Annotated in this window: 90 protein-coding genes, 1 tRNA gene and 2 pseudogenes; 43 read left to right on the top strand and 50 right to left on the bottom strand. The window is 59.4% G+C overall.

Annotated elements, in window-relative coordinates; genetic code table 11:
• Positions 1–213: 213 nt before the first annotated feature.
• From BFP90_RS20970 to rpmE, 3 genes are all read right to left on the bottom strand, one after another.
• A complete protein-coding gene (locus BFP90_RS20970) occupies positions 214–1,482 on the bottom strand; it encodes a malic enzyme-like NAD(P)-binding protein (RefSeq protein ID WP_065893697.1) in 1,269 nt (422 codons plus the stop codon).
• 190 nt (positions 1,483–1,672) lie between these two features.
• On the bottom strand, positions 1,673–2,470 hold the full coding sequence (locus BFP90_RS20975) for a thermonuclease family protein (RefSeq protein ID WP_065897892.1): 798 nt from the start codon (positions 2,468–2,470) through the stop codon (positions 1,673–1,675).
• 14 nt (positions 2,471–2,484) lie between these two features.
• Positions 2,485–2,721 (bottom strand): 50S ribosomal protein L31, encoded by a 237-nt coding sequence (rpmE, locus tag BFP90_RS20980; RefSeq protein WP_003237330.1) that lies wholly within the window; start codon positions 2,719–2,721, stop codon positions 2,485–2,487.
• A 213-nt stretch (positions 2,722–2,934) separates the two neighbouring features.
• Between rpmE and BFP90_RS20985 the strand changes: the two genes are divergently transcribed.
• The 10 genes from BFP90_RS20985 (at position 2,935) to BFP90_RS21030 (ending at position 15,798) form a co-directional block, all read left to right on the top strand.
• Positions 2,935–5,154, top strand: a complete 2,220-nt coding sequence (locus BFP90_RS20985) for a primosomal protein N' (protein WP_065897893.1) — start codon at positions 2,935–2,937, stop codon at positions 5,152–5,154.
• 237 nt (positions 5,155–5,391) lie between these two features.
• Positions 5,392–7,128, top strand: coding sequence for an arginine--tRNA ligase (gene argS / locus BFP90_RS20990; protein ID WP_065897894.1), 1,737 nt, complete (start codon positions 5,392–5,394; stop codon positions 7,126–7,128).
• Between the two features lies 1 nt (position 7,129).
• Positions 7,130–7,831 (top strand): SPOR domain-containing protein, encoded by a 702-nt coding sequence (locus tag BFP90_RS20995; RefSeq protein ID WP_065897895.1) that lies wholly within the window; start codon positions 7,130–7,132, stop codon positions 7,829–7,831.
• A 257-nt stretch (positions 7,832–8,088) separates the two neighbouring features.
• A complete protein-coding gene (hslV, locus tag BFP90_RS21000) occupies positions 8,089–8,619 on the top strand; it encodes an ATP-dependent protease subunit HslV (RefSeq protein WP_065885707.1) in 531 nt (176 codons plus the stop codon).
• 37 nt (positions 8,620–8,656) lie between these two features.
• Positions 8,657–9,994: an ATP-dependent protease ATPase subunit HslU gene (gene hslU / locus BFP90_RS21005; RefSeq protein WP_057724431.1), complete on the top strand. Its 1,338-nt coding sequence runs from the start codon at positions 8,657–8,659 to the stop codon at positions 9,992–9,994.
• 148 nt (positions 9,995–10,142) lie between these two features.
• Positions 10,143–10,520, top strand: coding sequence for a gamma-butyrobetaine hydroxylase-like domain-containing protein (locus BFP90_RS21010; protein ID WP_065897896.1), 378 nt, complete (start codon positions 10,143–10,145; stop codon positions 10,518–10,520).
• Positions 10,521–10,767: 247 nt separating this feature from the next.
• The gene (phaC, locus tag BFP90_RS21015; protein ID WP_065885710.1) at positions 10,768–12,447 is read left to right on the top strand and encodes a class II poly(R)-hydroxyalkanoic acid synthase; all 1,680 of its coding nucleotides are present in this window, start codon (positions 10,768–10,770) and stop codon (positions 12,445–12,447) included.
• Between the two features lie 86 nt (positions 12,448–12,533).
• Positions 12,534–13,379, top strand: coding sequence for a poly(3-hydroxyalkanoate) depolymerase (phaZ, locus tag BFP90_RS21020; RefSeq protein ID WP_065893702.1), 846 nt, complete (start codon positions 12,534–12,536; stop codon positions 13,377–13,379).
• An 89-nt stretch (positions 13,380–13,468) separates the two neighbouring features.
• On the top strand, positions 13,469–15,151 hold the full coding sequence (phaC, locus tag BFP90_RS21025; RefSeq protein ID WP_065897897.1) for a class II poly(R)-hydroxyalkanoic acid synthase: 1,683 nt from the start codon (positions 13,469–13,471) through the stop codon (positions 15,149–15,151).
• 26 nt (positions 15,152–15,177) lie between these two features.
• Positions 15,178–15,798, top strand: a complete 621-nt coding sequence (locus tag BFP90_RS21030) for a TetR/AcrR family transcriptional regulator (protein WP_065897898.1) — start codon at positions 15,178–15,180, stop codon at positions 15,796–15,798.
• Between the two features lie 127 nt (positions 15,799–15,925).
• On the opposite strand, the gene BFP90_RS21035 is transcribed toward BFP90_RS21030, so the two are convergent.
• The 3 genes from BFP90_RS21035 to BFP90_RS21045 form a co-directional block, all read right to left on the bottom strand.
• Entirely contained in the window at positions 15,926–16,759 is an 834-nt protein-coding gene (locus BFP90_RS21035) for a phasin family protein (RefSeq protein WP_065897899.1), read from the bottom strand.
• A 12-nt stretch (positions 16,760–16,771) separates the two neighbouring features.
• The gene (locus BFP90_RS21040) at positions 16,772–17,194 is read right to left on the bottom strand and encodes a phasin family protein (protein WP_065885715.1); all 423 of its coding nucleotides are present in this window, start codon (positions 17,192–17,194) and stop codon (positions 16,772–16,774) included.
• Positions 17,195–17,298: 104 nt separating this feature from the next.
• Positions 17,299–17,574, bottom strand: coding sequence for a polyhydroxyalkanoic acid system family protein (locus BFP90_RS21045; protein WP_065893706.1), 276 nt, complete (start codon positions 17,572–17,574; stop codon positions 17,299–17,301).
• 144 nt (positions 17,575–17,718) lie between these two features.
• Here BFP90_RS21045 and ubiE point away from each other — a divergent pair, with 144 nt between their 5' ends.
• The 12 genes and pseudogenes from ubiE to BFP90_RS21100 all read left to right on the top strand — a co-directional run bounded on the left by ubiE (position 17,719) and on the right by BFP90_RS21100 (position 27,941).
• Positions 17,719–18,489 (top strand): bifunctional demethylmenaquinone methyltransferase/2-methoxy-6-polyprenyl-1,4-benzoquinol methylase UbiE, encoded by a 771-nt coding sequence (gene ubiE / locus BFP90_RS21050; protein WP_003171186.1) that lies wholly within the window; start codon positions 17,719–17,721, stop codon positions 18,487–18,489.
• Complete coding sequence (locus BFP90_RS21055; RefSeq protein ID WP_065893707.1) at positions 18,489–19,112, top strand: ubiquinone biosynthesis accessory factor UbiJ; 624 nt, start codon at positions 18,489–18,491, stop codon at positions 19,110–19,112. Before ubiE ends, BFP90_RS21055 begins: the two co-directional genes overlap by 1 nt.
• Positions 19,109–20,713, top strand: coding sequence for a ubiquinone biosynthesis regulatory protein kinase UbiB (gene ubiB / locus BFP90_RS21060; protein ID WP_065893708.1), 1,605 nt, complete (start codon positions 19,109–19,111; stop codon positions 20,711–20,713). The genes BFP90_RS21055 and ubiB overlap by 4 nt, the downstream gene beginning before the upstream one ends.
• A 41-nt stretch (positions 20,714–20,754) precedes the next feature.
• The gene (gene hisI / locus BFP90_RS21065) at positions 20,755–21,147 is read left to right on the top strand and encodes a phosphoribosyl-AMP cyclohydrolase (protein WP_065893709.1); all 393 of its coding nucleotides are present in this window, start codon (positions 20,755–20,757) and stop codon (positions 21,145–21,147) included.
• Positions 21,148–21,149: 2 nt separating this feature from the next.
• The gene (locus BFP90_RS21070) at positions 21,150–21,482 is read left to right on the top strand and encodes a phosphoribosyl-ATP diphosphatase (RefSeq protein ID WP_057724443.1); all 333 of its coding nucleotides are present in this window, start codon (positions 21,150–21,152) and stop codon (positions 21,480–21,482) included.
• Positions 21,483–21,507: 25 nt separating this feature from the next.
• Complete coding sequence (locus BFP90_RS21075; RefSeq protein WP_065885720.1) at positions 21,508–21,786, top strand: twin-arginine translocase TatA/TatE family subunit; 279 nt, start codon at positions 21,508–21,510, stop codon at positions 21,784–21,786.
• A 10-nt stretch (positions 21,787–21,796) separates the two neighbouring features.
• Positions 21,797–22,201, top strand: a complete 405-nt coding sequence (tatB, locus tag BFP90_RS21080; RefSeq protein WP_065893710.1) for a Sec-independent protein translocase protein TatB — start codon at positions 21,797–21,799, stop codon at positions 22,199–22,201.
• Positions 22,198–22,989, top strand: a complete 792-nt coding sequence (gene tatC, locus BFP90_RS21085) for a twin-arginine translocase subunit TatC (RefSeq protein WP_065885722.1) — start codon at positions 22,198–22,200, stop codon at positions 22,987–22,989. The genes tatB and tatC overlap by 4 nt, the downstream gene beginning before the upstream one ends.
• Positions 22,986–23,693, top strand: a complete 708-nt coding sequence (locus BFP90_RS21090) for a 16S rRNA (uracil(1498)-N(3))-methyltransferase (protein WP_065897900.1) — start codon at positions 22,986–22,988, stop codon at positions 23,691–23,693. Before tatC ends, BFP90_RS21090 begins: the two co-directional genes overlap by 4 nt.
• Before the next feature lie 288 nt (positions 23,694–23,981).
• A pseudogene (locus tag BFP90_RS29680) lies at positions 23,982–24,992 on the top strand (methyl-accepting chemotaxis protein); the annotation flags it as partial.
• A 201-nt stretch (positions 24,993–25,193) separates the two neighbouring features.
• Complete coding sequence (locus BFP90_RS29685) at positions 25,194–25,898, top strand: methyl-accepting chemotaxis protein (RefSeq protein WP_370671216.1); 705 nt, start codon at positions 25,194–25,196, stop codon at positions 25,896–25,898.
• A 135-nt stretch (positions 25,899–26,033) separates the two neighbouring features.
• Positions 26,034–27,941 (top strand): methyl-accepting chemotaxis protein, encoded by a 1,908-nt coding sequence (locus BFP90_RS21100; protein WP_065897902.1) that lies wholly within the window; start codon positions 26,034–26,036, stop codon positions 27,939–27,941.
• A 112-nt stretch (positions 27,942–28,053) separates the two neighbouring features.
• Here the strand turns inward: BFP90_RS21100 and BFP90_RS21105 are convergent, their stop codons facing one another.
• From BFP90_RS21105 to hutC, 19 genes and pseudogenes are all read right to left on the bottom strand, one after another.
• Positions 28,054–28,788 (bottom strand): amino acid ABC transporter ATP-binding protein, encoded by a 735-nt coding sequence (locus tag BFP90_RS21105; protein WP_065885726.1) that lies wholly within the window; start codon positions 28,786–28,788, stop codon positions 28,054–28,056.
• The gene (locus BFP90_RS21110) at positions 28,781–29,740 is read right to left on the bottom strand and encodes an amino acid ABC transporter permease (RefSeq protein ID WP_065885727.1); all 960 of its coding nucleotides are present in this window, start codon (positions 29,738–29,740) and stop codon (positions 28,781–28,783) included. Before BFP90_RS21110 ends, BFP90_RS21105 begins: the two co-directional genes overlap by 8 nt.
• Positions 29,741–29,864: 124 nt before the next feature.
• Positions 29,865–30,662: a transporter substrate-binding domain-containing protein gene (locus BFP90_RS21115; protein WP_065893741.1), complete on the bottom strand. Its 798-nt coding sequence runs from the start codon at positions 30,660–30,662 to the stop codon at positions 29,865–29,867.
• A 218-nt stretch (positions 30,663–30,880) separates the two neighbouring features.
• Positions 30,881–31,681, bottom strand: coding sequence for a transporter substrate-binding domain-containing protein (locus BFP90_RS21120; protein WP_065893714.1), 801 nt, complete (start codon positions 31,679–31,681; stop codon positions 30,881–30,883).
• Positions 31,682–31,865: 184 nt separating this feature from the next.
• Positions 31,866–34,438 (bottom strand): annotated as a pseudogene (gene mdoH, locus BFP90_RS21125) (glucans biosynthesis glucosyltransferase MdoH); the annotation flags it as partial.
• Entirely contained in the window at positions 34,431–36,182 is a 1,752-nt protein-coding gene (locus BFP90_RS21130) for a glucan biosynthesis protein G (protein WP_065897920.1), read from the bottom strand. The pseudogene mdoH and the gene BFP90_RS21130, both read right to left, overlap by 8 nt.
• 267 nt (positions 36,183–36,449) lie before the next feature.
• A complete protein-coding gene (gene dtd / locus BFP90_RS21135) occupies positions 36,450–36,887 on the bottom strand; it encodes a D-aminoacyl-tRNA deacylase (protein WP_065885730.1) in 438 nt (145 codons plus the stop codon).
• Complete coding sequence (gene pip, locus BFP90_RS21140; RefSeq protein ID WP_065885731.1) at positions 36,884–37,855, bottom strand: prolyl aminopeptidase; 972 nt, start codon at positions 37,853–37,855, stop codon at positions 36,884–36,886. Before pip ends, dtd begins: the two co-directional genes overlap by 4 nt.
• A gap of 121 nt (positions 37,856–37,976) precedes the next feature.
• Positions 37,977–38,777, bottom strand: a complete 801-nt coding sequence (gene hutG / locus BFP90_RS21145; protein WP_065897904.1) for an N-formylglutamate deformylase — start codon at positions 38,775–38,777, stop codon at positions 37,977–37,979.
• Between the two features lie 11 nt (positions 38,778–38,788).
• The gene (gene hutI, locus BFP90_RS21150) at positions 38,789–39,994 is read right to left on the bottom strand and encodes an imidazolonepropionase (protein WP_065897905.1); all 1,206 of its coding nucleotides are present in this window, start codon (positions 39,992–39,994) and stop codon (positions 38,789–38,791) included.
• Between the two features lie 248 nt (positions 39,995–40,242).
• A complete protein-coding gene (gene hutH / locus BFP90_RS21155; RefSeq protein ID WP_104501338.1) occupies positions 40,243–41,781 on the bottom strand; it encodes a histidine ammonia-lyase in 1,539 nt (512 codons plus the stop codon).
• Between the two features lie 28 nt (positions 41,782–41,809).
• On the bottom strand, positions 41,810–43,318 hold the full coding sequence (hutH, locus tag BFP90_RS21160) for a histidine ammonia-lyase (protein WP_065897906.1): 1,509 nt from the start codon (positions 43,316–43,318) through the stop codon (positions 41,810–41,812).
• 136 nt (positions 43,319–43,454) lie between these two features.
• On the bottom strand, positions 43,455–44,279 hold the full coding sequence (locus tag BFP90_RS21165; protein WP_065885735.1) for a quaternary amine ABC transporter ATP-binding protein: 825 nt from the start codon (positions 44,277–44,279) through the stop codon (positions 43,455–43,457).
• The gene (locus BFP90_RS21170; protein ID WP_065885736.1) at positions 44,276–45,127 is read right to left on the bottom strand and encodes an ABC transporter permease; all 852 of its coding nucleotides are present in this window, start codon (positions 45,125–45,127) and stop codon (positions 44,276–44,278) included. The genes BFP90_RS21165 and BFP90_RS21170 overlap by 4 nt, the downstream gene beginning before the upstream one ends.
• Positions 45,128–45,198: 71 nt before the next feature.
• Positions 45,199–46,164 (bottom strand): ABC transporter substrate-binding protein, encoded by a 966-nt coding sequence (locus BFP90_RS21175; protein ID WP_065885737.1) that lies wholly within the window; start codon positions 46,162–46,164, stop codon positions 45,199–45,201.
• A gap of 68 nt (positions 46,165–46,232) precedes the next feature.
• Positions 46,233–47,678, bottom strand: a complete 1,446-nt coding sequence (locus BFP90_RS21180; protein WP_065897907.1) for a purine-cytosine permease family protein — start codon at positions 47,676–47,678, stop codon at positions 46,233–46,235.
• 130 nt (positions 47,679–47,808) lie between these two features.
• Positions 47,809–49,497, bottom strand: coding sequence for a urocanate hydratase (gene hutU, locus BFP90_RS21185; protein ID WP_065885739.1), 1,689 nt, complete (start codon positions 49,495–49,497; stop codon positions 47,809–47,811).
• Between the two features lie 392 nt (positions 49,498–49,889).
• Positions 49,890–50,450: a HutD/Ves family protein gene (locus BFP90_RS21190; protein WP_065893721.1), complete on the bottom strand. Its 561-nt coding sequence runs from the start codon at positions 50,448–50,450 to the stop codon at positions 49,890–49,892.
• Positions 50,447–51,157, bottom strand: a complete 711-nt coding sequence (gene hutC / locus BFP90_RS21195) for a histidine utilization repressor (RefSeq protein ID WP_170827588.1) — start codon at positions 51,155–51,157, stop codon at positions 50,447–50,449. The genes BFP90_RS21190 and hutC overlap by 4 nt, the downstream gene beginning before the upstream one ends.
• Positions 51,158–51,304: 147 nt before the next feature.
• Between hutC and BFP90_RS21200 the strand changes: the two genes are divergently transcribed.
• Entirely contained in the window at positions 51,305–52,669 is a 1,365-nt protein-coding gene (locus tag BFP90_RS21200) for a formimidoylglutamate deiminase (RefSeq protein ID WP_065897908.1), read from the top strand.
• A gap of 113 nt (positions 52,670–52,782) precedes the next feature.
• Here the strand turns inward: BFP90_RS21200 and BFP90_RS21205 are convergent, their stop codons facing one another.
• From BFP90_RS21205 to BFP90_RS21220, 4 genes are all read right to left on the bottom strand, one after another.
• Positions 52,783–53,352 (bottom strand): lipocalin family protein, encoded by a 570-nt coding sequence (locus tag BFP90_RS21205; protein WP_065885743.1) that lies wholly within the window; start codon positions 53,350–53,352, stop codon positions 52,783–52,785.
• 30 nt (positions 53,353–53,382) lie between these two features.
• Positions 53,383–53,637, bottom strand: coding sequence for a lipoprotein (locus BFP90_RS21210; RefSeq protein ID WP_033897714.1), 255 nt, complete (start codon positions 53,635–53,637; stop codon positions 53,383–53,385).
• Positions 53,638–53,947: 310 nt separating this feature from the next.
• Positions 53,948–54,955 carry a class 1 fructose-bisphosphatase gene (locus BFP90_RS21215; protein ID WP_065885744.1) on the bottom strand — a complete coding sequence of 336 codons (1,008 nt, stop codon included), beginning with the start codon at positions 54,953–54,955 and terminating at the stop codon, positions 53,948–53,950.
• Between the two features lie 233 nt (positions 54,956–55,188).
• Entirely contained in the window at positions 55,189–57,639 is a 2,451-nt protein-coding gene (locus BFP90_RS21220) for a glycogen/starch/alpha-glucan phosphorylase (protein ID WP_065893724.1), read from the bottom strand.
• Positions 57,640–57,867: 228 nt separating this feature from the next.
• Here BFP90_RS21220 and BFP90_RS21225 point away from each other — a divergent pair, with 228 nt between their 5' ends.
• Entirely contained in the window at positions 57,868–58,302 is a 435-nt protein-coding gene (locus BFP90_RS21225) for a YkgJ family cysteine cluster protein (RefSeq protein ID WP_024072902.1), read from the top strand.
• Positions 58,303–58,497: 195 nt separating this feature from the next.
• Here BFP90_RS21225 and typA read toward each other — a convergent pair whose 3' ends face one another.
• On the bottom strand, positions 58,498–60,318 hold the full coding sequence (typA, locus tag BFP90_RS21230) for a translational GTPase TypA (RefSeq protein WP_017478180.1): 1,821 nt from the start codon (positions 60,316–60,318) through the stop codon (positions 58,498–58,500).
• A gap of 139 nt (positions 60,319–60,457) precedes the next feature.
• Positions 60,458–61,912 carry a tRNA uracil 4-sulfurtransferase ThiI gene (gene thiI, locus BFP90_RS21235; RefSeq protein ID WP_065893726.1) on the bottom strand — a complete coding sequence of 485 codons (1,455 nt, stop codon included), beginning with the start codon at positions 61,910–61,912 and terminating at the stop codon, positions 60,458–60,460.
• A 333-nt stretch (positions 61,913–62,245) separates the two neighbouring features.
• Here thiI and glnA point away from each other — a divergent pair, with 333 nt between their 5' ends.
• Positions 62,246–63,652, top strand: a complete 1,407-nt coding sequence (glnA, locus tag BFP90_RS21240; RefSeq protein ID WP_024072899.1) for a glutamate--ammonia ligase — start codon at positions 62,246–62,248, stop codon at positions 63,650–63,652.
• A 72-nt stretch (positions 63,653–63,724) separates the two neighbouring features.
• On the opposite strand, the gene BFP90_RS21245 is transcribed toward glnA, so the two are convergent.
• Positions 63,725–63,961 (bottom strand): DUF6124 family protein, encoded by a 237-nt coding sequence (locus BFP90_RS21245; protein ID WP_065893727.1) that lies wholly within the window; start codon positions 63,959–63,961, stop codon positions 63,725–63,727.
• Between the two features lie 423 nt (positions 63,962–64,384).
• Here BFP90_RS21245 and BFP90_RS21250 point away from each other — a divergent pair, with 423 nt between their 5' ends.
• The 3 genes from BFP90_RS21250 (at position 64,385) to ntrC (ending at position 67,804) form a co-directional block, all read left to right on the top strand.
• Positions 64,385–64,921, top strand: coding sequence for a chorismate mutase (locus BFP90_RS21250; RefSeq protein WP_065897909.1), 537 nt, complete (start codon positions 64,385–64,387; stop codon positions 64,919–64,921).
• Between the two features lie 364 nt (positions 64,922–65,285).
• Positions 65,286–66,371 carry a nitrogen regulation protein NR(II) gene (gene glnL / locus BFP90_RS21255; protein ID WP_057724492.1) on the top strand — a complete coding sequence of 362 codons (1,086 nt, stop codon included), beginning with the start codon at positions 65,286–65,288 and terminating at the stop codon, positions 66,369–66,371.
• Complete coding sequence (ntrC, locus tag BFP90_RS21260) at positions 66,368–67,804, top strand: nitrogen regulation protein NR(I) (RefSeq protein ID WP_065885751.1); 1,437 nt, start codon at positions 66,368–66,370, stop codon at positions 67,802–67,804. Before glnL ends, ntrC begins: the two co-directional genes overlap by 4 nt.
• A 450-nt stretch (positions 67,805–68,254) precedes the next feature.
• On the opposite strand, the gene BFP90_RS21265 is transcribed toward ntrC, so the two are convergent.
• Entirely contained in the window at positions 68,255–68,695 is a 441-nt protein-coding gene (locus BFP90_RS21265; protein WP_065893729.1) for a hypothetical protein, read from the bottom strand.
• On the opposite strand from BFP90_RS21265, the gene BFP90_RS21270 reads away from it, so the two are divergent.
• On the top strand, positions 68,694–69,149 hold the full coding sequence (locus tag BFP90_RS21270; protein WP_065893730.1) for a tRNA (cytidine(34)-2'-O)-methyltransferase: 456 nt from the start codon (positions 68,694–68,696) through the stop codon (positions 69,147–69,149). The genes BFP90_RS21265 and BFP90_RS21270 overlap by 2 nt on opposite strands.
• Before the next feature lie 120 nt (positions 69,150–69,269).
• Here BFP90_RS21270 and secB read toward each other — a convergent pair whose 3' ends face one another.
• From secB to BFP90_RS21285, 3 genes are read right to left on the bottom strand one after another with little or no spacing between them, the layout of a single operon-like run.
• Positions 69,270–69,749 carry a protein-export chaperone SecB gene (gene secB / locus BFP90_RS21275; protein WP_003171119.1) on the bottom strand — a complete coding sequence of 160 codons (480 nt, stop codon included), beginning with the start codon at positions 69,747–69,749 and terminating at the stop codon, positions 69,270–69,272.
• A gap of 35 nt (positions 69,750–69,784) precedes the next feature.
• Positions 69,785–70,039, bottom strand: coding sequence for a glutaredoxin 3 (gene grxC, locus BFP90_RS21280; RefSeq protein ID WP_065885754.1), 255 nt, complete (start codon positions 70,037–70,039; stop codon positions 69,785–69,787).
• Position 70,040: 1 nt separating this feature from the next.
• Complete coding sequence (locus BFP90_RS21285; protein ID WP_057025458.1) at positions 70,041–70,454, bottom strand: rhodanese-like domain-containing protein; 414 nt, start codon at positions 70,452–70,454, stop codon at positions 70,041–70,043.
• Between the two features lie 151 nt (positions 70,455–70,605).
• Here BFP90_RS21285 and gpmI point away from each other — a divergent pair, with 151 nt between their 5' ends.
• From gpmI to BFP90_RS21305, 4 genes are all read left to right on the top strand, one after another.
• Complete coding sequence (gpmI, locus tag BFP90_RS21290; RefSeq protein WP_065897910.1) at positions 70,606–72,132, top strand: 2,3-bisphosphoglycerate-independent phosphoglycerate mutase; 1,527 nt, start codon at positions 70,606–70,608, stop codon at positions 72,130–72,132.
• A 259-nt stretch (positions 72,133–72,391) separates the two neighbouring features.
• A complete protein-coding gene (locus BFP90_RS21295) occupies positions 72,392–73,687 on the top strand; it encodes a murein hydrolase activator EnvC family protein (RefSeq protein ID WP_065893733.1) in 1,296 nt (431 codons plus the stop codon).
• A gap of 30 nt (positions 73,688–73,717) precedes the next feature.
• A complete protein-coding gene (locus BFP90_RS21300) occupies positions 73,718–75,025 on the top strand; it encodes a S41 family peptidase (RefSeq protein ID WP_065885757.1) in 1,308 nt (435 codons plus the stop codon).
• Between the two features lies 1 nt (position 75,026).
• Entirely contained in the window at positions 75,027–75,800 is a 774-nt protein-coding gene (locus BFP90_RS21305) for a divergent polysaccharide deacetylase family protein (RefSeq protein WP_065897911.1), read from the top strand.
• Between the two features lie 109 nt (positions 75,801–75,909).
• On the opposite strand, the gene BFP90_RS21310 is transcribed toward BFP90_RS21305, so the two are convergent.
• From BFP90_RS21310 to BFP90_RS21340, 7 genes are all read right to left on the bottom strand, one after another.
• Complete coding sequence (locus BFP90_RS21310; protein ID WP_065897912.1) at positions 75,910–76,665, bottom strand: substrate-binding periplasmic protein; 756 nt, start codon at positions 76,663–76,665, stop codon at positions 75,910–75,912.
• Between the two features lie 66 nt (positions 76,666–76,731).
• Positions 76,732–77,502: an imidazole glycerol phosphate synthase subunit HisF gene (gene hisF, locus BFP90_RS21315; RefSeq protein WP_017138643.1), complete on the bottom strand. Its 771-nt coding sequence runs from the start codon at positions 77,500–77,502 to the stop codon at positions 76,732–76,734.
• Between the two features lie 9 nt (positions 77,503–77,511).
• On the bottom strand, positions 77,512–78,249 hold the full coding sequence (gene hisA / locus BFP90_RS21320; RefSeq protein WP_065885760.1) for a 1-(5-phosphoribosyl)-5-[(5-phosphoribosylamino)methylideneamino]imidazole-4-carboxamide isomerase: 738 nt from the start codon (positions 78,247–78,249) through the stop codon (positions 77,512–77,514).
• 39 nt (positions 78,250–78,288) lie between these two features.
• A complete protein-coding gene (locus BFP90_RS21325) occupies positions 78,289–78,546 on the bottom strand; it encodes a DUF2164 domain-containing protein (protein WP_058421837.1) in 258 nt (85 codons plus the stop codon).
• Complete coding sequence (gene hisH, locus BFP90_RS21330) at positions 78,547–79,185, bottom strand: imidazole glycerol phosphate synthase subunit HisH (RefSeq protein WP_057724503.1); 639 nt, start codon at positions 79,183–79,185, stop codon at positions 78,547–78,549. It lies immediately after the preceding gene.
• On the bottom strand, positions 79,185–79,778 hold the full coding sequence (gene hisB, locus BFP90_RS21335) for an imidazoleglycerol-phosphate dehydratase HisB (protein WP_065885762.1): 594 nt from the start codon (positions 79,776–79,778) through the stop codon (positions 79,185–79,187). The genes hisH and hisB overlap by 1 nt, the downstream gene beginning before the upstream one ends.
• A gap of 231 nt (positions 79,779–80,009) precedes the next feature.
• Positions 80,010–81,671 carry an OFA family MFS transporter gene (locus tag BFP90_RS21340; protein ID WP_065885763.1) on the bottom strand — a complete coding sequence of 554 codons (1,662 nt, stop codon included), beginning with the start codon at positions 81,669–81,671 and terminating at the stop codon, positions 80,010–80,012.
• Positions 81,672–81,995: 324 nt separating this feature from the next.
• On the opposite strand from BFP90_RS21340, the gene BFP90_RS21345 reads away from it, so the two are divergent.
• The 10 genes from BFP90_RS21345 (at position 81,996) to BFP90_RS21385 (ending at position 99,879) form a co-directional block, all read left to right on the top strand.
• Positions 81,996–84,212: an AsmA family protein gene (locus BFP90_RS21345; RefSeq protein WP_065897913.1), complete on the top strand. Its 2,217-nt coding sequence runs from the start codon at positions 81,996–81,998 to the stop codon at positions 84,210–84,212.
• Positions 84,209–85,276: an A/G-specific adenine glycosylase gene (mutY, locus tag BFP90_RS21350; RefSeq protein ID WP_065897914.1), complete on the top strand. Its 1,068-nt coding sequence runs from the start codon at positions 84,209–84,211 to the stop codon at positions 85,274–85,276. The genes BFP90_RS21345 and mutY overlap by 4 nt, the downstream gene beginning before the upstream one ends.
• The gene (locus BFP90_RS21355; RefSeq protein ID WP_065885766.1) at positions 85,273–85,545 is read left to right on the top strand and encodes an oxidative damage protection protein; all 273 of its coding nucleotides are present in this window, start codon (positions 85,273–85,275) and stop codon (positions 85,543–85,545) included. Before mutY ends, BFP90_RS21355 begins: the two co-directional genes overlap by 4 nt.
• A 103-nt stretch (positions 85,546–85,648) precedes the next feature.
• A tRNA-Phe gene (locus BFP90_RS21360) sits at positions 85,649–85,724 on the top strand.
• Between the two features lie 454 nt (positions 85,725–86,178).
• A complete protein-coding gene (locus BFP90_RS21365; RefSeq protein WP_065897921.1) occupies positions 86,179–87,546 on the top strand; it encodes a TolC family outer membrane protein in 1,368 nt (455 codons plus the stop codon).
• A gap of 212 nt (positions 87,547–87,758) precedes the next feature.
• Positions 87,759–89,918: a type I secretion system permease/ATPase gene (locus BFP90_RS21370; RefSeq protein ID WP_065897915.1), complete on the top strand. Its 2,160-nt coding sequence runs from the start codon at positions 87,759–87,761 to the stop codon at positions 89,916–89,918.
• A gap of 91 nt (positions 89,919–90,009) precedes the next feature.
• Entirely contained in the window at positions 90,010–91,425 is a 1,416-nt protein-coding gene (locus tag BFP90_RS21375; protein ID WP_065897916.1) for an HlyD family type I secretion periplasmic adaptor subunit, read from the top strand.
• Between the two features lie 129 nt (positions 91,426–91,554).
• Complete coding sequence (locus BFP90_RS28515) at positions 91,555–92,331, top strand: hypothetical protein (protein WP_141688992.1); 777 nt, start codon at positions 91,555–91,557, stop codon at positions 92,329–92,331.
• A gap of 11 nt (positions 92,332–92,342) precedes the next feature.
• Positions 92,343–98,948: a S8 family serine peptidase gene (locus BFP90_RS21380; protein WP_083203292.1), complete on the top strand. Its 6,606-nt coding sequence runs from the start codon at positions 92,343–92,345 to the stop codon at positions 98,946–98,948.
• Positions 98,949–99,207: 259 nt separating this feature from the next.
• Positions 99,208–99,879 (top strand): hypothetical protein, encoded by a 672-nt coding sequence (locus BFP90_RS21385; RefSeq protein ID WP_065893738.1) that lies wholly within the window; start codon positions 99,208–99,210, stop codon positions 99,877–99,879.
• Positions 99,880–100,622: 743 nt separating this feature from the next.
• Here BFP90_RS21385 and BFP90_RS21390 read toward each other — a convergent pair.
• The 7 genes from BFP90_RS21390 to BFP90_RS21405 all read right to left on the bottom strand — a co-directional run.
• Positions 100,623–101,225 (bottom strand): hypothetical protein, encoded by a 603-nt coding sequence (locus tag BFP90_RS21390; protein ID WP_065897917.1) that lies wholly within the window; start codon positions 101,223–101,225, stop codon positions 100,623–100,625.
• Between the two features lie 145 nt (positions 101,226–101,370).
• Positions 101,371–101,895 (bottom strand): hypothetical protein, encoded by a 525-nt coding sequence (locus tag BFP90_RS21395; RefSeq protein ID WP_065893740.1) that lies wholly within the window; start codon positions 101,893–101,895, stop codon positions 101,371–101,373.
• 98 nt (positions 101,896–101,993) lie between these two features.
• Positions 101,994–102,299 carry a polymorphic toxin type 43 domain-containing protein gene (locus BFP90_RS29690; RefSeq protein ID WP_083203293.1) on the bottom strand — a complete coding sequence of 102 codons (306 nt, stop codon included), beginning with the start codon at positions 102,297–102,299 and terminating at the stop codon, positions 101,994–101,996.
• 76 nt (positions 102,300–102,375) lie between these two features.
• Positions 102,376–102,762 carry a hypothetical protein gene (locus BFP90_RS28520; RefSeq protein ID WP_141688993.1) on the bottom strand — a complete coding sequence of 129 codons (387 nt, stop codon included), beginning with the start codon at positions 102,760–102,762 and terminating at the stop codon, positions 102,376–102,378.
• Positions 102,763–103,583: 821 nt separating this feature from the next.
• Positions 103,584–104,216 carry a hypothetical protein gene (locus BFP90_RS27690; RefSeq protein ID WP_256097498.1) on the bottom strand — a complete coding sequence of 211 codons (633 nt, stop codon included), beginning with the start codon at positions 104,214–104,216 and terminating at the stop codon, positions 103,584–103,586.
• 390 nt (positions 104,217–104,606) lie between these two features.
• Positions 104,607–104,927, bottom strand: coding sequence for a colicin (locus BFP90_RS21400; protein ID WP_065897918.1), 321 nt, complete (start codon positions 104,925–104,927; stop codon positions 104,607–104,609).
• Between the two features lies 1 nt (position 104,928).
• A partial coding sequence (locus tag BFP90_RS21405; protein ID WP_083203295.1) for a two-partner secretion domain-containing protein occupies positions 104,929–114,882 on the bottom strand: 9,954 nt, incomplete at its 5' end.

Consider the following 114,882-nt stretch of genomic DNA (forward strand, 5'->3'; position numbering starts at 1 on the left):
TGACCCGCCGTCAGGGCGGAACCCTAAGCAGCCGTTACCGCAGAAACGGATATGTACTCAACCCAATCCAGCATCCTGGTCGGCCCTGAGGCCGCCATCGGGGGCAAGCCCCCTCCCACATTTAGAGCGCCACAAGGCTCAATTTAAACGCCAGACACAAAAAAGCCCCGACTCGCGAGAGCCGGGGCTTTTTCGTGGGTGCGCTACGCAGGCTTAGCCGTTGAACACATCATCCACGCTTTGCAGCGGGTAGTTCTTCGGATACGGCAGGGTTGCCACACCAGTCTCGATTGCAGCCTTGGCCACGGCATCGGAGATCAGGGTGATCAGGCGCTTGTCCATAGGTTTCGGGATGATGTACTCACGACCGAATTCCAGCTTGGCGCCACCGTAGGCGTCGCAGACATCCTGCGGCACCGGCAGCTTGGCCAGTTCACGCAGGGCGTTGGCGGCCGCTACTTTCATTTCTTCGTTGATGCGCTTGGCGCGAACGTCCAGGGCACCACGGAAGATGAACGGGAAACCCAACACGTTGTTGACCTGGTTCGGGTAGTCCGAACGGCCGGTGGCCATGATCACGTCGTCGCGGGTGGCGTGGGCCAGTTCCGGGGCGATTTCCGGGTCCGGGTTGGAGCAGGCGAACACGATAGGGTTCGGCGCCATCGACTTCAGGCCTTCGGCGCTCAGCAGGTTCGGGCCGGACAGGCCGACGAACACGTCAGCACCGTCAAGGGCGTCAGCCAGGGTGCGCTTGGAGGACGGGTGGGCAAACATCGCCTTGTACTGGTTCAGGTCGGTACGCTCGGACTGGATCACGCCCTTGCTGTCGACCATGTAGATGTTTTCCAGCTTGGCGCCCATGCTGATGATCAGCTTCATGCAGGAAATGGCCGCAGCGCCGGCGCCCAGGCAGACGATCTTCGCCTCACCCAGGGTTTTGCCGGCGATCTCCAGGGCGTTGATCATGCCGGCTGCGGTAACGATCGCGGTGCCGTGCTGGTCATCGTGGAATACCGGGATGTCACACTGTTCGATCAGCGCCTTTTCGATCTCGAAGCACTCGGGTGCCTTGATGTCTTCCAGGTTGATGCCACCGAAGGTGATGGAAATGCGTTTAACGGTGTCGATGAAGGCCTGCGGGCTCTCGGAGTCGACTTCGATGTCGAAAACATCGATGCCGGCAAAGCGCTTGAACAGCACGCCCTTGCCTTCCATGACCGGCTTGGACGCCAATGGGCCGAGGTTACCCAGGCCCAGGATCGCGGTGCCATCAGAAATCACTGCAACCAGGTTGCCCTTGCCGGTGTACTTGTATGCCAGCTCGGGGTCGCGGGCGATTTCACGTACGGGCTCGGCAACGCCAGGGCTGTAGGCCAGCGACAGATCACGGGCGGTGGCAGTGGCTTTGGTGAGCTCTACACTCAGCTTTCCTGGACGAGGATTGGCATGATATTCGAGAGCGGCAGTTTTCAAATCAGACATATCGGCATTCCGCTTTTACTGTTGGTCGACGGACCGCCGAGGATACGCGTGTCGTAAAGCCCCTACAAGACTGGTCAGTCACAGGTGTCAAGGCCCTGCTGCGGCGTACTTTAGTCTAAAGCCACGGGATACAAGGGCTAGACTGTTCACAATCGAATAAAAAAATGTCTACAATTTTTTATTATTGCGCTCAGCCAAGCATGCTCGGATCGGTGAGCGGCAACAGCCAACGCGCCTGAGGGTCTTTCGGCCCGCCGCGCCTGGAGCGGTCCTGCACCCAGCCACGCGCCTCGATTGTCTTGCCTTGCAGACCATTAAGCATGGCGGTATCGAATAAACGGACCCGATCAGGCGCAATGCGTAATACCAGTGAGCCGTGCAACTGGATCCAGACGCCACCGCGATTGCGTTCGATCGTGCTGACCCGCCCGCTGACCAAAGCGAACCCGGACCGCTTGAGTTGCGCCACGCTCTGTACCGGCGATTGCCGCCAAAGCCCCAACCGCGCGTCACGCGCACTGTTTTCAGCAGCCTGCTGACAGGCGACCAGCTCGACATTCGGCGCGACACCCACCTGAAACCCCAGGCCCTCAGCCAGCAACTGTGCCTCAAGGTTGTTGCCGTCGGCGCCATACAGGTGGGCAAGGGTTCGCCCGTAGCGATCTTTACCCTCGCGCCCCGGCACCAGCCCGAGACGCCCGTCACTGGCATTGACCAATGCCTGCAGACGCTGGCGCGCGGCAGCCGCAAACGGCTCGTCGGAGCGGCCCTTCTTACCGGTCTCCGGCGCGTTGATACCGATCATCCGAACGCTGCGGCCATCCTTGAGGCGCACAGTGTCGCCATCCACTACGCGCTGCACATGCACCGGCGCCACCGACGCCGGCGCGGGGCAGAACACGTGGGCCTGGGCGGCAGATAGCCAAATCGCAGGCACAAAAAAGGCGCCCGCGAGGGACGCCTTTTTCAACAGCTGGCAAAAGCCCATAAGGCTTTTGAGCCTTACTCTGCCGGAGTAGCAGCAGCAGGCTTCTTGCCGAAAGCACCAAAGCGATCTGCGAAGCGCTGTACACGGCCGCCGGTGTCCAGAGTTTTCTGCTTACCGGTGTAGAACGGGTGGCACTCGTTGCATACGTCAGTACCCAGTGGCTTGCACAGGTTCGAACGGGTTTCGAACTTGTTGCCGCAGCTGCAGGTAACTTCGATGGTTTCGTACGCTGGATGGATATCGGCTTTCATGGCACTTCCTCGGGCTAGCGTGCCGCCACTCGACACTATTGTCGAATACCGCACGTAATTAGGCCGCGAATTCTAACAGACCTTTTCAATCACGCAAGCCGCACATCCGACTGAAAACCGCCTTTCATCAGAAAACCACGGCATACCCAAGCCCTCCCCTGTCTGCTAGGCTCCCGCCCCTGCGCCACCACCTGCCTAGATGAGACCCTCCGCGTGCCCGACGCCATTTTGCGCCTCGCCCTGCCCTCGCCGCTGCGCCGCCTGTTCGATTACCGGGCGCCGGCGGGTGTGCCGCGTGCGCAGTTGGAGCCCGGCATGCGCGTGCGCGTGCCGTTCGGGCGTAGGGAGATGATCGGTATCCTGGTGGAAGTCACCGACCACAGCGAAGTGCCCGCCGAAAAGCTCAAGCCGGCCATCGCCATCCTCGACGCCACCGCGCCGCTGCCGCCCGCGCTGTTCAAGCTGTGCCTGTGGACCGCGCAGTATTACCAGCACAGCCTGGGCGATACCCTGAGCTGGGCGCTGCCGGTGCTGCTGCGCCAGGGCGAACTGGCCGAAGCGCGCCAGGAACGTTTCTGGTCGATGGTTCCCGGCGCGCGCCTGGACGACCCACGCATCGCCCGCGCGCCGCGCCAACGTGAAGCCCTCGCCACCCTGGCGCAGCACCCCCACGGCGTGGCTCATCAGCTATTGAGCAAGCTGATGCTGAGCAAGGACAGCCTCGACCTGCTGCTGGCCAAGGGGCTGGTGCAGGTGGAGATCCGCAAGCACGCCCCCGACCCGCGCCATGAACACTGGCTGGCCCAGCCGGAGCTGCCGCTGAACCCCGAACAACGCGCCGCCTATGAAGCGATCCGCGCAGGGTTCGACAGTTTCCATGCGTTCCTGCTGGCCGGCGTCACCGGCAGCGGCAAGACCGAAGTGTATTTGCAGTTGATCCGCGAAACCTTGCAGGCCGGCAAACAGGCGCTGGTGCTGATCCCCGAGATCAACCTCGGCCCGCAAACCCTGGCGCGTTTCGAACAGCGTTTCAACGCCCGCATCGCCCTGGTGCACTCGGCGGTCAACGACCGTGAGCGCCTGGAGTCATGGCTGGCGGCGCGGGACGGCGAAGCCGACATTATTATCGGCACGCGCTCGGCACTGTTCACCCCGATGAAAAATCCGGGCCTGATCATCATCGACGAAGAGCACGACGGCTCGTATAAACAACAGGAAGGCCTGCGTTACCACGCCCGCGACCTGGCCCTGGTGCGTGCGCGCCAGGAAGACATCCCGATTGTGCTGGGTTCGGCCACGCCTTCCCTGGAAAGCCTGCATAACGCCTACACCGGTCGTTATGGCCTGCTACGCCTGAATGAACGCGCAGGTGGCGCCAAGCAACCGCGCTTCCTGCGCCTGGATGTCAAAAGCCGACCGCTGGACAGCGGTATTTCCGGACCGATGCAGCAAGCCATCGGCCAGACCCTCGCCGCCGGCCAGCAAGTCCTGGTGTTCCTCAACCGCCGCGGTTTTGCGCCGACGCTGTTGTGCCATGACTGTGGCTGGATGTCCGAATGCGAGCGTTGCGATGCGCGCATGACCGTGCATCAGCGCTACGGCGAACTGCGCTGCCACCACTGCGGCCATGTGGAACCTGTGCCCCGCCACTGCCCACAATGCGGCAAGGTCGACCTGCGCCCGGTCGGCGCGGGCACCGAGCGCGCCGAAGAGCGCCTGGGCATTCTGTTCCCGGATTACCCGGTGCTGCGGGTGGACCGCGACAGTACGTCGCGCAAAGACGCGATGAACCAACTGTTCGCCACCATCCAGAAAGGCCAGCCGTGCATCCTAGTCGGCACGCAGATGCTTGCCAAAGGGCATCATTTTCCGCGGGTGACCCTGGTGTCGATCCTGGATGCCGACGGTGGCTTATTCTCCGGCGACTTCCGCGCCAGTGAGCGCATGGCGCAGCTGATCGTGCAGGTCGCCGGCCGCGCAGGGCGTGCCGAAGAGCCGGGCCGGGTGATTATCCAGACGCACCTGGCCGACCACCCGCTGCTGATTCAACTGACCGAACAAGGTTACTTTGCCTTCGCCGAACAGGCCTTGAGCGAGCGCCGCGCCGCCGGGCTGCCGCCGTTTGCGCACCTGGCGCTGCTGCGCGCCGAGGCGCATAAACCGGGCCAGGCCGAAGGCTTTCTGGACGAAGCCTGCAGCGCCGCTGAACGTTTGCTGGCAGAGCTGGGTCTGAGCGGCATCGAGCTGCTCGGCCCGGTGCCCGCGCCCATGGAACGCCGTGCCGGGCGGTATCGGGCCCAGCTACTCTTGCAGGCAACGTCCCGCGCGCCGCTGCATCGGCTATTGAGCAGCTGGTTGCTGGCCCTGGAGCAAATGCCCAGCGGCCGGCAGGTGCGATGGTCACTGGATGTGGACCCGGTCGATTTGTATTAAGCCGTCCCCTGCAGGAGCGAGCTTGCTCGCGAAAAACTCAAGCACACTGCGTTTATTCTGGATAAACGCGACGCCCTCAGGTTTTTCGCGAGCAAGCTCGCTCCTACAGTGAGTAGGGTCACCTAAAAAGGCTCCGCAGGTCCTGCGAAGGTTGGCAAGCCCGCCCTCGCCACGGATAATGCCCAGTTTTTCCACCTGCGCATCGCGCGCCGCCGCTTGCGGTCGAAAGAGAACACCATGAAAGACACCATTCGCCAGCTGATCCAACAAGCCCTCACCCAACTCGTCAACGAAGGTGTGTTGCCTGAAGGCCTGTCGCCGGCGATCCAGGTGGAGAACACCCGCGACAAGACCCACGGCGACTTCGCCAGCAACATCGCGATGATGCTGTCCAAGCCTGCGGGCATGAAGCCTCGCGACCTCGCGGAAAAAATCATCGCCGCGCTGCCGGCCGACGCCAGTGTCACCAAGGCCGAAATCGCAGGCCCAGGCTTTATAAACTTCTTCCAGAATACCCAGGCCCTGGCCGCGCGCCTGGATGCCGCCCTGGCCGACGCCCACATCGGCGTGCGCAAGGCTGGCCCGGCGCAGCGCGTGGCGATCGACCTGTCGGCACCTAACCTGGCCAAGGAGATGCACGTCGGCCACCTGCGCTCGACCATCATCGGCGACGGCGTGGCGCGGGTCCTGGAGTTTCTCGGTGACACCGTCATCCGTCAGAACCACGTGGGCGACTGGGGCACCCAGTTCGGCATGCTGATGGCCTACCTGCAGGAAAACCCGATCACCAGCAACGAGCTGGCCGACCTGGAAAACTTCTACCGTGCCGCCAAAAAGCGCTTTGACGAATCCGAAGAGTTTGCCGACCGTGCGCGCAGCCTGGTGGTCAAGCTGCAAGCGGGCGATGAGGAATGCCTGGCGCTGTGGGGGCGTTTCCGCGATATCTCCCTGTCCCACTGCCAGGAAATCTACGAGCTGCTCAACGTCAAATTGACCATGGCCGACGTGATGGGCGAAAGCGCCTACAACGACGACCTGATCAATGTGGTCAACGACCTCAAGGCCGCTGGCCTGCTGGTCGAGAGCAACGGTGCGCAGTGCGTGTTCCTTGAGGAATTCAAGACCGCCGATGGCGAACCGCTGCCGGTGATCATCGTCAAGGCCGATGGCGGTTATCTCTATGCCACCACCGACCTGGCCGCCGTGCGCTACCGCAGCGGCGTGCTCAAGGCCGATCGCGCGCTGTATTTCGTCGATCAGCGCCAGGCCCTGCACTTCCAGCAAGTGTTCGAAGTGGCTCGCCGCGCCGGTTTCGTCACCCACCCGATGCATATGGAACACATGGGTTTCGGTACCATGAACGGCGCCGATGGCCGCCCGTTCAAGACCCGCGATGGCGGCACCGTGAAGCTGATCGACCTGCTGACCGAAGCCCAGGAGCGCGCCTACAGCCTGGTCAAGGAAAAGAACCCCGAACTGGCCGAGGCCGACCTGCGCAATATCGCCCGCGTGGTCGGCATTGGCGCGGTGAAATACGCCGACCTGTCCAAGCACCGCACCAGCGACTACAGCTTCAACTTCGACCTGATGCTCAACTTCGAAGGCAACACCGCCCCGTACCTGCTGTACGCCTACACCCGTGTGGCCGGTGTGTTCCGCAAACTGGGCAAGGACTTCAGCGAGGTTGAAGGCCAAATCGTGCTGGACGCACCTCATGAGCAGGAACTGGCCGCCAAGCTCGCGCAGTTCGGCGAAGTGCTCAACAGCGTCGGCGAGAAAGGCACGCCGCATATCCTCTGCACCTACCTGTACGAAGTGGCCGGCCTGTTTTCCAGCTTCTACGAGAACTGCCCGATCCTCAGCGCCGACGATGAAGCCCAGAAGCAAAGTCGCCTGCGCCTTGCCGCACTGGCTGGACGGACCCTAAAGCAAGGCCTGGAGCTGTTGGGCCTGGAAACTCTGGAGCGCATGTAAGTTGGCAGCCAAGAAAAAACCTGCACCCAAGCGCGGCGCCAGCCGCTACCAGGCCCCGGCCAAGCAGCCGATTCCGGGTTGGCTGTGGATGGCGATCGGCCTCACGGTCGGCGCATTCGTTGTCTTTCTGATGAAGCTGGAGCCCGGCCAGGGCGATGACGTCAAGCGCGTCAAACAGGAGCAGCAGAAAGCCACGAAAATCGCCGAGGCCAACAAGACTGCGCCGAGCCCGACGGTTCCGGTGAAGCCCAAGTACGATTTCTACACGCTGCTGCCGGAATCGGAAGTGATCGTGCCGCCCGACGCCGTGCCGGAAAAAACCCTGCCGACGCCGCAAGTGCCGACCACGCCGGTAACCCCAGCGGAAGCGGCGAAGATCGATACCGCGCGCGCCCAGGCGGCATTGGCCGGCATCACGCCGCCACCGGCACCTCCAGTGGCAGAGACCAAGGCCGCGCCGGTGACCAAGTTCTTCCTGCAGGCGGGCTCGTTCCCCAAACAGGCGGACGCAGACCGTGTACGCACGCAGATCATTCTGCTGGGCCAGTCGGTGACGGTGGAATCCGGCACCGTGAAGGAAGCGACCTGGTATCGCGTGCTGGTAGGCCCGTTCAGCAACCGCGAACAGCTGACCGTGGCGCAGAAACAATTGGCGGGCGCCGGGTTTAGCAACCTGCTGTTACAACAACGCCAGAGCCGCTGATCTCGAAGACATAGCAGGACTAATGTGGGAGGGGGCTTGCTCCCGATGGCGGTAGACCAGTCAATATATTCAGCGACTGATACACCGCAATCGGGGGCAAGCCCCCTCCCACATTTGGTTTTGCGGTGTTCTTGAACAGGTGTCGGATCAATAAACACCACTCGTCCGCACTGCCGTCCTACGGTTGAAATCCCCCTCGCCACCCCCATATGAGTTCCATCAGGGCATTTTCGCCCCGCTGCGTGGAGACTCTCCCCTTGACCACCATCGTTTCAGTACGTCGCCACGGCAAAGTTGTCATGGGCGGCGACGGCCAGGTTTCCCTGGGCAATACCGTGATGAAAGGCAACGCCAAGAAAGTGCGTCGCCTGTACCACGGCCAGGTGCTCGCCGGGTTCGCCGGCGCTACCGCCGATGCCTTCACCCTGTTCGAACGTTTCGAAGGCCAGCTCGAAAAGCACCAGGGCCATCTGGTGCGTGCCGCCGTCGAACTCGCCAAGGAATGGCGCACCGACCGTTCCCTCAGCCGCCTCGAAGCCATGCTGGCGGTCGCCAACAAAGACGCGTCCCTGATCATCACCGGCAACGGCGATGTGGTTGAACCTGAACACGGCCTGATCGCCATGGGTTCCGGTGGCGGCTATGCACAGGCTGCGGCCAGCGCGCTGTTGAAGAAGACCGACCTGTCGGCCCGTGAAATCGTCGAGACCGCCCTGGGTATCGCCGGCGATATCTGCGTGTTCACCAACCACAACCACACCATTGAGGAGCAGGACCTCGCCGAGTAAGCCGTAGGCTTATTCCCGCTTGAGGCCGCCAAACACTATGTCCATGACTCCCCGCGAAATCGTCCATGAACTCAATCGCCATATCATCGGCCAGGACGATGCCAAGCGCGCCGTTGCAATTGCGCTGCGTAACCGCTGGCGCCGGATGCAACTGCCCGAAGAACTGCGCGTTGAAGTAACGCCCAAGAACATCCTGATGATCGGCCCGACCGGCGTCGGTAAAACCGAAATCGCCCGGCGCCTGGCCAAACTGGCCAATGCCCCGTTCATCAAGGTCGAGGCCACCAAATTCACCGAAGTCGGCTATGTGGGCCGCGATGTGGAGTCGATCATTCGTGACCTGGCCGACGCCGCCCTGAAGATGCTGCGCGAGCAGGAAGTGACCAAGGTCAGCCATCGCGCCGAAGATGCTGCCGAAGAGCGCATCCTCGACGCGCTGTTGCCACCGGCCCGCATGGGCTTCAACGAAGACGCCGCGCCGTCATCGGATTCCAACACCCGCCAGCTGTTCCGCAAGCGCCTGCGTGAAGGCCAGTTGGACGACAAGGAAATCGAGATCGAAGTGGCCGAAGTGTCGGGCGTCGATATTTCCGCGCCCCCGGGCATGGAAGAAATGACCAGCCAGTTGCAGAACCTGTTCGCCAACATGGGCAAGGGCAAGAAGAAAAGCCGCAAGCTCAAGGTGAAAGAGGCCCTGAAGCTGGTGCGCGACGAAGAAGCCGGACGCCTGGTCAATGAGGAAGAACTCAAGGCCAAGGCCCTGGAAGCGGTCGAGCAGCACGGCATCGTGTTTATCGATGAGATCGACAAAGTGGCCAAGCGCGGCAACTCCGGCGGCGTCGATGTGTCCCGCGAGGGCGTACAGCGCGACCTGCTGCCACTGATCGAAGGCTGCACGGTCAACACCAAGCTGGGCATGGTCAAGACCGACCACATCCTGTTTATCGCCTCCGGTGCTTTCCACCTGAGCAAGCCAAGCGACCTGGTGCCTGAGCTGCAAGGCCGCCTGCCGATCCGCGTGGAACTCAAGGCGCTGACCCCGGGCGACTTCGAGCGCATTCTCAGCGAGCCGCATGCCTCACTGACCGAGCAGTACCGCGAATTGCTGAAAACCGAAGGCCTGGGCATCGAATTCCAACCGGACGGGATCAAGCGCCTGGCGGAGATTGCCTGGCAGGTCAACGAGAAGACCGAGAACATCGGTGCGCGTCGCCTGCACACCTTGCTTGAGCGCCTGCTCGAAGAGGTGTCCTTCAGCGCCGGCGACATGGCCGGTGCGCAGAATGGCGAAGCGATCAAGATCGACGCGGATTACGTCAACAGCCACCTGGGCGAATTGGCGCAGAACGAAGACTTGTCGCGCTATATTCTGTAAGCCTCACACAGAATTGCTTCGCTTCAATGTGGGAGGGGGCTTGCCCCCGATAGCGGTCTGTCAGACAGATGTATGCTGACTGACACACGGCTATCGGGGGCAAGCCCCCTCTCACATTGTTAGGCCGGTTCCTTCAGGGTTATCTCCAATGTCGAAATTTCCTACTGCTGTAAACCTGCATAAAACCTCCAACACCCTGGGCCTCACCTACGGCCCGAACGAAACCTACCAACTGCCCGCCGAATTCCTGCGCGTGCACTCGCCTTCCGCCGAGGTCCAGGGCCACGGCAAACCCATCCTGCAATTCGGCAAGCTCAACGTTAAATTGATCAAGCTGGAACCGGCCGGCCAGTACGCACTGAAATTGACCTTCGACGACGGCCATGACAGCGGATTGTTCACCTGGGACTACCTTTATCAACTGGCCGTGCGTCAGGACGCGCTGTGGGCCGATTACCTGGCCGAGCTCAAAGCGGCCGGAAAAACCCGCGACCCGAGTCAGTCGGTCGTGCGGCTGATGCTCTAGTCCAGGCCTCTTGCTCTTTAGAGGGCATTTTCTAATTTCATCTGCTTGAATGCCCTGTCTCGTGGTCAACGATTGGCCCGCTTGCGAAAAAAATTAAACTCGGGTAACCAATGGAACTGGCAAGTTCCCTGCATTTGACGATGTGGTATCAACGGTCACCCGAGCGCAGTACCAGGCTGGTGTCGTGTATCGAAATGGGTGCGCGGAAATCGCCGGTACTCGTCTTTCGGACAATGGAGCGTCGTAGATGAGTAACAAGAATAACGATGACTTGAAACGCCAGGCCTCGGAAAACACCCTGGGGTTGAACCCGATCATCGCGTTACGCAAAAAGGACTTATTGGCCTCGGCGAAGATGGTGCTCACCCAAGCCATCAAGCAACCGTTACACAGCGTCAAACACGTCGCCCATTTCGGGGTGGAGCTCAAGAACGTCATGTTCGGCAAATCGGCGCTGGTGCCGGAGAGCGATGACCGTCGCTTCCATGACCCGGCCTGGAGCCAGAACCCGCTCTACAAGCGCTACCTGCAGACTTACCTGGCGTGGCGCAAGGAGCTGCACGACTGGATCGGTGACAGCAATCTATCGGAACAGGACATCAGTCGTGGCCACTTCGTGATCAACCTGATGACTGAAGCCATGGCCCCCACCAACAGCGCGGCCAACCCGGCGGCCGTCAAACGCTTCTTTGAAACCGGCGGCAAAAGCCTGCTCGACGGCCTGTCCCACCTGGCCAAGGACATGGTGCACAACGGCGGCATGCCAAGCCAGGTCAACATGGGCGCCTTTGAAGTGGGCAAGAGCCTGGGCACCACCGAAGGCGCCGTGGTCTTTCGCAATGATGTGCTGGAGCTGATCCAGTACAAGCCCATCACCGAGCAGGTACACGAGCGACCGCTGCTGGTGGTGCCGCCGCAGATCAATAAATTCTATGTATTCGACCTGAGCCCGGACAAAAGCCTGGCGCGCTTCTGCCTGCGCAATGGGCAGCAGACCTTTATCGTCAGCTGGCGCAACCCGACCAAGGCCCAGCGCGAGTGGGGCCTGTCGACCTATATCGAAGCGCTCAAGGAAGCCGTCGATGTGATCACGGCGATTACCGGCAGCAAGGACGTGAACATGCTGGGCGCCTGCTCCGGCGGCATCACCTGCACCGCGCTGCTGGGCCACTACGCGGCGCTGGGGGAGAAAAAAGTCAACGCCCTGACCCTGCTGGTGAGTGTGCTGGACACCACGCTGGACACCCAAGTGGCGCTGTTCGTCGATGAACAGACGCTCGAAGCGGCGAAGCGTCATTCCTATCAGGCCGGCGTACTGGAAGGCCGTGACATGGCCAAGGTGTTTGCGTGGATGCGGCCCAACGACCTGATCTGGAATTACTGGGTCAACAATTACCTGCTGGGCAACGAGCCGCCGGTGTTCGACATCCTGTTCTGGAACAACGACACCACACGCCTGCCGGCCGCCTTCCATGGCGACCTGATCGAGCTGTTCAAGAACAACCCGTTGGTACGCGCCAATGCACTGGAAGTGTGCGGCACGCCCATCGATCTCAAGCAGGTCACGGCCGATATCTATTCACTGGCCGGCACCAACGACCACATCACGCCCTGGCAGTCCTGCTACAAGTCGGCGCAGTTGTTTGGCGGCAAGGTGGAGTTCGTGCTGTCCAGCAGCGGGCATATCCAGAGCATCCTCAACCCGCCGGGCAACCCCAAGTCGCGCTACCAGACCAGCGATGGCCTGGCGGGCACGGCACTGCAATGGCAGGAAAACGCGACCAAGCATACCGATTCGTGGTGGCTGCACTGGCAGGCATGGCAGGCGGAGCGGGCGGGGAAATTGAAAAAAGCCCCGACGACATTAGGTAATAAAACCTACGCTGCGGCCGAAGCGGCACCAGGCACCTATGTACACGAACGCTAAATTGAAATGCGGTCAATGTGGGAGGGGGCAAGCCCCCTCCCACATTTTGACCGCATTTCTCCTGTAACACTTCACAGGGCTTGAGCATGCCGCAACCGTTCATCTTCCGTACCATCGACCTGGATGGCCAGGCCATCCGCACGGCGGTACGACCGGGCAAGCCGCACTTGACCCCGCTGCTGATCTTCAACGGCATCGGCGCCAACCTGGAGCTGGTGTTTCCGTTCATCCAGGCCCTGGACCCGGACCTGGAAGTGATCGCCTTCGATGTGCCAGGGGTGGGCGGCTCCTCCACGCCAAACCGGCCCTATCGCTTCCCCGGCCTGGCCAAGCTGACGGCGCGCATGCTCGATTACCTGGATTACGGCCAGGTGAATGCGGTGGGGGTGTCCTGGGGCGGTGCACTGGCGCAGCAGTTCGCCTATGACTACCCCGAGCGCTGCAAGAAGTTGATCCTGGCGGCCACGGCTGCCGGCGCCTTTATGGTGCCCGGCAAGCCCAAGGTGCTGTGGCTGATGGCCAGCCCCCGGCGCTATATCCAGCCGTCCCACGTGGTGCGCATTGCGCCGATGATTTACGGCGGTTCGTTCCGCCGCGACGCCAAGCTGGCCGCCGAACATGCCAGCAAAGTGCGCTCGGCCGGCAAGCTGGGCTATTACTGGCAGCTGTTCGCGGGGCTGGGCTGGACCAGCATCCATTGGCTGCACAAGATCCGCCAGCCGACCCTGGTCCTGGCCGGGGACGACGACCCGCTGATTCCGCTGATCAACATGCGCATGCTCGCCTGGCGCATCCCCAATGCGCAGTTGCACATCATCGATGATGGCCATTTATTCCTGATCACCCGCGCGGAAGCCGTGGCGCCGATCATCATGAAGTTTCTCGAAGAGGAGCGCCTGCGCGCCGTGATACATCCGCGACCGGCGGTGTGAAGGACCACACCGCCGCGCAACTTGCCAGGAACCGACTATGGTTCTGAATTGGCGTGCCTCTTGATGGCTTGACGAAGGAGTGTTGGCTCATGCGAGACAGACCCGTGACGAACCCGGCGCCCACCCCCGCTGCGTTCATCAACGCGCAAAACGCGATCACCGGCCTGCGCGGTCGCGACCTGCTGTCGACCCTGCGCACCGTGGCGGCCCATGGCCTGCGCAACCCGTTGCACACCGCACGCCACGCCCTGGCCCTGAGCGGCCAACTGGGCCGCGTGTTGCTGGGGGACACGGTGCATGAGCCCAACCCCAACGACAGCCGCTTCAAAGACCCCACCTGGGCGCTCAACCCGCTGTACCGGCGCAGCCTGCAAGCCTACTTGAGCTGGCAAAAACACACGCGCAACTGGATCGACGACAGCACCCTCAGCGCGGACGACCGTGCACGCGCACAGTTCGCGTTCGCCCTGCTCAACGACGCCGTATCGCCCTCCAACACGCTGCTCAACCCGCTGGCCATCAAGGAGTTGCTCAACTCCGGCGGCAACAGCGTGGTGCGCGGAGTCAGCCATTTGTTCGAAGACCTGCTGCACAACAACGGCCTGCCGCGTCAGGTCAGCAAGCACGCTTTCGAAGTGGGCAAGACCGTTGCCACCACGCCGGGCTCGGTGGTGTTTCGCAATGAGCTGCTGGAGCTGATCCAATACAAGCCCATGAGCGAAAAACAATACGCCAAGCCCTTGCTGGTGGTGCCGCCGCAAATCAACAAGTTCTACATATTCGACCTCAGCCCGGCTAACAGCTTTGTGCAATATGCGCTGAAAAACGGGCTGCAGACCTTTATGGTCAGCTGGCGCAATCCGGATGTGCGACATCGCGAATGGGGCCTGTCCACCTACGTGGCGGCGCTGGAGGAAGCCCTCAACGCCTGCCGGGCAATCACCGGCGCACGCGCGGTCAACCTGATGGGCGCCTGCGCCGGCGGCCTGACCATCGCCGCACTGCAAGGCCACCTGCAAGCCAAGCGCCAGTTGCGGCGCATCGCCAGCGCCAGTTACCTGGTGAGCTTGCTCGACAGTCAGATCGACGGCCCGGCCACGTTGTTCGCCGATGAACAGACCCTTGAAGCCGCCAAGCGCCGCTCTTACCAACAAGGTGTACTGGACGGTCGCGACATGGCCAAGGTGTTCGCCTGGATGCGCCCCAATGACCTGATCTGGAACTACTGGGTCAACAACTACCTGCTGGGCAAGGAACCGCCCGCCTTCGACATCCTGTACTGGAACAACGACAACACGCGCCTGCCCGCCGCGCTGCACGGCGACCTGTTGGATTTCTTCAAGCACAACCCGCTGAGGCATCCGGGAGGCCTTGAGGTGTGCGGCACCCCCATCGACTTGCAGAAGGTCACCGTAGACAGCTTCAGCGTGGCCGGCATCAACGATCACATTACGCCGTGGGACGCGGTGTACCGATCCACCCAACTGCTGGGCGGCGAGCGGCGCTTCGTCCTGTCCAACAGCGGGCATATCCAGAGCATCCTCAACCCGCCCGGCAACCCGAAGGCCAACTACGTCGAGAACCCCAGGCTGAGCAGCGACCCGCGCGCCTGGTACTACGACGCCAATCACGTCGAAGGCAGCTGGTGGCCGCAATGGCTGGCGTGGATTCAGCAACGTTCGGGCGTGCAACGCGAAACCCTCACCGCCCTGGGCAACCAGAACTACCCACCGATGGAAGCGGCGCCAGGCACCTACGTGCGCGTGCGCTGAGCTCAACGATCAGACTAAGAGGCTGGATGAAGACCCGCGACCGTATCCTTGAATGTGCCCTGCAGTTGTTCAACCACAAGGGCGAGCCGAATGTGTCGACCATGGAGGTGGCCAATGAAATGGGGATCAGCCCCGGCAACCTCTACTACCACTTCCATGGCAAGGAGCCGTTGGTGCTGGGGCTGTTCGAACGTTTTCAAGGCGAGTTGGCACCGCTGCTCGACCCTCCTGCCGATGCGCAACTGGAGGCCGAGGATTACTGGCTGTTCCTGCACCTGATTGTCGAGCGCATGGCCCACTACCGATTCCTGTTCCAGGACCTGTCGAACCTGGCCGGGCGCCTGCCGAAGCTGGCCAAGGGCATTCGCAACCTGCTCACGGCGCTCAAGCGCACCCTGGCTTCATTGTTGGCGCGGTTGAAAACCGCGGGGCAACTGGTCAGTGACACCCAGGCGCTGGGGCAGTTGGTGGAGCAGATCACCCTGACCCTGCTGTTTTCCCTGGATTACCAGCGAATCCTGGATCGCAAAGGTGAGGTGCGGGTGGTGGTGTATCAGGTCATGATGCTGGTGGCGCCGCATCTGCTGATGCCGGCACGGCTGGCGACCGAGAGGTTCGCGCTGAAATATCTGGATGACGTGGATTGAAGCCCCCCTGATCACACAGGTGACGCAGAGCGTCACGGGCTGCATTCCCACGCGGGAGCGTGGGAACGATCTGTGATAAAAAAACGCCCGACCTTCGCAGGCCGGGCGTTTTTGTGCCCTGTGAAAATCAGGACTGACTGGATGGCGTCGGCGTTACCGGCGTTGCAGTCGGGGTAGCAGCCGTGTGCGACGGTGCGGACACCGAATTGGCTGTCGAAGCGGCCGGTGCTGCCGCTGTTGCCGGCTTGGCCGACGCAGCAGTCTTTTGCGCTGCTGGCTTTTTCGCTACCGCGGGCTTTTTTGCCGCTGCAGGTTTTGCCGCAGGCTTGGCTGCTGACTTCGCAGCGGCTGGTTTGGCAGCCGGTTTAGCCGCAGGTTTTGCAGCGGCTTTAGCGGCCACTGGCTTAGCGGCAGGCTTGGTGGCCGGTTTGGCGGCAGCGGTTTTGGCTGCGGGCTTGGCGGCCGGTTTTGCAGCAGCTTTGGCGGGCGCCTTGGCCGCAGGTTTTGCAGCCGGTTTGGCGGCCGGTTTTGCCGCAGGCTTGGCGGCGGCAGTCTTGGCTGGCGCCACTTTGGCGCCTGTGAGTTTTTCGATTTGCTTGGTCAGGGTGTCGACCTTGCTGTGCAGCGTTTTAAGCTCTGCCTTGCTCGGCACGCCCAGTCGCGAAATGGCACTGTTGAGGCGTTTGTCGAAGGTTTCTTCCAACTTGTTCCACGTGTCGGAAATACTCGACTTGGCCGAACCTGCGCTCGCCTTGGCCGCATCGACTTTTTTACCCACAGTGCTCTTGGTCAACTTCTCGGCCTTCTCGCCGTCCTTGACCAGCGTCTCGAAGTACTTGCCGCCGTCACTGCTCACCTTCGAATACACGCCTAAACCAGCAAGCCAGATCTTTCGGGAATATTTTTCAACTTCCCCGACCCACGAGCTGCCTTCTTTCTGAGTAGTTTTTTTAACAGCCATCCCGATGTCTCCTTAGTGTTTACGCGCGACACGTTCGAGCAATGCCGTCAGCTCTTCGAGCTTAGCAGAGAGTGTCTCAACGTCATGTTTAGACGCAATGCCGATTCGATTCAAGGCACTTGCAACACGCGAGTCAAATGCTTTTTCAACTTTATCCAGTTGAACTTCAACCCGGCGGCCGACACTCGATACGTTACTCTTTACTTGATCAATCTGACTGTTAGCGGCATCAAGTTGTTCAATGGCAACTTTTTTGCTTTTACTTTCAATATGTTGACCGCTCTTAACCAGCTCATTGAAGTATTCGCCGCCCTCGCTGCCGACCTTGGCGTAGGCACCAAGACCCGCCAGCCAGATCCTGCGGGCATAGCGTTTGACCTCACTCAGGGCAGTGGTCTGACTGTCGATTTTTTTCTGCAAAATAACGTTGGCCATGGTGCACCTCACATAGAACCGGGTGGAGGAACCGCCCGCCGGAGTTGGGGGCTTGGGCACAACGTAGGGTGAAAAATTAGAATCGGCACCCTAAGAGCGTCGAATCAGGCCAGCGCTTTATCCAGGGCTTTTTCGATTTCGGACTTGAGGGTACCGCTCATGGCCGACATCAACAGGCCCAGTTCAACATCGATACGCAATGCATCATCAAAGACCTGAACGGTGCCTTTAACGCCCGACCGCTTGAGGTTCAGGGAATCGCCGGACCACGACGACTCCACGCCATATTTATCCTTGAGTTTCTGCGCCAGCGTGTCGGCCTTCGCCCGTGCGGCGGCTTTACCCAGGGAATGCTCACGCTCAACGGTTATACGCGCCATTGCAATGGCTCCTTTCTATGAGGGCTTGGAAACCTTCCATGCGGCAAAAGGTCTCGATAAGCACCTATCTTACCTTCAGCCTTGCCAAGACAAAGCAGGCCCCGGGGATTATCATGTCCCGCATTCTCTTTTGGTGACAGCGATATGACTGATCAGCGCAAAGGCAGCGATGCCGAACCCACCACTCACTTCGGCTTCAAGAACGTCCCGGAAAGCCAGAAAGCGGAAAAAGTCGCTGAGGTGTTCCACTCCGTAGCCGCCAAGTACGACTTGATGAACGACGTGCTCTCCGGTGGCATGCACCGCCTGTGGAAGCGTTTCACCATCGAATTGTCGGGCGTACGCACCGGCAATCGCGTGCTCGACATCGCCGGCGGCACGGGCGATTTGGCCGCCAAGTTTTCCAAGCTGGTAGGGCCTACCGGCCAGGTGGTACTGGCCGATATCAACGGCTCGATGCTCAAGGTCGGTCGCGACCGCCTGCTCGACAAGGGCGTGGCCGGCAATATCGAATTCGTCCAGGCCGATGCGGAAAAACTGCCGTTCCCCGACAACCACTTCGATTGCGTGACCATCGCTTTCGGTCTGCGCAACGTCACCCACAAGGAAGACGCGATACGCTCGATGCTGCGCGTGCTCAAACCGGGTGGCCGCCTGCTGGTGCTGGAATTCTCCAAGCCGACCAACGCGCTGATGTCCAAGGTGTACGACACCTATTCGTTCGCCTTCATGCCGTTGATGGGCAAGCTGATCACCAATGATGCCGAGAGCTACCGCTACCTGGCCGAATCGATCCGCATGCACCCCGACCAGGAAACCCTGAAGTCGATGATGGTGGAGGCCGGTTTCGACCGCGTGACCTACCACAACATGACCTCGGGCATCGTCGCCCTGCACCGCGGCATCAAGCCCTGATGCTGCTCGCAGGCCTTCTCGCCAGCGTCGAGCACGGCCTCAACCGTGTTTTGCGCCTGGACAGCACCGCCCTGGCGCGGCTTGCGCACCTGACCGGCAAAGTTATCGCCGTCGATTGCCGCAGCCCTGCCTTGCAGCTGTTCATCCTGCCCAGCGATGAGGGCCTGCTGCTCGCGTCGCAATGGGCCGCCGAGGCCGACTGCACCCTGCGTGCGCCCGCCGCCAGCCTGGTGCACCTGGCCCTGAGCCGCAACAAGACCGCTATCCTGCACAGCCCCGAAGTGGCGCTGGAAGGCGACAGCGCGGTGCTGATGGACCTGGCCGCCGTGCTGCAGGACCTGGAGCTGGACTGGGAATACGAACTCTCGCGCTGGCTCGGCCCCGTCGCCACCCAGTTGCTCGGCGGGCACCTGCGCAGCCGTTCGCGCTGGTACCAGCAAGGGTTCGCCAGCCTCAACCAGAACCTCGCCGAATACTTGAGCGAAGAATCGCGCACCCTGGTCGGGCAACGGGAAGCGCAAGCGCGCTTTCGTGAGCTCGACAAGGCCAAAATCGACCTGGAACGTCTCGAGGCCCGCTTCGAGCGCCTGAGCCGTTCCCTTGATCCAAGCGATAACGCATGAAGCTGCTCGCCGTCCGCCGTTTGTTTCGTATCCAGCGCGTCGTAATCCGCTACCGCCTCGATGACCTGCTGTTTGCCCTGCCCCTGCCATGGTTCCTGCTCGCGGTGCGCTATGTGCTGCCGTGGCGCTGGTTGCCGCGCAGAAAACTGGAACTGAGCCGAGGTGCTCGCGTGCGCCTGGCGTTGCAGGACCTGGGGCCGATCTTCATCAAGTTCGGGCAGATTTTGTCGACCCGCCGCGACTTGCTGCCCGAAGACATCGCCGATGAGCTGATGCTGCTGCAGGACCGTGTGCCGCCGTTCGATTCGCAGTTGTCGATGAAGCTGATCGAAGAGCAACTGGGCAGGAAGATCAGCGAGGTGTTCAGCCGCTTCGATGTCGAGCCGCTGGCTTCGGCCTCGGTTGCGCAGGTGCATGCCGCGCAGCTCAAGAGCGGTGAAGAAGTGGTGGTGAAGGTGATTCGCCCGGGCCTCAAGCCGATCATCGGCCAGGACCTGGCGTGGCTGTTCATCCTGGCCCGCGCCGCCGAACGGTTCTCCGCCGATGCGCGCCTGCTGCATCCGGTGGATGTGGTGGCCGACTACGAAAAAACCATCTACGACGAACTCGACCTGCTGCGCGAAGCGGCCAACGCCAGCCAGCTGCGCCGCAACTTCGAAGGCTCGCAGCTGCTGTACGTGCCGCAAGTGTATTGGGACTGGTGCCGCCCCAAAGTGCTGGTGATGGAGCGCATCTACGGCGTGCAAGTCACCGACCTCGCGACCCTGGCCGACCAGCGCACCGACATGAAAATGCTCGCCGAGCGCGGCGTGGAGATTTTCTTCACCCAGGTGTTCCGCGACAGTTTCTTCCACGCCGACATGCACCCGGGCAACATCTTCGTGAGCACCGTCAACCCGTGGAGCCCGCAGTACATTGCGATCGACTGCGGCATCGTCGGCAGCCTCACGCCGGAAGACCAGGACTACCTGGCGCGTAACCTGTTCGCCTTTTTCAAGCGTGACTATCGCCGCGTGGCGCAGTTGCACATTGATTCGGGCTGGGTGCCGGCGGAAACCAAACTGAATGAATTCGAAGCGGCGATCCGCACCGTGTGCGAACCGATCTTTGAAAAACCGTTAAAGGATATTTCCTTCGGTCAGGTGCTGATGCGCCTGTTCCAGACCGCGCGGCGCTTCAATATGGAAGTGCAGCCGCAGTTGGTGCTGCTGCAGAAAACCTTGCTCAACATCGAAGGCCTGGGCCGCCAGCTGTACCCGGACCTCGATCTGTGGAACACCGCGCAGCCGTTCCTGGAACGTTGGATGCGTGAGCGGATGAGCCCGAAGACCATGCTGGGCAACCTGCACAGCCAGATGGAACAGCTGCCGCACCTGGCCAACATGACCCGCGACCTGCTTGAGCGCATGTCCCAGCCTCACGCCAGGGACCCTGAGCCGCCATGGCGCAAGCGCAAGGACGACTGGTTCCTGCGCCTGCTCGGCGCCGCGCATCTGGTGGGTGGGGTCATGCTGGCGATTGGCGGACCGTTGAATCAACTGAGCTACTGGCCGGCCGCGATCATGGTCGCCGTGGGCGTTTATCTGATCGTGCGTCGATAACCCATCCGGTTATACACTGTCGCAAATTGCCGGAGCCGAACATGAAAGACTGGCTGGACGAGATCAAGTGGGACAGTGACGGCCTGGTGCCGGCCATTGCCCAGGACTACAAGACCGGGCGCGTGCTGATGATGGCCTGGATGAACCGCGAGGCCCTGAGCCTGACCGCCGCCGAGCAGCGCGCCATCTACTGGTCACGTTCGCGTGGCAAACTGTGGCGCAAGGGCGAAGAGTCCGGGCATGTGCAAACCCTGCATGAGCTGCGCCTGGACTGCGATGCCGACGTGGTGATCCTCAAGGTCGAACAGATCGGCGGCATCGCCTGCCACACCGGCCGTCACAGTTGCTTCTATCGCGTGTTCGAGAACGGCGAATGGAAGGTGGTGGAACCGGTGCTCAAAGACCCGCACGCCATTTATTCGGCAGGACACTGACCATGAGCGATACCCTCAACCGCGTGGCCCAGGTGCTGGAAGAGCGCAAGGGCGCGGATGCCGACAGTTCCTATGTCGCCAGCCTCTATCACAAGGGTCTGAACAAGATCCTGGAAAAACTCGGCGAAGAATCCGTCGAAACGATCATTGCCGCCAAGGATGCGCAGATCAGCGGCGATTGCAGCGATGTCATCTATGAGACCGCCGACCTGTGGTTCCATAGCCTGGTCATGCTCGCCCAACTGGGGCAGCATCCACAGGCCGTGCTGGATGAACTGGACCGTCGCTTCGGCCTGTCCGGGCACGCCGAGAAGGCTGCACGCCCGTCCACCTGAACAACTTTTATCGAGGATTTGCAGCATGGGTATTTTTGACTGGAAACACTGGATCGTCATTCTGGTGGTCGTGGTACTGGTGTTCGGCACCAAGAAACTCAAGAACCTGGGCACCGATGTCGGCGAGTCGATCAAGGGCTTTCGCAAAGCCATGAACGACGACGAAAAGCCGGCAGAACCCACTGCAAACCCGGTTCCACCGGCCCAGCCTGTGCACCCGCAGGCCGCCCAGCCGATCACCGAGCGTCGTACCTTCGACGTGCAGGCTGAAAAAGTCGAAGAGCCGACCCGCAAAGACTCGTGAGCACTGACTAATGTTTGGTATCAGCTTCTCTGAACTGCTGCTCGTCGGCCTCGTGGCCCTGCTGGTATTGGGCCCCGAACGCCTGCCCGGTGCGGCACGCACGGCCGGCCTGTGGATCGGGCGCCTGAAACGCAGTTTCAACGCGATCAAACAGGAAGTTGAGCGGGAAATCGGTGCCGACGAGATCCGCCGGCAATTGCACAACGAGCACATCCTGTCGTTGGAGCAGGAGACGCGCAAGATTCTGTCGCCGGTGCAGGAGCCCGCCAAACCGGTGGAACCTGTGGCCCAGAACAGTATCGCGCCGGCGACTGAAGCCGCCCCACCGGCACCGACCGCGCCAACAGAGCCTGCGCCGACGCCCGTTGCGTCGCCCGCGCCCCATGACCCTACATTGCCGCCGCGAGCCCCATGAGCGCTGATAAACCGGAAAACGACCAGCACATGCCGCTGGTCTCGCACCTCACCGAGCTGCGTACCCGCCTGCTGCGTTGCGTAGCGGCCATCTTCATCATCTTTGCCGGGCTGTTTGCCTTCACCCAGCAGATCTATACCTTCGTCTCCACGCCGCTGCGCCAGTATCTGCCGGCCGGCGCGACGATGATCGCCACCGACGTGTCTTCGCCGTTCCTGACGCCGTTGAAGCTGACCATGATGGTTTCGCTGTTCCTGGCGATCCCGGTGATCCTGCATCAGATCTGGGGCTTCATCGCGCCGGGGCTGTACAAGCATGAGAAGCGCATCGCCGTGCCGTTGCTGGTGTCGAGCATCCTGCTGTTCTATACCGGCATGGCCTTCGCCTACTTCCTGGTGTTCCCGCTGATCTTCAAATTCTTCGCCGCCGCCACCCCGGCCGGCGTGGAAATGATGACCGACATCACCAGCTACCTCGACTTCGTGATGACGCTGTTCTTCGCCTTCGGCGTAGCCTTCGAAATTCCGGTGGCGGTGGTGTTGCTGGTGTGGATCGGCGTCGTCAACGTGGCTTACCTGAAGAAAATCCGCCCCTACGTGATCATCGGCTGCTTCGTGGTCGGCATGATCCTTACCCCGCCGGACATCTTCTCCCAGACCCTGCTGGCCGTGCCGATGTGGATGCTGTTCGAGATCGGCATCCTGTTCAGCGGCTTGATCAGCAAGCGTGGCGAGCACCCGGACGACCAGACTGCCGACGACGACCAGCCGCCAGCGACCCAGCCGTGAACCTGCTGCTGCTGGAAGACGCCGACTTTATCGCGGCCGACCGGGTGGTGTTGCGTGATCGGCGCCTGGTGCATATGCAGGAGGTCCATCGCGCCGTAGTGGGCGATAACGTGCGCGTGGGCCGCATTGGCGGGCTGATGGGTAATGCCCAACTGCTGCGCCTGGAAGCCGGGGAAGCCGAGCTGCACGTCAGCTTCGACCAGGCGCCGCCGAGCAAACTGCCGCTGACCCTGCTGCTGGCCCTGCCTCGCCCGAAAATGCTGCGTCGGGTGCTGCAAACGGTGGCCGCCATGGGCGTGCCGAAGGTTGTACTGGTCAACAGCTACCGCGTGGAAAAAAGCTTCTGGCAGACCCCGTTCCTGGAGCCTGAAGCGATTCGCGAGCAGCTGATCCTCGGCCTGGAACAGGCGCGGGACACGGTATTGCCCGAGATCATTATCGAGAAGCGCTTCAAGCCGTTCGTTGAAGATCGCTTGCCGGCCATGACCACCGGCACGCTTGGCCTGATCGGCCACCCCGGCGACTACCCGCCCTGCCCTCGCGGCCTGGATGAACCGGTGACCCTGGCGATCGGGCCGGAAGGTGGCTGGATACCCTATGAAGTCGAATTGCTGAGCAAGGCCGGCCTGCAGCCGGTGCAACTCGGTGCGCGCATCCTGCGGGTTGAAACCGCCGTGACCGCCCTGCTCGCCCGCTTGTTCTGACACCAGTCCAGTGTGGGAGGGGGCTTGCCCCAATGCCAGTCAGCTAAGGCTTTTTGTAGGAGCGAGCTTGCTCGCGAAAAACGTCAACGATAACGCGTGCTTCCTGAATGAACGCGGTGCCTGTGAGTTTTTCGCGAGCAAGCTCGCTCCTACAGGGGGTGGTGTACGCTTAAATGATTGGCATTAGGGCAAGCCCCCTCCCACATTGGATCGTGTTGCTACAGAATCTTGCGTACATGCCGATAACCCCGGAATAAGTCCAAGCCTTGTTCCAGGGGAGTTTGCAGCATGTATCGTTGGTTAGCCGAAAAGCTGGGGAATGTCAGCGTCAAAACCAAGTTGGGCGTCGGCTTCGGCCTGGTGTTGCTGCTTACATTAATCATCACACTCACCGGCTGGGCCGGGCTCTCGGGCGTGATCAGCCGTGGCGACAAACTGGGCTACATTGCCAGCCTCAACGACTTGAGCAAGGAACTGCGCATCGCGCGCCTGGACTTTGAAATGCGTCGTGGCGAGCAGGGCCCGGGGGCAGTCAACGGATTTCTGGGCCAGCTGGAAAGCGGCCTGAAAACGGCCCGGGCGCTGATTGAACAGCCCGCCGATATCGCGCTGGTCGATGACCAACTCGCCGCCGTTGACCAGTACAAGCGCGCCTTCGACACCATGGTCCAGGCCGGTGCCAATCGCGAAAACGCGCGCAGCAAGCTCGGCGATACTGCTGACAATGCGGTGCTCAAAGTCGGTGAAGTGGAAAAGACCCTGCTACAGGGCGACAGCGTCAGCCAGTTCAACAGCATCGTCGACCTGAGCAAGCTGATCCAGCAGGCGCGGTTCCAGGTGCGCGGCTACACCTACAGCGGCAAAGTCGAAGCCGAGCAGCCCGCGCTGGATGCCATCGATAATGCCCTGAAGAAAATCGCCGCGCTCAACGGCCAGCTACCTGATCAATTTTCCACCAACCTGCAACAGGCCGGCACCTCGCTGCAAGCCTACCGCGCCGCTGTCAGCCAGTACCGTGACTCGCAGGTGGCCAGCGCCGCCGCGCTGAAAATCATGAACGTCCAGGGCGACATTCTGTTGGACCGCAGCAGCAAACTCACTGCCTCGCAAACCGTGGTCCGCGACAGCGACGCCGCCCAAGCCAAACAGCTGTTGCTGCTGTCTACCCTGCTGGCGCTGCTGTTTGGCCTCGTCGCCGCCTGGGCCATCACCCGCCAGATCATCATCCCGCTCAATCAAACCCTCAAGGTCGCCGAGCGCGTGGCCTCGGGCGACCTCAGCCACAACCTGGAGTCCGCCCGCCAGGATGAACTGGGCCAACTGCAACGCGCCATGCAGAGCATGACCGTGGGCCTGCGCGAGCTGATCGGTGGTATCAGCGACGGCGTGACCCAGATCGCCAGCGCCGCCGAGCAACTGTCGGCCGTCACCGAGCAGACCAGCGCCGGGGTCAACAGCCAGAAGGTCGAGACCGACCAGGTCGCCACGGCCATGAACGAAATGGCCGCCACCGTGCAGGAAGTGGCGCGCAATGCCGAAGAAGCGTCGGAAGCCGCCGTGGCCGCCGATGTGCAGGCCCGCGAAGGCGACCGAGTGGTCGGTGAAGCCATCGCCCAGATCGAACGCCTGGCCACCGAAGTCGGCAACTCGACGATCGCCATGGGCGATCTGAAGCGCGAAAGTGACAAGATCGGCAGCGTGCTTGACGTTATCAAGTCCGTGGCCCAGCAGACCAATCTGCTGGCGCTTAACGCGGCCATTGAAGCGGCGCGTGCCGGTGAAGCCGGGCGTGGCTTCGCCGTGGTCGCCGACGAAGTGCGCAGCCTGGCCCAGCGCACACAGAAGTCCACCGAGGAGATCGAGGAGCTGATCGTCGGCCTGCAAAACGGCACGCAGCAGGTGGCGACCATCATGGACAACAGTCGCGGCCTGACCGACAGCAGTGTCGAACTGACGCGCCGGGCCGGCAGCGCGCTGGAGAGCATCACCCGCACCGTGTCGACCATCCAGGCGATGAACTCGCAGATCGCCACCGCCGCCGAGCAGCAAAGCGCCGTTGCCGAAGAGATCAACCGCAGCGTGTTGAATGTGCGCGATGTCTCCGAGCAAACGTCTTCGGCCAGCGAAGAAACGGCGGCGTCCAGTGCTGAGCTGGCGCGCCTGGGCATCTACTTGCAAACCCTGGTCGGTCGCTTCCGCATCTGACCGAACTTGCGCGGCAGCCGATTGCGGCTGCCGCATCTTGTGAAATTTCCTACACGGTTATCAGCCCGCCCTCACTCCAATTCGAATTAGCGTTCATCTGTCGCGAAACGCTTTTTTCTGAATGGGAGGTGCGCCATGTTATCTCGGCTGACCCGCATGCTGGCGAACGCCAGCGTACGCCTCAAGCTCGCGCTGGGTTTTGGCCAAGTGCTGATGCTCAGCTTCATCATCTCTGCAACGGGCTGGCAGGCCTTGAACGCCATCCTTTATCGCTCCGACAGCCTGACGAGCCTGGGCGAGCTGGCCGTCCAGGCGCAGGCCATGCGCGCCGACCGCATCGTGTACCGCACCCTGGCGGACAAGGCCAGCCTGGACCAGATGACGCAGAAGATCGAGAAAATCGACCAGCATCTGACAGACCTTTCGCAGCGCCTGATAGACCCGGTCGATCTGCAACGCATTGCAGAGGCGGCAAGCCTGGTAGCCGACTTCAAGACGGCGCTGGCGCAGCTACCGGCCTTGATCGAGCAGCGCGAGAACATCCGCCCGGCGCTGAAGACATCTGCCCTGCAAGCCAGTGACACCCTGGCCCAATTCGCCAGCGACTTGCCCGACCAGAATGACGAAAAGGCGCTCGATGCCATCGAGCAATTGCGCCAAGCCATGGAGCAGGCTGAGGATCGCGCCCAGAACCCCGCCTGGGCGGCCGACTCATTGCAAGCCTATACCGAGGCTGCCAACCAGACGCTGGACGCCCTGGATGCCGCACAGGCCACCGTCACCACGCTGCCGGTGGACTCCACGCTGCTCAAAACCGACCTGGCCAATTACCGCGCACAACTGGTCAAGCTCAAGGAAGCCCAACTCAACGTCGAAACCCTGCAAAACCGCTTCGAGCAGCAACTCAACGAGTTGCGCGAGAAAAGCGACTTGCTGAGCCAGAGCCAGAACACCAAGCGCAATCAGGAGGCGGCCCAGACTCATACATTGCTGATCGGCGTCACTCTGGCTGCGCTGGTATTGGGAGCGCTGGCCGCGTGGTGGATTGCCCGGCAGATCGCCTCGCCGTTGCGTGGCATCCTGATCGCCGCCAACCGTGTGGCCGAGGGCGACTTGAGCCACGACATCAAGGTGGAGCGTCGCGACGAGCTGGGCCAACTGCAACACAGCATCGGGCAAATGACCCGCAGCCTGCGCAGCCTGATCAGCGGCATCGGTGACAGCGCCCGCCAGATCGCCGGTGCGGCGACGCAGTTGTCCACTGTCACTGAGCAGACCCGTAACGGGCTCAACCAGCAGAAAGATGAAACCGACCAGGTGGCAACGGCGATGAATCAAATGCTCGCCACCGCCCAGGAGGTTGCGCGCCATGCCGAACGCGCGTCCGTTGCCGCCAACGAAGCAGATCAGCAGGCCGGCGCCGGCGAGCAGGTGGTCACTCAGGCCGTTGAGCAAATCGGCAACCTGGCCAGTGAAATGGCTTTGTCCGGCCGCGCAATGCTGACCCTGCAACAGGAAAGCCAGAAGATCGCCAGCGTGCTGGACGTTATCAAGTCCGTGTCCCAGCAGACCAACCTGCTGGCCCTGAACGCAGCGATCGAAGCGGCGCGCGCGGGCACTGCCGGCCAGGGGTTTGCCGTGGTCGCCGATGAAGTACGCAGCCTGGCCCAACGTACGCAGGAATCGGCTGAAGAAATCGAAGGGCTGATCCTCGGCCTGCATAACGGTACCCAGCAGGTAGCCGACATCATGGACAGCAGCCGCAACCTGACCGACAACAGCGTTGCCCTGACCCGCGACGCCGGCGAGGCCCTGGCGGCGATTGCCCGCACGGTGGCGGTGATCCAGGAAATGAACCCGCAGATTGCCGCCGCCGCCGAGCAGCAAAGCGCAGTGGCCGAGGAAATCAATCGCAGCGTATTGAAGGTGCGGGATGTGTCGGAACAGACCGCTGCCGCCAGCGAGGAAACGGCGGCGGCGAGTGTTCAATTGACGAGGCTGAGCGTGGATCTGCAGACGCTGGTCGGCAAATTCAAGCTCTGAAGAACCACCACTGTAGGAGCGAGCTTGCTCGCGAAAAGCCCAAGGCCGCCGCGTTCATTTAAGTGCGCTGCGTTATCGTTGACGATCTTCGCGAGCAAGCTCGCTCCTACAGTCATAGCACCTGGCGTAGGAAAGCCTGGGCGCGTGGGTCCTTGGGCGCATCGAAGAACTCGGCCGGCGCCGCGTCTTCCAGCAATTTGCCGTGATCGAAAAACAACACCCGGTCCGCCACCTCACGGGCAAAGCCCATCTCGTGGGTGACGCAGACCATGGTCATGCCTTCCAGGGCCAGGGTCTTCATGACGTCGAGCACTTCGCCGACCATTTCCGGGTCCAGCGCCGAGGTCGGTTCGTCAAACAGCATCACCTTGGGCTCCATTGCCAGGGCTCGGGCAATCGCTACCCGCTGCTGCTGGCCTCCAGAAAGCCGCGACGGAAACTCATTGGCTTTCTGGGCGATACCGACCTTCTCCAGCAATGCCAGGGCCTTGGCCTCACGCTCGCGCTTGCCGCGCTTGCGCACGACCTTTTGCGCCAGGCACAGGTTCTCCAGCACGGTCATGTGGGGGAACAGGTTGAAATGCTGGAACACCATGCCGACTTCACGGCGGTAGGCATTCACATCGGTCTTCGGGTCGGCCAGTTGCAGGCCGTCGATGCTGACCGAACCTGAATCGAATTCCTCCAGCCCATTAAGACAGCGCAGAAAGGTGGACTTGCCGGAACCGGACGGGCCGATCACCACCAGCACTTCGCCCCTGGCTACCTGGGTGGTGACATGGTCCACGGCGCGCACCACATGGCCACGGGTATCGAAGACTTTTACCAGATCGCGAACTTCAATCACTTTGCGCGAGCCTCCGCTCAAGCCGGCTGGCCATCTTCGACAGCGGCAGGTTGATCAGCAGGTACAGGCCTGCCACACAGAACAGAATTTCAAACGGCGAAAACGAGGTGGTGATCACTTCGCGCCCGCTCTTGAGCAACTCGGTGATCGCGATCACCGAGACCAGCGAGGTGTCTTTCACCAGGCTGATGAATTGACCGGCCAGCGGCGGCAGGACGCGCTTGAACGCCTGCGGCAACACCACATGCCGCATCGACTGGCTGGCGCTCAAGCCCAGGGAGCGCGCGGCCTCGTCCTGGCCACGGGTAATCGATTGCACACCGGCACGCACGATTTCCGCCACGTAGGCGCCGGTGAACAGCGACAGTGCCGCGATCCCGGCAAACTCCCGAGAAAGGTTGAGTACCGTGCCGATAAAGAAATAGAAAATGAAGATCTGTACCAGCAGCGGCGTACCGCGCACCAGTTCGACGTAGATCGTCGACAGGTCGCGCAGGGTCGGGTTGCTGGACAGCCTGCACAAGCCGGTGGCCAGGCCAATCGCCAGGCCCAGGATGCCGGACACCACCGACAACCACAGCGTGGTCCACAGGCCCCACATCAACGGGCCCAGTGCCCAATGGCGGTTGACACCGATGACGTCACCTTCAGCCACATCATCGCCACGCGCCACTTGCAGGCTGTTGTCGGCGACCGTCACCTTCTGCTCGGCACCGGCATCACTGCGCAGCGTCACCTCGGCCACATCGCCCTTGCGGACCAGCTCGATGACGGTGGAAATATCGGCTGCACGCTGCGCTTCTTCGGCCTGATAGGCGAAATACTGCGGCACGCGGTTCCAGCGCCATTCGTAGGACATCAGCGAGGTGGCGTAGTACAAGGCGCCGGCCAGGCCGACCAGCACGACCACGGTCAGCAGGTGCCAGGGCCATTGGGCTTTTTTCTGTTTCATTTCACTGTCCGCATAGGTGTTGCCTGGTCGGCCGCCATCGGGGGCAAGCCCCCCTCCCACATTTGGAATGCGTTTCCCTGTGGGAGGGGGCTTGCCCCCGATACAGGCAACTCGGTCTTAAGCCTTATTCCATATCCTTGAGCCACTCGGAGCTCTTGAACCACTTGTCATGGATGCGATCGTAGGTGCCGTCGTTCCTGATCTGGTGCAGGAAGTTGTTGATGAAGTTGATGCTGTCGTAGTCGCCTTTCTTCAAGCCGAACGCCAGGGGCTCAAAGGTGAAGGGTTCTTCCAGGAACACCAGCTTGCCGTTACCGACTTTCTTCTCGGCCACCACGTTGTACGGGGCGTCGTAGACAAAGGCGTCCGCCTTGCCGTTGACCACGTCCAGCACGCCTTCCTGCTCGTTGTCGTAGCCGTGGTACTTGGCTTTGGCGATCAGCTTCCTGGCGACCATCTCACCGGTGGTGCCCAGCTTGGAGGTCAGGCGGTATTTTTCATCGTTCAGGTCTTTGTAGGACTTGATGGTGCCTTCCAGCTCCTTGCGAATCAGCAGGGTCTGGCCGACCACGATGAAGGGTTCGCTGAAGTTCAGGCGCAGGTTGCGTTCCTGGGTCAGGGTCATGCCGCTGCCGATCATGTCGAACTTGCCGGTCAGGAAGGCCGGGATGATGCCGTCGTAGCCGGTGGACACCAGCTCAAGCTTGACGCCCATGGACTTGGCCATGGCCTTGAGGATGTCGACTTCAAAGCCGATGATTTCACCGCGCTTGTCGGTCATTTCGAACGGCATGTAGGTCGGGTCCATGCCGACTTTCAGCGTGCCGCGCTTGACCGCATCATCGATGGCGCCAGCCTGGGCCGCAGTCGCCGCCACCAGTGCGGTGACGCCGAGCATCAGCATCGAAAGATACTTTTTCATCATCAAGACCCCTGAACGTTTTTTGTAAGGCCGGCGCAGTATGGGCTGCGCCATTTCGGGGTGCGATCCTAACGCACTCGCTGCCCGTCACAAAGGTTTCACGACTAAATGTTATCGACGCAGATAAGAGAAACACTACGGCGCTGCGCCTGACTAAACGCCTGGACGGGTCGACGCGCAGACTCGCTAATGAGTTGATGTGTAAGTAGTTATGACCATCAGTCGATCTCCGCCATCCAGGCAGTGTCCCTGAACCACTTGTCATGCAGTTGATCGTAGGTGCCGTCCTGGGCCACCTGGTTGAGGAAGTGATTGATCCAGTTGAGGCTGTCGTAGTCACCTTTCTTCAGGCCGAACGCCAGGGGCTCAAAGGTAAACGGCTGCTCCAGCGTCAACAATGCGCTGTTCTCGGGCCGCGTCATGGCGATCAGGTTGTAGGGCGCATCGTAGACAAAGGCGTCGGCCTTGCCCTCCACCACGTGGCGCACGCCCTCCTCCGGCGTAGTGAAACGCTTGAGCCGCGCCGCCCCCAGGAAGCGCTGCGCCGCTGCCTCGCCAGTGGTGCCTTCGGTGACTGCGATCAGATAGCCAGACTCGTCCAGGTCTTCGATACTCGATGCTTTGCCGGCCAGGCGCGGGTGCAGCAGGACCGACTGGCCCACCACGATAAAAGAGTCACTGAAGTTGAGGTACAGGTTGCGCTCCTGGGTGACCGTCATGCCGCTGCCGATCAGGTCGTACTTCTCCGCCATCAGCCCCGACAGCAACTCCGTGTAAGGCACCGCGACCAGTTCGAGTTCTACCCCCAGCGCGCGGCTCATCGCCTGGAGCAGGTCGATCTCGAAGCCGATGATGCGTCCCTGCTTGTCCGTCATTTCGAACGGTACGTAAGTCGGCGTGGTGCCCACTTTCAGCACGCCACGGCGCACAGCGTCGTCAATCGCCCCGGCACAGAGCAAGCCGGTGTGAAGCAATGCGACAACACCTATCAGCAGTGCCGAACAATACCTTTTGAACATGTGTGCCCCCGTGGCGCGTCAAATTTGGGGGGCGATGCTACCCCAGCCACAGGCACGGCAATACGCTTCGAACGAAGGTCTTTTGTTTCGAAATAACAAGGAGTTAAGGAGGAAAGGAAGCGGCGCAAAACGCTGTAGGACCAGCGCTTGAAACGCCCCCGAGGTGGGCCCTCGGGGGCGTCTGAATCAGGCCGGTTGAGCCTGGGACGACAGCGGTTGCAGCGGGAGCAATGGCGCGTGCGGATCAGCCTTGATCGAAGCACGCCAAGCATCCAGCCACTCGGCGTGGCCTTCGCTCCACACCTGTTCATGCAAACGCGCCAGGGCTACCGGGTCGCTGAGCAGGGCCAGGCGCTCGCTGTTGGTGAGGCCGGCCGGGCCGACTTTCAACGCGTGACGAACACGCTCCACCCGCAGGTACTCGATCGGCTCCGCCTCGCGGTGCCGCGAGGTCGCCAGGGCACAGGCCAGGGCGTTCTGCTGCGGGTCGACCACCGAACGCACAAACCCGTCATTGAGCGCGTGCCAACGGTTTTCGTGGGTGTACTTCTCGGTCGACAGCAATGCCTGCGGCGGATTGTATTCCTCGGGGATCAGGAACAGGCTCTCATCGCGGGACTTGAGGCCCAGCTTGACCCGGCTGGAAATCACCGACACCGGGATCGACAGCATCAGCGAACCGACGATCGGGATCAGCCACCACAAGAAGCTTGGGTTGAGCCACACCACCAGTAACGCCCACAAAAAGCCCAGCAAGGTCTGCGGACCGTGACGCTTGACCGCTTCGCTCCACGGCGTGGAGTCGTCGTCGCGCTGCGGCGAGTTCCAGGTCGCGGCCCAGCCGAGGAACGCGGCCAGTACAAAGCGGGTGTGGAAGATCATGCGCACCGGCGCCAGCAGCATGGAGAACAGCATCTCCAGCAGCATCGACAGGGTCACCTTGAACTTGCCGCCGAACTCTTTGGCGCCCTTGGCCCAGATCAGGATGATGCTCAGCAGTTTAGGCAGGAACAGCAGCACGATGGTGGTGGAGAACAGTGCCACCGCCTTGTCCGGATGCCATTGCGGCCACAGCGGGTACAACTGGCGCGGCGCCATGAAGTACTGCGGCTCCATCAGGGTGTTCACCGCCAGCAAGGCCGTCGACAACACCAGGAAGAAAAACCACAACGGCGCCGACAGGTAGGACATCACGCCGGTCAGGAACACCGCACGGTGCACCGGGTGCATGCCCTTGACCAGGAACAGGCGAAAGTTCATCAGGTTACCGTGGCACCAGCGACGGTCACGCTTGAGTTCATCCAGCAGGTTCGGCGGCAGTTCTTCGTAGCTGCCCGGCAGGTCGTATGCAATCCACACGCCCCAGCCGGCGCGGCGCATCAGCGCTGCTTCAACGAAGTCGTGAGAGAGGATCGCACCGGCAAACGCGCCCTTACCCGGCAACGGCGCCAGGGCGCAGTGCTCGATAAACGGCTTCATGCGGATGATCGCGTTGTGGCCCCAGTAATGGGATTCACCCAACTGCCAGAAGTGCAGACCGGCGGTAAACAGCGGACCATAAACGCGGGTGGCGAACTGCTGCATGCGCGCATACAGGGTGTCCATGCCCGACGCACGCGGCGCGGTCTGGATAATCCCGGCATCCGGCGTGGCTTCCATCAGGCGTACCAGGCTGGTCAGGCATTCGCCGCTCATCACGCTGTCGGCGTCGAGCACCACCATGTACTTGTAGTCACCGCCCCAGCGACGGCAGAAGTCGTCGAGGTTGCCGCTCTTGCGCTTGACGCGACGGCGACGGCGGCGATAGAAAATCTTGCCGAAACCACCGGCTTCGCGGCACACGTCGAGCCAGGCTTGCTGTTCGGCAATGCAGATATCCGCTTCATTACTGTCGCTGAGCACGAAGAAATCGAAACGGTCCAGGTCGCCGGTCGCGGCCACCGATTCGAACGTGGCGCGCAGACCGGCGAACACCCGGGGCACGTCCTCGTTGCAGATCGGCATCACCAGCGCGGTACGTGCATCCTTGGGAATCGGCTCGTCGCCGGCACTTTTACCGGAGATACGGTATTTGTCGTGACCGGTCAGCAGCTCGAGGAAACCCATCAGCGCGGTCCAGAAACCGGCCGACACCCAGCAGAACAGAATCCCGAACATGATCAGGATGCTGGTCTGCAGTGCGTAAGGCAGTACCTGGGTAGCGGTTTGCAGCAGGGTCTGGTTGCGGATCTCGTCGAAGTCGACCAGCGACCAGCCCTGGTACGGCATGATGCCTTTCATGTACCAGCCGGCGACGATGGTCTGGCCAAGCATCAGCACCAGCAGGATATAGCGGCGGATCGAACCCACGGTACGCCAGCGCGCAGCGGGCAGTATCCGTTCGTCCTTCGGCGGCTTCGGCGGGTTGGTGCGCCCGGTCATCCGGCGCCAGCCGCGTACCAGGATGTTGGTGCGCCAAGGCTCGGGCACCACTTTGGTCCGACGGATCGGCGGCGTGGCCTTCAGGCACACGCGGCCGCTGGCGTCGAGCGCCAGCATCTCCGCGTCCTGCAGCTCTTCGGCCGTGCTCAGGGTCAGCCTGCGGCCCACCGACGCTTGGGCGGCGTCGGTGGGTGCGTCGAAGGTGGCGGACGACAGGCGTTCGTGCAGCTCGCTGAAGGAGCTGCAGCCCGCCAGCTCGGCGCGCTGCTCAGCCGTCATGGGGAGATGCGCCAGATACTCGGTCAGAGTTTCCGGCTTGACTTGTGAATTACTCATCGGCGGGCAACTGGTAGCTCCAGGTTTCGGTCAGGACTTGTTCAGTCTTGGCCGGCTCCGGCGTGACAGGGGCCGGTGCAGCTTCTGGCTGCTTGGCGTCCTTGTCCTTCGCCTCTTTGGCGTCTTTTTTGGCCTGTTTTTCGTGTTGCTTGGCCAGGACCTTGTCAGCCTTGAGCACGTGGGTCGAGAGCTGTTCAGGCTCGGCCTGTGCAATTTCCTGCACCAGCGCCGCACGCATTTCAGTCGGCTTGCTCGCGTCCTTGATCTTCATGCGCAGGGTCAGGCGCCAGCCTTTGGTGTGCTCGTTGTAGCGCACGCTGTTTTCAACCAGCTCAGCGTTGTCGCCAACGCTTACCTGGCTGCGTACCGGGGCGTCAGGCAGCAGTTTCTTCAGGGCCGGGCCCTCGAAGTCCACCAGGTAGGCCACGGTGCCGTCCGGCTGACGGATCAGGTTGGATTGCTTCACGTCACCGGTGGAACGCAAGGTCTGCTTGACCCAGGCGCTGTCCGGCGAATGGAAGGCGGCATCGTCCAGCGTCCAGTGCAGGCGGTAGGACACATCCAGCGGCTTGCCGACTTCCGGCAGTTCGGCCGGGCTCCAGAAGGCAACGATGTTGTCGTTGGTTTCGTCAGCGGTCGGAATTTCTACCAGGTCGACGGTGCCTTTGCCCCAGTCGCCCTCAGGTTCGATCCAGGCGCTTGGGCGCTTGTCGTAGTTGTCGTCCAGATCTTCGTAGTGGCTGAAGTTGCGACCGCGTTGCAGCAGGCCGAACCCACGCGGGTTTTCCACGCTGAAGTTGCTGACCGACAGGTGTTTAGGGTTGTTCAGCGGGCGCCAGATCCACTCGCCATTGCCGGCATGGATCGACAGGCCGCTGGAATCGTGCAGTTCACGACGGTAGTTGAGGACCTTGGACGGCTGGTTGGCGCCGAACAGGAACATCGAGGTCAGCGGGGCCACGCCCAGCTTGCTCACCTTGTCGCGCAGGTACATCTGGGACTTGACGTCGACCACGGTGTCGGTGCCCGGACGCAGGATCAGGCGGTAGGCGCCCGTCGCACGCGGCGAATCGAGCAGGGCGAAGATCACCAGGTGCTTGTCGCCCGGCTTCGGACGCTCGATCCAGAACTCGGTGAAACGCGGGAATTCTTCGCCGGACGGCAGCGCGGTGTCGATCGCCATGCCACGGGCGGACAGGCCGTACACCTGGTCCTTGCCGACGACGCGGAAATAGCTGGCGCCGAGCATGGTCATGATTTCGTCTTGCTTGTCGGCCTTGTTGATCGGGAACAGCACCCGGAAGCCGGCATAACCCAACTGTTCGGTGGCTTTCGGATCAAACTTCACGTCGCCGAAATCGAAACGATTGGGGTCGTACTTGATTTCCTGGACGCTGTCGGCGGTGACTTCATTGATTTTCACCGGCGTATCGAAGTGCATACCCTGGTGATAGAAGGACAGCTTGAACGGGGTGTTCTGATCGGCCCACTCGGCTTTTTCATTACGGAAACGAATCTTCTGGTAGTCAGCGAATTTCATTTCGCGAAATTCGTTCGGCAGATTGCTGCGCGGAGCTTCGTATTTCTGCCCGGCCAGCTCTTTTGCCTTGGCCGATACATCGTCCAGACTGAATGCCCACAGTTGACCCGCGCCGAACAGGCAGAACAGGGCAGAGCCCGTCACCAGTGCGTTTCGTAACCGTTTGGCAGACAATTTTGGTGCATTACAGGGACTAACAATCACGAGCAACCCTCGCCGAAAACAGATCAAAAAACCAACGGCCAGCTATCTATATGCCAGGTTGGCGAGCATTGTTCCGACTCCGCAGGGGCAAAATGATTCCCCACTGGTTTGCCGGACAAGTCTCTACCTAAGTCAAAAATGGACCAAACAACGCTGATCCCCGTAGCGCGCGATTATCTAGCAGCCCGCGAGACAACGCATCAGGGACAACGAAGTATTTGTAGCGAAACCCTGCGTTTTTAGGCATTAAAGTCGTTTTTCATACATTCAGGTCTGTAGGAGAAAGGTCACAGGGCCATCATTGACCAAATGCACCTGCATATCCGCGCCAAAACGCCCTGATGCCACCTTGCCATGCAATTGTTGCGCTTGTAACAACAAGTGATCAAAAAGCGCCGCTCCGAGGGCCGGCGGGGCTGCCGTGGAGAAGCTCGGCCGCAGTCCGCTTTTGGTATCCGCCGCCAGGGTGAACTGCGATACAAGCAACAGCCCGCCGTCGACATCCTTCAACGACAGGTTCATCTTGCCCTCATCGTCGCTGAACACCCGATAGTTAAGCAGCTTGTGCAGCAGTTTGTCGGCGCTTTCAGGCGTATCTGAAGGTTCGACGGCCACCAGCACCAACAAACCCTGGTCAATCGCCCCGACTATTTCGCCGGCCACCTCGACACGGGCGCCTCGCACCCGTTGCAACAAGCCCTTCATGCTTCCTCAGGCGGTAAATCAAGCAGGCGTCGTGCCATTTCGCCGGTTGCGCGCACCAGCGCATCGGTAATGCCAGGCTCGGACGCGGCATGCCCCGCCTCGCGGATCACCTGCAATTCACTGTTCGGCCAGGCCTGGTGCAGCGCCCAGGCGTTATCCAACGGGCAAATCATGTCGTAGCGGCCGTGGATGATGACCCCGGGCAGATGGGCGATCTTGTGCATATCGCGAATCAGCTGGTCAGGCTCCAGGAACGAGTTATTGGTGAAGTAATGGCATTCGATGCGGGCGATGGACAAGGCACGCTGCGGCTCGGAGAAGCGCTCGACATGCTGCGGGCTCGGACACAGGCCCAGCATGCGCCCTTCCCAGCCGGACCAGGCCTTGGCCGCGTGCATCTGGGCGATCTGGTCGTTGCCGGTCAGACGCTTGTGATACGCCGCGATCATGTCGTGACGCTCTTCCACCGGGATCGGGGCCAGGTAGTCCTGCCAGTAATCCGGGAACAGCCGGCTCGCGCCCTCCTGGTAGAACCAATGAATGTCCTGAGGACGCGCCAGGAAAATGCCGCGCACGATCAAGCCGTGCACACGCTCGGGGTGGGTTTGCGCGTAGGCCAGGGACAGCGTCGAACCCCAGGAGCCACCAAACAGCACCCATTTGTCGATGCCCAGGTGCTCGCGGATGCGCTCAAGGTCGGCGACCAGGTCCCAGGTGGTATTGTTTTCAAGGCTGGCGCGGGGGGTGGAGCGTCCGCAACCGCGCTGGTCGAAGGTGACGATGCGGTACAGGTTCGGATCGAAGTAGCAACGGCTCTGCGCGTCGCAACCGGAGCCGGGGCCGCCATGGATGAACACCACAGGCAGGCCCTCGGGGGAGCCGCTTTCATCGACGTACAGGGTGTGAACATCATCGACTGCCAGATCGTGCCGGGCATAGGGTTTGATCTGCGGGTACCAAGTCTGCATTGCGCGCTCCGTGGGGTGTCGGGTTCATCCCTGGGGGGACGTCTATTATTCTGCCGTCTGGCATCATAAACCCGAATTGTGCAATGAGCATGTCCTTGAGCGCCTGGACCCGCGTCAGCCTTTATCGATAGTGCGTCTGCCCCCACGCCAGCAAGGCTTGCAGCAATTGTTTCAACACCACCTGGGTCGGCTCGGCCAGGTCCGGGCGATAGCGGAACGGCTCAAACTCCTCCATATACGTGCTCTGGCACAACTCCAACTGCACCGCATGGATATCCTGCGCCGGATTACCGTAGTGGCGGGTAATGTGACCGCCCTTGAAACGCCCGTTCAGCACGTGGGTGTACTGAGGATGCCGGGCGCAGATGGCTTCCAGCTGGCCGGCCAGTTCGGGATCGCAGGCGGCGCCATTGAAGGTGCCGAGGTTGAAGTCCGGCAATTTGCCCTCGAACAGGTGCGGGATCACGGAGCGGATCGAGTGCGCGTCAAACAGCAGCGCGTAGCCGAATTCAGCCTTGAGGCGCGCCAGTTCTTCTTGCAGCGTGCGGTGATACGGGCCCCAGATTTTCTGCAGGTAGGTGGCGCGCTCGGCCTCGGACGGTGTCTGCCCTTCACGGAACAACGGCACGCCATCGAACAGCGTCTCCGGGTACAGGCCGGTGGTGGCGCCCGCATAGAGCGGCTTGTTATCGGATGGCCGGTTCAGGTCGATGACGAACCGCGAATACTCGGCCGCCAGGGTGCTGGCGCCCAGCTCTTCGGCAAAGTCATACAGCAAGGGAATATGCCAATCGGTGTCCGGCAGGCTTTGCGCCTCGGGGATCAACCCGGCCTCGACCGCAGGCGTCAGGCGCAGGCCGGCGTGGGGCATGCTGATCAGCAGCGGTACGCGGCCTTGTTTGAATGTCAGAACCTTATCCACAACGCTTCTCCTCAAACAGTGACGTCGACGCCATGGCGCACAACGCGTTTATCCAGCTCGCCACCCAGCCAATAGGCCAGGTCGGCAGGGCGATCGATCTGCCAGGCGACAAAATCCGCGACCTTGCCCACTTCCAACGAACCATGGGTGTCGCCCATACCCAAGGCGGTAGCCGCATGTTGCGTGGCGCCGGCCAGGGCTTCTTCCGGGGTCATGCGGAACAGGGTGCAGGCCATGTTCAACATCAGGCGCACCGACAGCGCCGGCGAAGTGCCGGGGTTGAGGTCGCTGGCGATGGCAATCTTCACACCGTGTTTGCGCAGGGCGTCCATCAGCGGCAATTGGGTTTCGCGCAGGAAGTAGAAGGCCCCTGGCAGCAACACGGCAACGGTGCCGGCAGCGGCCATGGCGATGGCATCTTCCTCGGTCATGAACTCCAGGTGGTCCGCCGACAACGCCTGGTAACGCGCGGCCAGGCTGGAACCGTGCAGCGACGAGAGTTGCTCGGCATGCAGCTTCACCGGCAAGCCCAGTTGCCGGGCGACTTTAAACACGCGCTCGACCTGCTCGGTGGAGAACGCCAGGTATTCACAGAACGCATCCACCGCATCCACCAGCCCTTCTGCCGCCAGCGCCGGCAGCATCTCATTGCAGATGTGCTCGATGTAGTCATCGGCGCGGTCCTTGTACTCCGGCGGCAACGCATGAGCCGCCAGGCAGGTGGCGCGTACGCTCACCGGCAGCGCTTCACCCAGGCGCCGCGCCACGCGCAGCATCTTGCGTTCGTTGGCCAGGTCCAGGCCGTAGCCGGACTTGATCTCCACCGTGGTCACGCCGTCGCGCAAAAGACTGCGCAGGCGCTTTTCGGCACTGGCAAACAATTCATCTTCCGTCGCAGCACGGGTGGCCCGCACGGTGCTGGCAATACCCCCGCCCCGGGCCGCGATGTCGGCGTAGCTGACGCCTTCAAGGCGCTGCTCGAATTCGCCGCTGCGGTTGCCACCGAACACGGTGTGGGTGTGGCAGTCGATCAGTCCAGGCGTGACCCACGCGCCTTGCAGGTCATGCATCTGGGCGTAATCCGCCGCCGGCGCCTGGCTGCGCGGGCCGATCCACTCGATCAGCGAGCCCGCGGTCACCATGGCGGCATCCTCGATAATCGAGTATTTGCCCTGGGCCATGGTTGCGACGTGGCAGTGTTGCCAAAGGGTTTTCATTAACGCCTCCCTAAGTTATCGATGAGACAAAGCCGATTCGAGCGTTGAGCCCGCGTTTCAAACCTTTTTCTGGCGGGTGCATTTCTCGTCCCTATTATTCTTATGAGGAGAAGATCGTTCCCACGCTCTGCGTGGGAATGCATCCTGTGACGCTCCGCGTCACTACTCTAAAAAGCGAACGCAGAGCGTCCGGGGCGGCATTCCCACGCAGAGCGTGGGAACGATCGGCGCAGTGGGGCGACGACGTGTTAGAGACTTGGCAGCAGCTTGGCCGGCACCAGCTCATTCAGGCAGCGGCTGGCAAGCAGTTCGCTGGCGGCGATGATGTCCGGGGCGAAGAAGCGGTCCTTGTCGTAGAACGCCACTTTGTCACGCAACAGGCCACGGGCCTTTTCAAGCGCGGGCGAGGTTTTCAAGCCGTCGCGCAGATCCAGGCCCTGGCAGGCGGAGAGCCATTCCACAGCGAGAATGCCACGGGTGTTCTCGGCCATTTCCCACAGGCGCTTGCCCGCAGCCGGGGCCATGGACACGTGGTCTTCCTGGTTGGCCGAGGTCGGCAGGCTGTCCACGCTATGGGGATGGGCCAGTGCCTTGTTCTCGCTGGCAAGCGCCGCAGCGGTGACCTGGGCGATCATGAAGCCGGAGTTGACCCCGCCATTGCCCACCAGGAACGGCGGCAGTTGCGACATGTGCTTGTCCATCATCAACGAGATACGGCGCTCACTGAGCGAGCCGATTTCGGCAATCGCCAACGCCATGTTGTCGGCAGCCATGGCCACCGGCTCGGCGTGGAAGTTACCGCCGGAAATCACATCGCCTTCGGCCGCGAACACCAGCGGGTTGTCCGACACGGCATTGGCCTCCACCACCAGCACCTCGGCGGCCTGGCGGAACTGGGTCAGGCAGGCGCCCATGACCTGCGGCTGGCAGCGCAGGGAGTAAGGGTCTTGCACCTTGTCGCAGTTCTGGTGCGACTGGGACACCTGGCTGCTTTCACCGAGCAGGTCGCGATAGGCCGCAGCGGCGTCAATCTGCCCACGTTGGCCGCGTGCGGCATGAATCCGTGCGTCGAACGGCGAGCGCGAGCCGAGTACCGCTTCCACGGTAAGGCCACCACACGCGAGAGCGCCGGCGAACAGGTCTTCGCCTTCAAACAGGCCGCGCAAGGCATAGGCGGTGGACACCTGGGTGCCGTTGAGCAGGGCCAGGCCTTCTTTGGCGGCGAGGGTCAGCGGCGTCAGGCCGGCGACTTTCAGCGCGTCGGTCGCCTCCAGCCATTCGCCCTTGTAGCGCGCCTTGCCTTCGCCGAGCAGCACCAGGGACATATGGGCCAACGGCGCCAGGTCACCGGATGCACCGACCGAACCTTTAAGTGGAATGTGCGGGTACACCTCGGCGTTGATCAGCGCGATCAGCGCGTCGATTACCTGCCGACGAATCCCGGAGAACCCACGGCTCAGGCTGTTGACCTTGAGCACCATGACCAGCCTGACCAGCGCATCGCTGATCGGCTCACCCACGCCGGCGGCATGGGACAGCACCAGCGAACGCTGGAGGTTTTCCAGGTCTTCGCTGGCAATGCGAGTCGAGGCCAGCAGGCCGAAACCGGTGTTGATGCCATAGGCGGTGCGGTTCTCGGCGAGAATCTGCTCCACGCACGCCACACTGGCTTCGATCTGCGCCGTGGCGCTGTCATCCAGACTGAGGGTTACCGGCTGCTGGTAGATGGCCCGCAGTTGGGCAAGGCTCAGTTGGCCTGGAATCAGGGTTAGCGCAGTCACATTCATTCTCCTTGTGAATTGTTCTTCTAAGTATTCAATACAAATTCGGTAATGCGGTGTCTTTGATCAGGTTGGCGGCCGCAGCAATATCCGGCGCCAGCCAGCGGTCCTGCTCGTAAGCGGGGACCACTTCGCGCAGCAGGCGCCAGGCGCGGTCGGTGCCGGCGCCGAAGCGCTGGCCCTTGAGAAACTCGAACGCCTGGGCCGCCAGCAGGTATTCGATGGCCAGAATCTGGGTAACGTTGAGCAATACCTGATGCAGCTTGAGCGCCGCGTTGGTGCCCATGCTCAAGTGGTCTTCCTGCAGGCCCGAGGTGACGAAGTTGTCGAGCACCGCCGGTTGCGCCAATTGGCGGTTCTGCCCGCACAACGACGCGGCGACGTACTGCACGATCATCATCCCGGAGTTGACCCCGGGGTTGCTCACCAGGAACGCCGGCAAGCCGCTGACGTGCGGGTTGATCAGGCGGTCCAGGCGGCGTTCGGCCACCGAGCCGATTTCGGCCATGGCGATGGCCAGCAGGTCGGCCGCCAGCGCCACGGATTGGCCGTGGGGGTTGGCCTGGGAAACTACGCGGTAGTTGTCCGGCGTGCCGAGTACCAGCGGGTTGTCGGTGGCGCTGTTGAGTTCGGTCTCGATCTGGCGGGTGGCATGCGCCACCTGATCGCGCGCCGCGCCGTGGATCTGCGGGATCGAGCGGATGCTCAGGGCGTCCTGGGTACGGATGCCCCGGCTGGTGGCGATCACTTCGCTGCCGTCGAGCAAGGCGCGCAGGTTACGCCCAACGTCCTGCATGCCCGCATGGGGCTTGAGGGCAATGATTTCTGCGTCGAAGGCATCGATCTGGCCGCGCTGGGCTTCGAAACTCATGGCGCCGATCACGTCGGCCCATTGCAGCAAGTGATGGGCATCGGCCAGGGCCAGGCAGCTCAGGCCGGTCATGCACGGCGTGCCGTTGACCAGGCACAGGCCGTCCTTGGCGCCCAGGACGACGGGCTGCAAACCTTCAGCGGCCAAGGCTTCTTGTGCGGTCACAACCTGGCCGCGATAGCTGACGTTGCCGACGCCGAGCAGCGCCACGCCGACATGGGCCATGTGGGTCAGGTAGCCCACCGAGCCCTGGGACGGTACTTGGGGCGTGATGCCGTGGTTGAGCAGCGCCAGCAGCGCCTGCACCACTTGCCGATGCAGGCCGGACTTGCCGTGGCTGTAGTTGATGATGGCGGCGCAGATGATCGCGCGGGTCTGCTCGTCGCTCAAGACAGGGCCGACGCCGCAGGCGTGGCTGAGCAAGGTGTTGCGCGACAACTGGCGCAGTTGCTCGCCCTCGAGCGACACGTTGCACAGCGCGCCCAGGCCGGTGTTCACGCCATACGCGCGCTCGCCGCTGGCGACGATGCACTGCACGACGGCCTGGGCATTGTCGATCCGTGCCCAGGCCTGGCTCGAGAGTTCGAGCACTGCGCCGTGGCGGGCGACGGCGGCGACGTCCTGCCAGCGCAGGGGGGTGTCGGCGATGATGATTGTTGTTGCCTGGGGCATCTTTGTACCTTCTTCAATTTTTGTGCAGCCTTACCGGCCCTATCGGGGGCAAGCCCCCTCCCACCTTTGAAATGCATTCCCCTGTGGGAGGGGGCTTGCCCCCGATGAGGCCGGCAGCCTCAGCACCAAACCCGGATCAGACCACCGCCGCCCGCCGCTGAACAAAGCGATCCACATACTCATCCGCCGGCGAATGCAGTATCTCGCGCGGCGTGCCCACCTGGATCAGCTTGCCGTCCTTGAGGATCGCAATGCGGTTGCCGATGCGCACGGCCTCGTCGAGGTCATGGGTAATAAATACGATGGTCTTGTGCAGGGTCTTTTGCAGCTCGAGCAACTGGTCCTGCATCTCGGCGCGGATCAGCGGGTCGAGGGCGCTGAAGGCTTCGTCCATCAGGATGATGTCGGTGTCGGCCGCCAGTGCGCGGGCCAGGCCCACACGTTGACGCATGCCGCCGGAGAGCTGGTGCGGGTATTTGTTTTCATAGCCTTTGAGGCCCACGGTTTCGATCCAGTGCAGGGCGCGCTCGGCGCAGACCTGCTTGGTTTCGCCACGCACTTTCAGGCCATAGGCGACGTTGTCGAGCACGCTTTTGTGGGGCAACAGGCCGAAGCTCTGGAACACCATGCTGATCTTGTGGCGACGGAATTGACGCAGGGCTTCCATGTCCAGTTGCAGGATGTCTTCGCCATCCACCAGGATCGCGCCGCTGGTGGGGTCGATCAGGCGGTTGAAGTGACGTACCAGGGTGGACTTGCCGGAGCCGGACAGGCCCATGATCACAAAGATTTCACCGGTAGCGATGCTCAGGGACAGGTCGTTCACACCGACCACGCAGCCGGTCTCGGCCAATACCTGATCCTTGGTCTTGCCCTGGCCAATCAGCGCCAGCGCCTCCCTGGAGCGGTTGCCGAAGATCTTGAAGACGTTTTTGACTTCGATTTTGCTGACGGTAGTCATTTGCTCGCCTCATGCCGTGGACGACCATAGGCCTGGGTAATGCGGTCGATGACCACTGCAAGAATCACGATTGCCAGACCGGCCTCCAGGCCACGCCCGACGTTGAGGGTCTGGATGCCGACGAGCACGTCTTCACCCAGGCCGCGCGCGCCGATCATCGAGGCGATCACCACCATCGACAACGCCATCATGGTGGTCTGGTTGATGCCCGCCATGATGCTCGGCAGCGCCAGCGGCAGTTGCACGCCGAACAGTTGCTGCCAGCGATTGGCACCGAAAGCGTTGATGGCTTCCATGACTTCGCCGTCGACCTGGCGAATGCCCAAGTCGGTCAGGCGGATCAGCGGCGGCGCGGCGTAAATGACCGTGGCGAAAATCGCCGGCACCTTGCCCAGGCCAAACAGCATCAGCACCGGGATCAGGTACACGAAGCTGGGCATGGTTTGCATGATGTCGAGCAACGGCATCAGCACCGAGCGCAAGCGATTGCTGCGCGCGGAAAGGATGCCCAGGGGAATGCCGATCAGCACCGAGATCACCGTGGCGACCATCATCAGCGCCAGGGTCTGCATCAGTTTGTCCCACAGGCCGACCGCGCCGACGAGGAACAACAAACCGACGATCACGGCCGTGGTCACCACCTTGCGGGTGGCATGCCAGGCGATCACGCCGACGATGGCCAGCATCAGCCACCAGGGCGCCGCGCGCAGCAGCCCTTCCAGATTGACGATGGCCCACAGCAGGGTGTCGGAGATATGCCGGAACACATCGCCGTAGTTGGTGACCAGCGAGTCCACCCAACCGTTGACCCAGTCGGCGATGGAAAACGTAAAACTCTCGGGAAACATAGCGTGCTCTCGATCCAGTGGGTTGAGGCCAGGCGTCCGGCTGCCTCTCAGGGTAGCCGGACACGCTTTACCTACAAGGCCGCGTCGATTTTCCTGGCGGCGTCTTCGCTCACCCAGGCGTGCCAGACTTCAGGATGTTCCTTGAGGAAAATTTTCGCCAGCTTCGGCGACTCGATCCGTTCCTTGGCCATGCGGCCCAGGTTCTGGTTCAGCAGGTCGATGGGCAGGTTGACCTTTTCCAGCACGGCCACCAGTTCCGGCGCTTGCTCGTGGAAGGTCTTGGACAGGCCGACCTTGATGCTCACGCTTTTATCCACACCGGGCTTTTCTTCCAGCTTGACCAGGTCCACCTGGCCCATCAGCGGCGTCGGCGACCAGTAGTAGAACAGGATCGGCTCGCCGCGCTTGTAGCTCGACAGTACCGCCGCGTCCAGCGCCGGGCCGGTGCCGGGGCGGAAGTTGGTGTAGGTGCTTTCCAGGCCGTAGCTCTTGAGCATTTCGCTGTTGTCCAGTTCACAGGTCCAGCCGGCCGGGCAGTTGTAGAAGCGGCCCTTGGACGGTTCTTCCTGGTCCTTGAACACGGCGGCGTACTTGGCCAGGTCAGCGATGTTCTTCAGGTCAGGCGCCTTGGCTTCCAGCTTGCGCTTGGCGTCACCTTCGATCACATAGCGCGGCACGTACCAGCCTTCAACCGCGCCAACCACCGGCGCACCGACGCCGACGACCTTGCCGGCCTTCTCGGCCTTGTTCCAGACTTCGCTGCGGCCCACCCACTCCTCGGCAAACACCTGGATGTCATTACTGCTCAGGGCGTTTTCCATGGTGATGGAGTTGCCCGGCAGGCTGTCGGTTTTGCAGTCGTAGCCTTTCTCCAGCACGGTTTGCAGGATGTCGGTGAGCAACATGCCGCTTTCCCAGTTCAGCCCGGCGAATTTCACCGGCTTGCCGGATTCGCACCAGCCGGCCGCCTGGGCGCCGGCGCTTGCCAGCAAGCCCGCAGACAGCAACGTGGTCAGCAGGGTCTTATGCATTTTCATTATGTGACGCTCCCAATCATGAAATGGATTACGGCAGTCAAAAGGCGTCCTGCCTTGTCCACGTCCCATCAGGCTTGCGCAGGCAGCCCGTCTGTTGTGAGTAAAGCGCCCTGCTCTTTCGGCAGGATCAGATGATCGGGCACCGTGCCGTGCCATTTTTTTGCACACACGTAATACACGGCTGCAGGCAGTACCAGGCCGATGATCCAGGAAATATCCACGTCCCCCAGCGCAGCCACCAGGGGCCCCGTGTAGAACTTGGTTGAGATGAACGGCAACTGCACCAGCACGCCGAACACATAGACGCTGATCCCCAACAGGTTCCAGCGACCGTAGCGTCCGTTCGGGTCGGACAAGGCCGGCACGTCGTAGCGCTCGCGGGTGATGCAGTAGTAATCCACCAGGTTGATCGCGCTCCAGGGCGTGAAGAACGCCAGCAGGAACAGGATGAACGACTTGAACGCACCGAGGAACGAGTGCTGGCCGAGCAACGCGATCAGGGTTGCCGTACCCACGATGACGAGCACGAACACCAGGCGCTGCAGACGGGTGACCTCAAGGCGGCCACGAAAACCGCTGATGATGGTCGCAATGCACATGAAGCTGCCGTAGGAGTTGAGCGTGGAGATGGTGACCTTGCCGAACGCGATGCTGAAGTACAGCAACGCCGCAGTGGCGCCCGTCCCGCTCAAGCCAACGATATAGGCCACTTCATGCCCGGCGAATTGGCCGTTGGACATGGCGGCGGCAAACACACCGAGCACCATCGCCACCTGTGCGCCAATCACCGAGCCCGCACCCGCGGCGAAGAAGGTTTTCACCGATGACGTCTTGCTCGGCAGGTAACGCGAATAGTCCGCCACGTAGGGGCCGAAGGCGATCTGCCAGGAGGCCGCGAGCGACACGGCCAGCAGAAAACTGCTCCAGCTGAAGTGACGGATCTGCAGGAGCGCGCCAACATCGGTCTGGCTCATCAGGCGACTGAACAGGTAGACAAAGGCAATCACGCCGATGACGCTGGCAACACGCCCGATGAAATGGATCACCCGGTAACCAAGCACCGTGACCAGCACGATGACACTGGCAAAGATCAGGATGCCCACGCTGTCGCTGACCCCGAACAACTGGCCCAGCGCCTGCCCGGACAACACGGTGCCGGTGGCGGTAAAGCCCAGGTACATCAGGCACACCAGCACGATCGGGATGGCCGCGCCATACACGCCGAACTGCACCCGGCTGGAGATCATCTGCGGCAGGCCAAGCTTGGGCCCTTGCGCCGCATGCAACGCCATGACGCCGCCGCCGATCAGTTGACCGATCAACAGACCGATCAACGACCAGAACACGTCACCGCCCAGCACCACGGCCAGGGCCCCGGTGACAATCGCGGTGATTTGCAGGTTGGCCCCCATCCACAGGGTGAACTGGCTCAGTAGACGACCATGTCTTTCCGCTTCGGGGATGTAGTCGATCGAACGCCTTTCGATCAACGGGGTGGTGTCGTTCGCAGCCATGCTGTTCAACCTCTGATGGATTGTTCGATGCTTTTCTGTAGGAGCGAGCTTGCTCGCGAAAAACGTACATTCAACGCAGCGATATGCCTGGAATACCTTCGCGAGCAAGCTCGCTCCTACAGTGAGTGCGTCAGCCGTTGATCATCGGCAGATTCAGGCCCTGTTCCCTGGCGCAATCGATCGCGATCTGGTAACCCGCATCCGCGTGACGCATCACCCCGGTCGCCGGATCGTTATGCAGTACGCGCGCAATGCGTTCGGCCGCTTCGTCGGTGCCGTCACACACGATCACCATGCCCGAGTGCTGCGAGAAGCCCATGCCGACGCCGCCACCGTGGTGCAACGAAACCCAGGTCGCGCCGCTGGCGGTGTTGAGCAAGGCGTTGAGCAGCGGCCAGTCGGACACGGCGTCGGAGCCATCCTGCATGGATTCGGTTTCGCGGTTCGGGCTCGCGACCGAGCCGGAGTCGAGATGGTCACGGCCGATCACCACCGGTGCCGACAATTCGCCGCTGCGCACCATTTCGTTGAAGGCCAGGCCAAGTTTGGCGCGCTGGCCCAGGCCGACCCAGCAGATACGCGCCGGCAAACCCTGGAAGCTGATGCGTTCGCGGGCCATGTCCAGCCAGTTGTGCAGGTGGGCGTCGTCGGGGATCAGCTCTTTGACTTTGGCGTCGGTCTTGTAGATGTCCTGCGGGTCACCGGACAGCGCCGCCCAACGGAACGGGCCGATGCCACGGCAGAACAGCGGGCGGATGTAAGCCGGTACGAAACCCGGGAAGTCGAAGGCATTTTCCACGCCTTCTTCCTGGGCCATCTGGCGGATGTTGTTGCCGTAGTCGAACGTCGGGATGCCCTGCTTCTGGAACTCCAGCATGGCTTTGACGTGCACGGCCATCGACTGCTTGGCTGCCTTGATCACGGCGGCGGGCTCAGTCTTGGCGCGGGCGCGGTATTCGTCCCAGGTCCAGCCGGCCGGCAGGTAACCGTTGAGCGGGTCGTGGGCGCTGGTCTGGTCGGTGACCATGTCCGGACGCACGCCACGTTTGACCAGCTCAGGCAAAATTTCGGCGGCGTTGCCCAGCAGGGCGATGGAGATGGCTTTGCCTTCCTGGGTGTACTTGGCGATGCGCGCCAGGGCGTCGTCAAGGTCAGTGGCTTGCTCGTCGACATAGCGGCTGTTCAAGCGGAAATCGATGCTGACCTGCTGGCACTCGATGTTCAACGAGCAGGCACCGGCCAGGGTCGCGGCCAGCGGTTGCGCGCCACCCATACCGCCCAAACCGGCGGTGAGCACCCAACGGCCCTTGAGATTCGAATCGTAATGCTGGCGACCGGCTTCGACGAAGGTTTCGTAGGTGCCCTGGACGATGCCCTGGCTGCCGATATAGATCCAGCTGCCGGCGGTCATCTGGCCGTACATGGCCAGGCCCTTGGCATCCAGTTCGTTGAAGTGTTCCCAACTGGCCCAGTGCGGCACCAGGTTGGAGTTGGCGATCAATACGCGCGGGGCGTTGCTGTGGGTCTTGAACACGCCGACCGGCTTGCCCGATTGCACCAGCAGGGTTTCGTCGTCATTCAGGTGGGTGAGGCTTTCGACGATCTGGTCGTAGCATTCCCAGTTGCGCGCCGCACGACCAATACCGCCGTATACCACCAGTTCCTTGGGGTTCTCGGCCACTTGCGGGTCGAGGTTGTTCATCAACATGCGCAGCGGCGCTTCGGTCAGCCAGCTTTTGGCGGTGAGCGTGTTACCGCGGGCCGCGCGGATTTCGACGTCACGGTATTTTGTAGGCCTTGCTTTCGAAAAATCGGTCACAACTGGACTCCTCGGCGATCGATGCGCGGACTTGGACGGTGCGAAGAAGAGTCTTACGCACACACCTTTACTTGTATGTACAAGCATATGCAATCGAGCGGCCAACTTTCCGCGAGAGGGGCTTGGATTTTTTTGCACAGCGCGTGGGAGCCTTGGAAATTAAGGCTTCCAGGCTTGATGAAATTTCTTACAGAGGAATTTACGACGGGGGATGTGTAGTCACGACAGCATGGCTTTGCGTCACGCTGGGGCATTCGGTAACAAATTGGTGCACAGGTTGGAAACGCCGCAGAAACAAATGTGGGAGGGGGCTTGCCCCCGATTGCAGAGTGTCAGCCACCAGATCTTTGGCTGATACACCGCTATCGGGGGCAAGCCCCCTCCCACATGTTTTAACCGCGTGCGGTCAGTTCGATCAGGCAGCAGCGGCCACTGACCGAGATATCCAGCAAGCCGGTGTTACCGTCCACTTGCAGGCAATCGTGATGGCCGAGTTTCTCGCCCAGCACCTTCACCTCATCGGCAACGCTGAACACCAGCACCGTCCGGGCCGTGCTGAAAAAGCGTTGCACGCCATCCACCCACTGCAAGCGCGCGTGGTAACGCTCAGGCGAGTAGATCAGGTTGAAATCGCGGATCGGCCCGGTGATCAAGCGGCACGACACCTGGCTGTCACCGGCGAAGGCGAACGGCTGCAGCGGTAACAAACCGCGCTGCTCTTCACCGTCGACGGTCAACACCATGCCCGCGCCCTTGATCACCGTAATCACGCGCTGGTAACCGGCGAAGGTGGAAAACCCGCCCGACTCGGCAATATCGGCAATCGACAGGCGCCAGCCGAAACCCTCAAGGCCGGTGCCCGCGTCGCGGGTGATTTCTTCGGTACTGCCGCCGCCGTTCTTCCACGGCATGCGCACATAGTCGGCGGCGCGCCAGACGTTGACTGAACTCATTTACTGAAGCGTCCTTCGAGGCTGTGCCGGGAACCGGGGTGAATCAGGCGCGCGGCCGTGACCGGCTGGCGGCCGGACCAGGTGCGCCGGCGAATCAGCAGGCAGGGCTCGCCCGCTTCGATCTGCAGCAGCTTGCACTCGGCGGCATCGGCGAGGATCGCTTCAACCACGTGCTCGCCTTCGGTCAGCGGGGCCACCTGGTTGAGGTAGGCGTAGGGCGTTTGCTGGGTGAAATCCTGCTGCAAGTATTCCGGGGCGACCAGCGCGTTGACGAAACGGTCTTCGATCTGCACCGGAATGTCGTTTTCGAAATGCACGATCAACGAGTGAAACACCCGCCCGCCTTCGCGCATTTCCAGGGCGACGGCGCGTTCGGAACCGGCCGCTTCCTCGCCCAGGGTAATGACCTGGCACGTATGGCGATGGCCGCGGGAGGCGATCTCATCGGCAATGTTGTGCACTTCAAACAGCGCCGACTGACTCTTGGGCTCGGCGACGAACGTACCCACACCCTGCATGCGCACCAGCAACCCTTCGGCCGTCAGCTCACGCAACGCGCGGTTGATGGTCATGCGGCTGAAGCCTAGTTGGCTGACCAGCTCGCTCTCCGACGGCACGCGGTAATGGGGCGGCCAGTTGCCGTTGAGGATCTGCTGGCTGATCATCTGTTTGACGCGGGCATACAAGGGCGCCGGACTTTCGTCCATATGGGCAGCCAGCGAAGACTTGGCAGGCGGAGTCGGCACGAGGAATCCTTGCAGGGGAAAAAGATGCATAGATTGCCGGAGTTTACCGAGCAGGCAAACGTCTGTATATGTATATACAAATAAACACACGACCGGGGTGACTTGATCATGTCTGCTTTCTTTGCCGAACGCGCGCTGCTGCCTGATGGATGGGCCAATGATGTACGTCTTGAAATCAGCGCCGATGGGCGGCTGACGAAGGTAGAGGCCAATGCCACGGCAGACGGCGCCGAGCGGCTCAGGGGGCCGGTACTGGCCGGCATGCCGAACCTGCATTCCCACGCCTTCCAGCGCGCCATGGCGGGTCTGGCCGAAGTGGCAGGCAATCCGAACGACAGTTTCTGGACCTGGCGCGACCTGATGTACCGCATGGTCGGCAAAATCAGCCCGGACCAGTTGCAGGTCATCGCCCGCCAGCTGTACATCGAAATGCTCAAGGCCGGCTATACCTCGGTGGCCGAGTTTCACTATGTACATCACGACGTCAGCGGCCAGCCCTATGCCGACCGCACAGAGCTGTCGCGCCAGATCAGCCAGGCAGCCGCCAGCAGCGGGATCGGCCTGACCTTGCTGCCGGTGCTTTATACGCATTCGGGGTTCGGTGGCCAGGCCCCCAACGACGGGCAGCGCCGGTTTATCAACAGCACCGAACACTATCTCGACCTGCAGGCGCGCCTGCAGCCGATACTCGCCGCGCAACCTGCGCAGCACCTGGGCCTGTGTTTCCACTCCCTGCGGGCAGTCACGCCCGAACAGATCAAGCACGTGCTGGCCGCCAGCGACACGGCTTGTCCGGTGCACATCCACATTGCCGAACAGCAAAAGGAAGTCGACGACTGCCTGGCCTGGAGCGGCAAACGCCCATTGCAGTGGCTGTATGACAATGTCGACGTGAATGAACGCTGGTGCCTGGTTCATGCCACCCACGCCGACTCCGACGAAGTGACGCGCATGGCCAGGAGCCGGGCGATTGCCGGTTTGTGCCTGACCACCGAAGCCAACCTGGGCGATGGCATTTTTCCGGCAGTGGATTTTCTGGCCCAGGGCGGCCGCATGGGTATCGGCTCCGACAGCCATGTGTCACTGAGCGTGGTGGAAGAATTGCGCTGGCTGGAATACGGCCAGCGCCTGCGCGATCAACGGCGCAATCGTCTATATCGCGACGACCAGCCAATGGTGGGCCGCACGCTGTTCGATGCGGCACTGGACGGTGGCGCCCAAGCGCTGGGGCAGCCGGTTGGCCGCCTGGAAGTGGGCAAGCGGGCGGACTGGATCGTGCTGGACGGTAACGATCCGTACCTGGCCACGGCCAGTGAGGACGGGATTCTCAATCGCTGGCTGTTTGCCGGTGGTGATCGGCAGGTACGCGATGTGCTGGTCAACGGCCAGTGGGTGGTGCGCGATGGACATCATGCTGGCGAAGAAGACAGCAGCCGGGCATTCACCCAGGTCTTGAGGGATTTGTTGAGCTGACAAGCGACACATAACAAATGTGGGAGGGGGATTGCCCCCGATTGCGGTGTGTCAGCCAGCTCATCTGATACTGACACACCGCTATCGGGGGCAAGCCCCCTCCCACATTTTGATTACTGCGAACTCTTGGCCATCTGCTTATCCGGAGTACGGAAGATCAACCGCGTCGTGTCATACCCCTGCTGCCGCGCCCTGCTCAGCAGGTCTTCACGGGTTTCGGCGCTCACCGTCGGCGTACGCGACAGGATCCACATGTAACGCCGGCTAGGGCTGCCGACGATGGCCGTCTTGTAGTCATCGCTGACATACAGCACCCAGTAATCGCCCTTGGCGACGCCGGGCAGTAACGACGTAAACCAGTTGTCGAATTCCACCCAGAGCTTGTCGGTCTTGCCCGGCACCTGGGGCGTGGCCGTGCCTTTGGCTTCCTGCCATTTCCATTCAGGCGTCAGGCAGCGGTTGAACACCGACATGTCGCCATCGGGCAGCAAGGTGTAGCGCGCTTCGGACTGCGCACAGTTGCGCTGGAAGTACATCGGCAAGCGGGCCAGCTCATACCAGGTGCCCTGGTAACGCTTGAGGTTGACGTGACTCGCGGTCTTGGGTTGCAGATCATCGCCAGAATGGCTGGCACAGCCCGCCAAAAACAGGCTGGCGCAAAGGAACACAACAAAACGCATCATTCTTCTTCTCCCGCAGGCTCGCGCCCCGGTTTACTTCAGGCCTTGCCCGGAAAACATCAGAACCTTGTCACCGGCATACTGCACGCTGATAAAGCTGTTTTTATCGCCCCAGGTGCAACTGGACATGCCCAGTGCGCCGGAACAATCGGTCGGCTTGCCCAGCAACGACTCCACCTCGGCCTTGGCCATTCCGGCCGACAGCTTCTGGTAATTTTCTTGGTTGACCTTGCTGCAAGCGGCCAACAGCACGCAAAAAGCCAGCAGGGCGAGACGGCGTAAAGACATGGAAAAGCTCCTGGAGAGACAAAGCAGCTGGGGTATCTGCCAGAAGCTTAGAAGGGAAAAGAGGTGTCTGGTTCCCGACGAGCGAAAACAAAAAAGCCCCGAAAACGCTGAAACGTTTCGGGGCTAGAGAGCTGATCGTTCCCACGCTCTGCGTGGTAATGCATCCCGCGATGCTCTGCGTCGCCATTGCGCAAAAAGCAGGACGCGGAGCGTCCAGAGCGGCATTCCCACGCGGAGCGTGGGAACGATCATGACGCGGGCTGTCTGGATGCCCGCGTCGCCTGTCAGCTTTTCGCGAGCAAGCTCGCGCCTACTTGTGATAAGCCGTCACACGCTCAACTTCTTCCTTCGAACCCAGGAACACCGCCACTCGCTGGTGCAGGCCTTCGGGCTGGATGTCGAGGATGCGCTGGTGGCCGTCAGTGGACGCACCGCCCGCCTGCTCAACCAGGAACGACATCGGGTTGGCTTCGTACATCAGGCGCAGCTTGCCCGGCTTGGAAGGCTCGCGGCTGTCACGTGGGTACATGAACAGGCCGCCACGGGTCAGGATGCGGTGTACGTCGGCCACCATGGCTGCGACCCAGCGCATGTTGAAGTTTTTCTTCAACGGGCCTTCTTCGCCTTCCATCAATTCGTTGACATAGCGTTTCACCGGCTCTTCCCAGTGACGCTGGTTGGACATGTTGATCGCGAATTCCTGGGTGGAGGCAGGAATGGAGATGTCTTCGTGGGTGAGTACGAAGCTGCCCATTTCGCGGTCCAGGGTGAAGCCCTTGACGCCATCGCCCAGGGTCAGGACCAGCATGGTCTGTGGGCCGTAGATCGCGTAACCGGCGGCGACCTGCTCGGTGCCGGGCTGCAGGAAGGCCTTTTCGTTCAGGGCTTCGTTCTGGCTCAGGTATTCGTTCGGGCAACGCAGTACCGAGAAGATGGTGCCGACCGGGGCGTTGATGTCGATGTTGGACGAGCCGTCCAGTGGGTCGAATACCAGCAGGTATGCGCCTTTAGGGTATTTACCCGGGATCTGGTAGGCATTGTCCATTTCTTCGGACGCCATGCCGGCCAGGTGACCGCCCCATTCGTTGGCTTCGAGCAGGATCTCGTTGGAGATGACGTCGAGCTTCTTCTGCACTTCGCCCTGCACGTTTTCAGTGCCCATGCTGCCCAGGACACCACCCAGTGCGCCTTTGGACACGGCGTGGCTGATTTCCTTACAGGCACGCGCCACCACTTCGATAAGGAAGCGCAGATCGGCAGGCGTGTTGTTGCTGCGGGTCTGCTCGATCAAATAGCGACTCAAGGTAACGCGGGACATGGAAGGCTCCGGAGAATGGGGGGCTGAAAACCCGCGCAGTTTAACGCGAGTCGGGGCGTATTTCCTCTAATCAGAGGATTTAACGCCAATAGAGTTCACGGCTTGGCGCCACGAGCCTCTGTAGGAGCGAGCTTGCTCGCGAAAAACTTAAAGACGCCGCGTTCGTTCAGGAAGCAAGCGTTATCGTTGACGTTCTTCGCGAGCAAGCTCGCTCCTACAGTGGCATCAGGGGGCTAGTCGAGGGCTTTCCAAATTTCGGTGGCGTATTCGCGGATGGTACGGTCCGAGCTGAACCAGCCCATCCGCGCCGTGTTCAACACCGCCGAGCGCCACCAGGCCTTGGAGTCGTGCCAATGCGCTTCAACCTGCGCCTGGGCGTCCCAGTAGGAGTCGAAGTCGGCACACACCAGGAAGCGGTCGTAGTCGATCAGCCCGTCGATCAACCCCACATACCGGCCCGGATCATCCGGCGAGAACACCCCGCCACGGATCGCTTGCAGCACATCGCTCAACCGATGGGACGCGGCAATATCGGGCCCTGCATTGAACTCGCCGGCATGCTTGCGAGCTTCTACCTGCTGGGCACTGAGACCAAAGATGAACATGTGCTCGGCGCCCACGCGCTCGTGCATCTCCACGTTGGCGCCGTCCATGGTGCCGATGGTCAGCGCGCCGTTGAGGCCGAACTTCATGTTGCTGGTACCCGACGCCTCGAAACCGGCGGTGGAAATCTGCTCCGACAAATCCGCCGCCGGAATGATGCTTTCCGCCAGGCTGACGTTGTAGTTGGGCAGGAAAACCACCTTGAGCAGGTCGCGCACGGTCGGGTCGTTGTTGACGGTGCGGGCGATGTCGTTGGTCAGCTTGATGATCAGCTTGGCCTGGTGATAACTCGCCGCCGCCTTGCCGGCGAAGATTTTCACCCGCGGCACCCAATCGACTTCCGGCTCGGCGCGGATCGCCTGGTACAACGCCACGGTGTGCAGCAGGTTGAGCAACTGGCGCTTGTACTCGTGAATCCGCTTGACCTGCACGTCGAACATCGCCGCCGGGTTCACCGAAATGCCCAGGCGCTCATGGATGATGTCGGCCAGCGCCCGTTTGCTGTGCAGACGTTGGTCGGCGAAGGCTTTGCGGAAGGTCTGCTTCTCGGCGAAGGTTTCCAGCTCGCCGAGGCGCGTTTCCATGGTGTCGAGAATGTCCGGGCCCAGCGCGTCCACCAGCATCGACGTGAGCTTGGGATTGGCCTGGTACAGCCAGCGACGGAAGGTGATGCCGTTGGTTTTGTTGTTGATGCGCTCCGGGTAGAGCTTATGCAGTTCGGAAAACACCGTGCTGCGCATCAGTTGAGTGTGCAGCCCGGACACGCCGTTGACACTGTGGGAACCGAGGAACGCCAGGTTGCCCATGCGTACGCGACGGCCGTTGTCCTCTTCAATCAATGACACTGCGCGCAGCACGTCGAAGTCGTGAATGCCCTTGGCGCGCAGCGAGTCGATGTGCCGGGCGTTGATCAGGTAGATGATCTGCATGTGCCGGGGCAGCATGCGCTCCATCAAGCCGACAGGCCAGGTTTCCAACGCCTCGGGCAACAAGGTGTGGTTGGTGTAGGAAAGCGTTTCGACGGTGACGTCCCACGCGGCCTCCCACGGGATGTCGTGCAGGTCGACCAACTGGCGCATCAACTCGGCCACGGCGATGGACGGGTGGGTGTCGTTGAGCTGGATGGCCGCGTGTTCGCCCAGGCTCAGCACCGTGCCGTGCATGTTCTTGTGGCGGCGCAGCAAGTCTTGCAACGAGGCGGACACGAAGAAGTATTCCTGGCGCAGGCGCAGCTCCTGCCCCGCTTCGGTGCTGTCGGCCGGGTAAAGCACGCGGGAGATGCTTTCGGCGCGGGCCACCTCGGCCACGGCGCCCAGGTGGTCACCGGCGTTGAAGCGCTCCAGGTGCAGGTCTTCCACCGCGCGGGCACGCCACAGGCGCAGGGTGTTGACGCTGGCGCCACGCCAGCCGACTACCGGGGTGTCATAGGCCACCGCGCGTACGGTTTCGCTGGGCGACCACACCTGAATCATCTTGCCGGACGCGTCCGCCAGGGTTTCCACGCTGCCGCCGAAACCGATCGGGTAGATCACTTCGGCGCGTTCGAACTCCCAGGGGTTGCCAAAATCCAGCCAGCGTTCGGTCTGCTCCTGCTGCCAGCCATCGACAATTGCCTGGCGGAACAAGCCGTGCTCGTAACGAATGCCATAACCGTGACCGGCGATGCCCAGAGTCGACATACTTTCCATGAAGCACGCCGCCAGGCGGCCCAGGCCACCGTTGCCAAGCGCCGCGTCGGGTTCGAGCAGGCGAATGCGCTCAAGGTCGACGCCGAGCTCGGACAGGGCTTCGCGAGCGATCTCCAACACGCCAAGGTTGCTCAGGCTGTCGTAGAGCAGGCGGCCGATAAGAAATTCCAGCGAGAGGTAATACACCCGCTTCTGGCCTTTGCGGTAGATGCGCCGCGTGTGGTCCATCCAGTGGTCGACCATCTGGTCGCGTGCGGCCAGGGCAATGGCCTCGAACCAGTCATGGTCGAAGGCGTGGTCCGGGTCCTTGCCCACCGCGTAGGTGAGTTTGGTCAAGACGGCATCGCGAAATGCGGCTACCTCTGCTTCTCGTGCAAGTGGTTCCTGAGACATCAATTGCGACCTCGGGCGAGATAGAAGGAGTTGCTAGAGCCTAGACGGTCTGACAGACGGTAGACGCTCTGGTTCGTCAATTTTTTAACTCATTCACGGTTGCGTGAATTTGATGCAGAGGTCGTGCCCGATCGCCGTTCGCGCAGAAACCCTGAAAAGATTGTTCAAAAAACCACCAATCCCGGTATGATCGCGCGCCCGGATACAGCCCCACCTTTTGGAACCCCGATGAAGCCTCAACTGATCGCCGCCGCGGAACTCGACCGTCTCGAGACCTGGCAGAAATATTCCGCCCACATGTGCGGCGGCTGCGTGTCCAGCTGCTGCACGCTGCCGGTCGAAGTGAAGATCAAGGACCTGATCCGCATCGGCATCGTCGATGAGTTCGAGCGCGGCGACCCACCGAAGAACATCGCCAAGCGTTTGCAGAAGGAAGGCATCGTCGAGCGCTACAACAACAAATCCGAGATTTTTACCCTGCAGCGCATGAGCAACAATGATTGCTTGTACCTGGATCGTAAGACGCGCTTCTGCACTATTTATGACAAGCGCCCGGATACCTGCCGCAATCACCCCAAGATCGGCCCGCGGCCGGGGTATTGCGCGTACAAGCCCAAGGAAGTGGTGCGCGAGACCAAGTTCAAGACCCTCGATAAATTCTGATCCAGGGTTGATCGTTCCCACGCTCCGCGTGGTAACGCAGCCCTGGACGCTCTGCGTCCGCCCTTGAAAGCGGAACGCGGAGCGTCCCAAGCGGCATTCCCACGCAGAGCGTGGGAACGATCAGGCAAACAGCAGGCATAAAAAAACGCCCCCGGCCTTTCGACCGGGGGCGTTTTTCATTCAGCCTGAGTTAACTCAGTTCTTGGCTTTCTTGGCAGCGCGGGTACGCTCGCCTTCGTCCAGGATCTTCTTACGCAGGCGGATCGACTTAGGCGTGACTTCGCACAGCTCGTCGTCCTGGATGAATTCCAGGGCCTGTTCCAGGGTGAAGCGAACAGGTGGAACCAGAGCGATGGTTTCGTCTTTGCCCGAAGCACGCATGTTGTCGAGCTTCTTGCCTTTGGTTGGGTTGACGCCCATGTCGTTGTCACGGCTGTTCAGACCAACGATCTGACCGTTGTAGATCTCTTGACCGTGCTCAACGAACAGCTTGCCACGTGCCTGGAGGGTTTCCAGGGAGTAGGTCAGCGCCTTGCCGGTTTCTACCGATACCAGAACACCGTTCTGACGACCGGACATGTCGCCGGACTTCATGGTGTCGTAGCGATCGAAGATCGAGGTCAGGATGCCAGCACCGTTGGTCAGGGTCAGGAACTGGTTACGGAAACCGATCAGACCACGCGCAGGGATGTTGTATTCCAGACGTACACGGCCCTTGCCATCCGGCACCATGTTGGTCAGGTCGCCCTTACGCAGGCCCATCTCTTCCATGACCTTGCCCTGGGATTCTTCAGGGGTGTCGATGGTGACGTTTTCGAACGGTTCCTGCTTCACGCCGTCAACCTGACGGATGATCACTTCCGGACGACCCACACCCATTTCGAAGCCTTCGCGACGCATGGTTTCGATCAGTACCGAAAGGTGCAGCTCACCACGGCCGGAGACCTTGAACTTGTCGGCCGAGTCGCCTTCTTCAACGCGCAGTGCAACGTTGTACAGCAGCTCTTTGTCCAGACGCTCCTTGATGTTACGGGAGGTCACGAACTTGCCTTCCTTACCGCAGAACGGCGAGTCGTTCACCTGGAAGGTCATGGAAACGGTTGGCTCGTCAACGGTCAGAGGCTTCATCGCCTCGACGGTGTCCGGCTGGCACAGGGTGTCGGAGATGAACAGCGAGTCCATACCGCTGACGCACACGATGTCGCCGGCGAAGGCTTCTTCAACGTCGATGCGGTGCAGGCCGTGGTGACCCATCAGCTTCAGGATACGACCGTTACGCTTCTTGCCGTCGGCGCCGATAGCGACAACCGGGGTGTTCGGCTTGACGCTGCCACGCGCGATACGGCCAACGCCGATAACACCCAGGAAGCTGTTGTAGTCCAGTGCCGAGATTTGCATCTGGAACGGGCCTTCACGGTCAACCTTCGGTGGTGGAACGTGGTCAACGATGGCCTGATACAGCGGAGTCATGTCTTCCGCCATGGCGGTGTGTTCCAGACCGGCAATGCCGTTCAGGGCCGAAGCGTAGATGACTTGGAAGTCCAGCTGTTCTTCGGTAGCACCGAGGTTGTCGAACAGGTCGAAAATCTGGTCCAGTACCCAGTCCGGACGCGCGCCTGGACGGTCAACCTTGTTGATGCACACGATCGGACGCAGGCCGGCTTCGAACGCCTTCTTGGTCACGAAACGGGTTTGCGGCATAGGGCCGTCTTGAGCGTCAACCAGCAGCAGAACGGAGTCAACCATCGACATTACGCGTTCTACTTCGCCGCCGAAGTCGGCGTGGCCCGGGGTATCCACGATGTTGATGTGGTAGCCGTTCCAGTTGATGGCGGTGTTTTTCGCCAGGATGGTAATACCGCGCTCTTTTTCCTGGTCGTTGGAGTCCATCACGCGCTCGTCGTTGAGCTCGTTGCGCTCCAGGGTGCCGGATTGACGCAGGAGTTTGTCTACCAGGGTGGTTTTACCATGGTCAACGTGAGCAATGATGGCGATGTTACGTAGATTTTCGATCACTTGTGTATCTCGATCAGAGGATTCGGTGTGCTGACAGGTCGTGGCAGCGATTAACAGTAGAGTCAGGCCTTGCCGTTACAGCTTGACGGCAGAGTCGGGGGGCCGGTGACGCAGGCCACAGGCAAACAGCCCCGGGCTCTTAGCTCGGTCGATAAACGCGCACATTGGCATGCCCCTCACTGAGCAAATGGTGGGCATGCAGGCGACTCATCACGCCTTTGTCGCAATACAGCAGGTACTGACGGCTGTCATCCAGTTCCTTGAAACGCGCGTTCAATGCATAAAACGGCAGCGTTTGTACGTCGATGCCAGGAATCTCCAGGGGCTCGTCTTCGGCGGCATCCGGGTGACGGATGTCGACGATGATCTGGCCGGCCAGGGCTTCGCTGACTTCTTCGATCTGCACATCCTGGCCCAGCTCGTCGATGACGCGATCGATCGGGACCAGTTTGGCGTTCTCGAGCGCACGCTCCAGAATCGCCATGTCGAACTGTTGTTCTTCATACTCCACGCGGTTGCGCTTGGCGTGGGTCTTGGGGTTCACCGAAATGACCCCGCAATACTCGGGCATATGCTTGGCAAAGTCGGCGGTGCCGATTTCTTCTGCCAGGTCGATGATGTCCTGCTTGTGGCTGGCGATCAGCGGGCGCAGCACCAGCTTCTCGGTCACGCAGTCGATCAACGACAGGTTCGGCAACGTCTGGCTGGATACCTGGGAGATCGCTTCACCGGTCACCAGCGCATCGATCTGCAACTGGTCGGCGATCCGGGACGCGGCGCGCAACATCATACGCTTCAAAACTACGCCCATATGACTGTTATCGACTTTGCCGAGAATTTCGCCCAGCACTTCTTCGAACGGCACGCTTACAAATAGCACGCGCTGGGAGCTGCCGTACTTCTTCCAGATAAAGTGCGCCACTTCCATCACGCCCAATTCGTGTGCACGACCGCCCAGGTTAAAGAAGCAGAAGTGGCTCATCAGGCCGCGCCGCATGATCTGGTAGGCCGCGACCGTGGAATCGAAACCGCCGGACATCAACACCAGGGTCTGTTCCAGGGCGCCCAGCGGGTAGCCGCCGATGCTGTCGTGCTGGCTGTGGATCACAAACAACCGTTGGTCGCGAATTTCCATGCGCACTTCGATTTGCGGCGCTTTGAGGGAGATTCCGGCCGCACCGCACTCGCGACGCAGCTTGCTGCCGACGTATTTCTCCACATCCATGGAGCTGAACGGATGCTTGCCGGCGCGCTTGCAACGCACCGAAAAAATCTTGCCGGCAAGCTCATCACCGAAGTGCAGCCGGCACTTCTCGGTGATGTCGTCGAAGTCGCCCAGCGGGTACTCGTCCACTTGCAGGAAATGCGCGATACCCGGCATGCAGCTCAGGCGCTCGGTCATGTCCTTCAAGGCTTTGGCGTCGGTCAGGCGGGTTTCCAGCTCGAGATTGTCCCACACGCCGTTCACCACCACAGCCGGGTCCAGATCGCGGAGCACGGCACGGATGTTCTTGGCCAACTGACGGATGAAACGCATCCGTACCGGTCGGCTCTTGATGGTGATCTCGGGGAAGACTTTTACGATTAATTTCATGGAAACAGCGCGCGCCGGGCCTGCTGAAAAAGGGGGGCGCGGATTATAGCGGAAATCGCTCAAGGTTTAACCAGTTAATATGCATCGCATGTGCAGCGCACCAAAACAGGTCATTTTCACCCAATAACGCTACATTGCGGTGCGTCATTTATCGCCCATTGGCCGTTTGCACCGTTATAGGGGCCATTTTGAAGCAAAAAGACCATGTTGGCGCACTGGCATGCAATTTGCTCTCTTGTGAGGCAGGTTGCCTTGGCGGAGTATCCGCGCCGGCATCACCCAAATTCTAAGGGCTAACTCCACTACCAAGCCCGAAGCCACCCGGAGGACACCATGTCGAAGTCGGTTCAACTCATCAAAGATCATGACGTTAAATGGATTGATCTGCGCTTCACGGACACCAAAGGTACTCAGCACCACGTGACCATGCCGGCTCGCGACGCGCTGGATGATGCTTTCTTCGAAGAAGGCAAGATGTTCGACGGTTCCTCCATCGCCGGCTGGAAAGGCATCGAAGCCTCCGACATGATCCTGATGCCGGACGACAGCACGGCCGTCCTCGACCCGTTCACCGAAGACCCAACCCTGATCATCGTCTGCGACGTGATCGAGCCTTCGACCATGCAAGGCTACGACCGCGACCCACGTGCGATCGCCAAGCGTGCCGAGGAATACCTGAAGTCGACCGGTATCGGCGACACCGTATTCGTAGGCCCGGAGCCTGAATTCTTCATCTTCGATTCGGTCAAGTTCAAGTCCGACATCTCCGGTTCGATGTTCAAGATTTTCTCCGAACAAGGTTCGTGGATGTCCGACCAGGACGTGGAAGGCGGCAACAAAGGCCACCGTCCAGGCATCAAGGGCGGCTACTTCCCGGTCCCGCCATTCGACCACGACCACGAAATCCGTACCTCCATGTGCAACGCCATGGAAGAGATGGGCCTGGTCATCGAAGTTCACCACCACGAAGTGGCGACTGCCGGCCAGAACGAAATCGGTGTGAAGTTCAACACCCTGGTCGCCAAGGCTGACGAAGTCCAGACCCTGAAGTACTGCGTACACAACGTGGCGGATGCCTACGGCCGTACCGCTACCTTCATGCCCAAGCCGCTATACGGCGATAACGGTTCGGGTATGCACGTTCACCTGTCCATCGCCAAAGAAGGCAAGAACACCTTCGCCGGCGAAGGTTATGCCGGCCTGTCCGACACCGCCCTGTACTTCATCGGCGGCATCATCAAGCACGGTAAGGCCCTGAACGGCTTCACCAACCCGTCGACCAACTCCTACAAGCGTCTGGTGCCAGGTTTCGAAGCGCCGGTAATGCTGGCCTACTCGGCCCGTAACCGTTCCGCCTCGATCCGTATTCCTTACGTGTCCAGCCCACGCGCTCGCCGTATCGAAGCCCGCTTCCCGGACCCGGCAGCCAACCCGTACCTGGCCTTCGCTGCGCTGGTCATGGCCGGCCTGGACGGTATCCAGAACAAGATCCACCCTGGCGACGCCGCCGACAAAAACTTGTACGACCTGCCGCCTGAAGAGGCCAAAGAGATCCCACAAGTGTGCGGCAGCCTGAAAGAAGCCCTGGAAGAGCTGGACAAGGGCCGTGCGTTCCTGACCAAGGGCGGCGTGTTCAGCGACGACTTCATCGATGCCTACATCGAGCTCAAGAGCGAAGAAGAAATCAAGGTTCGCACCTTCGTACACCCACTGGAATACGAGCTGTACTACAGCTGCTGATCCGGTAGCGCTGCTTGACGTAGCGTGATGATAAAGACCTCCTTCGGGAGGTCTTTTTTTGCCTGTGGATTGTCAGATGGCCGCTTGGCGGTCGAGCATACGGCTGACCATCAGCGTCCCCATGGCGCTCAATTGGTGAATGGCCAGTGCGATATCGCGGTGCTTGCCATCCAGGTCTTCGCAAAGGTCCAGCAACAAGGTACTGACCGAGGAGAAGGTTTCGAAGCTGTTGATCATCAGGGCTTCGTCGTCGATATCGGCGGCGATGGTGAAGACGGATGGGGGTGGATTTGGGGTTGGCTTGAACATGTCTTAACTTCCTCGAATGAGGCCGCCATCGACTCGCTACTAAACGATTGGGTGGCAGCTGGGCGCAGGTTAGTAGACCGGGGAAGTTAAGCAAAAACCGGCGCACCCGAAGATGCCCTGCACACAGCCGCCATAAAGAACGGTGCGGTACACGCTTAACTTGACCTCAGGCTACTAAACCTGATCGCTGATGAGCAGCGACCGAGTAACCTTAGAGACGACAAGCCAGCCGTACAAGCCGGCGGATTCTGGCTCACCTGTAGGCAACCGCGCAAGCTAAGGTAGCCTGCGCCTGACGCCCTACACAGCCACTGTAGGAGCGAGCTTGCTCGCGAAAAACGCCAGGACACCACATTTCTTCAACATTTACGCGTTATCGTTAACGACCTTCGCGAGCAAGCTCGCTCCTACAGGGGATTTCCTTTGAAACGTCGATTTGTGTTCGCTCTGTTATTTGTCAGCGCCAGTGCCAGCGCCGCGCCTCCCACGCTTGAGCCGTTGCTCAACAGCATCGCTGAACGCCTGGAGATCGCCGACCAGGTGGCCTTGAGCAAATGGGACAGCCACAAGCCCGTTGAAGACAAAAAACGCGAGCAGGAAGTGATCGCCAGCGTCGTCGCCCAAGCCCCGAGCTACAAACTGGACCCCGCCGCCGCCGAGCAGTTTTTCTCAGCGCAGATCGAGGCGAACAAACTGGTGCAATACACCCACCTGTCCGACTGGCAGTTCCAGGGCAAGGCGCCGGACGATCCGCGCCCGGACCTGGTCAAGCAGATTCGCCCGCGGCTGGATGAATTGCAAAAACGCCTGCTGCAACAACTGGCGGACTTCACCCCGCAGCGTACCGACCCGCAGTGCCCGCAGTGGCTGGCCGCGGCGGTGCATGAACCGTTGAACGATCCGCTGCGCCAACTGGCGATGATCCGCGCCACCGCCGAGCTGTGCCTATACAAAGGCTAGCCCTGTAAACCCAATTAAAAATGTGGGAGGGGGCTTGCCCCCGATTGCGGTGGTTCAGTTGATAGATAGGCTGACTGACACCCTGCTATCGGGGGCAAGCCCCCTCCCACATTTGAATCGCATCCATCCCTGACAGCCCACCCCAAGTCGCACTATATTGGTGCGATAGGTTGCACCCTCACTCCAGCCCCAGCCCATTTTGGTTCGATTCTTCCCGAGCAGACTGGCAGAACGCCACAGTTTCGCGCCTGAACCGCCTATTTCACGGGTTTAACGCTTCTTTTCGGAGCCTTGGTTTGGTTTTTGCATTTTCCTTGTATCAGCGTGTGCCTCAAGCCTGCGCCTTGCTCCAAAAGAGGTCCCGATGACCATCAGCGATGCACTGCACCGTTTGTTACTCGACAACCTGACCACCGCGACCATCCTGCTCAATGCCGACTTGCGCCTTGAGTACATGAACCCGGCGGCGGAGATGCTCCTGGCCATCAGCGGCCAGCGCAGCCATGGGCAGTTCATCAGCGAATTGTTCACCGAGTCCGCCGAGGCCCTGAGCTCGTTGCGCCAGGCCGTGGAGCAGGCGCACCCGTTCACCAAGCGCGAAGCAATGCTCACCGCCCTGACCGGGCAGACGCTGACCGTCGACTACGCGGTGACACCAATCCTGAGCAATGGCGCCACCCTGCTGCTGCTCGAAGTGCACCCCCGCGACCGCCTGCTGCGCATCACCAAGGAAGAGGCGCAGCTGTCCAAGCAGGAAACCAGCAAGATGCTGGTGCGTGGCCTGGCCCATGAGATCAAGAACCCCCTGGGCGGCATTCGCGGCGCGGCGCAGTTGCTGGCCCGCGAGCTGCCGGAGGAGCATCTCAAGGACTACACCAACGTCATCATCGAAGAGGCCGACCGCCTGCGTAACCTGGTGGACCGCATGCTCGGCTCCAACAAGCTGCCGTCCCTGGCCATGACCAACGTGCACGAAGTGCTGGAGCGCGTCTGCCAACTGGTCGACGCCGAAAGCCAGGGCTGCATCACCCTGGTGCGCGACTACGACCCAAGCATTCCCGACGTCTTGATCGACCGCGAGCAAATGATCCAGGCGGTGCTCAACATCGTGCGCAACGCCATGCAGGCCATCAGCAGCCAGAACGAGTTGCGCCTGGGCCGCATCAGCCTGCGCACCCGCGCGCTGCGCCAGTTCACCATTGGCCATGTACGCCATCGCCTGGTGACCAAGGTCGAGATCATCGACAACGGCCCGGGCATTCCGGCCGAACTGCAGGAAACCATCTTCTTCCCCATGGTCAGCGGCCGCCCGGACGGTACCGGGCTGGGCCTGGCCATTACCCAGAACATCATCAGCCAGCACCAGGGCCTGATCGAATGTGAGAGCCATCCCGGCCACACCACGTTCTCGATCTTCCTGCCATTGGAACAAGGAGCCCCCACGACATGAGCCGTAGTGAAACTGTCTGGATCGTCGATGACGACCGTTCTATCCGCTGGGTCCTGGAGAAAGCCTTGCAACAGGAAGGCATGACCACCCAGAGCTTCGACAGCGCCGACGGCGTGATGAGCCGCCTGGCTCGCCAGCAGCCGGACGTGATCATCTCCGATATCCGCATGCCCGGCGCCAGCGGCCTGGACTTGCTGGCGCGCATTCGCGAGCAGCACCCGCGCCTGCCAGTGATCATCATGACCGCGCACTCGGACCTGGACAGCGCTGTCGCGTCCTACCAGGGCGGCGCCTTTGAGTACCTGCCCAAGCCGTTCGATGTGGATGAGGCGGTGGCGCTGGTCAAGCGCGCCAACCAGCACGCCCAGGAGCAACAGAACCAGGAAGCCCCGCCGGCCCTGACCCGCACCCCGGAAATCATCGGTGAAGCGCCGGCGATGCAGGAAGTGTTTCGCGCCATCGGGCGCTTGAGTCACTCCAACATCACCGTGCTGATCAACGGCGAATCGGGCACCGGTAAAGAGCTGGTGGCCCACGCCCTGCACCGTCACAGCCCTCGGGCAGCCTCGCCGTTCATTGCACTGAACATGGCCGCAATCCCGAAGGACTTGATGGAGTCCGAGCTGTTCGGCCATGAAAAAGGCGCGTTCACCGGCGCGGCCAATCTGCGCCGTGGACGTTTTGAACAGGCCGACGGCGGCACCCTGTTCCTCGATGAAATCGGCGACATGCCGGCCGATACCCAAACCCGCCTGCTGCGCGTGCTGGCCGACGGCGAGTTCTATCGGGTGGGCGGGCACACGCCGGTCAAGGTGGATGTACGCATCATCGCGGCCACCCACCAGAACCTGGAAACCCTGGTGCACGCCGGCAAGTTCCGTGAAGACTTGTTCCACCGCCTCAACGTGATCCGCATCCACATCCCGCGCATGTCGGACCGCCGCGAAGACATCCCCACCCTCGCCCGCCACTTCCTCAGCCGCGCCGCCCTGGAACTGGCCGTGGAGCCGAAGCTGCTCAAAAGCGAGACCGAGGAATACCTGAAGAACCTGCCATGGCCCGGCAACGTACGCCAACTGGAGAACACCTGCCGCTGGATCACGGTAATGGCGTCCGGGCGCGAAGTGCACATCAGCGACCTGCCACCGGAGCTGTTGAGCCTGCCGCAGGACTCGGCCCCAGTGACCAACTGGGAACAGGCGCTGCGCCAATGGGCCGACCAGGCCCTGGCACGCGGCCAGTCGAACCTGCTCGACAGCGCCGTACCGGCGTTCGAGCGGATCATGATCGAGACCGCGCTCAAGCACACCGCCGGCCGCCGCCGCGATGCCGCTGTGCTGCTGGGTTGGGGCCGCAATACCCTGACGCGCAAGATCAAGGAACTGGGGATGAAGGTGGATGGCGCAGATGACGACGACAGCGACGACGCCTGATCCCAATCTCTGATCCACTGAAAATCCAATGTGGGAGGGGGCTTGCCCCCGATTGCGGTGGGTCAGCCACAGATAGGCTGGCTGGTACACCGCTATCGGGGGCAAGCCCCCTCCCACATTTGGATCGTCACAAGATTTGAAGGTTGTGCACTGCTTCAATGCACCATGAACCGGCATTGGGCACTGACTTGAGACCTGAAAGATCGCTATCGCTCAAAAATTCTTGAACGCTGAAACCACCAAAGCCCCGGATTCCGGGGCTTTGCGCTTTCTTGCAATCATTTACCGCGCCAATTGCAAACTTTGGCACGCGCCCTGCAATAACCCTGGTACTACCCAGTTTCGGGGACCTTGGTACAGGCAGGCCGAGAATCCCCTCTTTAACACCGAAGCCTCTGGCTTCACCCCGTTTTGGGAGCCCTGGTACAGGCAGGCCGGGAACTCCCTCTTTTATTGCTCCTGGAGATGGATCTCCAGCCGCCAGCGGTCATCGACCTCCTGGCCGTTCCACTCCCCACGCAATGGCCGCGCCGCCACCAGGTTGAGCAGCAAACCGCCGTCGGTCTTGCGCACGCGCCAGTTCACATCCTTGTCATTGACCTTCAGTTGCCCATTGGCAGCCTTGCCCTGTGCGTCGAACAACAGCGCCACGGCGCCGTCGATATGTTCGCCGTGCAGCTTGGGCTCGCGGTTGAACCACACCAGCAGACCGTCCGCCACAGGTTCTATCTGTTGCAGTTCGACCGGTTCCGGGGTGGTCAGGCGCCCAATCATCAAGCCCACCATCAGGCCGACAATCGCCAGCGAGCCGAGTACCCTGGGCAATAGCTTCGGCCTTGGATCGTCTTCAGGGGTAGAATGCAGCGCATCTTTGCCTTCGGAGCCGTGCATGTTTCACGTCATCCTTTTTCAACCAGAAATTCCGCCGAATACCGGCAACGTTATCAGGCTGTGCGCCAACAGTGGCTGCCACCTGCATTTGATCGAACCGCTGGGCTTCGACATGGACGATAAACGCCTGCGCCGCGCCGGGCTGGATTACCACGAGTACGCCACCCTCCAGCGCCATGCCGACCTGGCCAGCTGCCTGGAAAGCCTGGGCCAGCCACGTGTGTTCGCGTTCACCACCAAGGGCTCGCGACCGTTTCATGATGCCAGCTTTGCCGAGGGCGACGCGTTTCTGTTTGGCCCGGAGAGCCGCGGCCTGCCGGCCGACGTGCTTGACGCCCTGCCTGATGGCCACCGCCTGCGCTTGCCGATGCGCGAGGGCTGCCGCAGCCTGAACCTGTCCAACACCGTCGCCGTGGCCGTCTACGAAGGCTGGCGCCAACTCGGTTTCAAGTAACACCGCATAGCAAATGTGGGAGGGGGCTTGCCCCCGATTTCGGTGGGTCAGCTACAGATAGGCTGGCTGATACACCGCTATCGGGGGCAAGCCCCCTCCCACATTTTTTACCGCGTCGACTTACTGAACCGTCGACGAACCTTCCTGTTGCATGCGCTGCAGCTCTTGAGCGTACAGGGCATCGAAGTTCACCGGTGCCAGCATCAACGCCGGGAACGAGCCACGGGTGACCAGGCTGTCCAGGGTCTCACGGGCGTACGGGAACAGGATGTTCGGGCAGAACGCGCCCAGGGTATGGCTCATGGACGCTTCGTCCAGGCCCTGGATCAGGAAGATACCCGCCTGTTGCACTTCAGCGATGAAGGCCACTTCTTCGCCGTTCTTGACGGTGACCGACAGGGTCAGCACGACTTCGTGGAAGTCACCTTCCAGGGCTTTCTGGCGGGTGTTCAGGTCCAGCGCGACGCTTGGGGTCCATTCCTGGCGGAAGATGGCCGGGCTTTTCGGCGCTTCGAACGACAGGTCACGCACGTAGATGCGCTGCAGCGAAAACTGTGGGCCTTGGTCTTGCGCTGCTTCGGTGTTCTGTTGATCAGTCATCGCAGATCCTTCTTTATCTTGGGGTCTTTTAGGGGTTAGGCGGACAGCAGCGCGTCAAGTTTACCGGCGCGCTCCAAAGCAAACAGCTCATCGCAACCACCGATATGCCGGCTGCCGATCCAGATCTGCGGGACCGACGTGCGGCCAGCCTTCTGGGTCATTTCGGCGCGCACTTGAGGCTTGCCGTCGACCTTGATTTCTTCGAAGGCGACCTTCTTGCTCTGGAGCAACTGCTTGGCTCGAATGCAATAAGGGCAATAATCGCTGGAATACACGACAACCTGGCTCATATCACTTCACCAACGGCAGGTTATCGCCACGCCAGCTGCTGATACCACCGGACAGCTTGGCGGCGGTAAAGCCGGACTTGAGCATCTCGCGGGCATGCGTGCCGGAGTGCTGGCCTTGGGCGTCGACCAGGATAATGGTCTTGGCCTTGTATTTCTCCAGTTCGGCCAAGCGCGCGATCAGCTTGTCCTGGGGAATGTTCAGGGCGCCGACGATGTGGCCGGCGGCGAAATCCTTGGCCGGGCGAATATCCACGACAACGGCCTCATCCTTGTTGACCAGGGCGGTCAGCTCCGATGTGCTCAGGCTGCGGCCACCACGGCTCAATTCGTGAGCGATCAGCAGCGCCAGCAGGATGACGAAGGCACCCACGAGCAGATAGTGGGCAGTGGCAAATGCAATCAGGTGATCAACCATCAAGGAGGTTCCAGGGCGTTAAAATGGCGGTAAGTATACACAGCCGTCGGGGGCGGCCAACCCCCGTAAAGCGGTGACGCGGTTGGAACTTCGCTTTAAACTGCCACTCACTTTTCCATTGCCTTCCTTTATTACCGCCGCGAGAGGATCTATGACTACCACGCCTAAACCTTTGGTCCTGATAATTCTCGATGGCTTCGGACACAGTGAAAGCCACCACGACAACGCGGTGTACGCCGCCCGCAAGCCTGTGCTGGACCGTCTCACCGCCACCGTGCCCAACGGTTTGATCTCAGGCTCCGGCATGGACGTGGGCCTGCCGGACGGCCAGATGGGCAACTCGGAAGTCGGTCACATGAATCTCGGCGCCGGACGAGTGGTCTATCAGGACTTCACCCGCGTGACCAAAGCGATCCGCGATGGCGAGTTCTTCGAAAACCCGACCATCTGCGCAGCGGTGGACAAAGCCGTCGCCGCTGGCAAGGCCGTGCACTTCATGGGCCTGCTGTCCGATGGCGGCGTACACAGCCATCAGGACCACCTGATCGCCATGGCCGAACTGGCCTTCAAGCGCGGCGCCGACAAGATCTACCTGCATGCCTTCCTTGACGGTCGCGACACCCCGCCCAAAAGCGCGCAGTCGTCCATCGAACTGCTGGACGCCACCTTCGCCGCCCTGGGCAAAGGCCGCATCGCCAGTCTGGTAGGCCGTTACTTTGCCATGGACCGCGACAACCGCTGGGACCGCGTGGCCCAGGCCTACAACCTGATCGTCGATGGCCAGGCCGAATTCAACGCCGCCACCGCCCAGCAAGGCCTGGAAGCCGCCTACGCCCGTGGCGAGAGCGATGAATTCGTCAAGGCCACCACCATCGGCGAGCCGGTGAAAGTCGCAGACGGCGACGCCATGGTGTTCATGAACTTCCGCGCCGACCGTGCCCGTGAGCTGAGCCATGTGTTTGTCGACGACGGTTTCAAAGACTTCGAACGCGCACGCCAGCCGAAAGTCGAGTTCGTCATGCTCACCCAATACGCCGCCAACATCCCGGCCCCGTCGGCTTTTGCGCCGGGCAGCCTGGAAAACGTACTGGGCGATTACCTGGCGAAAAACGGCAAGACTCAACTGCGCATCGCCGAAACTGAAAAATATGCCCACGTGACCTTCTTCTTCTCCGGCGGACGTGAAGAACCTTTCCCTGGCGAAGAGCGCATCCTGATCCCATCGCCAAAAGTCGCGACCTACGACCTGCAGCCGGAAATGAGCGCACCGGAAGTCACCGACAAGATCGTCGACGCCATCGAGCATCAGCGTTATGACGTCATCGTGGTCAACTACGCCAACGGCGACATGGTCGGCCACAGCGGCAACCTGGAGGCTGCCACTAAGGCCGTGGAATGCCTGGACCTGTGCGTGGGCCGCATCGTCGATGCCCTGGACAAAGTCGGTGGCGAAGCGCTGATCACCGCCGACCACGGCAACTGCGAGCAGATGTCCGACGAGTCCACCGGCCAGGCCCACACAGCCCACACCACCGAGCCGGTGCCGTTCATCTACGTCGGCAAGCGCGATTTCAAAGTGCGTAACGGCGGCGTACTGGCGGATGTGGCGCCGACCATGCTGATGCTGATAGGGCTGGAAAAGCCGAAGGAAATGACCGGGACCTCAATTCTGGTCTGATTTAAACAACACGGTAGATCCAATGTGGGAGGGGGCTTGCCCCCGATGACGGAGTGTCAGTCAACACTTATGTGACTGGTCCACCGCTATCGGGGGCAAGCCCCCTCCCACATTGGCCCTTCGGTGTTTGGAAGATATCTTTTTGCCATACCACCACCACTCGGCACCTATCTTGCCCGCCCGCCCCAATTGGACGTTTTTTTTGCGGCGCTTGGCGGGCATACTAGAGCGTCCCTTTCCCCTGGTGTCGCCCGCCTCTATGCTTCGCGCCTTGATTACCCTCGCTCTTGTCTGCCTGCTCCAACCGGCATTTGCCGATGAGCGTGCACAAACCCAACAACAGTTGGACGCTACGCGTCAGGACATTACCGAGCTGAAAAAACTGCTCGGCAAGCTCCAGGAAGAAAAGTCCGGGGTGCAGAAAGACCTGCGCGGCACGGAAACCGAAATGGGCAAGCTGGAGAAGCAGGTCCAGGAGCTGCAAAAAGAATTAAAGAAGAGCGAGTCGGAACTGGAGCGACTCGACGCTGAGAAAAAAAAACTCCAGAGCGCACGCGTTGAACAGCAACGCCTGATCGCAATCCAGGCCCGCGCCGCCTACCAGAGCGGCCGCCAGGAATATCTCAAGCTGCTGCTCAACCAGCAGAACCCGGAAAAGTTTGCCCGCACCCTCACCTATTACGATTACCTGAGCCAGGCGCGCCTGGCGCAGTTGAAGGGCTTTAACGAAACGCTGCGCCAGTTGGCCAATGTCGAGCAGGAGATCAACGATCAGCAGGCCCAACTGCTCGACCAGAAGACCGCGCTCGACACCCAGCGCAACGAGTTGGACAAGGTCCGCAAGGAACGCCAGCAAGCCCTGGCCAAGCTCAACAATGACGTAAAAGCCCGCGACGCCAAGCTCCAGGCCCGCGAGCAGGACCAGGCCGACCTGGCCAAAGTGCTCAAGACTATCGAAGAAACCCTGGCGCGCCAGGCACGCGAGGCCGAGGAGGCGCGGCAAAAAGCGCTGATCGCCCAGCAGGAAGCCGAAAAAAAGCGCCAGCGTGAGGCCGAACTGGCAGCCACTACCGATGCGCCGGCCCCGCGCAAACCGGCGCACGCAGCGCCTGGCCCGCTGGTTTCCAGCAGCGGCGAGTCGTTCGGCGGGCCTTTTGCTGCAGCGCGCGGCAAACTTCCATGGCCGGTTGATGGTCGACTGTTGGCACGCTTCGGCGAAACCCGTGGCGATGACACCCGTGCCAAGTGGGACGGTGTGATGATCAGCGCCTCTGCGGGCAGCCAGGTCCACGCCGTCCACGGCGGGCGCGTGGTGTTTGCCGATTGGCTGCGCGGGGCCGGCCTGCTGGTGATTCTTGACCACGGTAATGGCTATTTGAGCCTTTACGGCCACAATCAGACGTTACTCAAGTCGGCAGGTGATGTGGTAAAAGCCGGTGAATCCATCTCCACTGTCGGTAACAGTGGTGGCCAGGACACCCCGGCGCTGTACTTCGCTATTCGTCAGCAGGGCCGCCCGAGCGACCCTGCACAATGGTGCAGATCCCAAGGATAGGGTCTCATCTACATTAGGAGTTCGTTCGACATGCTGCATTTGTCCCGCCTCACTTCGCTGGCCCTGACGATCGCCCTGGTGATCGGCGCGCCTCTGGCTTTTGCCGACCAGGCTGTTCCCGCCGCGACCGCTGCGACCACCAAGGCGCCGTTGCCGCTGGACGAGCTGCGCACCTTTGCCGAGGTCATGGACCGGATCAAGGCAGCCTATGTCGAACCCGTAGACGACAAGACCCTGCTGGAAAACGCCATCAAGGGCATGCTCAGCAACCTCGACCCGCATTCGGCCTACCTGGGCCCGGAAGACTTCGCTGAACTGCAGGAAAGCACCAGCGGTGAATTTGGTGGCCTGGGCATTGAGGTCGGTTCCGAAGACGGCAACATCAAGGTGGTCTCGCCCATCGACGACACCCCGGCATCCAAGGCCGGCATCCAGGCGGGTGACTTTATCGTCAAGATCAACGGCCAGCCAACCCGCGGCCAGACCATGACCGAAGCCGTCGACAAGATGCGCGGCAAGATCGGCCAGAAAATCACCCTGACCCTGGTGCGCGACGGCGGCAATCCGTTCGACGTGACCCTGACCCGCTCCACCATCGTGGTCAAGAGCGTGAAGAGCCAGTTGCTGGAGTCGGGCTACGGCTACATCCGCATCACCCAATTCCAGGTCAAGACCGGCGACGAAGTGGCCAAGGCCCTGGCCAAGCTGCGCAAGGACAACGGCAAGAAGCTCAACGGCATCGTGCTCGACCTGCGTAACAACCCGGGCGGTGTGTTGCAGTCTGCGGTGGAAGTGGTCGACCACTTCATCACCAAGGGCCTGATCGTCTACACCAAGGGCCGCATCGCCAATTCCGAGCTGCGCTTCTCGGCCACCGGCAACGATCTGAGCGAGAACGTGCCGCTGGCCGTGCTGATCAACGGCGGCAGCGCCTCGGCCTCGGAGATCGTCGCCGGCGCCCTGCAGGACCAGAAGCGCGGTGTGCTGATGGGCACCACGACCTTCGGTAAAGGCTCGGTGCAAACCGTATTGCCGCTCAATAACGAGCGTGCGCTGAAGATCACCACGGCGCTGTACTACACGCCCAATGGTCGCTCGATCCAGGCCCAGGGCATCGTGCCGGACATCGAGGTGCGCAAGGCCAAGATCACCAACGAGATCGACAGCGAGTACTACAAAGAGGCGGACCTGCAAGGCCACCTGGGCAATGGCAACGGCGGCGCCGACCAGCCGACCGGCAGCGGCGCCAAAGCCAAACCGATGCCGCAGGACGACGATTACCAGTTGGCCCAGGCGCTGAGCCTGCTCAAGGGCCTGAGCATCACGCGCAGCCGTTGATATGCGTGTTGCGCTGATTATCGCTGTGCTGTGCAGCCTGGCCGGATTCGCGCAAGCGACGCCGGTCGGCGAGCCGCACAAAGCCTATCTCACCTTGATCATCGACGACCTCGGGCAGAACCTGCCCAGGGATCGTCGCGTGCTGGCCCTGCCCGGGCCGGTCACCACCGCGATCATGCCTGACACCCCTCACGCCGCCGAATTCGCCCGCGAGGCCCACAAGGCCGGCAAGATCGTCATCCTGCATATGCCCATGGACCCGGCCACCGGTCCGTTTGCCTGGCACCCCGAGCTGTCGATCGAAGAACTGGCCAAGCGCCTGGACGCCGCCTTCGCGGCCGTGCCCTACACCGCCGGCATCAATAACCATATGGGCAGCCGCATGACGGCGCAGCCGCAGGCAATGGCGTGGTTAATGGGCGAGCTGCAGCGGCGCCACAAGTTCTTTGTGGACAGCCGCACCAGCGCACAGACTGTCGCCGCCGCCGAGGCGCAGAAGATTGGACTGGCGCATGTTTCGCGGGATGTGTTCCTGGATGACGAACGCACCGAGGCGGCGATCACCACGCAGCTGCAAACCGCAATCAAGCTGGCGCACAAGCAGGGTTCGGCGGTGATGATCGGGCACCCTTACCCTCAGACCCTGGCGGTGCTGGAGCGCGAATTGCCCAAGCTCAAGGCGCAGGGTGTGGAGTGGATCGATATCAAGTTGATGATCAGCGTGCGCAGTAATCGGGCCATGGCCGGGCACGGCAAAGACGGCATCTATCGCTGACGATCGCCCCAACCTGTAGGAGCGAGCTCGCTCGCGAAAAACCTGAGACCGCCGCGCGTCTCCAGGATGCTCGCGTTATCGTTGACGTCTTTCGCGAGCAAGCTCGCTCCTACAAATAGTTGGCCATGATCTGGTCGATACGGCCTTCTTTGCGTAACTCATCCAGCGCAGCCTGGAGCCTGGCAACCACCTCGTCCGGCACATCCTTGTTCAACGCCAGGTAAAGCTGCGCACTGTTGAAGCGCAGCACCGTCTTGAGCCCGTCCACCCCCACCTGGCGTGCAAGGTAACGGCCAGCAGGGTCGCCGGTGGCCCACAGGTCGATCTGGCCCTCCATGAGCTTTTGCGCATTGTCCTGGTCACGCAAGGCGACAACCGGCTTGAGCCCCTGCTTGTCCAGGCTCTGGGCAATGGCATCGCCTTTGTAGGCGCCAATCCTGTAGCGGCGCGCCTGCTCAAGGCCTTCCAACTGGATTTTGCTGTCAGCCTTGGCCAACAGCACCCAATCGTCCGGGCCGATGGGGCCGACCCATTTGAACAAGGCTTCACGGTCCGGCAAACGCGCCATGACGAACACACCATAGCCGGGTTTTTCCAGGGCGAGTTTGTAGATTCGCTCCCAGGGGAAACGCAGGGTGAGGTTGTAGGAAATGCCGGCACGCTTGAAGGTCTCGCGCATGATGTCCACGGCGATGCCTTCGATGTTCTCGTCCCTGGCGAAGTTCTTGCCGTTTTTCGCCATGTTATAAGGCGGGAAATTTTCCGTCAGCAGCACCAGGGAGGTGTCAGACGATTCGTCGGCGTGCACCGTAGCCGCCATGAGCATGGAGGAACTGGCAAGGGCGAGCAGCAGGTGTTTGAACATGAAGGCTACCGGAATCCATGGCAAGCGCAGAGAGTGCCGCGCGCCTGCCATGCTGTCCAGCGGCGTTTAGCGCACGACGATACCGCGCGCGGCCATGTAGGCCTTGGCCTCGGGGACGGTGTATTCGCCGAAGTGGAAAATACTCGCCGCCAGCACCGCGCTGGCATGCCCTTCGATGACGCCATCGGCCAAGTGCTGCAGGTTGCCGACGCCGCCGGAGGCGATGACCGGGATGCCCAGGGCATCGCTGATGGCGCGGGTTACACCCAGGTCAAAGCCGTTTTTCATGCCGTCCTGGTCCATGCTGGTCAGCAGGATTTCACCGGCGCCGAGGGCTTCCATCTTCATCGCCCACTCCACCGCGTCCAGCCCGGTCGGTTTGCGCCCGCCGTGGGTGAAGATCTCCCAGCGCGGAGTTTCACCAGGGCCCGAGACTTTCTTGGCGTCGATGGCGACCACGATGCATTGCGAGCCGAAGTGCTGCGCGGCTTCGCCGACAAATTCAGGGTTGAACACGGCGGCGGTGTTGATCGAGACCTTGTCCGCGCCGGCATTGAGCAGGTTGCGGATGTCTTGCACGGTGCGCACGCCGCCGCCCACGGTCAGCGGGATAAATACCTGGCTGGCCATGCGCTCGACGGTGTGCAAGGTGGTGTCGCGGCCGTCGACGCTCGCGGTGATGTCGAGAAAGGTAATTTCGTCGGCGCCCTGTTCATCGTAGCGACGGGCGATTTCCACCGGGTCGCCGGCATCACGGATGTTCTCGAACTTGACGCCCTTGACCACGCGACCGTTGTCGACGTCCAGGCAAGGGATGATGCGTTTGGCCAGCGCCATGGTCAGTCCTCAGCCGTTGTAGGCATCGCAGTAAGCCTGGGCTTCGGCGACGTCCAGGGTGCCCTCATAAATCGCACGACCCGTGATGGCGCCGATGATGCCAGGTGCCTTGGCGTCCAGCAGCGACTTGATGTCACCCAGGTTGTGGATACCACCAGAGGCGATCACCGGGATTTTCGTCGCAGCGGCCAGCGCGGCGGTGAACGGTACGTTGCAGCCCTGCATCATGCCGTCTTTGGCGATGTCGGTATAAACGATGGCGGACACACCGTCGGCTTCGAACTGTTTAGCCAGGTCGATCACCTGCACAGTGCTGATTTCAGCCCAACCGTCGGTGGCGACAAAACCGTCCTTGGCATCCAGGCCGACGATAACCTTGCCTGGGAATGCGCGGCAGGCTTCGGCGACAAAGGCCGGGTCTTTTACAGCCTTGGTGCCGATGATCACGTAGCTCACGCCGGCCTTGACGTAATGCTCGATGGTTTCCAGCGAGCGGATGCCACCGCCGATCTGGATCGGCAGGTTGGGGTAGCGTCGGGCGATCGCGGTGACCACCTCGCCGTTGACCGGCTGGCCTTCGAACGCGCCGTTCAAGTCCACCAGATGCAGACGACGGCAGCCCCCCTCCACCCATTTGGCGGCCATGCTCACCGGGTCATCGGAGAACACCGTGGAATCTTCCATACGGCCCTGGCGCAGACGGACGCAGGCGCCGTCCTTGAGATCGATAGCGGGGATAATCAGCATCTGGCAAACCTTATTCGATATTCAGCAATGCTTGGGAAATCAGGGTTTCTCAAGCGACCACAAGTCGCTTTCGATGCTTTCGAACCTTTCCTTAAGGAGCGTCTGCGTGTCGAAAATCGCCCTGTTGTAATAATGCGGCGCCACTTCGGTGGTGAACAGCTCAAGAATCTCGGCCACTTCGAACGAACCCAGCTTGAGTTCGAAGCGATCCTCCATGAAACGCTTGATCTTGTCGGTAGCCTCACGCTCCTGCTCGGGCGCAAGGTTCAAGATTGGCGGCTTCGGCTTCTTGGCCATTTACCAGCGACCATCCCACGCGGCGAAGTTCTGCAGCAATTGCAGGCCATGGGTATGGCTCTTCTCCGGGTGAAACTGCACGGCAAAGCGCGAACCGTCGGCCAGCGCGGCGGCGAAGTCGACGCCGTAGTGCCCGCCCCCCACCACCTGGCGCGGGTTACCGGCGGCGATGTAATAGCTGTGCACAAAGTAGAAACGCGCCATGTCCGGAATTTCGTGCCACAGCGGGTGATCCACCGCGCGACGCACTTCGTTCCAGCCCATGTGCGGCACCTTGAGGTGCTCGCCGTCTTCATGCAGGTCTTTGCCGAAGAACTTCACCTGGCCGGGAAACAGACCGATGCAGTCGACACCGCCGTTCTCTTCACTGCTGTCGAGCAAGGCTTGCATGCCCACGCAGATACCGAGGAACGGACGGTCCTGGCTGACTTCGCGCACCAGGCTGTCAAAGCCCAGGCGGCGGATCTCGGCCATACAATCGCGAATCGCGCCAACGCCTGGAAACACCACGCGGTCGGCTTCACGAATCACATTGGCATCGCTGGTGATCAGCACCTTGCCGGCACCCACGTGCTCGAGGGCCTTGGCCACCGAGTGCAGGTTGCCCATGCCGTAATCGATAACCGCGACCGTCTGCATTACAGAACGCCCTTGGTCGAAGGCATTTGCCCGGCCATGCGCTCATCCAGCTCAACGGCCATGCGCAGCGCGCGGCCGAAAGCCTTGAACACGGTTTCGATCTGGTGGTGGGTGTTGGTGCCGCGCAGGTTGTCGATGTGCAGGCTGACCAGGGCGTGGTTGACGAAACCCTGGAAGAATTCCTGGAACAGGTCGACGTCAAAGCCGCCCACGGTGGCGCGGGTGTAGGGCACGTGCATCTGCAGGCCTGGGCGGCCGGAGAAGTCGATGACTACGCGCGACAGCGCTTCGTCCAGCGGGACATAGGCGTGGCCGTAGCGACGGATGCCTTTTTTGTCGCCGATGGCCTTGGCAAAGGCCTGGCCGAGGGTGATGCCCACGTCTTCCACCGTGTGGTGGTCGTCGATATGCAGGTCGCCCTTGCTGACAATATCCAGGTCGATCAGCCCATGACGGGCGATCTGGTCCAGCATGTGCTCAAGAAAAGGTACACCGATATCAAATCGGGCCTTTCCGGTGCCATCCAGGTTGATCGAGGCTTTGATCTGGGTTTCCAGAGTGTCGCGCTCGACGGACGCCATACGTTCGACCATCACCAGCTCCGCAAATCATTGGGCGAAAAAGGCAGCCATTATAGGGGCGCGGGCGCTAAACAGAAACATCGAAGGGGATAAGACTGATGGAGTGTCGGGGATAGACATGTGCGTACATGCATAACCAATGTGGGAGGGGGCTTGCCCCCGATAGCGGTGGTTCAGTCAACAATGCATTGACTGATGCGCCGCCATCGGGGGCGAGCCCCCTCCCACAAGGGTTTTGCAGTGTTAGTGGAACAGTACTGCGGTCTTCTGCAGGGTCACCCACACACCCCACGCCAACGGAATGCCCACCACCAGCCAGGCGGCGACCGCCAATGGCTTGCTGCCAGGGGAGGCTTTCCACTCCAGCACGGTGCTGGCATCAGCGCCTTTGTCATGGCCCAGCGCCTGCTCGGCGGCCAGTTCGGCGTCGGTCATGAAGTATTTGTCGGCTACCGGACGCACCAGCAGGTTGCAGATAAAGCCCAGCACCAGCAGGCCAGCGAGGATGTACAAGGTGATGTCATAGGCCGCAGCGCGTTCAACGCCGATGCTCAACTGGTATTCACGCAGGTAGTTCACCAGCACCGGGCCCAATACGCCGGCAGCGGCCCAGGCGGTCAGCAGGCGACCATGGATGGCGCCGACCATTTGCGTACCGAACAGGTCGGCCAGGTAAGCCGGGACCGTGGCAAAACCACCGCCGTACATCGACAGGATGATGCAGAACGCCGCGACGAACAGCGCCACGTTGCCCAGGTGCCCCAGGTTCGGGATCAGCGCGTACAGGGCAAAGCCCAGGGCGAAGAACACAAAATAGGTATTTTTGCGCCCCAGGTAGTCGGAGAACGACGCCCAGAAGAACCGGCCACCGATGTTGAACAGGCTCAACAGGCCGGTAAAGCCTGCCGCAATGGCGGCGATCGATGCAAGTTGCCCGGCATCCAGTTGACCAAACGGTACATCCAGCCCCAGCAATTTGCCGCCGAACACTTCCTGCAGCAGCGGCGAAGCCATGCCGAGGATACCGATACCGGCTGACACGTTCAGGCACAGCACCAGCCACACCAGACGAAATTGCGGGGTCTTCCACGCCACGTTCACATGCACATGACGGTGCGTGATCATCGCGTTGCTGGCTTTTTTCGCCGGCGCGGTCCAGCCCTCAGGCTTCCAGCCGGTCGGCGGAACGCGATAGGACAAGGCGCCGCCGATCATGAACACGAAGTAGATCGCAGCCATCACCAGGAAGCTCTGCCATACGCCCACGCTGGTCGGCGAGGCGAAGTGGCCCATCAGTGCTGCCGCCAGCGGTGCACCGACCATCGCGCCGCCGCCGAAGCCCATGATCGCCATGCCGGTCGCCATGCCGCGCTTGTCCGGGAACCACTTGATCAGGGTCGATACGGGCGAGATATAGCCCAGGCCCAGGCCGATACCGCCGATGACCCCGGAGCCGATCCACATCAGCCAGATCTGGTGGGTATAGATACCCAACGCCGAGATCAGCAGGCCGCCGCACCAGCACAACGCCGAGACGACACCGGCCTTGCGCGGCCCGGCATGTTCCAGCCAGCCGCCCCAGATCGCTGCCGAGCAGCCCAGGAAGATGAAGAACAGGGTGTAGATCCAGCCCAGCATGGAGATGGGCCAGTCGCATTGGGACGAGAAGACCTGGGCGATAAAGCTCATGTCCGGCGCACAGGCCACCGGCGCAGTGATGCCCAGCGCCTTGGACAGCGGCAGCCAGAACACCGAGAAGCCGTAGGCCATGCCGATGCACAGATGGATGGCCAGTGCGGCCGGTGGAACCAGCCAGCGGTTGAAGCCGGGCTTGGCGATAATGCGTTCCTTGGACAGGAACGCAGGCGGTGCGGCATTGGTACCGGCCGCAGTGCTAGTGCTCATTGGTGTTTCCCCCAGTTATTGGTATGCATCCGTCAGGCGCGCTTCCCCTCGGCCTTGCACGCAATGCGTGGCCGTTTTTGTGAGTGAAGCTCCATTTTGGCGCGACGATACGTCGCAGAAGGCGGACGAACGCGCAGAGATTAGCACCTGCAGATACGAGAAAAACCAAATTGACATCACTTTTTTCAACCTATCTGTTTTATTTGACGCCAAAATCCCGTTTCGCTGGTCGTAGATACAATGTAACGATCCACGAACTGATGCAGGCCTTCGGGCGTTATACTCTGCGGCTAAATTTTGAAATCGACATACAAGGACTCGCCCATGAAAGCGTTCGGCAAAATCCTGGGTCTGGTATTTCTCGGGCTGTTGCTGATCATTGTGGCTCTCGGCTTTGCCCTGACCCATCTCTTCGATCCCAACGACTACAAAGAAGAAATTCGCCAGATTGCCCGCGACAAGGCCCACATCGAGCTGACGCTCAATGGCGACATCGGCTGGAGCCTGTTCCCCTGGCTGGGCCTCGAGCTGCACGAAGCCGGCGTGGCAACCCTGACTAATCCGACCCAACCGTTTGCCGACCTGCAGATGCTCGGCCTGTCGGTACGTGTGCTGCCGCTGCTGCGCCGCGAAGTGCAGATGAGCGATGTGCGGGTCGAGGGTCTGAACCTGCGCCTGAACCGCGACAAGAACGGCCACGGCAACTGGGAAGACATCGGCAAGAACCTGCCCGACGAAACCCCGGGTGCCGCCACCCCGGCGCCGGCCGAACCGGTGGCTGAAGCCAAGCCGGAAAAACCGCCGCAGCCGATCCGCCTGGACATCGACAGCCTGACCATCAACAACGCCCGCGTTGAATACAACGATGAACAGACCGGCAAGCAATTGAGCGCCGAAAGCATCCAGCTCAGTGCCGGCGCCATCCACGAAGGCGCCAATATTCCGCTGAAACTCACCGCTTTCCTGGGCAGCAACCAGCCGGTCATGCGCCTCAAGACCGAGCTGAACGGCAACTTGCGCATCCAGCGCGCCCTCAAGCGCTACCAGTTCGAAGACATGCGCCTGAGCGGCGAAGCCACTGGCGAACCCTTGCAGGGCAAGACGCTGACCTTCTCCACCCAGGGTCAATTGCTGGTCGATCTTGCCGCCAACATCGCCGAATGGACCAACCTGAAACTCTCGGCCAACCAATTGCGCGCACTGGGCGAACTGCGGGCCACTGACCTGAACAACACCCCGCAGATCAGCGGCGCGCTGTCGGTCGCGCAGTTTGACCTGGCCAAGTTTCTCGAGAGCGTCGGCCACCCTCTGCCGGCCATGGCACCGGGCAGCCTGAGCAAAGTCGAACTGGTCAGCCGCCTCACAGGCACGCCGACCAATGTCGCGCTGGAGGACCTGAACCTGAAACTCGATGGCAGCACCTTCACCGGTCGCGTTGCCGTGGATGATTTTGCCAAGCAGTCACTGCGCGTGCAGCTCAAGGGCGACACGTTCAATGCCGACAATTACCTGCCGGCCAAATCCGAAGCCGCCAAAGGCACGGCGGCCGCACGCCAGGCCGAAGTGCAAGGCAGCGAGGCCGGTGCAATGGCCGCCGGCGGTAACAGCCCACTGCCGGAAGCGCCGACCAAAGCCGCCTGGAGCAGTGACAAACTGCTGCCACTGACCCGCCTGCGCAGCCTGGATATCAACGCGGACCTTGCGTTCGGCCAACTCACCTTGAGCCAGCTGCCGATCCAGAACGCGGTACTGAAAGCCTCGGGCATCGATGGCCAGCTCAGCCTCGACGCGCTGAGCGGTGGCCTCTACAACGGCACGTTCCAGGCCAACGGCACCCTCGATGTACGCCAGGACACCCCGCTCCTGGCGCTGCAAACCCATATCAAGCAGGTACCGGTAGAAAAAATCCTGCAGGCCCAGGGGAAAACCCCACCAGTCAAAGGCCTGGTCACCCTGGACAGCAACCTGACCGGGCGTGGCAACAGCCAGAAGGCCTTGATCGACAGCCTCAACGGCACTGCCGGCATCGTCATCAACAACGGTGTGCTGCTCAACGCCAACATCGAGCAACAACTGTGTACCGGTATCGCCCTGCTCAACCGCAAAACCCTGAGCACCACGCCGCAAGGCAAGGACACGCCCTTCCAGGAACTGCGCGGCAACCTGACGTTACGCAACGGCGTGGCCAGCAACCCTGACCTGAAAGTGCGCATTCCGGGGCTGACCCTCAACGGCAATGGCGATGTCGACCTGCGCGTATTGGGCATGGACTACCGGGTGGGCATCATCGTCGAAGGCGACCAGCGCGACGTGCCGGACCCGGCCTGCCAGGTCGGCGCCAACTTCCAGGGTATCGAAGTGCCGCTGCGTTGCCGTGGCCCGCTGGAACTGGGCGCCAAGGCCTGCCGCCTGGACAAGGACGGCCTCGGCCAGGTCGCCATCAAAGCGGCGGGCAATCGTCTCAACGAGAAGCTCGAAGAGAAGCTCGACAAGGTTAATCCCAAGCTCAAAGACGCATTGAAAGGCCTGTTCAACCGATGAGAAACGAGCAGTTTTCACAGGCGGTGCTGGACTGGTACGACCGCCACGGTCGCCACGACCTGCCCTGGCAACAGGGCATCACGCCGTATCGGGTGTGGGTGTCGGAGATCATGCTGCAACAGACCCAGGTCAGCACCGTGCTCAATTACTTCGACCGGTTCATGGCGTCCTTGCCGACGGTCCAGGCACTGGCCGCCGCACCGGAAGACGAAGTGCTGCACCTGTGGACCGGCCTGGGCTACTACACCCGGGCGCGCAACCTGCAAAAGACTGCAAAGATCGTGGTCGCCGAATACGGCGGCGAGTTTCCCAGGGATGTCGAAAAACTTACCGAACTGCCCGGCATCGGCCTGTCCACTGCCGGCGCAATTGCCAGCCTGAGCATGGGCCTGCGTGCGCCGATCCTCGACGGCAACGTCAAGCGCGTGCTGGCACGCTTTACCGCGCAAGAGGGCTACCCGGGCGAACCCAGGGTCGCCAAGCAGCTGTGGGCGACCGCAGAGCGCTTTACGCCACACGACCGCGTCAACGCCTACACCCAGGCGATGATGGACATGGGCGCCACGCTATGCACCCGCAGCAAACCCAGTTGCCTGCTGTGCCCGCTGGAAAAAGGCTGCGAAGCCCACATGCTTGGCCTGGAGACGCGCTACCCGATCCCCAAGCCACGCAAGACCATCCCCCAGAAGCGCACGCTGATGCCGATGCTGGCCAATGCCGAGGGCGCGATCCTGCTTTACCGTCGCCCCTCCACGGGCCTGTGGGGCGGTTTGTGGAGCCTGCCGGAGCTGGACGACCTGGAAGACCTGGATCATCTGGCCAACCAGCACGCGCTGGCCTTGGGCAAACATCAGGAACTGCCGGGGCTGATCCACACCTTCAGCCACTTCCAGCTGGCCATCGAACCCTGGTTGGTCCAGGTCGAGGAAAGCGCCCATCACGTGGCCGAGGCCGACTGGCTCTGGTATAACCTCGCCACCCCACCGCGCCTGGGCCTTGCCGCCCCGGTGAAAAAACTGCTGAAGCGCGCGGCTGAAGTATTGAACGCAGGAGAGTCGTCATGACCCGCACCATCATGTGCCGCAAGTACCACGAAGAACTGCCCGCCCTCGAACGCGCCCCTTTTCCGGGCGCCAAAGGCCAGGACATCTACGATAACGTCTCCGCCAAGGCGTGGGCCGACTGGCAAAAACACCAGACCCTGCTCATCAACGAAAAACGCTTGAACATGATGAACGCCGAAGACCGCAAATACCTGCAGGGCGAAATGGACAAGTTCTTTTCCGGCGAGGATTACGCCAAGGCCGACGGCTACGTACCACCTGCTCAATAATTGATCAAAAACCGGGGTCTGCACGTAAGCGACGGTAATAATTAAATATTTTTTGAAAACTTGCTTGACGACCCCCTGAAAAACCCGTTTAATGCGCCCCGTTGCCCAGATAGCTCAGTCGGTAGAGCAGGGGATTGAAAATCCCCGTGTCGGCGGTTCGATTCCGTCTCTGGGCACCAAAATACCGAGAAACCCCAAGGAACAATGTGTTCCTTGGGGTTTTTTATTGCCTGCGATTTAATGGTCTCTGGACCATTTCTGGACCAGGGCGCTTTGGCAGTGGGGTTGAAAGGTGTCCAAGGGATTTATGGAACCGAAAGCAAAACTGAATAGTTTTAACCTGTCAGGTTGAGAGCCTCGCTCAGGCAAGCTGAGGCGCCGGCAATACTAGTCCGCCCCAGCGCAGCGCTTTCGTTACCCCCGGCACACCACAGAGCCTCTGAGCACCCTGTATCATTTCGCACTCTGGTCACTTACAAGTCACGCGGTATGCGCGGTGCGTAACCGGCTTGTAAAGTAAGCGAGCATTCGACCTCGGAAAATCACTCCTGAATTCGGGGTCAATTATTAACAACACGGAATGTTATGTCTTTGATTAATAAGATACCCAATAGCTTTTTTCTATTCTTTTTGATGACCTCTGCTGTTGCTAGTGCTGACGATTTCGATAAGCGAGCAGACCTTATGGGAGTTTATCAGCAAGCAGTTATCAACGATGCCAAGCTTTCAGCTGCTCGTCATGAGTATCAGGCTCTTCGCGAAGCTGTTCCGCAGGCCAGGGCCGGTTTATTGCCGACTCTCAGTGCCGGTGGATCCGTTGAGTCTGTTCGTTTACAGCGTGATGAGCCGAGCTTGACACGAACGCGAAGCCAGTCTGTTTTTCAAGCGAATTTGAACCAGCCGTTGTTTCGCCTTGATCGTTGGTTTCAGCTGGAAGCGGCACAAGCCAGTACGGAACAAGCTGCGCTGGAGCTATCCGCGAAGGAACAATCGCTGATTCTCAGTGCTGCACAAGCCTATTTCGAAACACTGCGTGCATTGGACTTGTTGGCGGCCTCTAAGGCAGAGGAAGCAGCATTAAAGCGCCAACAGCAGCAAGCTCAGGGACGCCTTGAAAATGGTGCATCCAGTATAACGGATGTGCTGGATGCTCAGGCGGCTTACGATAATGCTAATGCCAACCGCAAGCTGGCTGAGCGCAAAGTTGACGATGCTTATGAAACCCTTGCTCGCCTCACCAAACAGGACTATTCATCGATCGAGGGCATTCAGCATCAACTACCAGTCGAAGCACCAGTACCCAATGATGCAAAAGCTTGGGTAAGCCAGGCGGTACAACAAAACCTCTCGTTGCTCGCCAGCAATTTCGCGGTGACAGCCGCCGAGAAAACTAATCATCAACGCAAGGCTGGTTTTGCTCCAACCTTGGATGCAGTTGCATCCTATCGTAAGGGGGACAACGACAACTTTGGATATAGCAACCCCACCGATTTTGGCCGCTCTGGATATCAGGGAGATGTTGAGCAGCGAAGCATTGGACTGGAACTCAATATTCCACTGTATTCGGGAGGTATGACGCGCTCGCAAGTGCGTGAGGCCACAGAGCGCCTCGCTCAGAGTGAAGATGAACGAGATGATCGGCGTCGAGAAGTCGTACAAAACACTCGAAACTTTCATCGGGCTGTTAATTCTGATGTTGAGCAAGTGAGTGCTCGACGGCAAACGATCCTATCGAGCCAAGCGTCGGTCAAAGCAAACACGGTGGGTCGAGAGCTGGGGTCTCGAAACACCGCCGATGTACTCAACGCTCAGCGACAACTCTACAACGCTGTTCGGGAGTACAACAATGCTCGTTACGATTACATCATCGACACGCTCAAGCTAAAAGAAGCAGCAGGCTCATTGAGTCCTGCTGATTTGATAGATCTGGCCATGTACCTAATCAAAAATTACGACCCAGATCGCGATTTTCTTCCCCCAGATGCTCGTAGGCCAATCTGAGTTCCACTCAAGCTTTGATTGCGCCGCTTTGCTGATGGAGTTGCACCTCTTTTTAACGTAGTATGCGCACGATTTTTCCTACAGTCGGTGCGTTTTTGTGCGTTCAAACCTTGAAGGGGATGAAGTAACGCACATTACAAGCATGTTATAAAGTATCAATACCGACGTATTAATTTCCCCTTAACAAAGGGGAGCAAGGACGCAACGGCAATATGAGTACACAAGCTCCGGGCGTCGAGACGCCTGCACCACCCTCTACTGCTCCCATCATGGATACTGGCTTAGCCTGTTTGATCATGCTGGCTCGGTTTCATAATCTCGCTGCGTCTGCTGAACAGCTTTCCCATGAGTTTTCAGCAGACAAACAAGTCTTTTCTCAGGCTGAGTTGCTGCTCGGCGCTAGAAAACTTGGTCTGAAAGCAAAAGCGGTGAAGACCTCGATTGCCCGTCTTGGAAGCACCCCTCTACCTGCAATAGCGATTGATCGCGAAGGACGTTTTTTCATTATCGCCAGGCTGGATCAGGGCAAGGCTCTTATCCAAGATCCGCGTGCTGAACGAGCGGAAATTATTAGCAACGAAGTACTGCAAGAGCGATGGAATGGCCAATTGATTTTGGTTCGTTCTGAAACCGGAAGTCCTGGTGAAACCTCTCGATTCGACTTCACCTGGTTTATTCCTGCCATCGTGAAGTACAGAAAGCTGCTGGGTGAAGTCCTGCTGGTTTCCTTTGTACTGCAAATATTTGCACTGCTGACACCACTATTCTTTCAAGTGGTGATGGATAAAGTGCTCGTACACCACGGTCTGACCACTCTGGATGTTGTAGCCATAGGCCTTTTGGGGATCATGTTGTTCGAGTCGGCACTGAGCGGCTTGCGCACCTATGTTTTCGCCCACACTGCCAGTCGTATTGACGTGGAGTTGGGTTCGCGGCTCTTTCGGCACCTGGTCAATTTACCCTTGGCTTACTTCCAGGCTCGTAGGGTTGGCGATTCGGTCGCCCGCGTCCGAGAGCTGGAAAACATACGAAGCTTCTTGACCGGCAATGCAATCACTCTCGTGCTGGACGTTATGTTCTCCGTCGTCTTTATCGCTGTGATGTTTTACTACAGCGCTTGGTTAACCCTGATTGTGTTGCTGTCATTACCCCTCTATGTATTGGTCTCCGCGCTTATCACGCCCCTGCTGCGAGCCCGGCTACAAGACAGTTTTTCCCGTGGCGCTGAGAACCAGGCATTCCTTGTCGAAACGGTAAACGGCATTGATACGGTCAAGTCGATGGCCGTTGAGCCGCAAGCCATTCGTAAGTGGGACAACCAGATAGCCGCTTACGTCGCTGCTGGCTTCAAAACACAAAACCTCTCGACGATCGCTAACGAAAGTGTCGGCCTTATCGGTAAGTTGGTGACGGTCGCGACACTGTGGATGGGCGCCCGACTTGTGATCGACGGCAGTCTTACGGTAGGTCAGTTGATTGCCTTTAACATGCTGGCCGGAAGAGTGTCACAGCCCATCATGCGTCTGGCTCAACTCTGGACCAGCTTTCAGCAAACGGGCGTGTCTGTTCAACGCTTAGGCGACATCCTCAATACTCGTACTGAGCTGTCCCAAGCCAACAGAAGCGCCTTGCCGCCACTGAAAGGGCATATCGAATTTGACCAGGTACACTTTCGCTATCGAACTGATGGTTCTGAAGTGCTCCGTGGTATCAGCGTGCAAATGGCGGCAGGCGAAGTCATCGGCGTGGTAGGTCGCTCCGGTTCCGGAAAAAGCACACTCACTAGGCTGCTTCAGCGCCTGTATATCCCGGAGCGAGGACGTGTTTTGGTGGATGGCATGGATTTGGCGCTGGCTGACGTTTCATCACTGCGCCGCCAGATTGGTGTAGTGCTCCAGGACAACATGTTGTTCAACCGCAGTATCCGCGAAAACATTGCGCTGGCCGATCCCGGTACTCCCCTTGATGCAGTTATGCACGCGGCGCAAATGGCTGGAGCCCATGAGTTCATTCTGGAATTGCCGGAGGGTTACGACACCATGGTCGGCGAGCATGGAGCTTCACTGTCGGGTGGTCAGCGCCAACGCGTAGCAATCGCTCGGGCCTTGATCGGGAATCCACGGATTCTTATTTTCGATGAGGCGACCAGTGCGCTGGATTATGAGTCCGAACGGATCATTCAACAAAACATGCAGAGCATTTGCCAGGGCCGCACGGTGATTATTATTGCTCACCGGTTGTCGGCGGTAAGGGATGCCAACCGTATTCTGGTCATCGATCGCGGACAAATAGTCGAGCAAGGAACTCATTCAGAGTTATTGGCCCACCAAGCGGGACACTATTCACGATTGCATCGAATGCAGCAGGGTTGAACCGTTTAGTTGCGTGATGTGTGTTCCGACTTCGCTTCATTTTGAGATGCGACACGGATGTGTATTGGTTTTTTCATAGGACGATAATCGTATGAGCGCCCGCTCCGATTTGTTTCAACGCTACCGTCATGCCTGGCGTGAGTCATGGCGACGCCGAAAAACCATGGATGCCCCCAAGCGCCTTCCCCATGAGGTTCAATTCTTACCTGCCGCATTAGAGTTGCAGGATAAACCTGTACACCCGGCACCCCGTATTTTCATGTGGAGCATTATCGCCTTCGCAACGTTAGCTTTGCTCTGGGCTTTCCTCGGAAAAATCGAAGTGGTCGCCGTAGCTCCGGGGAAAATTGTTCCCAGTGGCAAAACCAAGTTGATTCAATCCAGCGAAACAGCCGTTGTTACGGCGATTCATGTCACTGATGGTCAGGTGGTCAAAGCAGGCGAAATCCTGGTCGAATTAGACCCGACTTCGGCAGATGCAGAGGTTCGGCGCATTCAGAGTGACCTTTTAGCGGCCCGGATTGACAGTGTTCGTGGCGGGGCAATGCTGGATGCGATCAATCATCAAAAAGAACCTCAACCTCTTATGGGTTTGATTCAGGAGGCTACTCCCGAACAGGTACTCACGGCACAGCGCTGGTTGCTGGGACAATACCAGGAGTATCGAAGTAGTCTCGATCTTGTTGAGGCCGAAATTCTCCAGCGGGACGCGGACATACAAGCCGCCAAAGCCCAAGTTTCCAGTTTGCTGAAAACGTTACCGATCGCCACCCAGTTAGCCGAAGACTATCAGCGGTTATTGGCTCAACAGTACGTTGCCCGGCACGAATACCTGGAAAAAGAGCAGGCTCGTCTAGACCTTCAACGCCAACTCAGCATCCAGCAAGCGAGCGTGTTGCAATCAACTGCTGCTCAAAGCGAAGCCAAACGCCGGCGCGAGGGTGTGGTGGCCCAAACCCGCCGAACAATGCTTGATTTGCAGCAAGAAGCTAATCAGAAAGAAGCCAGCTTGGTTCAAGAACTGGCTAAAGCCCAGTACCAAGAGACCTTGACCCTTCTTCGAGCCTCCGTGGATGGCACGGTTCAACAGCTAGCTATCCATACCGTCGGCGGGGTTGTGACGCCAGCGCAACAGCTCATGGTCATTGTGCCTAGAGATCAGCCCGTAGAGGTTGAGGCGATGCTAGAAAACAAGGACGTGGGATTTGTTCGAACCGGCCAATCGGTCACGGTCAAAGTGGAAACCTTCACGTTTACCAAATACGGCACGGTTGAAGGTGAGGTTGTCAGCATTTCAAATGATGCGATTGAGGATGAGAAGCGAGGGCCTATTTACAGCAGCCGTATCCGTCTTAAATCCGACAGCCTAATGATCAAAGGGCAGCGTGTTGCGCTAACACCGGGAATGTCTGTCACGGCTGAAGTTAAAACAGATCAGCGCCGAGTTATTGATTACTTCCTAAGCCCGCTGCAGCAGCATATTGATGAGAGTTTGCGAGAGCGATGAGGATAGGTTTTAGACTTGCGGGCTGTTAAATTTTGGCTCTTGGGTATCCCTGTACGATTCGGCATCTTCCAGATCGATATAAATAGAGTTGGACGCTATATGAACGAGAGGCGCAAGGGGTGGAGAATCGTGGCTAGACTCTATGTAGCTGTATGGAAACTATTGAGAGGTGGGGCGGCAATTCTTTTGTTAGTGCTTTTTGCTCCTCTATTGATAGCTGGTTATTATGGGATTTTTAACACGAAAAACACACCAGATACCGATAAGGTACGACAAACAGTGGATCCTAGAGTGGTGTGCGGGACATTATCAAATACCATAATAGAAATCCCAAGAGAATACGTTGTTTTCTGGCCTGAGTACGAGGGAAAAAGCTCTTGGGAGAAAGGGTTCACCTCCAATATAAAAGGGTGTGACGCCAAGCTGCTATCATTATATATGTCTGTTTCTTGGCCTGACTTTCAACCATTGTCGATCAATAAGCATCTTGTAAATAACTCTAAATTTTCAGGCCTAGAGATTACGATATCTCCAGTGATTCGAAAGACTGATAATATGCAGTTTTTTCTTGATAACCTCCTGAAACTTGGAAAGACGACTTCAGATAGTTATCATTATAAAAATTACGATGAATCGCTTGGGCTGTTTTACATAGACAGCAACGACGCTATCGTGCCAGAAGTAATGAATCGATACTATTGGGCTGACAACAACGGTTCGGTATCGGTTGTGTTCGAATGTTACCGCACTCGCCAAAGCACTGACTTATATAGTTGCGCAGGATATTTCCTTATGAGGGACTTTGATTATCTTGTAAAGCTGAGATTTCCATCTGGCGAGCTTAGACATTGGCAAGAAATAGTTGAAAAAACTAGCGCTTTTATTTCATCTAAAGTTAACAAATAGGGAGTTTCTATATGCCTCAACAATTAACCGCCGTTGACTTGGAACAGGCCAAACGGATTTTAGACTCGTCCGGCCCATCGGCTGCTTATGATTTTTTATCAGGGAAAGGTTATAAGTACGCTACTCTTGCGAATGGAGTAGCAAAGGGTAATTCTTTGTCAGGCGAAGCTGCAATTAACTTCATGAAAGTAACTGCGGACGCGTCGGGGCATCCGCTTTCTGATGTTGATGTGAATCGTATACGCAAGGATATGGCTAACGGATACATAGAAGCATTAAGGGCAAAATTGAATAATGCCTCTGGAGTTTTGAATTCCGATATAAACTATGACGAGGCATGGAATTTTCACAGAAACGTCTTTAATACAAACGGTCTCAGTGTGGATGCCTGGACGCTAAATTCAGTATTTTCGGTTATTACCGAAAGTACGAGAGAAGCCTATTGGCAAACTGTTTTAGAATCGGCAGGCGACGTTTCTAAGGAACTCATTTTAGCGGCCAATACGGATAAAATGATGTCGCTGGCCACGACTATAAGTACTGATGATAATAAAAAACTCGCCAAGGGCTGGATTGATAGGGTTGACTCTCCCTCAGGAGCTTATACGGTTACGAAAAGCTTATTCAGTCAAATGTATAATATGATTACAGGAGGCTTTGCTGAAGAGTCAAATATACCTCCTTCTGCATCGACCTCTAGTCTTATTGATATTAATATCACGCCAGATCCACAACCTCAGCATAATATTCAAGGCGAAAACAAAGCTCGGCAAGATGTAAGCAATGGTTATGTTGTCAACTCGCCTACCCACAGCATTGTATTTAAAGATGACACCCTAAATAAAACAGATTTTACTTCAACGCAAATTGGTAGTTTGACAACAGGCGGAATACGCCCAGGGGAAATTCAACTCGACCCTAACGCTCGCCCCAATACTTATCTTTCACAGTTCTACCAGACCCCAGACAGCACTAGGCCGGATTTCAGTTTACGCAATGCCGTAACCCTGAATGGCCTTTCGGCGATGACAACGGTCAATACCTATGTCGACCCCTTGCTGCTGGACTTGGGCGGCAATGGCGTTCGCATGACCGATATCCGGGATGGCGTATTGTTTGACACCGATCATAGTGGCACGCTCAAGCGCACGGGTTGGGCTGACCGCAATACCGGTATGTTGGTCATTGACGACGGCAGTGGCCAGATCAAAGACGTCAGTCAGATGTTCTCAGAATACTATGCTGGCAAGGCTGGGGTTGGCGGTGCCGCTGGGGAGGTACGCTTCAAAGACGGCTTCGCTGCGCTCGCCAGTGAAGATGCCAATGCTGATGGTGTGATTGACCAGAACGACCCGATCTGGAGCAAGCTACGTGTATGGGTTGATGCCTCTCATGATGCTCAATCCGATGCCGGAGAGCTCAAGTCCCTGGCCGAGCTGGGTATCACCCAAATCAATGTACGAGCCACGACGGCCAGTAGTGAAGTCCGTGATGGGAATAGAGTGCTTGCCCAAGGCACTTTTACAATTAACGGTAAAACCCAAGAAGCTCTCGCGGTTGATTTTTTGGGGGATCCTGTAAGCAGCACACTCCTTGATCAGGGCGCCGGAACTAAGGTGACTTCCACCTCTGAAGGAGTGACAACGACTGCTTATGCAAGTAAGAGCACTATCGGTGAAACACTGGATGCTGCTCAGTTAGGCGTTAGCAATCTATATGGTGGTATCGGTAATGATACCCTCATTGCCGCGCCAACAGGTAGTTGGCTCGTGGGTGGAGGGGGAAGCAATACCTACACAGGCTCTGCTGGTAACGATGTCTTTGTGATCAGTGCATCAGACCGCATGGAAAATATCCACGGTAACGGCGGACGCGATACGGCCATTATCGTCGGCGATGAGGGTGTCGCTTTAAACATGGCGCGAGCTGGACTGACAATTGCTCAGGGCGGCCGTGGTAACGATGTTATTGCCAGTGGTGGTACCTCTAGCGCATTCATCAAAGGAGGTTCCGGAGATTCGACGCTGATCGGTGGTGCGGGCAATGACGTCTTGGTCGGAGGAACAGGCCGCAACACCATACTGGGAGGCAGTGGTAAGGCTGTTATTTACGCGGGTCCGAAAGGCGACACAATCTACGCCTCAGAAGGCGGCAGCATCATTCACGCGGGTGGTGGTGCAGACATTATCTACGGAAGTGTGGGTAATGATGTCGTTGAGGTCGGAGGTGGCAATGCCATTATTGACGGTGACGGCGGAATCAACATCGTTACCCTGCATGGCAACCATGGGGACTATAAGATCACACGCACTGCCACGGGCTACGAAGTGGCCGATACGGTTGCTGGGCGAGATGGTACCGTCACACTGAAAAACATCCAAAAGCTGAGTTTTTCTGATATTTCAGCTGTGGACCTGGATTTGCCCAACGCAATGCCGGTGGGAGATGTTTTAACTGTCGATCAGGCTGGCAAGGCGTTTGACCGGACACAAGCCCATTTGATCTCAGCAGCCAGCCTGCTCGCCAATGATCAGCACCTCAATAGTACAGGCACTCTTCGTATCGCTAGTGTGGACGAGGCCGTTGGCGGCACTGTCAGCCTCACCCAACAGGGGGATGTACTGTTTACCCCAGACCCACGCTTCACTGGATTGCTCAGCTTTAAGTATGGTGTGGTTAATGAAGCGGGCAACCCTTCTGCTACGGTAGTCAACCTGGGGACGGGGCAAACGGCTCCGATGCGAGCCAACGTTACACTGCTGACACCAGAAGTGCCGCTGGACCCGCTTACGGCACAAGAGTGGTATCTCAGCGACATCAACGTCCTTCCTGTATGGAAGGATTACACCGGTAAAGGTGTACGGATAGGTCAATTTGAACCAGGTGGAGAGTTTGCCACCCACCCTGAAATTTTCGACATCAAGCATCCAGATCTAGCGCCCAATGTTGATAAAGCTTGGCTGCAGACTCAGCAGACCAGTGGAACATTGCCAGACGTGGTGTCTAATCACGCGACAATGGTTGCCGGTGTCATGGTCGGTGCGAAGAATGGTATCGGTGGTGTCGGGGTTGCATATGATGCAACGCTGGGAGGCTATTACCTAGCTAACAAAGGTGATGATCTGACTGGTCTTGGCCACATGGTCAGCTATGATATTGCCAACAATAGCTGGGGGTTTCAGAATGACTTTGCCATCAGCAATATGCAGCAAGGTCAAATCAACACCGCCAGTTCGTTAACCTCGAATGCCCAATATGCTGCAAATAATGGCCGAGGCGGGTTAGGGACAATTATTGTTGCTGCCGGAGGCAACAGTCGTGCTACTGGCGGCAATGCCCAAGGATCGCTGACCAATAACAATCGATACTCGATTGAGGTCGGAGCCATCAATGCGCAGGGTGATCTGTCGACTTTACAAATAGGCTCAGCACCGTTCTCTAATCCAGGCGCAAGCCTATTGGTCTCGGCGCCAGGCAGCAATGTCGTGTCCACCAGTCATATGCTGGAAACTGATCGAGGCTCGACTTTCGGCAATAGCTACAGCGCCATGCAAGGCACCAGTTTTGCCGCGCCTATTGTTTCAGGTGTTGTTGCGCTGATGCTTCAAGCCAACCCTAATTTGGGTTACCGAGATGTCCAGCAAATCCTGGCGCTATCGGCACGCAAGATTAACGATCCGTCTACAGTATGGAGCGACAACGGCGCCCGCAACTGGAACGGGGGCGGTATGCACACCAGTAATGACTACGGTTTCGGTGAAGTCGATGCCCGTGCCGCTGTGCGGCTGTCTGAAGCCTGGATGACTCAGAGCACTGGCGCCAACGAGTCAGTGTTCAGTGCTTCCAGTGGTGTTGTTGGTAAAACGTTGGCTGCGGGGGAAACCTTCTCATCAAGTTTGGCAATGAATGCTGTCTCGTACGTTGAGCATGCCGAAATCGACTTTGATGCTCAGGTCGGCCGTTTGGGAGATGTGACCCTCAAGCTTATTTCTCCAGATGGTACACAAAGCGTATTGCTTAACCGACAGGGAAAGGTGCCAGTTGGTACGGCAGGGGCAAGCGATGCTGACGTGGGCAGCACACAGTCAGGTGCTTTCAAGTATACCTTCATGAGTACTCATCACTGGGGCGAGCTCACGGCAGGTGAATGGAAGCTTGAGGTGACCGACTCCGCCACTGGGCTTCCTGTAACGCTGAACAGTTGGTCGTTGCGTCTGTACGGTAGCAAGATGAGTGCTGACGACACGTTCTTTTATACAGATGAGTACATCAAAGCGGTAGCTGCGCAGGCTAACCGTGGTGTATTGGACGATGCCGCAAGTGGAACTGTTGGTGGGCGTAATACGCTCAATGCCGCGGCAGTCTCTGGTGATACTTCTATCAATTTGGTAACGGGCGTTGCAAACATCGGAGGGGCGGCCCTCACGATCAACAGTCGCTCACCCATCCAAAACATTGTGACTGGCGATGGTAATGACACTCTGGTCGCAGGTCCGGCAGATGCATTGCTTGATGGCGGCCGAGGTAACAACACTCTGGAGGGTGGCACGGGTAAGGACTTTTTTGTGGTTCATCGTCGGGGTGGTGGTAACGATACCGTGGTGAATTACGATGTCGCCCGTGGTGAGATCATTGACCTGGTTGGTTTCACCGGCAAGACCTTCGCAAATCTGGTCATCACACAGCTCGGCGCTGATGTGAGTGTCGATCTGGGAGATGCTCAGTTAATTTTGCTGAAGAATCAAACGGCGTCGGCAATCACAGCCGCTCAGTTCAAGTTTCAGGATACATTTGTTGCGCCAGTGGAATACGTCAACAGCGACGTTTCTGCGGTTCCCGCACAAGAGGGGCTGGGGACTGTCGTGTTAAACGGTGGCTCCAAGGGTGTGAGTATCACAACGGGGGCTGACGGTCAGTTTGTTGCGTCTCTAGCCGGAACGGTCTACAGCCATGATAGTGCCACTTCAGATACCTTCGTTGTATCTCGACAGCCAGGGGTTGCGGACTATCAAAATGCGCTAAGAGGGTTTAGGCAGGGCACCGACAAAATTGATTTAAGCCAGACAGGTATCACTAGCTTTGAACAACTCACAATCAGCAAAAACAATCGCGGTACGATAAACGGGCTGTCGCAAATTCACGGTGTAAATATTGCGACTATGGCACTTGATCCTGCCGGAGGTAAGGTCGAGTTGCTTTACTTGGATGCACTTGATGTCACTCAATTGAGTCAGTCAGACTTCATATTCGCTACCCATGCGCTGGATCTAGTCCCTATTACTCCTTCGGTAGTCCCTCCGGTTGTGACTACCCCTGATCCATTGCATCCGACGATTACCGTGCCGGGCACACTGGAGCCCTCTATCGAACGTCCAATAATTGATATACCGGCTGTTGTTCTACCTCCTATTCCACCAATCGATACTCCTAAAAGACCAACTGTCGAAGAGCTTTTGGCGGGTCGAGATCGTCTTCCAACGGATACAAAATTAAAAACTGCCGAAGAAATTTTAGCAGAGCGAGGTATTGATCCTACTAAACCGGTTGATATGACTACCCCCACGCCAATAGTTGGCGGTAGAGACGTTGGCGGTGGTATTGATACAAGACCAACAGAAGTAAAAATAAAATCGGTTGACGAAATTTTGGCGGAGCGAGGTATTGATCGAACTAAACCGGTTGAAATGACTACTCCTAAGCCAACAGATCTTACTGACCTGGTGGTGCCAACTCCCCCGGTCACAGGTGGAACTGTAACCCCTTCGCCCGTTATTGTAGATAAACCAACACAGATTGCACCAGTCAAAACTACTACCGTACCCGTGAACACTCCGTTTGCGATCGTTAATTTGCCTGATCTAGCTGATAACGATCTTGCCGTCACTGGATTTAGCGCGAAAGTTACATTGGGTAATGGGGATAATACAGTTAGGCTCAATGGCATGATGGGAACATTAGTCGCTGGCGATGGTAAGAACACTATTGACTCGACTGATAATACCTCTAGCGCTACTGTTGGTAACGGGAAAAATATTATAACGGGTATTTATCAGAAACTGTCAGTCGGTAATGGTGACAATATAATAACTGTCGCAAGTCGGACGAGAGCGGTTACGGTTGGAGATGGAAAGAACACAATCCAAGGTGCAATTCAAGAGCTGACTGTCGGCAATGGCGACAATACCATTGTCAATACGGAGTCAATGGCAAAAGTGAAACTAGGAGATGGTACAAATACAGCGACTGTCAGTGGTGTTATGGCTACGGTGGAGGTTGGGCACGGTAGTTACGATCTAGGATTCCGTGGGTCTATGAGTACCTTGGTATTTGGCAAGGATATTACGCCTGATAAGCTATGGTTTGAGCATGCTGGACAGGATTTGCAAATTTCTGTGCTTGGTTCTAAGGAAGAAGTAACGGTACTCAATTGGTATGCTAGTGCGCCACAGCGCCCCAGCACTATCAGCACGGGTGATGGTAAAAGCCTATCTGATCGGAATGTTGAGCTTTTAGTGCAGGCTATGGCTGCGTTCTCACCTCCCGCCGCTGGTTTAACAAGTCTTGCAACATCAGAGCAGCAGGCCCTTCAGCCAGTCCTTGCGGCCAATTGGCATTAAGGTCGTAGCATCTGATCAACACCTAGCTCCCTGCAGAGAGTAGTTTGCAGGGAGCTATCTTTAAATAGATAACAGATCTACACGACATAATCCGGTCGACTCGTGTCATTTTTTGACTATCCTGCTCAGACAATACTAGAAATTCGGTCTCTGCCGGCATGCCTGCGGCCCTGATGTCGCAGCAGCACGATTGAGGGTTGTTTTTCGCTGGACTCAATCGTCCAGCCTTTACCCAATTCCCAGTTGTAAGGTTTTTTCCATGACCCGCTTCTTGCTCTGCACGCTCTTGCTACTGACCGCAATGCTCAGTGGATGCGCCACGCAAATGGACGTAGCAATCAACGCAACGCCTGACCCCGACTACCACTTCGACCGCCAGGCCACCGTACTGGTGACGTCCACCGGCGGCAGCGACGAAAACGCGCTCAACGCCCGCTACTACCTGCGCGACATGGTCAGCGCCATGAAGGACCAGGGCTTTCGCAATGTCTTCACCGACACCACCCTGCCCAAAGACCATGCACCGATCAAAATGACCGTCACCCTGGACGTCGACAGCAAGCAAGTCACCTACCGCTATACCGCCACCGAATACGGCCAGGTGGCAAACAGCACCACCACGCAGTGCAAGAAGAACAAAAAGAAAACCGACCAGCTGACCTGCACCAGCACCCCAAACACCACCTACGGCCCCGTAGGCACCTCTGAGCGCACCGGCTACACCACCCTCACCACGTTCAGGGCCACCGCCCGGGATGAGGCGAGCAAGCGCGCGGTGTACGTGCTGCGGGCATCGTCCTACAACGACGACTGCCAGGCCGCGAAGGTAGAAGCCTTTTTGGTGGAACAGGGGCTGCGCAATCTGAATTTCCAGGATCGGGTGCAGCGTAATTACACGGTTACGATGCCGGAGGGGTTTCGTTGTAAGTAAGCTTTAGGTGGCCAGGGTGCCTGGAATGAAATATTTCTCAGACGCTTTTCACTTATCTGAGCAGCGTTTTTGAGATAACGCAGGCTCCCATGAGGTCCAAAGGACCTACAAACCGGGCACTAGGCTGCTAATTTTTCCAGATAATCGAAAGCCTACTGGAGATATTTCCGGATCAAGCTAAACGTCGGTCCCCACCTCACTGGCTGCGGCAATTCGAGCGTGATCCATGCTAGTCAGCTTGCCAGTAGGCATTTTATCAACGTCGCCTGGATAACTTTCCAACCAATACTAGTACCTTTTATTGTCTTTACGACTTTTTAACCATGACAACATCCAAATACCCGCACCTACTGGCCCCCCGCAGTAAAGAGCTATTTTCAGAGAGACATTGATAATTCCAGCCTCAAGCGTCCAATGACCCAGCTCAAAATATGAAATTGTCGCAACAAGCAAATTACCGACAACACCCACCACAAAAAAAACCAGAAAAAAATACGCCACTAGTGTACCCAATAGGTACCAACCTACCGTTTTTGGCTTCACTTATTATTTCCCATATCAGATACACAACCACTGACAATTTAAGGCTTCCTCAGGGTCAGACCACGTTTAGTGCTCCGCCAGAAGAATAGTGGTCTGACCCCATTTTTCCTGAGCGGGCCAGGAGAGACAACGGAAACAGGTGCGTAGTCGAGGTTGATCCCACGTTATGGGTTGCGGATAGTCGCGATGTGTTTCAATAGTCATTGTGCAGTTCTTCCCTTCGTGCACGGATTAATAATCTGCATAACGCTCTTGCTAGTCCCCACATAGCTTCCTCCTGGTACAGCCGAAGCAGAATAATTCTTACGCCCTGTATCCTGAATAAAATTCCCTTGCACACCCGTGAAGGTTTCAGTGCTTGGAGGTGCCAGTACACTCAGAAACTGGTCCTTCTTTTCGAGTGCTAAGGCACCAGTTATGGGGACTAACCTCAGCAGTGCGGCATAAGGCTCAGTGAATACGTAAAAATCACCGGCCTCGGTTCTTCCATTTTGCATGTGTGCACATTGAATATCGCTGGTGTTGATGACTACCGCGCTCTCATACATGCCGCCTTTAAAATATGCTAGTACTAGATTGGTCTTGGTCACTACACCCAGGCCGTTCCTAGGCTGGCACACGTTCAGATCACCATAGGGAAATAAACACCAGTTGATTTGCGATATGGAGACGATATCGTCTGAGTTGAGCTTCAGATCGCGTTCTATATTGGCGCGTGCTTCCGGGGTTTCGTATGGGATTGCGCATGCACTCAAAAGAGCTGCAAGAGTGAGGACGAACGTTGATGCAAAAATCCGTTTCATAGCTTTCTTTTCCTAGGCAGTTCGCTATCAAGTCACGAGCGTGATGTAGTGCAGTGCCGGCAATCCGGATTCGCTATCTGAAATCTGGTCCGGTTCCTGACTGATAATCTCCTTGGCCACCTTATGAAGAATAGTGGCCTGACCCCTATTTCCCCAAAACTTTTAGCTGCTTAGCTATTTTTCTGGCCGAGTGACGTATTTTTTGAGTCTCTCCATCTTTACTCAACGCCTCCAGCTCCGCCTCTAAGCTATTAGATCTCGGGACGAATAAAGCCCATTTCAACGCCAAACCAGACCAGTACTCACTCTGACTTCTAAGACCTGCCAAAACAATTTGCTCAAATGGAAATAAGTCTATGAACTCCTCGGAAAGCCCATAACCTTTAAGCCCATCGATCATCTTGCAACGAACCACTTCTGGTAGATCTTCTAACACTGGCAGAAAAAATACACACGTAGTTTCGTCGCTGACTGTCTGAACAACAGACTCTGTCGATCTAGCCCAAAGCCCCTTGGAAGTAAGCCCCAAAAGAAAACGCCCCCCACACAACTTTGCTACAGGAAGCCAACTCAAATTAGCCCCTTCAGAGTTGTACTCAATTTTTTTTATCCATGGAGCATCTAGTTTACCGAGCTCCATCAATAGCTTTTTTTTCAGATCATCTATCATCTAGATATCCCGGGAGTATGGGTAACATCCACCCCATGGCTGCTCATAAAGGACTTGAACTGCTCACGAAGCTCGGGAGTCCAGTTCATCCCGTAATGTCAGCTCCATTCATAGGTTCGAAGAACTCCATTTTCCTTCCAGATCCCGCCGCCGACGATAGCGTCAGATGAAGGGATTTTTCCAGCATCCAATATCCCATCATGCCCAAATTGATTCCGCCCCATGATGAAGCGCTGACTAGCCGGATCGTAAATAAAGTCAATAGGTTTTGAATTACTCAACCCTTGTACAGCTTTAGAGGACGAATATGCATCACTGACTTCTAAGAAGCCCTTAGCTGGCCCACTGCCATTTGCCGCAGCTTTTGCACCCCTGCTTCCCTGCTTCCCTGCTTCCCAAAATATTTATTCTATTATCCGTCAACTCAATCTCTGAAAACTAACAAACTGTTTCCTTTATGCGTTAATCCTACCTCCAACGTCATATTACGATTACGTCACCGGAGTTAAGATAAATTGAGTAAGATTCATAGTCACCTGTGTCGTCAGGCTCGACTACAATTGTATCTCCCGTACAGAATGTTATCTGCAGCGTAGCAGGATTAATTTCCTCAACCGACTGAACGTCCATTAACAAAAAGTCTAACAAAGGTGCACTGGTTGACGAGTCAGCAAAATCACGGCGACCAATAACACTTCCAATTCGATACTTCAACCCAGCTTCTACGCAGAAAGAAACTTTATACGGAGATATACCAGGGAACGTCTGCGGCCTTGAAAAGTCTAGCTTAGTGATACGAACTCCAAAAGAAATCATTTCCAAATAACAGCCCGATAGCAGTAGAAAATCAAAATCATCAGACAACATGCTCATATATCACCCTAATTTAATCCATAATTTTAGCGACGAACGGGCGGTAAAGAATCAGGTGGAAGAGGTATATGTGTGTCTCCCGGACCGATACCCGGCTTTCCAGTCGCAGGATTCATCGGCTGCTTCCCAGAGTTTTGCCAGCGCCAATAGCCACTCTCATAGCCGGGAACAGCTGATGAACCAGGCGGCATAACTCGTATATGTTCTCCCTTCGCCGGGTCAGTTCCCGGCGGAAAGTAGACTTCACCACCTTTTTTTCCCGGTTGACTTACCCATCCAGACGGAATTATCGGCGCCTGGGGTGGGTTTGTAATTTCCTCTACGTTTTTTGGAGGTTTTGCCCCGCCTTTTGCAACCGTTTTTACACCACCAGCAACAGCCAGCGCCCCGCCACCAAACACACCAAACGCCGTCCCCCCGAGAGTAGCATTCCCGCCCGCCACTTCCGCAGCGGCTATTGCAGCCTGGTTGCATGCCAGCGGAGCAAACGCGCACCCCATCAACAGTTCAGGTGTAGCCACTGCCAGCCCGAGAGCACCAGGTATATAGACCCAGCCAGCAACATAGTCATGTCCAGGCCCTTCATACCCGTCGCCTCTGACAACACCTCTCAGTGCTTCAGACCTCTGCTCCGGTGTCGCGCCTTGGCAAAATAGGGGTCAGACCACGTTTAGTGCTCCGCCAGAAGAATAGTGATCTGACCCCATTTTTCCCTTAATGAAGCTGAAGGCTGCCCAGTGGACGTCGAAGACGGATAAAATCGGCATGTTTTACCCATTGATTTGATAGCGCTGCCCCCCCCCTTTTTCACCGATTTAATTCAATAGTTTTTCTATGCGTCCTGGCAAACCAATAGATACAAAACCTCGCTCACGATCATCAAACTCACCGACCTGCTTAATAAGCAACCCTTTTTTTTCACACACACAACAACAAAGACCGAAATCCTCAGACAAATTTCCAGACCATCCAATATTAAGAGCACTTTGCACTTCAAAATTCTTTGGCAATGCTACGATATACGAACAACGTTCATCAACAATCACATCAATTACAGTTGCGATAGATAGCTCTGAAAGGCGTACAGCTCCAAAAAATTTTAGCTTCCCATTAGCCTCAACGACAGATTCATATGAATCACTGCCCAAAACTACATTTCCTCGAAATTTCAGCGCTCCCCACAATTTTCGATAGCGCACGATTCTCGTGTCAGGCTGCCAAGCAGAGTTACCTAAAAACAACCAAACATTATAATCAGGCATGTTCTTATTGATCAGACTATAAACAAAGCCCAGCACACCAATCAGCGCCCCCTTTAAAACATCACTTACTAAAAAGCTAGCTGCCGATAGTACTAACTCAGAATCCTCTGAAGCATAAATAGTGCCAATCACTTCGTTAATCATCGAAATATCTGGTGTACTTACAACTTTAATATTAGTAGTCATAGTGTTTTCCAGATGCGTCGTTACAGTGGGGCCCTCGATTTTGTGAGTTACCTGAACCGAAATCATGCCCCCTCCAGCATCATCACGGATCATCACTGTTTTGATACCGCCGCCTGGAGCTGGAACCTCAAATTCATAGATTTTCCCCGGTTGAGGGTTACCCCGCCTGTCGACATTTGACAAGACCCGACTAGGTTGCTGACTAGGAAAAATAGGGGTCAGACCACGTTTAGTGCTCCGCCAGAAGAATAGTGGTCTGACCCCATTTTTCCCCGCTTTACTATTTCGCACACCAATCTGGGTGTTATGACCGAGGACCGACTCGCCAAAGGTCTTCGGAAGTGTAGAAGCTGCTTGACCTCCAATCGTGGCAGTGCCTTCTGGACCTTTTTATTCGTGCTCTCGCCTAGAGTATACAAATCCACTAATCGGATCTAAATCTCGCTTAGCACCCGCCGCATGCACGCACTGGATATCAATTTTGTTGATCGCCTGCTCTTTCCCTCCCAGTGCATCTAAATTTGTAGCTACAACCTCCAGGCTCTCCAAATCAAAGTCTGTTGGCTGACGATCAAGATAGTATCGAATTAACACAAAACCACCATCATGATATCCGACGGCGATGGCTCTAATATTAGGGTATATCTCGCCAAGTAGCGCAATGCGGAAGCACGCCACGAGCCAATCCGGCAATTTTTTCGCGAATAGCATCTTAGTTCCTCGCATCTGGAACAATATGGGCACCATTTTTCCCATAGTGGACTTGACCTTTGGTTACAGGCTGCCCTGTCCGTCCGTCAATACCTATCGGTCTTCCAAAATCCACAATCGGGTTACCACGAGCCCCGGAACCAACAATCGGATATTTACCACTGTGGACTCCACCTAAAAGTTCAGCCGGGTCGACGCCATTATTAAAATAACTACGTCCTTCCTCAAAGTTATTGTGGCCTTTGATATGTTTCCCCTGCTGTCCTGCATGGATATTTGTCGGAAGATCGTTGGGAACAGGCAGTTTGCCTGTCGCTTTTGCACCGACGCCACCTCCACCCGGCCTCATACCTCCAAGCGACGCGCCTAGTAATGTACCAGCAGCAGCGTCCCAGAATGAAGACTGGTCACCATCCCGCAATGCCGCCAGTTCCGTTGCTATCGTTAACGTCGCCGAGGTGTTATTGCTGATGATAATTGCCGCAATCGTAGTGGCTTCACTGGTATGACCTTGTGCATAGAGCGATTTGGCCAACTCACGCAGCTTGGGCTCATCCGCGATTAAACGATTTGATACTGCATCACATGCAGCGGGAGCAGCTTGGCAAACCGACCGCAGCTCCGCGTCTCTAGCTCCGTCAAGTTGCGCGTAGCGGGCACGCACCTCGTTTTTTTCAGCCTCGGTTTTCTTGCTAGCAACCTCCTCAGTCATCTCCTCCACTTCCTGGTGAAACAGGTAGTTGTACTGTGTCGCACTACCCGCCACCCATGCGCCCGTTTGCAGACTTTCAGCGTCAGCACCGCTCTGTACCGATGCAGCAAGTACACCGACCACCTGCGAATTCATGACCAGTAAACGTTTCTTCTGGTCATCGGGCATGTCGGCGTAGTTCTTGTAAAGGCTATCTACCAATGCCTCATTCACGCCAGCTGCCAGGGCGCCCGTGCGGAAATCCCCTCCCGAGGCCTCAGCCGCCAACCCGCCCATCACTGCATGTAGCCCGATCTTGGCGATGCCCCCATCGGCCAAGTGACCTCTGGTGGTATCGCCAATCAGGTTGAAACCGTAGGCCGCGAATGCATTGGCCAAGCTATTTTGCAACGCATCACCCAGGCGGCCCTCCCCTCCGAGCGCTCGATCCAGCAATACGGACGTACCGTTTTGCAGTACCTGGTTAGTCGTGAACTGCCCCACGCCTTGCCAAGTGCTCAACGGACTCACGGTCGCAACCGCACCTGAGTTGGATAGTGCAGTGGAAGTGCCGGTCTGAGTGCCGGTCCATTTGTCATATACACCAGCAGTCAAGCCAGCCGTTACACCGGATACTACATAGCCCCTCATCGCATCGCTGGAAGTGACATCCTTGAAGACGGTGCTCAGGTTGCCCCGGTTATTGATGGCGCTGATCGTAGCGTTACTCGCCATGCCACCCGCTATGACGCTGCCCGCAGCATTGGCCCAGCCTGCAGCAGACACGGCGGTAGAAGCAGCCGTGGCACTAGCCATCGACGTCCCCACCCCCGTAGAGGCGATTACACCGCTGGCGGCCCCCATCGTGAAGTACGTAACAATGATCGCAATGATGATTTGTGCGCCGGCGCCTAAGCCTGAATTGCTATATTTGAAACTGTCGTGCAGTTCTTTAACCTGGCGCCAATCCACGTCTCCACGCTGCTCGGCCTCTTTTAACCAAGCCAGTTGCGGGTCGGCTTTAACCATTACATCAATCGTCTGGCTAACCGTATTCTGATCGATGTGTTTGATATCAATCTTCAAGCCATCGACGGCTTTGATCACGACGCTGCCTTCTGCAATCATCTGCGTCTGACGTAGCGTCTCGTCGGTATTCCCCTTACCCTTGGAGCTGGTCCAGGCGAGGTCACCCTTGCTCTTGGTGTGGCTCTCGTCGTGCAGATCCTTCACCGCCTCAAACGTCACCGCCCCACCACTGACAATCGCAATATCCCCGCCACTGTCGAGCTTCGCAGCCTGATACTTCTGATCCCCACCACTTTCCAGCGTCAGGTCAGCCCCCGTCTTGATCTCGCTCCCGACATTCTTCACATCGGTCACTTCATCCCGCTGGGTCTTCTTGCTGCCCCAATTGCCCTTCTTGCTCATGTCATACAGCGAATAGTGACTGTCTTGCGCGGCCAGCAGTTGCAGTTCGTTGTCGGCATGCACGTAGGCTTCGTTGCCTGCGCTGATTTTGCTCGCGACCAGGGTCAGGTCGGTGCCGGCTACGGCGATCAGGTCGCCGCCGGCTTTGAGTTCGGCGCTTTGTTGGGTGACGCTGTCCAGTTGGGTGGTGGTTTTGGTCTGGCCTTTTTTGCCTTTGGAGTAGTCGTGCTGTTCGTTGGCGGCAGCGGCCAGGGTCAGGTTTTCGCCGGCTTTGACGCTGAGGTCTTTGGCCGCGCTGACGGTGCTGGCGACCACGGCGATGTCGCGTCGGGCGTCGATGGCGAGGTTGCCGCCCACCTCCACGCTGGAGCCGTGTTGCAGGAGGGTTTGTTCGGTGCTCTTGACCCGGCGGCGCTGGTAGGCGGCGCTGTCTTCTTCGGTCTGGCTGGCGATCACTACGTCGCGGCCCGCGGTCACACTGGCGTTGCCGCCCGCTTTCAGCGTGCTGCCTACGTTGAGCACATCCCGGCCGGCGTTAAGCCTCAAGGTATCGGTCGCTTCGAAGCGCGAGGCATCGCTGACCACGTCGTCGCGCAGTTGGAATCGCTCGCCGTCACGCTTGAAGGTGGTGACGGTGCGCTCGTTGATGATGTCGCCGGTCACGGCCGTGGCGCTGATGTCGCGGCCGGTGATGATGCCGCCACGGCTGTTGCGGATCGAGTCGGTGGCGAGCATTTCCAGGCGGTTGCCGGCTTGCATCAGGCCGCTGTTGTCGATGTTGCCCGCGACCATGCTCAGGTTGTTGGTGGCGCGCAGGGTGCCGCTGTTGTGCAGGTCGCCACCGCTGATCAGGCTCACGTCCTGGCCCTGGATCAGCGCGCCGTTGGGGGCCAGGCGGTTGTTGGCCTGGGCCAGGTAAAGCACGGGGGTCAGGACTTTCTCGCCGTTGACCTCGGCCTCTTCCATCCAGACGATGTCGTGGGTCAGCGCCGCCACTTGCTCGGCGGTCAGCGACACGCCCAGTTGCAGGTTGAGCGAGTCCTTGTAGGAGATGGCGTTGTCCATCAGGTAGCGGAACAGCGCGTCGTCGCTGGCGAGGCCGTTGATGTAGCGCTGGCCGGTGCGGGCGACCACGGCTTCGCGGATCAGGCGTTGTTCGTAGAGGCCGTCGCCCAGGCGCTTCCAGCTGGCGTCAGGGTTGTAGCCGAGTTTGCCGAGCAGGTAGTCGGAGCTCATGAACTGCTTGAGGTCAGTGAGCGCCGGGTTGGTTTCGATCAGGTATTTGTGGCTGTTATCCACCGGGGCAATGTCCGGCACACCCTGCACGCGGGTGACCGAAGGCGCGCGGCTGTCCAGCACCCGCGGGCCCTGGCCAGTGACCGCGCCGCTGACCGGCTGGCCATCGAGGCTGAAGCCGCGCTCTTGCACGGCGCTGTAGTCGAGGGTTTTCTCGCGCTCGGCGGCGCTGACCACTCGCCCGTTCACGCTGAAATCAGCGCTGCCGGTGGCGGTTTTACCCGCTGCGCCGGCCTTTGCGGCCTGGCCGCTGAGGCGGAACAAGCCGTTCTGACTGGTCGGCAAACTGAAGCCAGGCAAGGTCACCGGGTTGACCTGACGCTGGGCCAGGTCCGGCGGCAGTTGCGCAGTGATCGCCGGTTTGACCGTGGAGGCAAACACGTCGGAGTTAATGTTGCGGTTTTGCGCCGGCGTATTGATATCCGTGGCGTTGGCGCGGATCACGCTGTTGTTGATTTGCTGCGTGGCGTTAACAGTGACGGATCCAGCCGCCTGAATAACAGCGGGGGCAATCACACGTCCAGCGGTGGCGACGACATAACTGGAATCGTTATAGAAGTTACCGATCCCGTCTCTCAGCTTGGCGATGGTCATTTCGCCGGGACGGTAGTCGGCCGAGTTGGGGTTGTTGTAGAGGTTGAACTGATCCCTGCGCGTGATAAACGTGTTGTAGACGCTGTCGTTGCGGGTATAGAACTCCGAGTCGAAGTGGCGATCTTCGCCACCTGCTGCGCCTGTGTTGTTCAGTACACCGGTATCGATCTGGATATTGCCCGCAGCCGAGATTGAGCTGTAGAGGTTGTCGACGGTTTGCGCCCCAACGGTCAGGCCTGCACCCGATGAGATATACGCCGTGGGGGAACTGCCGGTGACGACGTCCTCGTAGCGCTCAACCGAGCGGAAGTGCACTTCACAGCCCTTGCCGTCACAGAAGTCGTCGTAGTAGGTGTCGAAGCTGCCCGATACCAGTTTCATTTCGGTGCTGAATTGGTCGCGGCGGTTGCTCAGGGTGTCGGCCAGCAAACGCATGTTGCCGGTGCTTTCCAGGGTGCCGGAGACGTTTTCGATCAGGACGCTGCGCCCGTTGGCGTCGTCGCGGGCGATGTCCAGGCCGCCCAGGCTGTAGACGTCGCCATAGCGGTTGCTGAAATCATTGACGCGCAACGTCATGTCGTTGCCGCTGAAGACCAGGCCCTTTTCGTTGAGCAGGTGAGTGGCGTTCAGGCGGACCTTTCCAGCGCCGCCCAGGGTGCCGTAGTTGTTCAAGGTGGTGGCGTTGACGGTCAGGTCACCGATGGCGGTCAGGCGCCCGCGATTGTTCAGGGTGGTGCTGTTGACCTGGGTAAGTGCACCGCCGGCAATGCGTGCGTTATCGCCCAGCTCCATGCGGGCGCTGGTGAGGCTCATGGCGCCCAGGCTGCTGATGCGGCCGTTGCCGCTGTAGCCACCGGTCAGTGTCAGGTTGAGGGTGCCATCGCTGGCCAGCAGGCCTTCGTTGGTCCAGGTGCCGCCGACGCCGGTCAGGCTTTGTGCGCCCAGCAACTGGCCGCTGGCGGTCTGGGTGAACTCGCCGATGTCGAGGTTCAGGCGTGCGGCCTGAATTACGCTGCTGTTGGTCCACTTGGCGGCCGTGATGTCCAGTTGGCCGCTGGTGACGAAGCTGCCGCCGGCACGGGTGACCTGGTCGGACGTCAGGTCGAATGTGCCGCTGCCGGTGTGCACGATGCGCCCGCCGTTGTTGTCCAGGCTGGCCGCTTGCAGGTCGAGCGCTTCGTTGGCGCTTTCCAGCGCACCGAGGCGGTTATCGAACAGCCCCAGTGTGCTGATGCGGGTGGAACCGGTGCGGCCCATGGCCCGCAGCGTACCGCCCACGTTGCTGATGGTTTGCGCGGTGAGGCCCAGGGTGTCGTCGCTTTCGATCAGGCCAAAGCGGTTGCTCAGGGCGCCTGTCAGGCCGAAGTCGATGGTGCGCGCGCCGACCTTGCCGCCATTGCCGGCAGCCGTGCCCTGGTTATCGAAATCCTGGGCCGTGACCTTGAGCAAGGTATCGGCATACACACCGCCACCCTGGTTATTCAAGGTGCTGGTGACGATACGGTTTTCACCGCCCAGGGCCGAGAGGTGCCCCAGTTGGTTGAGCAAGCCGCCGTTGGCGGTGATGTCCAGCGATTGCGCCTGGGTGATCCCGCTGCCGTTGTCGAACAGGCCGCTGACCAGTTTGATCCAGCCCTTGCTGCTGTTGAGTATGCCGCCGGCGGTGTTGACCACACTGGCGGTTTGCAGGTCCAGGTTGCCACTGAGGCTGTCGACCCGGCCGCCCTGGTTGTTCAGGTCGCCACTCAGACGTAGCCGGTTATCGACTTGGCTTTGCAGCGTGCCTTTCTGGTTATTCAGGGTACGGGCGGCCAGATCGAGCTTGCCCTTCTGGCTGAAAATCAGGCCGTCCTGCTGGTTGTTGATGTCACCGGCCAACAGCTTGATCACCAGGTCTTTCTGGCTGGCGAGGGTGCCTTTGTCGCGGTTATCCAGATCGTCGGCGAGGGTCAGGTCGAGCCGGTCCTGGCTGACCAGTTGGCCGCCCCGGTTGTCCAGGCTCGACGCGTTCAGCAGCAGGGCTGCGCCACTGGCCAGACGGGCGTTGTTGGCGTTGATCAGCGCACCGCTGAGGGTGCCTTCCAGGGTGCCCTGGCTGATCAGTTGACCAGCGCTGTTGTCCAGGCTTTGGCCAACCAGGGTGATGTTGGCAGCACTGATCTGGCCGCCACGGTTGAGGATTTCACTCTGGGCATGGTTGAAACCCAGGTGTTGACCGGCGGAAATCAAGCCGCCGTTGCTGTTGTCCAGGCGCCCGGCGACGGTGAGGCTGACATCCGCCTGGCCTGAGATGATCCCTTGATCATTGTTCAGGCTCGCCGCGCTGATGGTTTGCGTGCCCTGACTGACCAGGGCACCTGCCGCGTGGTTATCCAGCGTGCCGGTGAGCGTGGTGAGCAGGGTACCGCTCTTGCTCGACAACGTGCCTTCGGCGCTGTTGTCCAGGCTGCCCCCGACGACCGTCAGGCCATTCCAGCCGGAGATCAAACCCTTGTCAGCGTTGACCACGGCATCCGCTTCGAGACGCAATTGATCGGCACTGAGGATGACCCCGCGACCACCGTTATCAATGCGCTTGGCGGCCACGCTGAACCCCGCCTGGCTGGAGATTTCGCCTTGTTCACGGTTGGTCAGGTTGGCCAGGCGCGCGAAGGTCAACGGTCCATTGGCGCTGATCAAGCCCGCGCTGTTGTCCAGATCGCCGCCTTGCAGGTCGAGGCTCACGGCGCGTTCGCCGATCAAGCGGCCCTGGCGCTGGATCAGCTTCTGGACCGTGAGTTTCAAGTCGCCCTTGGACGAGATTTCTCCGCCCTGGCTTGAGTCCACACGCTGGCCCACCAAGGTGAGATCGCTTTGGCTGTTGATCAGGCCCGCACTGTTGTCGAGGTTGGCGACGGTCAGGTTCAAGGCGTGCTGGCTGCCGATCACGCCGCTGCGGTTATCCACATCAGCTGCGGTGATTGTCAGGCTGCCATCGCTGACCAGTTGCCCGCCCTGGCGGTTATCCAGCGCGCCGGTGTTGAGAGTCTGCAGCGTGCCGGCCGAGAGACGGCCCTTGTCGCTGTTGTTCAATGAGCCGGAGGTTGTAGTCAGCGCGGTAGCAGCAGAAATCAGCCCCTGGTTATGGTTGTCGAGAAGGCCTGTGACCTTCAGGTCCAGCGCGCCACGGCTGGCGAGGGCGCCACCGGCCTGGTTGTCCAGGCTATCGGCATCCACCTGCAAGAGGTGCCTGGCTGACAACACACCTTCGAGGCTGTTATCCAGCGCCTTGGCGATGCGCACCTGAAGGCTGTCGCCACTGATGACTTTGCCGCCCCGGTTGTTCAGCGCGTCGGCCGTCAACAGGAAGGATTGGGTGCTGGAAATCTCGCCGCCCTGGCTGTTGTCGACGCTGCCCAGGTTGCTCAGCAGCAATTGGCCGGGGGTCGCAATCAGCCCGTGATCGCGGTTGATCAGTTGCCCATGGTTCAAGTCCAGATCGATGTGGGTATCGCTGACCAATTCGCCACGGTCATGCTGGTCGAGCCCGGTCAGGGTGGCCTTGACCGTGGACTTGGCAAAGATCGAACCTTGCTGGCTGTTGTCCAGTTGCCCGGCATTGAGGGTGATGCCGGCGTCACTGCTGATGCTGCCGCGCTGGCTGTTGTCCAGCCCTGCGCTGCGCACGTCAACCTGTTGCTTGGCGCTGATCACACCGCCCTGGCTGTTGTTCAGCGCAGCGCTCACCAGGGTGGCCGTGCCATCGGCCAGCAGCTTGCCCGCCTGATTGTTCAGTTGGCCGTCGGTTGTGATCGACAGCGCGTTGGCGGCGGACAGAATGCCGCCCTGTCGGTTGTCCAGCGTGCCAGCCTTCACCGTTAACGCGCCTTCACTGAGCAAGGTGCCTTGGTCATGGTTGAGCAGGTCACCGGTCAGGTTGATATTCAGGCCTTTCTGGCTGGTGATGCGGCCGCCCAAGCTGTTATCCAGTTGACCGCCGTTCAGTACGAGGCCCTCACGTCCCGCCAGCAGGCCTTTGCTCTGGTTGAGCAGGCGTTGCACGGTCAGGCTCAAGCCGCTGTCACCAATCACCTTGCCGGCGTTGTTGTTCAACTGGTCGGCCACCAGCAGCACCTTGGCCTGGCTGGAGATCTCGCCTTGCTGGTTGAGCACGGTTTGGCTGCGCAAATCAACGCCGTTGGTGGCGGCAATGAGACCGCCGTTGCGGTTGTCCACCGAGGTGCCAGTAAGGCTCAGCACGCCTTCACTGACCAACTCACCCGCTTGCTGGTTGAGCACGCCGACGGTGGCCTGCAGATCACCCTTGGCACTGATTCGACCGGCGCCGTTTTCCAGATGGTTGGCATTGAGCGTCAACCGGCTATCACTGCTCAGTTGGCCGCCATTGCTGTTGTCGACGCTGCCACCGGTCAGGGTCAATGCACCATCAGCGATCACTAGGCCGCCCTGGTTGGCCAGGGTATCGCCCTGCAGCGCCAGGGTGGTTTTACTCGATACCAGCCCAGCCTGGGCGTTGTTCAGTTGACCGACCCGAACCTGCTGGGCCCCTTGGCTGACCAGGTTGCCTTGATTGTGATTGTCGAGCAGCCCGGCGATGGTCGCGGTCAGGTTGCCCTGGCTGGCGACGGAGCCTTGGTCGCTGTTATCCAGGCTAGCGGCTTGCACCGTCAGCAGGCTGGTGGCGGAGAAAATCCCCAGGCGGTTATCAATGGCGCCGCTGGCGGTCAAGTTGAGTTGGCTGCCCAGCAGTTTGCCGGAACGGTTATCCAGCGACGTGGCGCTAAGGGTGGTGTGCTGGGCGGAAATTTCGCCCGCCCGGTTGCTCAACGCCCCGGCGGTTAGCTGGGCCTGCTGTTGGCTCGCGACCAAGCCGTTATCGTTGGTCAATTGCCCGGCGTTGAGCGTCAGGTTCTTGAGGCCTATTACTCGGCCGTTCCGGTTATCCAGAGCCGCCGTCACCGTGACGTCGGTGCTGTTATCGCTGTGCACCAAGCCAGCTGCTCGGTTATCCAGGCCGGAGGCATTGACCTTGAGCGCGTCGGCCCCCAGAACCCGGCCGCCCCGGTTATCGAACTGGCCTGCGCTGGCCACGGTTTTCACACCGCTCAAGGTGCCGCCCTGGTTATCCAGGGTTTGTGCAGCGGCGACCGTCAGGGTGCGACTGGCAACCACGCTTTGGCTGTTTTTCAGGCTCGCCGCCGTCAGGTTGACGTCGCCGTTGGTATTGCGGCTTTCATCGGCATTCACGCCGGCCTCGATGATGCCGTTGTTGATCACCTGCCCGCTGCTGGTCAGGCTGATGCTGTCGCGCGCGGCGAGGCTTTTCTGGTTGCTCAAGCCTGTGGTGGTTTGCGCATCGATTCGGGTACCGGCATACACCGCACCCGTGGCGTCAAGCTGGTCGGCCTTGATCACCACCGCTTCGCTGGCCTTGGCATTGACCATGCTCAGGCGCCCATTGGCGTCGAGCTGGATATCGCCGCCACTGGCCGCCAAGGTGCCGTCGAGCTTGACGCCCACACCGGCCTCGGTGCCCACCAATTTGATCGCGCCAGCGTACATGCCGCCCAGGGCCGACGAGTCGATCGCCAGCTCGGGTTTGGCGCTGCCGTCATCGGCGCGGGCGGTGGTTTTCAGGCTTTGTGCATCGACGTCGTTGCGCCCGGCGATGACGTTGAGTTCGCGGGCGTTGATTTGTGCGTTGATCTTGGCCGAGCGGGTGATGATGTCGAAGCGGTCGACGTTGCTGGCGTTCAGGCCTTCGCCGTCGATGGTCACCGCGCCGCCATCGACCTGGTAGCTTTTCAACTGGCCGGTCGGGTCGATGATGGGTTTGCCGGTGGTCAGGGTGACGTTGGGCGTGTTGATAAAGCCGCAACCGGCGCAGGTCACGCCGTACGGGTTGGCCACGATGACCTTGGCCGACTGCCCCGCCACTTCGGT

The sequence above is a fragment of the Pseudomonas sp. 24 E 13 genome (genome assembly GCF_900004715.1).
Classification (GTDB): domain Bacteria; phylum Pseudomonadota; class Gammaproteobacteria; order Pseudomonadales; family Pseudomonadaceae; genus Aquipseudomonas; species Aquipseudomonas orientalis_A.

What these genes read in the sequence shown, in the direction of transcription:
- BFP90_RS20970 (WP_065893697.1), bottom strand. Translation starts at nt 1,482, where the DNA reads ATGTCTGATTTGAAAACTGCCGCTCTCGAATATCATGCCAATCCTCGT.
- BFP90_RS20975 (WP_065897892.1), bottom strand. Translation starts at nt 2,470, where the DNA reads ATGGGCTTTTGCCAGCTGTTGAAAAAGGCGTCCCTCGCGGGCGCCTTT.
- rpmE (WP_003237330.1), bottom strand. Translation starts at nt 2,721, where the DNA reads ATGAAAGCCGATATCCATCCAGCGTACGAAACCATCGAAGTTACCTGC.
- argS (WP_065897894.1), top strand. Translation starts at nt 5,392, where the DNA reads ATGAAAGACACCATTCGCCAGCTGATCCAACAAGCCCTCACCCAACTC.
- hslU (WP_057724431.1), top strand. Translation starts at nt 8,657, where the DNA reads ATGTCCATGACTCCCCGCGAAATCGTCCATGAACTCAATCGCCATATC.
- BFP90_RS21010 (WP_065897896.1), top strand. Translation starts at nt 10,143, where the DNA reads ATGTCGAAATTTCCTACTGCTGTAAACCTGCATAAAACCTCCAACACC.
- phaC (WP_065885710.1), top strand. Translation starts at nt 10,768, where the DNA reads ATGAGTAACAAGAATAACGATGACTTGAAACGCCAGGCCTCGGAAAAC.
- phaZ (WP_065893702.1), top strand. Translation starts at nt 12,534, where the DNA reads ATGCCGCAACCGTTCATCTTCCGTACCATCGACCTGGATGGCCAGGCC.
- phaC (WP_065897897.1), top strand. Translation starts at nt 13,469, where the DNA reads ATGCGAGACAGACCCGTGACGAACCCGGCGCCCACCCCCGCTGCGTTC.
- BFP90_RS21030 (WP_065897898.1), top strand. Translation starts at nt 15,178, where the DNA reads ATGAAGACCCGCGACCGTATCCTTGAATGTGCCCTGCAGTTGTTCAAC.
- BFP90_RS21035 (WP_065897899.1), bottom strand. Translation starts at nt 16,759, where the DNA reads ATGGCTGTTAAAAAAACTACTCAGAAAGAAGGCAGCTCGTGGGTCGGG.
- BFP90_RS21040 (WP_065885715.1), bottom strand. Translation starts at nt 17,194, where the DNA reads ATGGCCAACGTTATTTTGCAGAAAAAAATCGACAGTCAGACCACTGCC.
- BFP90_RS21045 (WP_065893706.1), bottom strand. Translation starts at nt 17,574, where the DNA reads ATGGCGCGTATAACCGTTGAGCGTGAGCATTCCCTGGGTAAAGCCGCC.
- ubiE (WP_003171186.1), top strand. Translation starts at nt 17,719, where the DNA reads ATGACTGATCAGCGCAAAGGCAGCGATGCCGAACCCACCACTCACTTC.
- BFP90_RS21055 (WP_065893707.1), top strand. Translation starts at nt 18,489, where the DNA reads ATGCTGCTCGCAGGCCTTCTCGCCAGCGTCGAGCACGGCCTCAACCGT.
- ubiB (WP_065893708.1), top strand. Translation starts at nt 19,109, where the DNA reads ATGAAGCTGCTCGCCGTCCGCCGTTTGTTTCGTATCCAGCGCGTCGTA.
- hisI (WP_065893709.1), top strand. Translation starts at nt 20,755, where the DNA reads ATGAAAGACTGGCTGGACGAGATCAAGTGGGACAGTGACGGCCTGGTG.
- BFP90_RS21070 (WP_057724443.1), top strand. Translation starts at nt 21,150, where the DNA reads ATGAGCGATACCCTCAACCGCGTGGCCCAGGTGCTGGAAGAGCGCAAG.
- BFP90_RS21075 (WP_065885720.1), top strand. Translation starts at nt 21,508, where the DNA reads ATGGGTATTTTTGACTGGAAACACTGGATCGTCATTCTGGTGGTCGTG.
- tatB (WP_065893710.1), top strand. Translation starts at nt 21,797, where the DNA reads ATGTTTGGTATCAGCTTCTCTGAACTGCTGCTCGTCGGCCTCGTGGCC.
- tatC (WP_065885722.1), top strand. Translation starts at nt 22,198, where the DNA reads ATGAGCGCTGATAAACCGGAAAACGACCAGCACATGCCGCTGGTCTCG.
- BFP90_RS29685 (WP_370671216.1), top strand. Translation starts at nt 25,194, where the DNA reads ATGGCCGCCACCGTGCAGGAAGTGGCGCGCAATGCCGAAGAAGCGTCG.
- BFP90_RS21100 (WP_065897902.1), top strand. Translation starts at nt 26,034, where the DNA reads ATGTTATCTCGGCTGACCCGCATGCTGGCGAACGCCAGCGTACGCCTC.
- BFP90_RS21110 (WP_065885727.1), bottom strand. Translation starts at nt 29,740, where the DNA reads ATGAAACAGAAAAAAGCCCAATGGCCCTGGCACCTGCTGACCGTGGTC.
- BFP90_RS21115 (WP_065893741.1), bottom strand. Translation starts at nt 30,662, where the DNA reads ATGAAAAAGTATCTTTCGATGCTGATGCTCGGCGTCACCGCACTGGTG.
- BFP90_RS21120 (WP_065893714.1), bottom strand. Translation starts at nt 31,681, where the DNA reads ATGTTCAAAAGGTATTGTTCGGCACTGCTGATAGGTGTTGTCGCATTG.
- dtd (WP_065885730.1), bottom strand. Translation starts at nt 36,887, where the DNA reads ATGAAGGGCTTGTTGCAACGGGTGCGAGGCGCCCGTGTCGAGGTGGCC.
- pip (WP_065885731.1), bottom strand. Translation starts at nt 37,855, where the DNA reads ATGCAGACTTGGTACCCGCAGATCAAACCCTATGCCCGGCACGATCTG.
- hutI (WP_065897905.1), bottom strand. Translation starts at nt 39,994, where the DNA reads ATGAAAACCCTTTGGCAACACTGCCACGTCGCAACCATGGCCCAGGGC.
- hutH (WP_104501338.1), bottom strand. Translation starts at nt 41,781, where the DNA reads ATGAATGTGACTGCGCTAACCCTGATTCCAGGCCAACTGAGCCTTGCC.
- hutH (WP_065897906.1), bottom strand. Translation starts at nt 43,318, where the DNA reads ATGCCCCAGGCAACAACAATCATCATCGCCGACACCCCCCTGCGCTGG.
- BFP90_RS21165 (WP_065885735.1), bottom strand. Translation starts at nt 44,279, where the DNA reads ATGACTACCGTCAGCAAAATCGAAGTCAAAAACGTCTTCAAGATCTTC.
- BFP90_RS21170 (WP_065885736.1), bottom strand. Translation starts at nt 45,127, where the DNA reads ATGTTTCCCGAGAGTTTTACGTTTTCCATCGCCGACTGGGTCAACGGT.
- BFP90_RS21175 (WP_065885737.1), bottom strand. Translation starts at nt 46,164, where the DNA reads ATGAAAATGCATAAGACCCTGCTGACCACGTTGCTGTCTGCGGGCTTG.
- BFP90_RS21180 (WP_065897907.1), bottom strand. Translation starts at nt 47,678, where the DNA reads ATGGCTGCGAACGACACCACCCCGTTGATCGAAAGGCGTTCGATCGAC.
- BFP90_RS21190 (WP_065893721.1), bottom strand. Translation starts at nt 50,450, where the DNA reads ATGAGTTCAGTCAACGTCTGGCGCGCCGCCGACTATGTGCGCATGCCG.
- hutC (WP_170827588.1), bottom strand. Translation starts at nt 51,157, where the DNA reads ATGGACGAAAGTCCGGCGCCCTTGTATGCCCGCGTCAAACAGATGATC.
- BFP90_RS21200 (WP_065897908.1), top strand. Translation starts at nt 51,305, where the DNA reads ATGTCTGCTTTCTTTGCCGAACGCGCGCTGCTGCCTGATGGATGGGCC.
- BFP90_RS21205 (WP_065885743.1), bottom strand. Translation starts at nt 53,352, where the DNA reads ATGATGCGTTTTGTTGTGTTCCTTTGCGCCAGCCTGTTTTTGGCGGGC.
- BFP90_RS21210 (WP_033897714.1), bottom strand. Translation starts at nt 53,637, where the DNA reads ATGTCTTTACGCCGTCTCGCCCTGCTGGCTTTTTGCGTGCTGTTGGCC.
- BFP90_RS21215 (WP_065885744.1), bottom strand. Translation starts at nt 54,955, where the DNA reads ATGTCCCGCGTTACCTTGAGTCGCTATTTGATCGAGCAGACCCGCAGC.
- BFP90_RS21220 (WP_065893724.1), bottom strand. Translation starts at nt 57,639, where the DNA reads ATGTCTCAGGAACCACTTGCACGAGAAGCAGAGGTAGCCGCATTTCGC.
- BFP90_RS21225 (WP_024072902.1), top strand. Translation starts at nt 57,868, where the DNA reads ATGAAGCCTCAACTGATCGCCGCCGCGGAACTCGACCGTCTCGAGACC.
- thiI (WP_065893726.1), bottom strand. Translation starts at nt 61,912, where the DNA reads ATGAAATTAATCGTAAAAGTCTTCCCCGAGATCACCATCAAGAGCCGA.
- glnA (WP_024072899.1), top strand. Translation starts at nt 62,246, where the DNA reads ATGTCGAAGTCGGTTCAACTCATCAAAGATCATGACGTTAAATGGATT.
- BFP90_RS21245 (WP_065893727.1), bottom strand. Translation starts at nt 63,961, where the DNA reads ATGTTCAAGCCAACCCCAAATCCACCCCCATCCGTCTTCACCATCGCC.
- glnL (WP_057724492.1), top strand. Translation starts at nt 65,286, where the DNA reads ATGACCATCAGCGATGCACTGCACCGTTTGTTACTCGACAACCTGACC.
- ntrC (WP_065885751.1), top strand. Translation starts at nt 66,368, where the DNA reads ATGAGCCGTAGTGAAACTGTCTGGATCGTCGATGACGACCGTTCTATC.
- BFP90_RS21270 (WP_065893730.1), top strand. Translation starts at nt 68,694, where the DNA reads ATGTTTCACGTCATCCTTTTTCAACCAGAAATTCCGCCGAATACCGGC.
- BFP90_RS21265 (WP_065893729.1), bottom strand. Translation starts at nt 68,695, where the DNA reads ATGCACGGCTCCGAAGGCAAAGATGCGCTGCATTCTACCCCTGAAGAC.
- secB (WP_003171119.1), bottom strand. Translation starts at nt 69,749, where the DNA reads ATGACTGATCAACAGAACACCGAAGCAGCGCAAGACCAAGGCCCACAG.
- grxC (WP_065885754.1), bottom strand. Translation starts at nt 70,039, where the DNA reads ATGAGCCAGGTTGTCGTGTATTCCAGCGATTATTGCCCTTATTGCATT.
- BFP90_RS21285 (WP_057025458.1), bottom strand. Translation starts at nt 70,454, where the DNA reads ATGGTTGATCACCTGATTGCATTTGCCACTGCCCACTATCTGCTCGTG.
- gpmI (WP_065897910.1), top strand. Translation starts at nt 70,606, where the DNA reads ATGACTACCACGCCTAAACCTTTGGTCCTGATAATTCTCGATGGCTTC.
- BFP90_RS21295 (WP_065893733.1), top strand. Translation starts at nt 72,392, where the DNA reads ATGCTTCGCGCCTTGATTACCCTCGCTCTTGTCTGCCTGCTCCAACCG.
- BFP90_RS21300 (WP_065885757.1), top strand. Translation starts at nt 73,718, where the DNA reads ATGCTGCATTTGTCCCGCCTCACTTCGCTGGCCCTGACGATCGCCCTG.
- BFP90_RS21305 (WP_065897911.1), top strand. Translation starts at nt 75,027, where the DNA reads ATGCGTGTTGCGCTGATTATCGCTGTGCTGTGCAGCCTGGCCGGATTC.
- BFP90_RS21310 (WP_065897912.1), bottom strand. Translation starts at nt 76,665, where the DNA reads ATGTTCAAACACCTGCTGCTCGCCCTTGCCAGTTCCTCCATGCTCATG.
- hisF (WP_017138643.1), bottom strand. Translation starts at nt 77,502, where the DNA reads ATGGCGCTGGCCAAACGCATCATCCCTTGCCTGGACGTCGACAACGGT.
- hisA (WP_065885760.1), bottom strand. Translation starts at nt 78,249, where the DNA reads ATGCTGATTATCCCCGCTATCGATCTCAAGGACGGCGCCTGCGTCCGT.
- BFP90_RS21325 (WP_058421837.1), bottom strand. Translation starts at nt 78,546, where the DNA reads ATGGCCAAGAAGCCGAAGCCGCCAATCTTGAACCTTGCGCCCGAGCAG.
- hisH (WP_057724503.1), bottom strand. Translation starts at nt 79,185, where the DNA reads ATGCAGACGGTCGCGGTTATCGATTACGGCATGGGCAACCTGCACTCG.
- hisB (WP_065885762.1), bottom strand. Translation starts at nt 79,778, where the DNA reads ATGGTCGAACGTATGGCGTCCGTCGAGCGCGACACTCTGGAAACCCAG.
- BFP90_RS21340 (WP_065885763.1), bottom strand. Translation starts at nt 81,671, where the DNA reads ATGAGCACTAGCACTGCGGCCGGTACCAATGCCGCACCGCCTGCGTTC.
- BFP90_RS21345 (WP_065897913.1), top strand. Translation starts at nt 81,996, where the DNA reads ATGAAAGCGTTCGGCAAAATCCTGGGTCTGGTATTTCTCGGGCTGTTG.
- mutY (WP_065897914.1), top strand. Translation starts at nt 84,209, where the DNA reads ATGAGAAACGAGCAGTTTTCACAGGCGGTGCTGGACTGGTACGACCGC.
- BFP90_RS21355 (WP_065885766.1), top strand. Translation starts at nt 85,273, where the DNA reads ATGACCCGCACCATCATGTGCCGCAAGTACCACGAAGAACTGCCCGCC.
- BFP90_RS21365 (WP_065897921.1), top strand. Translation starts at nt 86,179, where the DNA reads ATGACCTCTGCTGTTGCTAGTGCTGACGATTTCGATAAGCGAGCAGAC.
- BFP90_RS21370 (WP_065897915.1), top strand. Translation starts at nt 87,759, where the DNA reads ATGAGTACACAAGCTCCGGGCGTCGAGACGCCTGCACCACCCTCTACT.
- BFP90_RS21375 (WP_065897916.1), top strand. Translation starts at nt 90,010, where the DNA reads ATGAGCGCCCGCTCCGATTTGTTTCAACGCTACCGTCATGCCTGGCGT.
- BFP90_RS21380 (WP_083203292.1), top strand. Translation starts at nt 92,343, where the DNA reads ATGCCTCAACAATTAACCGCCGTTGACTTGGAACAGGCCAAACGGATT.
- BFP90_RS21385 (WP_065893738.1), top strand. Translation starts at nt 99,208, where the DNA reads ATGACCCGCTTCTTGCTCTGCACGCTCTTGCTACTGACCGCAATGCTC.
- BFP90_RS21390 (WP_065897917.1), bottom strand. Translation starts at nt 101,225, where the DNA reads ATGAAACGGATTTTTGCATCAACGTTCGTCCTCACTCTTGCAGCTCTT.
- BFP90_RS21395 (WP_065893740.1), bottom strand. Translation starts at nt 101,895, where the DNA reads ATGATAGATGATCTGAAAAAAAAGCTATTGATGGAGCTCGGTAAACTA.
- BFP90_RS28520 (WP_141688993.1), bottom strand. Translation starts at nt 102,762, where the DNA reads ATGTTGTCTGATGATTTTGATTTTCTACTGCTATCGGGCTGTTATTTG.
- BFP90_RS27690 (WP_256097498.1), bottom strand. Translation starts at nt 104,216, where the DNA reads ATGACTACTAATATTAAAGTTGTAAGTACACCAGATATTTCGATGATT.
- BFP90_RS21400 (WP_065897918.1), bottom strand. Translation starts at nt 104,927, where the DNA reads ATGCTATTCGCGAAAAAATTGCCGGATTGGCTCGTGGCGTGCTTCCGC.